This is a genomic window from Micromonospora sp. NBC_00860, from assembly GCF_045207375.1.
GTDB lineage: Bacteria > Actinomycetota > Actinomycetes > Mycobacteriales > Micromonosporaceae > Micromonospora > Micromonospora vinacea.
In genome coordinates, this window is record NZ_CP108825.1 from 3,715,115 (window position 1) to 3,827,971 (window position 112,857).

Here is a 112,857-nt window from a genome sequence, read left to right on the forward strand (position 1 = left end):
CAGCAGGTGGCCGGTCATCACCGCCTGCACCCCGGCGGCCACGGCGGCGCGGAACGGGGCCAGTTCGCAGGCGTCGAGCCGGTCGCGGTCGGCGGTGATCCGGGGCAGGTCGTGGTGTGAGTCGACCCGGGTGTCGCCGTGCCCGGGGAAGTGTTTGGCGCAGGCCGCGACGCCGCCGGCCTGAAGACCGCGGACCCAGGCGGCGGTGTGCCGCGCGACCAGCACCGGGTCGGCGCCGAAGGAACGGACACCGATCACCGGGTTCGCCGGGTTGGAGTTGACGTCGGCGTCCGGGGCGTAGTTGAGGGTGATCCCCGCGGCGGCCAGTTCGGCGCCGAGGTCCCGGGCGACGGCCTCGGTCAGCTCCGGGTCGTCGACGGCGCCGAGGGCGAAGTTGCCGGGCCGGGAGCTGCCGTGTACCGACTCCAGCCGGGTGACGTCGCCAGCCTCCTCGTCGATCGCCACGATGACGTCCGGCCGTTCCGCGCGCAGCGTCGCGGTGAGCGCGGCCACCTGCTCGGTGTCGACGACGTTGCGGGCGAAGAGCACCACCGAGCCGAGACCCTCGCCGAGCCAGCGGCACACCCACGGTGGTGGGGTGGTGCCGACGAAGCCGGGTTGCAGGACTGCGGCGGCGAGCGCCGGGAGGTGCCCGGTGGTGGTCACGCCGCCCCCTGGTAGTGATCGATGTCGATCACCGGCGACGGTGCGCCCCCGTCGATCCGCTGGTTGCGCTCGCTCATGCGGCCCCCGTACCCCATCTCTCGCGCGCCCTCGGCGCACCGCCACCGGCAGGCGGTCCTGCCATGGTCACACTGAGCGATTCAATAGTCAATAAACCTTACAGTTGCCTGGCGGCCCGCTTCCCGGGGAGAGTGCGGGGATGGATCCCGTCCTGCTGGCCGACGCGACGAGCCCGGCCGACATCCCCGGCGTACGCCTGCTAGGCCTGGTGGTCGGCGCCCTGTTGCTCCTCGCCGCGATCCGGGCGATGTTCGGTCGACGCTGAGCAACCCGTACCGATCCGTGCCCGACGGTCCGGGTGTGGCCGACCACGACCGGGGTACGGCATTCCCCATCAGCAGGTCCGCGCGCCGAAGGGGTAAGCCATGAAGATCGGATACTTTCTGTCCAGTGAGGAGTTCACGCCAGCCGAGTTGCTGGAGCAGGCGCGCGGTGCCGAACGGGCCGGCTTCGAGGCGCTGTGGATCTCCGACCACTACCACCCCTGGGTGGACGCACAGGGCCAGAGCCCGTTCGTCTGGTCGATGATCGGCGCGCTCAGCCAGGTCTGTTCGCTGCCGGTGACCACGGCGGTGACCTGCCCCACCGTGCGGATCCACCCCGCCGTTATCGCACAGGCCGCGGCGACCAGCGCGGTGCTGCACGGCGGGCGGTTCGTGCTCGGCGTCGGCACCGGCGAGGCACTCAACGAGCACATCTTCGGCGACGCCTGGCCGCAGGCCGACGTCCGGCTGGAAATGCTGGAGGAAGCCGTCGAGGTGCTGCGAGCACTGTGGGGTGGCGGCTTCGTCAACCACCACGGCAAGCACTACACAGTGGAGCAGGCCCGGATCTACACCCTGCCCGACACTCCCCCGCCGATCTACGTCTCCGGCTTCGGGCCGAAGTCCGTCGACCTGGCCGCCCGGATCGGTGACGGTTACGTGAGCACCATGCCCGACGGCGAGATGGTCCGGCGCTTCCGCGAGAACGGCGGCGGCGACAAGCCTTGCCAGGCCGGCTTCAAGGCGGCGTACGCGGACAGCGAGGACGAGGGCATGCGCATCGCGTACGAGCGCTGGCCCAACGCGGGGGTGCCGGGTGAGCTGTCCCAGGTGCTGCCCTCGCCGCGACACTTCGAGCAGGCCGCCGAGCTGGTCAAGCCGGAGATGCTGAAGGAGGCGTTCGTCTGCGGCAACAGCGCCGACGCGCACCTGGAGATGATCGACCAGTACGCCAAGGCCGGCTTCGACGAGGTCTACGTGGCCAACACCGGCCCGCACTACCAGGGTCTGTTCGACCTCTACCAGCGCGAGGTCCTGCCCCGGCTGAGCTGAGCCGCCGATCGGCGAGCCCATGATCGTCGAAAGCGTTTCGGCGGTCACGGGCTCGGGTACCTCCGGCCCTCGATGAAACTGTCCACGCATTCGATGACGTTGCGCCGCGCGGCCCGCAGCCTTTTCGGCTGGAAGGCGCTGCGACCCAACCAACTGGCCGCCATGCGCGCGGTGATGAAGCGACGCGACGCCCTGGTGGTGTTGCCCACCGGGGCCGGCAAGTCGGCGATCTACCAGATTCCGGCCAGCCTGATCCCCGGCCCCACCGTGGTGATCTCCCCCCTGCTGGCCCTCCAGCAGGACCAGATCGCCTCCCTCAACGAGCGGCAACGCCCGGAGCTGCGGGCGGTGCGGATCAGCTCGAACGAGTCGCCCACCCAGCAGGCCGAGGCGATCTCCGAGATCCGCGAGGGCCGGGCGGAGTTCCTCTTCATCACACCGGAACAGCTCAGCAACCCCGAGCGGATGGCCGAGGTCGCCGGGCTGAAACCGGCGCTGGTGGCGATCGACGAGGCGCACTGCATCTCCGCGTGGGGGCACGACTTCCGCCCCGACTACCTGGCGCTCGGGCACCTCATCGACGGCATCGGCCGACCGCCGGTGGTCGCGCTGACCGCCACCGCCTCCCCTCCGGTACGCGACGACATCATCGCCCGGCTGCGGCTGCGCGAGCCCGAGGTGGTGGTCTCCGGGCTGGACCGGCCGAACCTGTTCGTCGAGGTCGCGCACTGCCCCACCGAGGACTACCGGTGGCGGCGACTGATCGCGCTGCTGAGCGACGACGAGCGGCCCGGAATCATCTACGTGCCCACCCGCCGTGCCGCCGAGGAGTTGTCCACCCGGTTGACCGACGCCGGCTACCCGGCGCAGTTCTACCACGGCGGGATGGCGGCCGGCGCACGCCACGAACTGCACGAGGCCTTCCTCGCCGACCAGGTGCCGATCATGGTGGCGACCTCGGCGTTCGGCATGGGCATCGACAAGCCGAACATCGCCTGGGTGGTGCACATGGCGCTGCCCGACTCGCCGGACAGCTACTTCCAGGAGATCGGCCGGGCCGGCCGCGACGGGCAACCGGCCCGGGTGCTGCTGCTCTGGCAGGCCGAGGACGTGGGCCTGCAACGGTTCTTCAGCGGCGGCCTGCCCGACGTCGACGAGCTGCGCGACCTGGCCGCGCTGCTGCGCCGCAAGCCGGCCACCAAGACCGAGCTGCGCGAGACCACCGGCCTCGGGCCGCGCAAGCTGGGCCAGTACCTCTCCCTGTTGGAGCAGGTCGGTGCGGCCGAGCCGCGCGCCCGGCAGCGCCTCGGCGCGCCCCGTTACTCCCCCACCCCGACCGACGCCGCCGCGGCGGCGCTGGCCGAGGCGGAGCGCCAGCAGACGGTGACCCGGTCCCGCACCGACATGATGCGGGCCTTCGCCGAGACCACCGCCTGCCGGGGGCAGACCCTGCTGGCCTACTTCGGCGAGCAGATGACGCAGGTCTGCGGCCACTGCGACAACTGCCACAACGGCACCAGCGTGGCCGACCAGGGTGCCGTCGGGCCGTTCCCGGTGCACAGCCAGGTGCGTCACCCGGAGTGGGGACCCGGCCTGGTGCTGTCGTACGAGGAGGACAAGATGACTGTTCTCTTCGATGAGGTCGGGTACAAGACGTTGTCAGTGCGCGTGGTGTCCGAACAGGGCCTGCTGACCCTGGACTAGCCTGACCCGGGCGCCGGTGTCGGGCCCGGTGGATCGACCAACCGAAGCACCGATTGACCAAGCAGAGCAGGGCGGAAGGGGCATTGCCGTGATCGAGCAGCCGGCGTACACCGGTTTCGGTTTCTCCGACGGGGAGTGGGGGCTGCTGGTCGGCCTGCCGCAGTCGGTGCTGACCGCGGCGAGCGCCGCCGAGTCCGACGGCACCCGCCGGACCATGGCGGAGAACGCGGCCGGGCTGGAGACCATCGCCGCCGGGCGGGAGTCGGCCAGCCCACTGGTCGCCGCCGTGGCCGGCGAGATCGTCACCCGGGTCGGTGACCCGGACACCGGCGAGGAGTTGCCGGCCATCGCGCCCGCCGACCCCGGGGCGTACATCGACGACGTGCTGCTGCGGGCCGGCCAGGCCGCCGAGCTGCTGGCCGGCCGGGTCGACGAGGGCGAGGCCGGCGCGTACAAGCACTGGCTCGTGAAGATCGCCGAGCAGGTGGTGGGCGCCGCGTCCAGCGGTGGGCTGCTGGGCATCGGCGGCGAGTCGGTCAGCGACTCCGAGCGGCGTTTCCGCGACCGCCTCGCGCACGTGCTCATCGACTGACCGACGACAACGAGGCATCGGCCGGACCGGTCGGCTCGACGGCCAGCGCCGTGGGGTCGGCCGGTCGGACGCCGCGCAGCGTGACCAGCGCGGTGACCGCGCCGAGCAGCATCACCACCATGGCGGCGTACGCGGCCAGGTGCAGCCCGTCGGTGAACGCGACAGCGGCGGCGTGCCGCACCGCGTCCGCCAGATCCGCCGGCAGCCCCTGCGCGACAGCGAGCGCACCACCAAGGGTCTCCTGGGCCGCGGCGCCGGTGTCGGCGGGCAGCCCGGCCGGCAGGCCGTCGACGATCTCGCGGCGGTAGACCGCCGCTCCCACGCTGCCCAGGATCGCCAGTCCCAGCGCACCGCCCAGCTCACTGCTGGACTCGGTCAGCGCCGACGCGACGCCGGCCTGCTCGGGCGGTGCCGCGCCGAGGACCAGTTCGGTGACGAGGGACATGACCATCACCAGGCCACCCGCGTAGACACTGGCGCCGACGAGCAGCAGCCACAGCGGCGTCTCCGGCGTGACCTGGGTCAACACCACGAAGCCGAGCACCGCGATCCCGAACCCCGCACCGATGAGGTACGCCCGTTCGACGCGCTGGGCGAGGGCGGCGGCGGCCGGTGCGACTCCGCCAACGGCGAGGGACGGCACGAGGCTCCACAGCGCCGCCCGTAGCGGGCTCAGACCGAGCACCAGTTGGAGGTGCTGGGTGGTGAAGATGGCGAAGCCGACGATGGCGAACATCGCCAGCAGGTTGACAGCGAGCGACCCGGCGAAGCCGCGGCGGCGGAACAGCGCGAGATCGACCATCGGGTACGCCCGGGTCCGCTGCCGGTGCAGGAAGAGCGCGCCCACCAGCAGGCCGCCGACGATGGCGAGCACCCGCACCGGGCTGAGGCCGTCGCGCGCCATCTCCTTGATGCCGTAGATCACCGGCAGCAGCGCGCCGAGCGACAGGGCCGCGCTGACCAGGTCGAACCGCCCGGTGGCCGGGTTGCGGAACTCGGGCACCAGGAGCGGGGCGAGCAGGAGCAGCATGAGCATCGCCGGGATGTTGATCAGGAAGATGGAACCCCACCAGAAGTGCTCCAGCAGGATGCCGCTGAGCACCGGGCCGATCGCGATGCCGCCGGTGAGGGTGGCGGTCCAGACGGCGATGGCGGTGCCGCGCTGCCTGGCGTCGTGGAACATGTTGCGCACCAGGGCGAGCGTGGAGGGCATCAGGGTGGCCCCACCGACCCCGAGCACGGCGCGCGCGGCGATCAGCGTCGCGGTGCTGTCGGCGTACGCGGCCAGCAGCGACGCCGCCCCGAAGGCGGTGGCGCCGATGAGCAGGAGCCGGCGTCGGCCGATCCGGTCACCCAGGGCGCCCATGGTGATGAGCAGCCCGGCCAGCACGAAGCCGTAGATGTCGAAGATCCAGAGCTGCTCGGTGGCGGTGGGGCGCAACTCGGCGCTGATGAACGGGACGGCGAAGTAGAGCACCGACACGTCCATCGAGACCAGCAGCAGCGGCAGCATCAGCACCGTGAGCCCGATCCACTCCCGTCGGCCCGCCCGCGGTGCCGGTGTGGTGGTCGTCATGATCAGTTTCTCCTCTGCGTATGACGTACGCTGTTATGCGTAGACCATACGCAGAACTAGGATGGCGGGGCAAGGAGGAAATGTGGCGGCGAAGACAGACGACAGCGGGCCCGTACTCCCGCCGGCGATCGAGAGCGCGTGGGGGCTGCGGGAACGACCACCCAAGGGCCCACGGCCGGGGATGAGCGTGCCCACCATCGTGGACGCCGCCATTCGGGTGGCCGACGCCGACGGCCTGGCGGCCGTCTCGATGAGCCGGGTGGCCAAGGAGTTGGGCGCCGCGACCATGGCCCTCTACCGCTACGTCGGCTCGAAGGACGAGCTGCTGATGCTCATGGTGGACACCGGGTACGGCCCGTCCCCCGGCCCACCCCCACCGGAGGACGACTGGCGTGCCGGCCTCACCCGGTGGGCCTGGGCCGAGCACCTGGTGCTGCGGCAACGGTCCTGGCTGCTACACGTGCCGATCAGCGGCCCACCGATCACCCCGCAGCAGCTCGGCTGGCTGGAGGACGGGCTGCGCTGCCTCGACGGCACCACGCTCGGTGAGGGCGAGAAGATGTCGGTGCTCCTGCTGATCACCGGGTACGTCCGCAACGAGGCCACCCTCACCTCGCAGATCGCCGAGGGCAGCCGGGCGGCCGGCGTCGAGCCGAGCGAGATGATGCCGGCGTACGGTCGGCTGGTGGCCAGGCTCATCGACCCCGCCCGCTTCCCCGCGCTGCACCGGGTGCTCAACGCCGGTGTGCTTCACCAGGACGACGACCCCGACGACGAGTTCGTCTTCGGCCTGGACCGGATCCTCGACGGCGTGGAGGCACTGATCCGGCGTCGAGCGGGCTGAGGGAGTCCGATGCTACCGAGAGACACCGTCGACACCACGGTCCTGCCACCGGGTGAACGGTTCGGCATGTGGCTGGACCTGGTGGCGCGCACCTCGGCGCCGCTGCGCATCCAGTCCGCGCACAGCGACGACTTCGCCGCCCGCGCCGACTTCATCGGGCTCGGCCCGATCCAGCTGGTGCAGTACGAATACCCGTCCCTGGACGCCACCCGGACCCGGAAGCTGGTCCGTCAGTCCGACCCGGAGCTGTACATCCTCGCCCTTACCACCGGCGGCATCGGCACGTCCAGCCAGGACGGTCGCCACAGCGAGATCCTGGCCGGCGAGTTCACCTTCTACGACGCGTCCCGGCCCCACGACGTGTGCCACCACGCCAACGAACCGGAGCGCGAAGACGCGACCTCGATCATCACGCTGATCCCGCACGCCGCGCTGCCCCTGCCACCACAGCGGATGGCCGCGCTCTACGGCGGCCGGATGTCCGGCAGCGAGGGGATCGGGGCGCTGTTGGCGCAGTTCCTGCTCCAGGTCACCGGGCACCCCGAGCAGTACCATGCCGCCGACGCCAGCCGGCTCGGCGCGGTGGGGCTCGACCTGGCCACCACAATGCTCGGCCGGCACCTCGTCGCCGAGGACGCCGTTCCCACCGAGGTCCGCCGCCGGGCGCTGCTCACCCAGGTGCAGTCGTACATCCACCGCAACCTCGGCGACGCGACGCTCGGCCCGCAGGTCGTCGCCGACGCCCACCACATCTCGGTGCGGTCCCTGCACCGGTTGTTCGAGGCCGAGGACGCCACTGTGGCGTCCTACATCCGGGAGCTGCGGCTGGCCCGGTGCTGGCGCGACCTGACCGACCCGGCGTTGCGCAACCAGCCCGTGCAGGCCGTCGCGGCGCGGTGGGGATTTCCCGACAAGGCCCACTTCAGCCGGGCATTCCGGGCCGCGTACGGCATCACCGCGCAGGAACACCGCGACAGTGGCTCGGATTTGGCGCGGATCGTCAACCGCCAGGCATCCACTGTCAACTCGCTGCCGGCAGACTGACACCAACGCGGCCGGCCATCGCCTGGTGGGTCGCCAACGGGGGCCGTGGCGAGGCGCCCGCCGCGCGAGCGGCGGGCGGCCGCCCGGTGGCACCCCGCTGACGCCGAGGCTCCGGCCCCGTCGCGCTTCCCCCCAGAATCGCCGACGGGGCCGGTCAGGCCCCCTCCAGCAACTTCAGGACGACCCGCTCCGCCTCCTCCCGAGGCGCCTGCGGATCCACCGGCGCCACCACCCCGTCGTGGTAGAGGTCGACCACCCGAGGGTCCACGTACGACGCCCGAGCCACCGTCGGCGTGTTGCCCAGCAGATCCGCCACCTCACGCATCACGGCCACCACCGCCTTGCGCCGGGCGGTCACCGAGCGCGCCGGACCGACGGTGGCCAGCTCGGTGGCCGCGAGCACTGTGGCGTGCCAGGTGCGGAAGTCCTTCGCTGTCATCTCCCCACCGCTGGCGTCACGCAGGTACCCGTTGACCTCGTCGCTGCGCACGTCACGCCACTCCCGACCGTCCCAGTAGCCGAACAGCCGCTCCGCCTGTCGCCGACGACGGCGCAGATTCACCAGCACCTGGCACAGCTCCGGGTCCTCGATCCGGCGTACCTGTTCGATGCCCCCCTTCGCGGGAAACACGAACACCACACAGCCACGCCGGGACCGGGCATGCTCCGGGCGCAGGGTGGACACCCCGTACGTCGGGTCGTCGCCGTTGGCGTACTGGTCGCTGCCGACCCGGAACATCCCCATGTCCAGCAGTCGGGCCACCGTCGCCAGCACCCGGTCCCGGCCCAGTCCACGGCCGTCCAGGTCACGCCCCACCCGTTCGCGCAGCGTCGGCAGCCGGCGGGCCACCTCCAGCATGTGGTCGAACTTCGCCTCGTCCTGCTTCTCCCGCCACCGCGGGTGGTAGATGTACTGCTTACGACCGGCCGCGTCGATCCCGATCGCCTGGATGTGCCCGTTCGGATGCGGCGCGATCCAGACGTCCTGCCAGGCCGGGGGGATGACCAACTCCCGCAGCCGGGCCAGGACATCCGGATCCCGCACCGGATCCCCGGACGGGTCGACGAAGAGCCAGCCCCGTCCGCGCCGACGCCGTCCGTACCCCGGTCGACCCGGGTCACTACGCCGCAACCGCACCGGAGACCCGCACCAGCCTCTCCACCTCGGCCACCGCGGCCAGCACCTCGTCGAGACGCAGAGCCGCCATCGTCGGGTGGCTTCCTACCCCGTCCCACCTGGGCCAATCACCCTCGCCGGCCCAGAGCACCCGGTGCCGTGGCCGGTCCGGTGGCGGCCCCCAGTGCGCCGGTGGCACCGGCCCGAAGAGGACGACCGACGGGGTGCCGTACCCGGTGGCCAGGTGGGCGACGCCGGTGTCCCCGCTGACCACCAGTCGGGCGTCGGCCACCAGCGCGGCGAGCGCGCCGAGGTCGGTCCGGCCGGCCAGCACGGCGTCCGAGGGCAGGCCCGCCGCCTCGGCCACCCGGGAGGCCAACGCCCGTTCGTCGGCCGAGCCGGTGAGCAGCACCCGGTGCCCCTGGTCGGTCAGTGCCCGGGCCAGCGCGGCGAACCGCTCGGCCGGCCACCGCTTGGCGGGGACCTTGCTCCCCGGGTGCAGCACTGTGACACCGCTGGGCAGCCCCGCCGACGCGGGCCGACGCAGGTTGAGGTCGGCGCGGTCGGCCGGAATGCCGTACCAGGACAGCAGCCGGCACCACCGGTCCACCTCGTGCTCGTCCACGGCCCAGCGTGGGCCGTCGGCGCAGCCGGCGTCCGGGTTGGCGAAGGCGAGCAGCCGACCGGGCCGGGCGGCGGCGAGCAGCCGGTGCGACTGTGGACCGCGCCCATGCAGGTTGACAGCGACCTGCGGGGCCGACCCGACCCGCAGCGGTCGGTCCAGCCCGGTGGTGTCCACCAACCGGTCGACGCCACCGACCAGGTCGACCAGCGGGGCCAGCCAGCCGGGCGCGGCGAGCGCCAACTCCCGCGACGGGTACGCGGCCCGCAGCGCCCGCAGCGCGGGCACCGCAGTCACCAGGTCGCCGACGCCGAGGGCGCGCAGCACGAGGATCACGGGTACGAGGTCTCCTGCTCGGCGCAGACCACCATCTCGCGCACCGCGCAGCCGGACGGCTGGTTCAGCGCGAACATGATCGCGGCGGCGGTGTCGGCGGGCTCGTTGAGGATCGCGTCCGGCCCGGGCTTGTACTGCGGGTCCCGTTCGTCGAAGAACGCGGTGCGCATCCCGCCCGGAATGAGCAGGGTGACGCCGACCTGACCGGCCAGCTCGGCGGCGAGGGCCCGGGTGAACCCCACCACCCCGAACTTCGCCGCGCAGTACGCGGTGGCGTCGCTGACCGCCTTGACGCCCAGTGTGGAGGCGACAGTGACGATGCGGCCCCGGGAGGTCAGCAGGAACGGCAGCGCGGCCCGGATCACCGCCGCGGTCGCCAGCAGGTCGACGGCGACGATCCGGTCCCAGGTCTCCCCCGGCACGTCGGCGAGTCGACCCGGCACGTCGGTGCCGGCGGCGGTGACCACCGCGTCCAGGCCACCGGCCTGCTCGGCGAGGTGCTGGGTGGCCACCTCAGCGGCTCGCGTGTCGGCCAGGTCGCACTCGGTCCAGGACACCCCGTCGACCGGCGGCTGCCGGTCCAGCACGAGCGGTCGGCCACCGGAGGCGGCCACCGCGGCGACCACTGCCGCGCCGAGCCCGCTGGCACCGCCGGTGACCAGGACGGTGGGCCCGGCGCCGGGCCGCGTGGCGGTCATCGGGTCCGCTCCGCGAGCGTGCGGACGATCAGGTCGGTGGTGGAACGACCGTCCAGGTAGGGCACCACCACCGTGTTCCCACCCCAACGGCGCAGGACCTCCGCCTCCGGCAGTGTGGCGCTCGCGTCCCCACCACCGGTGGCGTAGTCGCCGCCCTTGACCCAGACGTCGGGGCGTACCCAGGACAGGGCCGCCTCCGGGGTCGGCTCGTCGAAGATGAGCACCGCGTCGACGCAGCTCAGGGCGGCCAGCAGCCGGCTGCGGTCACCTTCGGACTGCACCGGCCGGTCCGGCCCCTTCAACCCGGCCACGCTGGCATCGGAGTTCAGGCACACGATCAGGCAGTCACCGAGCTGCCGGGCCGCCTGCAGGGTGGCCACGTGCCCGGCGTGCAGCAGGTCGAAGCAGCCGCCGGTCGCCACCACAGTGCCGCCAGCGGCGCGTACCTCGCCCAGGAGCGTGGCGACGGCAGCGACCCCCACCCGGTCGGCCACCCCCGCGGTCACCGCGCCGCCCCGCGGCCGGGACTGCGCGGTTCGCGACCCCAACCCGCTTCCGGCGCGCACCGCGGGCGCCGACGGAGGCAGCGCCGTCGCCACTCCCCCACCCGCCACGTACGCGGACGCCTCGGCGACCGCCACCTGCACCGCCTCGGAGACCAGCGCGCCCTGGGCCAGCGCGAGGCTGGCCGCCGCCGCGAACCGGTCGCCGGCGCCGCAGGTGTCCCCCTCGGCGCTACCCGGCGTCGGTACCACCAGCGGCGTCGACCCGGCGTGGCAGAGCAGCGCGCCGTCACCGCCGAGCGTCACCGCGACAGCGCCGGCCCGCCAGCGCCGCCGGAGCCCCTGGGCGCCGCGGGACGCGGTGGCCAGTCGGGAGGCGCCGGGCAGCGCGGGGACCAGCTCGCGCACCTCGGACTCGTTCGGGGTGGCCAGGTGCACGCCGGGCACCGCCGCCGGGCCGCGCGGATGCGGGTCCCACACCACCGGCGCGCGGGTGGCGGCCAAGGCGTCACGCAGCGCGGGCTGCCGGGCCACCCCCCGCCCGTAGTCGCTGACCAGCACCGCCGACGCCGCGCCGATCACCCGGAGCACCTCGTCGGAGGGCTGGCCCGGCTCCCCGGACGTGCCGCCCCGGTCGTGGCGCAGCAGCACCCGCCCCCGGGCCCGCAGCCGGATCTTCTCCGGTGTCGCGCCGGAGAGGGCCAGGGGGAACACCTGCACGCCGGCGGCGGCGAGCAGAGCGCTCAGCCGGGCCCCGCCGGCGTCGTCGGCGAGCGCTGTCACCAGCACCACCTCGGCGCCCTGCGCGGCGGCGAACACCGCTGCCAGTCCGGCGCCCCCCGGCCGGTCGGTGGCCGCTGTCTCGTCGAGCACCGGCACCGGGGAATCCGGGCAGAGCCGGTTCACCACACCTTCCACATCCCGGTCGAGCAGGGTGTCCCCGAGCACCACCACCGGTCCCCTCACGCTTGCCTCCTCATCCTCACGCGTCGACCTGCTGTCCGGCCCCGCCGTCGAGCACCACCTCGACCCCGGTGCGTACCGGCGCCGGCGTCCCCGACGCGGCGTGGACGGCCACCGGATCGGCGACCGCCGCCAGCGCGGCGGGCAACTCCTGTTCGAGGTACTCGCAGAGCAGATGACTGGTCACCAGGTGCAGCTCCTGGACGACCTGGGTGTCCGGGGACGCGACGGCCAGCACCTCGTCGCAGGCGTCGGCGAGCGGATTGGGGGCGGCGCCGGTGAGCGCCCAGGTGGTCACACCGACGTCACGGGCGGCCTGCGCAGCGGTGACCAGGTTCTGGCTGGTCCCACTGGTGCTCAGCAGCAGCAGGACGTCGCCGGGCCGGCCGTGGGCGCGCACCTGACGGGCGTACACGTCGGCGTAGCCGTAGTCGTTGGCGATGGCGGTGAGCGCGCTCGTCTCGGCGTGCAGCGCGATCGCGGACAGCGGCTGACGGTCGTCGTGCAGCTTGCCCACCAGCTCGGCGGTGAGGTGCTGGGCCTCGGCAGCGCTGCCGCCGTTACCGGCGACCAGCAGGCGACCCCCGGCGGCCAGCCGGTGGGCAAGGTCCGCGCCCCAGCGCGCCAGCTGTCGCTCACACCGCCGGTACGGCACCAGCGCCGCGGCGAGATTCGTCAGGTGGGTGTCGAGCAGGCTGCCCGTCGGCATCAGGCCACCACCCGCGTCGGCCGGCGCACGGCCGCCACCTCGCTGTAGACCTCGACCAGCCGCTCGGCGGTGGCCGCCCACGAGTACCGTGCCCGGGCCCGCTCACGGGCCGCCGTCGCGTACGCGAAACGCCTGATCCGGTCGTCGAGCAAGCCCTGGATCGCGGTGGCCAGCGCGTGCGGGTCCCGGGCCGGCACGAGGTCACCGGTCGTCCCGTCGACCACCGTGTCCCGGATGCCACCCACCGCCGTGCCGACGACCGGCACCCCACACGCCATCGCCTCCAGCGGGGTCAATCCGAACGGCTCGTACCAGGGCGCCGCGACCAGCAGGTCCGCCGAGCGGTACCAGCGGCCCATCTCCTCCCGGGGCACCGCGCCGACCAGGTGCACCCGGTCGGCCACCCCGCACGACTCCGCGAGGGCCCGCAACCGGCGGGCGTACGGGTCGGTCTCCAACAGCCCTTCGGGTGGGCCGCCGACGACCACGCACTCGGCGTCCGGGACCAGCGCCATCGCGCGGATCACGGTCTGGAAGCCCTTGCGCTCGACCAGCCGACCCACTGTGAGGATCCGGGCCCGTCCCGGTTCCCGGTCGGCGGCCGGTCCGAGCGGGGCGAAGGTGCTGAGGTTGACCCCGGAGGGCACCACTGTCATCCGGGACCGGGGCACCCCCATCCGGACCAGCTCGCCCACCTCGTCGCGGCACTGCGCGACGATCCGGTCCACCGAGCGGCCCAACTCCCGCTCGTAGGAGACCCGTCGGGCCGGGCTGGTGTCCTGCACACCCTGGTAGCGGCGCTTCACAGTGCCCAGCGCGTGGTACGTCTGCACCACCGGCACCCCGGTCTGCCGGCCGGCGGTCAGCCCGGCCAGACCGCTCATCCAGAAGTGCGCGTGGATCACCTCGGGCACCCAGTCGCCGCCGCGCCAGCGCTCGATCAGCCAGTTGCTGAAGTCCCGCATGTGCGGCAGCAGCGCGTCCTTGGCCACCGGCTCGGCCGGGCCGGCCGGCACGTGCACCACGTCGTACCCGTCCGGGCTGCGGACGGTCACCGGCAGGTCGGGCGCGTCGCGGCGGGTGTAGACCCGCACCTCGTGCCCGGCGGCGGCGAGCGCGGCGGACAGCTCCGCGACGTGCGTGTTCTGGCCGCCGGCATCCTCCCCTCCGAGGACGGCGAGCGGGCTGGCGTGCTCCGAGATCATCGCGATCCGCATACTTCCTCCTCCAGCAGCCGGTCCCAGTCAGCGAGGAAACGGTCGAGGCCGTACCTGTCGCGCGCGGCGGTTCTCGCCGCCGCTCCGGCCTGACGCGCGGTCGCCGGTTCGGTGATGAACCGGCGGGCGGCGTCGAGCAGGGTGTCGGTCCGGGTGGCGAGCGCCCCCGCCTCCGGGGGCACCGCCATCACCGCCTCGGTGGTGGCGAGCGCGACGACCGGCATGCCGATCGCCATCGCCTCGATCAGGCTGAGCCCGAGGGAGGTCCACCGGCACAGGTGCAGGTACGCCCGCCGCCGGGCCAGTTCGGCGTGCATCCGGTCCTGGGGCACGTCGTCGTGGCTGGTGAGCCGGTCGGCGGGCAGCCCGAGGTGGTCGGCCAGACCGGCGACGCCCATGCCGAACACGTCCAGCGGCGCGATCTCGGCGAACTGGGGCAGCAGGTCGGTGCCGGTGACCCGACCTCGCCGGACCGGCTCGTTGATCACCACGGCGAGTCGGTCCAGTTCGCCGGTGTAGGACGCGGAGGGGGCGACGATGCCGTGGTCGACCACAGTGGTGCGGGTGGCGCCCGTGTCCCAGAAGATCTGGTTGAACCCGGTGACGTGCGCGATCAGCAGGTCGTCGCGGTCGGCCATCGGGTGACGCGTGTTCGGCACGTCGCCCTTGGGGGTGTTGTGTTCGACGTAGATCGCGGGAAGGTCGCGGCCGGGACGGCGGCGAAGCCACTCCTCGGCCCGGTCGATCTCCTCGGGGCGTTGCAGGATGACCAGGTCGACGTCGGCTCCCGGCAGCTCCTCCGGGCTGACCTCGACAGCGCTGTCCGGCCACGGGTAGGTGCGGGCCCGGCCGAGGCCGTAGGGGCCGCGGTCGGGTGTGGTGGGAATCAGGTAGCGGTGGCTGCCGTGCACGAACGACGTGGTCCAGGAGCCGTGCACGTGCCAGAGCAGGATGTTCATCGGCTGCCACCACCGCTGACGGCGAGCGTCCGGAGCGCGTCGACCACCTCGTCCGGGTCGACCCCGGCGAGGCAGGGGTGCCCGGGGACCGGGCAGCTGGCCGCCCGGGTGTCCCGGCAGGGCGCGGCGGCGTCGCCGAGCCGAATGGTGGGCACCCGGTAGGGCCCCCACTGGCCGAACGGGACGGTCGGCGCGAAGAGACTCACCACCGGCACTCCGGCGGCGGCCGCCAGGTGCGCGGGCCCGGTGTTGCCGACGACGACCGCGCGGGCGTCCGCGACGATCGCCGCCAGCCCGGCCAGGTCGGTGCGGCCGCCCAGGTCGGTGCCGCCGGCCGCGGCGACCCGTGCGGTGATCGCGCGCTCGTCCGGGCCGCCGGTGACCAGCACCCGGTGCCCGGCGTCGGTCAGCGCCCCGACGATCCGGGTCGCCACCTCGGGCGGGCAGGCCCGGCTCGACGCGGCCGACCCGGGGTGCAGCACCACGTAACCGGGGTCGCCGAGGTCCGCCGGGCGCTGTGGCACGGCGTCCCGGCGGAGCCGGAGGACGGGTTCGTCGCCGTCGGGCAGCCGGTGGCCGGCGGCGGCGGCCAGGGAGAGGGCACGTTCGGGTTCGGGAACGCCGACCGGCACCCGGTGTCGGATGTCCAGCAGCGAGCCCGGATAGTCGTCGCTGATCGCCGCGATCCGGTCGATCCCGGCCATCCGCAACAGCAGCGCCAGCGGCAGGGCGGACTGGTGGAACGAGGTGAACACCACCGCCTGGTCCGCGCCGACGGCGCCCAGCCGCGCGGTGAGGCTCCGCATCGCCTCCGGGTCGACCGGGCCCGGTGTCGGGTCGATCCACGGCAGCGGATGCTCGATGATCTCGTCGACGCCGGGCAGCAGGTTGGCGGCGGCCCGACCGCGCGGCCCGCACAACAGCACCACCCGCTCCGCTCCGGCCGCGACGGCACGGATCGCCGGGCCGGTGACCAGCACGTCACCCGCCGAATCCGAGCGGACCACCAGGGCCGTCCGTACCGGTGCGGTGGGCGGTGTCGCGGGCTGCACGGCCTGTTGTCGGCGCAGGATCTCCGCCACCGCCGCCGGCAGATCGGTGGCCACCCATCCCGCGGCGGCGACCTCTTCCGGCCGGGTCACCGGGGTGGGCACCAGCACGCCCGCGGCCCCGGCGGCCAGCGCCGCGCCGACATCTCGGCCGATGTCGCCCACCAGCACGCACCGGGACGCGGTCGTGCCGAGCTCGCGGGCGGCGGCGTACACCAGACCGGGCGCCGGCTTGCGGCAGTCACAGCCGTCGGCGTCGTCGTGTGGACAGACCAGCCAGGCGTCGAACCGGCCCAACAGCTCCTCGACGCGGGCGTGCACAGCCCGCATCTGCTCACCGGTGAAGTGACCCCGGGCCAGGCCCGACTGGTTGGTGACGACCGCCAGTCGCAGCCCGGCCGCCCGCAGACGGTCCAGTGCCGCCCGCGCGCCCGGCACCGGCCGCACCTTCTCCGGGTCGCCGTTGTACGGCACGTCCTCGATCAGGGTGCCGTCGCGGTCCAGCAGCACCGCGTCGTAGAGCACTGGTCGGGGGCTTGCGACAGACCCGGAACCGGCGCGGTCAGCAGCGGCGTACACCTGGGCTGACCTGCGCTGATACGGATCCTCCTGGTCCTGTCGCACAGCCGGCGGGTTCCCTGCGCCCCGAGGAGTAAACGTCGTCGTCGAGGCGGTGGGACAGCTCCGTCAGCGTTGCCCCGGGTCGGCCTTACCCGCCGTCGGAGAGAAGCTAACCGGGTCAGTCGTTAGGCCGTGCCGTACTGCGGGTATGGGATCCCGGTGGCGATTGTGGAGAAAGTGATCGACGCTTCCCCGCAGCAGGTTTTCGACGTGCTCGCGGACGGATGGACGTACAGCGACTGGGTGGTCGGTACGGCGCACATGCGGGACGTGGACGACGCCTGGCCCCGGGTGGGCAGCCAACTGCACCACCGTGCCGGGCCGTGGCCGTTCTCCTTGCAGGACGCCTCGACGGTGCTGGCCTGCGAGCCGCCGCACCGGCTCGTGCTCAAGGCCGGGCTCTGGCCGGCGGGCGAGGCGATCGTGGCCTTCACCCTTGAACCGGTGGGTGAGGGCGCCACCCGGGTGCGTATCGGGGAGGACTTCGCCGCCGGCCCGCTGCGGTGGGTGCACAACAAGATCAACGATCTGGTGCTGCACCTGCGCAACCGGGAGACGCTGGACCGGCTCTCCGACATCGCCACCCGACAGAAGGGGGCCTCGTGACCCGGACCGTCGTGGTGACCGGCGCGAGCGCCGGCGTCGGCCGGGCCGTCGCCCACGCGTACGCGGCGCGCGGTGCCCGGCTGGCGCTGCTGGCTCGCGGCGAGGCGGGTCTGGTCGCGGCCGAGCGGGAGTGCCGGATGCGCGGGGCGACCGACGTGCGCGTGTACCGGGTCGACGTGGCCGACGCGGGCGCGGTGCAACAGGCCGCCGACGACGTGGTGCACCACTGGGGTGGCATCGACGTGTGGGTCAACAACGCGATGGCGTCGGTGTTCGCGCCGGCCTGGGAGATTCCGGCGCGTGAGTTCCACCGGGTCACCGAGGTCACCTACCTGGGTACGGTGCACGGCACCCTCGCCGCGCTGCGGCACATGCGGGCGCACGGGCGGGGCACGATCGTGCAGGTGGGTTCGGCGTTGGCCTACCGGGGGATTCCGTTGCAGTCGGCGTACTGCGCGAGCAAGCACGCCATCCAGGGGTTCAACGACTCGCTGCGCGCCGAACTGCTGCACGACTGTCCAGCTGTGACGTTGTCGATGGTGCAGCTGCCCGCGATCAACACACCGCAGTTCTCCTGGGTCCGCACCCGGCTGCCCCGGCATCCGCAGCCGGTGCCGCCGATCTTCACTCCGGAGCTGGCCGCCCGGGCCATCGTCTGGGCCGCCGACCGCGGTACCCGGGAGTTGAACGTGGGCGGCCCGACCTGGCAGGCCCGGCTGGCCGACGCCCTGTTCCCCGGCCTGCTGGACCGGAAGCTGGCCCGCGACGGCTACGACAGCCAGCAGACCGGCGAGGAGATCGATCCGGCGACCTGGCGGGACAATCTCGATCATCCCGGCGATGCGGATACGGACCGGGGCACGGCGGGCGTGTTCGTCGAACAGGCGCGGGACCGTTCCGCGGCGCTCTGGGTGGGCACGCACAAGCCGGCGCTCTCCGGTGTCGCGCTCGCCGTCGCGGCGCTCGCCCTCACCGCTGTCGCTCGCCGTCGCCGCTGAGCAGCCCCGGCTCCGACCAACGCAAGCCCCTGACCAGGCATTCAACGCCCCCACACGCTGGGCAGCGCGGGTCCGCAACGCCCGGGAGGGGTGCCTCCCTCGGACCGAATGCGGGAACTGGATACCCTTTCCATGACCCTTGTCCGCAAACCGAGGATGACCGACATGATCAAGCCGGTGCAGTTGCCGTCACCGTGGCGGGACGCACGCCTGACCGTCGTCGTGCCCACTTACAACGAGGCGGGCAACCTCCCGGCGCTGGTCGAGCGACTGCTCGCGCTACCGCTGCCGGGGCTGCGCATCCTCGTCGCCGACGACAACTCCCCCGACGGCACCGGGGAGGTGGCGGACAAGCTGGCCATCGAGCACCCCGACCGGATCGAGGTCGTGCACCGCGCCGGCAAGGAAGGCCTCGGCCGGGCGTACGTGGACGGGATGAGTCGGGCGATCGAGGGCGGCGCCGAGTACGTGGCGCAGATGGACGCCGACCTCTCGCACCCGCCGGAGGCGCTGCCGGGGATGCTGGGCGCACTGCTCTCCACCCAGGCCAGCGTGGTGATCGGATCCCGGTACGTCCCCGGCGGCGAGCTGGACGAGAACTGGCCGCTCTACCGCCGGGCGCTCAGTGGCTGGGCCAACCTCTACGTGCACACCCTGCTGCGCGTTCGCATCCGGGACCTCACCGCCGGCTTCAAGATCTGGCGGGCCGACGCCCTGCGCGACATCGACCTGGAGCGGGTGCAGTCCAACGGCTACAGCTTCCAGGTGGAGATGCACTACCTCGCCACCAAGCTGGGTCACACCATCCTGGAGGTGCCGATCCGCTTCGAGGAGCGGCGCGACGGCGTCTCCAAGATGACCACCGCGACCAAGGTGGAGAGCGCGCTCATGCCCTTCCGCCTCCGCAGCAAACACCGCAACATCACCCGCTGACCCACCCCACCCCACCCCACCCACTCACCCCGAGCCGGGTGATCAAGAGGTTTGCGTCGCCAGCCCCGACGGATCTGACGCGAACCTCTTGATCACCGCAAGCTCACGGGGTGGGCGGTCAGTCGGGGTAGATGGCGCGGTTCGCCGTGGCGATGGCTGCGGCGTAGGCGCGGCCGGTGAGCGCGCGATCGCGGGCCAGCGCCGCGCGGGCCGCGTTCGCACCCGGTGCGCCGTGCACGCCGCCGCCGGGGTGCGCCGACGCGCTGGTCAGGAAGAGCCGGTCCACCGGGGTGTCCGCCCGGCCCAGGCCGGGGATCGGGCGCAGGAAGAGCTGCTGGTACGCGGCGGCGGTCCCGCCGCCGAGCGCGCCACCGACCAGGCTCGGATTGGCCTTCTCCAGGTCGGCCGGCCCGGCCACGTGTCGGCCGACGATCAGCTTCCGGAAACCTGGGGCCGCCGCCTCCAGCACGTCCTCCATCCGCTGTACGTGCCCGGCGACCTCCTCGGCCCGCCAGTTCCGCCGGAACGGCAGATGGGTGTACGACCACAGCGACTCGGTGCCCGGCGGGGAGTGACTCGGGTCCGCCACCGACATCTGCCCGACCAGCAGGAACGGGTCGCGGGGCAGCTCGCCGCGGGCCAACTCGCTGGCGTAGTGGGTGAGCCCGTTGAGGTCCGCGCCGAGGTGCACGGTGCCGGCACCGGCCAACTGCCGGTTGGCCCACGGCACCGGCGCGGAGAGCGCCCAGTCCACCTTCAGCGTGGAGCCGTCCCACCGGAAGTGGGCCAGGTCCTCCACCAGCCGGGACGGCAGTGCCGCCGCGCCGACCAGGTCGAGGTAGAGCGCCGGTGCCGGGACGTCGGCGAGCACCGCCCGCCGGGCCCGCCACAGCGTGCCACCGACGGTCCGCACGCCCATCGCCCGGCCCCGGGCGGTGAGCACCCGGTCGGCCCGGGCACCGTAGACGATCGCCCCGCCGCGCCCCTGTAGCCGATCCACGAGCGCGTTGGTGATCCGCTGCGCGCCGCCGTCGGGCACCGGCCAGCCGACCTGCTGGCCGAGCATGGCCAGCAGCCAGCCGTACACCCCGGAGCCGGCCTCCTCCGGGGAGAGGTCGGTGTGCAGAGCACAGCCGGCCAGCAGGGCCGGCCCGCCGGGACCGTCGAAGAGTTCGTCGCCCATCTTCCGGACCGGCACGACGAGCCGGCGCGCGAGTCGCAGTGCGCCGGCGACACGCAACCGACGCAGCAGACCCAGCCCGCCGCGGACCGGCGGGAACGGTGAGGTGATCGCCTCCAGCATCGGCTCGGCCACGTCGAGCCAGTCGGTGTACGCGTTGAGCCAGCGTTTGCCGTCCCCGGGGGCGAACTGCTCCAGCGAGGCGGCCGTGACGTCCGGGTCCCGATTGATCACCGCGGCCCGACCGTCGGGCAGCAGGTGCGCCAGCACGTCCGGCGAGTGCCGCCAGGACAGCCCGTGCCGATCCAGGTCGAGGCCGTTCAGCACCGGCGACGCGTACCCGAGGGGGTAGAACGAGCTGTAGAGGTCGCTCAGGTAGCCGGGCGCGGTGACCTCGGCGGAGCGGACGGCGCCGCCGGGCACCGCTGTCGCCTCCAGCACCACCACGTCCCAGCCGGCGTCCGCCAGCAGGTTGGCCGCGACCAGGCCGTTGTGGCCGGCGCCGACGATGACGGCGTCCGCGCTCTGCGCGGCGGTGGTTGTCATCGGATCCGCCTACCCGGCGCGCAACCGGGCGAAACGCGTTTGCCTCGCCGGGGCCGGGGCATCCAGCGCCGCATGTACACGGTTGCGCAGCTGGTGGGCGGGGTGTGGGGTGCGGGCGGCGACGGCGGCGAACTGGTCGTGCGTGATCCGGCGGACGACACGCCGGTGAGCACGGTGCCGGTGGCCACTGCCGACGAGGTGGGCAAGGCGACCCAGGCGGCCCGCAACGCGGCGGCCCAGTGGGCGGCGACCGCGCCGGCCGAACGGGCGGCGGCGCTGCACCGGGCCGCGGACGCGGTGGAGGCGATCACCGAGGAGTTGGCGGCGGCGGTGACCGCGGAGATGGGCAAGCCGTTGGCGGACGCCCGCGGCGGCGTCGAGGCGGGAATCGGCACCCTGCGACAGTATGCGGAACTGGCGCCGCTGCGTGGCGGGCGCACGCTGAACGGCGAAACCGACGCGCTGGACTTCCTGACCCCGCAGCCACGCGGGGTGGTCGCGGCGATCACCCCCTGGAACGACCCGGTGGCGGTCTCGTGCGGATTGCTCGGCGCGGCCCTGGTGACCGGGAACGTGGTGCTCTACAAGCCGAGCGAACGCGCACCGGCGACCGGGTGGCTGCTGGCCCGCGCACTGGACCAGGCGTTGCCGGCCGGGGTGTTGTCGCTGCTCACCGGTGGCGCGGAGGTGGGCGCGGCGCTCGCGGCGCAGGAGGTCGACGTGGTGGCCCACGTGGGCGCCACAGCGACCGGGCGGGCGATTGCCGCCGCCGCGGCCCGCACCGGCGCGAAGGTGCTCCTGGAGAACGGCGGCAGTGACCCGTTGATCGTGGACGCGGGCGTCGATCCGGAGTGGGCGGCGGAACAGGCCGCGCTCGGCGCGTTCGCGAACGCCGGGCAGATCTGCGTTGCGGTGGAGCGGCTCTACGTGCACCGGGAGGTGGCCGACGACTTCGTGGCCGCGCTGGTGCGACGCGCCGGAGCGCTGCGGGTCGGGCCGGGCCGGGACCCGGGCACCGAGTTGGGTCCGCTGGTCGACCGGCGGCACCGGGACCACGTGCACGGGCAGGTGGCCGCCGCGGTGGCGGACGGCGCACGGGTGCGGATCGGCGGTGAGGTGCCGGACGGGCCGGGGGCGTTCTACCCGGCCACCGTCGTCACGGACTGCCGCCACGACATGCCGCTGGTCCGGGAGGAGACCTTCGGGCCGGTCGCCCCCGTGGTGGTCGTCGACTCGTTCGACGAGGCGCTGCGTTGCGCGGCGGACTCCCCGTACGGGCTGGCCGCCACGGTGCTGACCCCGTCGATGAGTCACGCGCAGCGGGCCTGGCGGGAGCTGCCGGTGGGCACCGTCAAGGTCAACGCGGTGTTCGGGGGTGCGCCGGGGGGTGCCGCGCATCCGCGCCGGGCCAGTGGGCAGGGCTTCGGGTACGGCCCGGAGCTGCTGGACGAATTCACCGCCACGAAGGCGGTGCACATCGAGCCACCAGGCGGCGGGCAGTGGTGAACGGTGCGGGCGGACGCAGGGGTGGCGCGTCCGCCCGTACCGCGTCTGTTGTGCTGTGGTGCGGCGGCGTCAGTCGCCGCGGGCCTTGCGGGTGGCGCGGTCGTTGGCCTTCTCGATGGCCGTGACCAGCTCCGGCTTGGTCATGCTGGACCGGCCGGGCACGTCGAGTTTGCGGGCCACCGACATCAGGTGGTCCTTGGTGGCGTTGGCGTCCACGCCGCCCGCTGTGGGGGCGCGTCGTTCCGGCCCGCCACCGGCGGCCTGCTGGTCGCTGGGGCCCTTGTGGCCCTTCGGCTCCCAGTGGTCGCCCACCTTCTCGAACTGGTGCTTCACGGCGGCGAAGGCGGTGCGGTGCGACCGCTCCCCCTCGCCGTAGGTCTCGACCGCCGAGTCGTGCGTCTTCTCCCAGGTGCGCTGCGCCTTCTCCGGGGAGCGCCGCAGCGTGCTGGGCAGGTCCTCGCGCCCGGGCATCTCGTCCTCCTCCGTGTGGACAGGGTCACTGTGGCCGTTCCCCGGTGACGTGGCGGCAAACCACAGCGGCGCCGGCCGGGCCCCGGTGGGGTTTGTCGATTTCACCATCCGGGTACCGCCGGGCCAGGCCAGACCGGACGACCGGTCATCCGGCGGCCGGGGCGCAGGGAGCGGGCATGACGACCACGGAGCCCGGTACGACGCTCGACGGCACACCGGGCACCCGGGTGCCCCGACGGATGCGGCAGCTGAGCTGGCGGACCTGGCGCGGGGTGCTGGTCCGCAGCGTGCAGAACTTCGTCAACGACAACTGCTCCGACTGGGCCGCCGCGCTGACCTACTACGGGGTCCTGGCGCTGTTTCCGTCCGCCATCGTGGTGGTGGCCCTGGTCGGTCTGGTCTCCGACGGGGAGCGCACCCTGGACACGGTGGTCGACCTGGCCAACCAGGTGGGCGCCGGGGCGGTGCTGACCAACGACGAGGGCGGCGTTGTCGGGGTGATCCGGACCGTGGTGCTCGACCAGAGCAACCCCAAGCTGCTGCTGAGCTTCGGCCTGCTGGGCGCTCTCTGGTCCGCGTCAGGTTTCATCGGCGCGTTCACCCGGGCCTCCAACGCCATCTACGGGGTGACCGAGGGCCGCCCGGTCTGGAAGCTGCGGCCGTTGCAGATCGGCCTGGCGGCGATCACGCTGGTGCTGCTCGCGGTGGTCGCCCTCGGCCTGATCGTCAGCGGCCCGGTCACCGACGCGGTCGGCGACCTGATCAACGCCGGCGGCCTGGCCCGCACCACGTGGAGCGTGGCGAAGTGGCCGGTCCTCGCCATGATCATGATGGTGTTGCTGTCCCTGCTGTTCTGGATCGCACCGAACGTGCGGCAACCCCGGTTCCGCTGGCTCACCCCGGGCGGTGCGGTGGCCCTGATCTCCTGGGCGGCGGCCTCCTTCGGCTTCGGCCTCTACGTGGCCAACTTCGGCTCGTACGACACCACCTACGGCAGCCTCGGGGCGGCCATCGCGTTCCTGGTCTGGCTCTACCTGTCCAACTCGGCGCTGATGGTGGGCGTGCAGATCAACGCCGAGGTGCAGCGCGGACGGCAGTTGCAGGCCGGTGACCCGGACCCGGAGGAGCCGGTGCTACCGCCCCGCAAGCCCGCCGACGACTGACTCGCCGGTTCCGGCTCGGATGTCCGGTCCGCGACCAGGCCGAGGGCCGGTTCCTGACCCGGTGCCGGTTTACCGAGCGGGGTGCCGGGTAGCGCAGAAGGCATGGAGCGTGGCAACAGCAAGCACGGACCGAGGATCGACGAACAGATGAGTCAGGAGGTCAGCGGTCTCGTACAGGGGCCGGGGACCGGCGGCTCTCGGGTCGACGAGTCGCGGGTGCCGGAACCGGCTGGTGAGGACCAGCCGGAGACGACCACCGCCCCGGCCGGCGACCTGCGCACCGGCACCCCGCAGGGCATGAGCTCCACGGACGTCGAGCAGCGCAGCCGGCTCGGCCGGTTCATCTCGATGAGCGCGCTGCCGGGCGACCGCCTGGTGCTCATTGCCAGCGCCCGCGAGAACGATGCGCCGGACGACATCGTCGCGGCGCTGGAACGGCTGCCCGAGGGCACCGTCTACCAGACGGTCTCCGAGGTGTGGGCGGCACTGGGCAACAAGAACGAGACAACTCGCTGGTGAGCGGATCGCCCCCGATCCGGCAATCCACCCGCGACTGAAGGAGGTTCCCCGATGAGTGGCGTTACCGAACATGTGGACGTTTCCGTGCCCGTACGCACCGCGTACGACCAGTGGACGCAGTTCGAGGAGTTCCCCCAGTTCATGGAGGGTGTGCAGGAGGTCCGGCAGCTCTCCGACACGATGACCCACTGGACTGTGGACATCGCCGGGGTGAAGCGTGAGTTCGACGCCGAGATCACCGAGCAGCTCCCCGACGAGCGGGTCGCCTGGCGCTCGACCGGCGGCACCCAGCAGGCCGGCGTGGTGACCTTCCACCGGTTGGACCAGGACAAGACCCGGGTCACCCTGCAGCTCGAGTTCGAGCCGCACGGTGTGGTCGAGCAGGCCGGCGACAAGCTCGGCATCGTCGACAGGCGGGCCAAGGGCGACCTGGAACGGTTCAAGACCTACATCGAGCGGCGTGGTCAGGAGACCGGCGCCTGGCGCGGACAGGTGGACCGTCCGCAGCCGTGACCCTGAGCAGTGACACCGATGGCCGCCGGTATCCCGGCGGCCATCGCGGTATCGGGCCTGTTTGCGATCATCGCGCCCGGGTACGGCTGAAGGTATGACCGACGACAAGATCAGGGTGTGGCGGGACGAGGAACGGCTTCCGTTGGAAGAGCTGGAGAAGGCCGTGGCCGGCTCCTCCCTCGACGGGCAGGCCGACGACGTGACCGGCAACGACGCGGGGGAAGAGGCGACGTTCGGCCACGGGCCGGCAGCAAACGACAGTAGGGGGCAGGCCCAGGGCAACAGCCGGGAGGACACCGATCCGGAGCGCCGCTACCGCCCGTCCACCACCGGACGAACCGGTCCGGACGTCTGACCCTCGCTCCTTTCGGGCTGGACGCGTACCGCCCGCCCGGCGCTGGGTCGGCGCGCGCCCCACTCGTACAACGCGATCAGCGCCAGCGCGAGCACCAGCAGGGCCGAGCCCAGCACCTCCACCGACGTGTTGCCGATCAGCACGCCCAGCCCGGCCGGGACGAGCGCCGCACCGGTGCCCGCGGCGCCGATCTGCAGCCCGATGGCCCGGTCCGCGTGCGCCGCGCCGACCCGTTCCGCGGTGGTGAGGGTGAGCAGCGGGAACACCGGCGCGGCGGCAAAGCCGACCACGACCAGGCCGAGCACCGCCAGGGCGGCCGGCCCGGGCACGGCGACCAGCGCCGCGCCGACGGCCATGCCGACCAGGCTGACGCGCAACACCAGGCCCGCCCCCAGGCGCTCGGCCACCAGACCCTGCACGACCCGGCCGACGAAGAGGCTGCCCCAGTACGCGGAGACGCAGCCGCCGGCCAACGCCGCGCCGAGCCCGCGCCCCTCGGTCAGCAGCAGGAACGCCCACAGCCCAGCGGACACCTCGATCGCCACGTACAGCACGAAGGCGAGCGTCCCCGACCAGACCGCCGGCAGCCGCAGGGTGTCCCGAACCGGAACCCGGACGATCGGTGCCGGTCCGGCGTCCGTCGCGGCGGGCTCGCCCTGGACGGTCGCGCCCGCTGTGGCATCCGTCCCGGTGCTGGCCGGGACGTCACGGTGCCAGGCCCGCACGGTGAGCACGAACGCGGCGGCGAGGACGAGTTGGGCGGCGGCCACGATGCCGTACCCCCAGCGCCAGGCGAGCCCGCTGCTCAGCACCCCGGTCATGATCAGCGGACCGATGGCCACGCCGAGGCCGAAGAAGGCGTGCAGCCAGTTCATGTGGCGGGGTCCGAAGGCCCCGGCGGCGTACGCGTTGAGGCCGGAGTCGACAGCGCCGGAGCCGAGCCCGAGCACCAGCGCACAGCCCACCAGCACCGCCAGCACGGGGCTCACCGAGTAGCCGGTCAGCGCCAGGCTGGCCAGCACTGTGCTGCCGGCGAGCAGGGCGCCGACGCCGATCCGGGCCAGCGTGAAGCCGGCCAGCACGCTGGAGGTGAGATAGCCGACGGTGCCGGCGGTGAGCACCCACCCGACCGCCTCGGTCGGTACGTCGAAGTCGCCCCGGATCGACGGCCAGCTGACGCCGAGCAGTCCGTCGGGCAGGCCGAGACTGACGAACGCGAGGTAGGACAGCAGGAGCAGTGCGGCGCGGGGGCGCGCGGGCGGGGTGGACACGAGACACCATCCTGCCGCAGGGGCACCCTAGCTCCGTCGCGCCCGATCGCTCCCGGCGCAAGGAAGTCGTGTCCGTACGGTCGAGAAAACGGACAGCTCATCCAGAATCGGCCGATCGGAGGACGGCAAGCCGCCCGGTTCGCGTAAGAATTTCGGGATGCATCAAGGCTCCGGAATCCTCTCCACGCGTCAGCGCCGGCTCGCCTGGCTCGGCTTCCTGCTCGCCGCGCTCCAGGCGCCGGTGTCCGCCTGGCTCGTCGCCGACGAGTCCTGGTTGTTCAGCCTCTGCGTCGCGCTGATGGTGGCCACCGTGATCATCGCCGACGACGCGGCCCGGCGTCGCCCGGCCGACGCGACAAGCGACTAGCCTTCGCCGCCCGGTCGGGCCTCATGGCCCGGCCGGCCCCGGCTACGGCGGCGTTCCTTCATCTCCGCCTCGTAGAGGTGGCGCCGCCCACCCACCAGCTCGTCGCGGGCCTGCTGGTCCACCTCCCGGAACAGCGCGTGGTAGCCGTCGTCGAAGTCCTCGACGATCTGGAACGTCCACCGTCCGGCGATGACGTTGCGGCCCCGCAGCTCCGTGGCGATCCGGTCGGCGAGGTGCGGATGCCCGGCGGCGCGAAACTGCTCCACCGCGTCGTCGAGCATCAGGTCGGCATGGCCGATCAACTGGTGCATCGAGTAGAGGTGCCCCCGGGCCCGCTCCACACACTCCAGCGCCTCGCTGAGCTTGCCGAGCGCGGCGACCGTCGCGTCGCTGACGCCGTCCGGCCGCCGGTGCCGCTCGTCGGGCCCGTCCGCCTGCTGTCCCATCCGTGCCTCCGTGCCGTGTGCCGCCATCCGTGGGTGTTCTCCTGCTGCCCCGTCTGTGCCGGATCAATCCCCCGGGTCAGCGGCGACCGCCCCGGTGGCGCAGCCGACATCCACCGAGCGGACGAGGTCGACACGGTCACCGGTCGGTTAGCCTCGGTCACCATGCGTGTGCCGTTCAACCGGGTCGCCTCCCGTACCGCCGTCGACTCGGCGCGGTCCACCCTGGCCGCCCTCACCGTCTCCGTGGGCACTGTCGGGCTCGCCGCCGCCGCCGCGCGACCGGGGCTGCTGGCCCTCGTCGACCAGCACGCGGCGGCCGTCCGGGACAGCCTCGACGGGGATCGGACGCCGCTGACCGCCGCGGCGCTCGCCGGCTACGCCGAGGGGGTGCGCGCCGCCGCCCTGGAGCACGGGTGGACCCCGCCCAACGGGCTGGTGGACTGGAGCCAGCCGGAGTGGCTGCTCACCCGCCTGGTCGCGGTCTGCGCGCTGGCTCGCGCGCTCGACCGACACTGACACGCGCGGGGAGGGTACCCCGCGCCGTACGCGGAACACCCTCCCCCAACCCGTCGTGCCGTAACGCCCCGTTACGAGCGGTACTGCTGGGCTTCGTCCACCCGAGGCATGGCCTGGGTGCGGTCACCCCCGCGGTCGGCCATCTGCCGCTCCACGTCGCTCCGCCCGACCGCCGTGGCCTGACGCTGCTGCTGCACTGCCCGGGCCTCCTGGGCCGCCCGATCCAGCCAGCCGTCCCAGCGCTTCTGCATCGGCTTCACGAGACCACCGCCGACACCGACGATCAGGATGCCGGCCACCGTGGCGAGCACCGCGATCAGCACCGGAGTGGTCACCGTGGTGGCGATACCCACCTGGTTCAGGGCGGCGATCACACCGAGCGCGATGATGAAGATCGCCGTCAGGTCGGCCAGGACCTTGCCGTACGAGAGCCCTCCCAGCGCCCCGGTGACCAGATCCCGCACAGCGTTGGCGATCGCAGCCGCCACCACCACGATGACGATCGCGATGAACGCACGTGGCAGCCAGGACACCACGCCGCTGATCAGGTCACTGATCGCGTTGGGCCCCCAGACTCCGAAGGCGAACTGCAGCGTGAACAGCAGTACGGCGTAGTACGCCAGTCTGGCCAGGATGTCGCTGGCGTCGTACTTCGTTCTCTCCAGGGCCCGTTTGATGCCACCGCGTTCGACCGCCTGGTCGAAACGCACCCGTTCCAGCACCGTATCCACGATCTTGAGGACGGCTCTGGCGATGAGCCAGCCGACCACGAGGATGACGATGAAGGCCACTGCCTTCGGGATGAAGAGCAGCACCGACCTCCAGGTGTCGGCGATGGCATCGCCGATGTCGGCCTGCCGGACCGCGAGGGTTTTCAGCATGATGTCCCTCCTGTCGCATGGACTGCGCCGGGCGCATACCCGGCAACCGGTCCAGCAGTCCGCGCAGCGTGCGGCGTTTTTTGCGACAGACCTCCGGACAGGGGCCCTGAACTGCCCGAACGGCCACCGCGAGGGACGCGGCGACGGCCCGCCGCCGTGGTCGGATGCCTTTTCCGGCCGGCCGACTAGGCTGCGACCATGCCAGGAACGGTCGGGCGGGTCCCCACGCCAGCAACTCCGGGCCCGGGCGCACCCACCGGGTCTGGCCCGGCCGTGCTCGCCCACGACTGGGCCGACACGCCGCTGGGCCCGGCCGACGACTGGGACGTCTCCCTCCGGGCCGTGGTGGAGCTGATCCTCGACTCGCCGATGCCGATGGCCCTGGCCTACGGCGACGATCTCGTCCTGCTCTACAACGCCGGCTACGCCGAACTGCTGGGCACCAAGCACCCGACCGCCCTGGGCCGCCCGGCCGCCGAGGTGTTCGCGGAGATCTGGGCGCTGCCCGGTGTCGGCGCGGTGATCGAGCGCTGCTACCGGCAGGGCGAGTCCTTCCTGGAGAAGGAGTCCACCCTGCCACTGGTGCGTGGGCACTCCGCGACGGTGGAGCAGGCGGTCTTCACCCGGGGCTACTCGCCGGTGCGTGACAGCGCCGGGCAGATCGTCGGCGTGTTGACTGTCGCGGCCGAGACCACCCACGTCACCGAGCAGTTGCAGAGCCTCAGCGAGGTGGCCGCGGCGCTCGCCGGCACCCTCACCCTCGACGACGTGGCCCGGGTGGCGCTGCGGTACGCGATCACCACGTTCGATCCCGACCAGGCCTCGTTCGCTGTCGACGAGGGCGGCGGCGGTTGGCGCATGGTGCGTCGGGTCCGTGGCGAGTTGCTGGACGAGGCCGACGAGCGGCTGCCTCCGCTCTGGCGGCGTGCGGCGGCGGACTGGTCGGCCCCGGTGGTGCAGGCGGCCCGCTCCGGCGCCCCGTCGTTCACCCGGGACGGGCAACCGCTGCGGGACACGGCCGTGGACCGCCACGACCAGAAGATCCGGGCGATGGCGGCCCTGCCGCTGGGCACCTCGGTGGTCCGCGGCGGGCTGTCGGTCGGCTACCAGGTGCCGCACACCTGGTCACCCGCCGAGCGGGCGCTGCTGGCCGCCTCGGGCGAGCTGATCGGCCAGGCCGCCGAGCGGGCCCGCCGGTTCGAGACCCAGCACGGCACAGCCCAACTGTTGCAACGCAGCATGTTGCCGGAGCACCTACCGGATCTGCCCCGACTGCGGATCGCGGCCCGCTACGACCCGGGCGTGGACGGCAACGCGGCCGGCGGTGACTTCTACGACGCGTTCCTGCTGCCCAACGGCTCGCTCGGCGTGGTGCTGGGCGACGTGGCCGGCCACGACGTGCAGGCCGCCGCGCGGATGGGGCAGGTCCGGGCCGCGCTGCGCGCCCTGGCCCTGGCCGACCCGACGCCCGACGCGGTCCTGGCCGGCCTGGACCGGCTGGTGACCAGCCTCGGCACGGAGGCCGGCACCCACGAACTGTTCGTCACAGTGGCGTTCGGGGTGATCGACGCGGAGCGGCGGGAGCTGACGGTGTCCAGCGCCGGTCACCCCGCGCCGCTGATCCGCCGCGGCGACCCGGATGGTCGCTTCCACGCCGAGTACGTCGACGTCCCGGCCGGGCCGCCGCTGGGGCTGGGCGGTCGACCGGGCATCACTACTGTCCCGTTCCGTCCCGGTGACACACTGCTGCTGTTCAGCGACGGGGTGGTGGAGCGTCGCCGGCAGAGCCTGAGCGCTGGGCTCGCCACCCTGAGCGACGCCATCGCCAAGGCTGGCAGTGGCGACCCCCGCGCGCTCTGCGCGGTGGCCACCGCTGCGGTCCCGGGTGGCACTGAGGACGACGTGGCAGTACTGGCGGTCGAGCACGCGCTCAAGCCGAGTCGTTCGGCGAGCATGGAGGTGCCCGCCGAGCCGACAGCACCCAGCCGGGTGCGGCACTGGCTGACCGGCCAGCTCACCGAGTGGCAGGTGCCCGAGTCGGTGATCGGGGCGGCGGTGCTCTGCACCAGCGAGCTGACCACCAACGCGTTGCTGCACGCCGGCACGGCCGCTCGGGTCGAGATCGACCTCAGCGCCGAGCGGCTGCTCGTCTCGGTAGCGGATTCGGGCACCCGGGGCACCGTGACCCGGGCCCGTACCGACACGTTGAGCAGTCGCGGGCGTGGCCTCGGCCTGATCGAGGAGCTCAGCGACGCCTGGGGCACCGACCCGTCGGTCCGGGGCTCCACTGTCTGGTTCGAGATCCTCACACCGCCGGCCGCGCATCCCTGAGCCACCTGAGGGTAGGAGGACGCCCATGGCTACCGACTGGCCCGCCGGGGTCCTCTTCGATGTCGACGGCACCCTGGTCGACACCACCTACCTGCACACCGTCAGCTGGTGGGAGGCGTTACGCCAGACTGAGCAGCCGGTGCCGATGGCGGTGGTGCACCGTTCGATCGGGATGGGGTCGGACAAACTCCTGGACCACCTCCTCGGGCCGGAGCGGGACCGCGACGCCGACCAGAAGCTGCGCGACGCACACGACACCCTCTACGCCGAGTACTGGGAACGACTCACGCCGCTGCCCCGGGCGGCCGACCTGTTGCGCGCCTGCGCCGAGCGGGGGTTGCGGGTCGTGCTGGCCACCTCCGCCTCGGAACCCGAGGTGGGCGCGCTTCGTCGGGCGCTGGCCGCCGATGACGTGATCGACACCATCACCTCCTCGGCGGACGCCCAGCAGAGCAAGCCGGCACCGGACATCCTTGTCGCCGCGTTGGAGCAGTCGGGGTTGGCCGCCGAGCGGGTGGTCTTCGTCGGCGACTCGGTGTGGGACGTTGCCGCGGCCGGCAAGTTGAACATCCCGTGTGTGGGTCTGACCTGCGGTGGCACCAGTCGCGGCGAGCTCGCCGGCGCGGGTGCCGTGGCGGTGTACGACGACCCGGCCGCGCTGTTGAACGAACTGGCGGACTCACCGCTCACCCGGCCCCGGTGAGGATCACTCAGGTCCACCGGCACGGACGCGCATAGCGGGAGCCCTTGCGGGGCAAGGACTGTCACCACCTGCCCGCGCCGCGCGGGTGCGGGCGAAGGGTGGTGCCGTGGAGCCGGTAGATGTGGCGTTCGCGCTGGTGGGCTTGGGCGCGCTGCTCGCGGGCATCCTGCCACGGGTGCTGGAGCGGCGTCCGCTGTCCATGCCGATCGCCTTCCTCGCCCTCGGCATGCTGGTGTTCCTGCTGCCCGTCGGGCTGCCGTCGCCGGACCCACTGGCCCACCCGGAGCTGACCACCCACCTCACCGAGATCGGGGTGATCGTCGCGCTGATGGGCGCCGGGCTGAAGATCGACCGGCCGTTGAGTTGGCGGCGGTGGTCGTCCACCTGGCGGCTGCTGGCGATCGCGATGCCCCTGTGCATCGCGGCGGTGGCAGTGCTCGGCTGGTGGTGGGCGGGGCTGGTGCCGGCCGCCGCGCTGCTGCTGGGCGCCGCGCTGGCGCCCACCGATCCGGTGCTCGCCGCCGACGTGCAGGTCGGCGAGCCGACCGACGTGGAGGACTCCGAGGACGAGGTCCGTTTCGCGTTGACCTCCGAGGCGGGCCTCAACGACGGGCTGGCGTTCCCGTTCGTCTACGCCGCCATCGCCATCGCCTCGACCAGCCTCGCCCCCGGCGACTGGTTGGCGGAGTGGTTCACAGTGGACGTGCTCTGGAAGGTGGGCGTCGGCGTCGGCGGTGGCCTGCTCATCGGCTGGCTGCTCGGCAAGCTGTTCTTCCGCGCGCCCAGTGAGCTGCGGCTGGCCCGGCACGCCGAGGGCTTCCTGGCGCTCGCCGCCACCTTCCTGGCGTACGGGCTGGTGGAGGTGGTCGGCGGGTACGGCTTCCTGGCGGTGTTCGTGGCCGCCCGGGCCATCCGGGCCGCCGAGCGGACCCACGAGTTCCACTCGGTGCTGCACGACTTCGCCGAGCAGGTCGAACGGCTGCTCACCCTGGTGCTGTTGCTGCTGCTCGGCGGCGCCATCGTGGGTGGTCTGCTGGGTCCGCTGACCTGGCCGGCGGCCGCTGTCGGGCTGGCGCTTGTGTTCCTGGTACGGCCGTTGATCGGCTGGTTGTCGCTGCGCGGCGCGCCGGGACGCCCGGCCGAGCACTGGGTCATCTCGTTGTTCGGCATTCGCGGCGTCGGCTCGTTCTACTACCTCGCGTACGCCACCACCAAGGCCGACTTTCCGCAGGCCGAGCTGCTCTGGGCGACCGTCGGGCTGGTGGTGCTCGTCTCCGTCGTGGTGCACGGCATCACGGCGACCCCGGTGATGCAGCTGCTGGACCGGGAGGGTGAGCGGACCTCCGACCCGGCCGAGCGGAACGCCGACGCTCGGCCCGTCGCGGCAGCCGGGCACGCCTGAGCGCGCGTCTCGGCGCAGCCGGGCACGCGCGTCTCAGGCCAGGCGGTCGGCCAGCGCGCGGCCCAGGTCCCGGCCGGAGCGCCAGGCGCTCTGCACCCGGGGCTTGCCGAACGCGTCGCCGGCCAGGCCGATCCCGTCGGCGTCGAGGTGGTGGGTGGCGCCGCCGGCGTGGCTGGTCGGCTTCGCGTACGTCCAGCGGTGCACGTGCACGTCGACGGCCTGCTCGGGCAGCCCGAGCAGATCCCGGACGGCCTGCTCGATGGCCGGGCCGGCACCGGTGGGTTGGGCCAGGTGCCCGGCCGCGAACTCCGGCACGGTGTGCGCGACCAGCACCGGAGCGCCGTCACCGCGCCGGTCACCGTCGTCGCAGACGAGGTTGAGGACCGGGTGCTCGTTGACGAACGCGCCCCGGAAGTCCGGCCAGCGCCGGGTCGGGAAGCGCAGCACCGCGGCCAGCGACGGCGACCAGCGTTGCGCCTGCACGACCCGGGTGGCGTCGGTCAGGGCCGGGTCGAGCAGCAGGGCGGCCTGCGGGCCCGGCATGGCCAGAGCGACCGCCGCGCACGACTCCCCGTCCACGACCGGGCCGGGCTCCACCATGAGCACCAGCCGGTCGACGGTCACCGGCACCGCGTCGGCCAGGTGCTCGACCAACGAGCGCAGCCCACGGGGGGCGGCGAAACGCATCGGCCCGGGCACCTCGTGGCTCCCGCCCCCGTCGTACGCCTGGAAGGTGTCGGTCCACTCGCGGACCAGCCCGGCGGCGCGCCACTGCTCGACCAGGGCGGCGAAGTCGGGGTCGGTGGCGGTGAAGTAGGCGGCGCCGATGTCCGCGGGTCGGCCCTGGAAGCGTTTGCTGGCCATCCGGCCACCGCGGACGTGCCCCCGCTCCCGGACCTGCACCGGCACCCCGGCCCGGGTCAACTCGACGGCACAGGCCACCCCGGCAATGCCCGCCCCGACCACCACCACACCCGACCGGTCCACCGTCATCCGATGATCGTAGGTGGCGGCGTTCGGGCATGAACCACGAACAATCGGGGTACTGGCACACCTGTTCGAAAGAAAGGGTGATGATGATGACGGACCGCCGCACCGAGCAGGCCGACCAGAACGCCGCGATCAAGGACCCGGACGAGTGGGTCACCGGCGACGAGCCGCCGACCGCCGCCCAGGAGTCCTACCTGGGCACGCTGGCCCGGGAAGCCCACGCCGACCTCCCGGATGACCTGACCAAGGCCGAGGCGTCCAAGCGCATCGACGAGCTCCAGGCCGAGACCGGCCGAGGCCAGTAACCCGGGCTCCCCGCGCCGCCCGCTCCCCACACCCCCGCTCCCCGCGATCTTGCACTTTCTGTTGCGACAAAAGGCGCACAAGGCGCAAAACAACGACAGCAAGTGCAAGATCGCGGGGGGTGAGGGGCGGGGGCGCGGGGGGGCAGAGGGCGGGGGTCAGGGGCGGGGTAGGCGGTGTAGGTGGACCTTGGCGAGGGTGCCGGCGTTCAGCTCTGCGGTGAGGTAGGTGGCGTGGGGTTGGGAGCGGCGGTCGGTGGGTGAGCCGGGGTTGAGCAGGCGCAGCCCACCGGGCGCCTCGGTGTCCCAGGGGATGTGCGAGTGCCCGAAGACCAGCAGGTCGACGTCGGGAAAACGGGCCGCGCACCGCTTCTCGCGGCCGGTCCGTTGACCGGTCTCGTGCACCACCGCCATCCGCAGTCCGTCGAGCTCGACCCGGGCCACCTCCGGCAGCCGGGCGCGCAGCGGCGGGCCGTCGTTGTTGCCGTACACCCCGATCAGTCGGCGCGACCGCGCGGTCATGGCGTCGAGCAACGCCTCGTCCACCCAGTCGCCGGCGTGCACCACCACGTCGGCCGCCTCGATGGCCGCCCAGAGGGGCCCGGGTAGGTCCCGGGCCCGCTTCGGTACATGGGTGTCCGCCGTCAGCACCAGCCGCATCCCGACATCCTCCCCAAGCTCACGATCACTTGATGCTGAGTAGCTGTTGGAGCCTTCCCACAACTACTCAGCATCAAGTGATCAGGGAGCAATGCGCTGCGGCATCTCCGAGCCGGTCAGGGGGCGGTCACGGCAGGGTCCAGCGTTGGGCCCCGGTGCCGTTGCAGGTCCAGATCCGCAGTTGACGGCCGTCGGTGAGGTCCGAGTTGGGGATGTCCAGGCACCGCCCGGACTGGGGGTTGCGCAGGCTGCCGTCCGGCTGGGCGGCCCACTGCTGGGCCCCGCTGCCGTTGCAGTCGTAGAGCTGCACGAGGGTGCCGTCGGTGGTGCCGCTCGCCTTCACGTCCAGGCACTTGGCGAGCCCACGCACCGTACCGTCGCCGGGCAGGGTCCAGCGCTGCGCGGCGGTGCCGTTGCAGGTCCAGGTCTGCACCTTGGTGCCGTTCGCGGTCTGGCTGGAGGCGATGTCCGCGCACTTGCCAAGGGCCTTCACCTCACCGGTGCGTGGCCCGCCGGTGCCGACGCCCGGACCGGTGAAGGTGTAGCTGTCCACGTCCAGCAAAGCCCCGCTGCCGCCGGTGGCGACCAGGTACAGGTCGTGGGTGCCGTCGTCGGGCCTGGCCACGGTGGCGCTCAGCTCGGTGTAGTTGTCCCAGCCGCCGGTGTTCGGCACCGCGATCCGGGCGACCTCGGTGCCGGTGGGTGAGTCGTACCGGAAGGAGAGGGTGCCGCCGGGGCCGCCGGAGGAGACGCGGGCCCGGACGCCGGTGATCCCCTTGAGGCTCACCGCGTGGTGGCGGACGCTCTCGCCGTTCTGGACGTCACCCAGCCGCTTGCCGCCCTCGGCCGCCGCCTGGTCGATCACCTTGGGGCCGTTGAGCTGGACGAAGTGCTCGGCCTGCCACTGTTTCGGGTAGAGGCTGATCTCCTGCTCACCGGTGAGCGCGGCCGCGCCGGTCGCGCCGCGATCGGTGTAGCTGCCCCGCAGGACGAAGAACAGCACCGAGTCGGGGCCGGCGTGCACCGGGCCGGTGTTGAAGGTGGCGCCGCAGCCGGTCCCCTCCCCCTCCTCGTGGGCGTGTTCCTGGTGGCCGAGCGCGGCCCGGACGACCACCGCCGAGCAGGCCGGCGTGCCGTCCTGCGGGTCGCTGGCGGAGGCGGCCACCGTCAGGTCCTGCCCCCAGTCGAAGAGCCCGCCGGCGGGCAGGCCGGTCAACGTGACAGTCGGCCGGTTGTTGCCGACCACCACTGACACCACTGTGGTGGCGCTGCGGCCGGTGCCGTCGTTGACGGTGAGCCGGGCGCTGTAGCTCCCGTTCGCGGAGTACGTGAAGGACGGGTTCGCGGCGGTCGAGTCGGTGCTGCCGTTGTTGGTGAAGTCCCAGGCGTACGTCAGCGGGTCGCCGTCCGGGTCCGAGCTGCCGGCGCTGGAGAAGGTCACCGACAGGGGGGCCAGGCCGTTGTCCCGGTTGACGGCGGCCTTGGCCACCGGTGACCGGCCACCCTGGACGTAGTTGATTTTGTAGAGACCGGCGTCGACCGCGCCGGAGAAGTAGCCGCTGCCGTACTCCAGCAGGTAGAGCGAGCCGTCCGGACCGAACTGCCAGTCGATCGGGTGGACGAGCTTCATGCCGGCGAGGACCGGTTCGATGACTGTCGGCGCTCCGGTGGACGGGTTGCCGTTGTCGAACTGGACCTCCTTGATCCAGTTGCGGCAGTACTCGGAGATCAGCCACTTGTTGTCGTAGTAGGCCGGCCACTTCACGTCCGAGACGAGGTTCGGGTCGTAGTGGTAGACCTCGACGTGGTTGGGCGACCCGCACCCGCCCGGGTTGTCCAGCGCCGGCCAGTCCTCACTGCCGCCGTGCTGCTCCCAGACCAGTGCTGGTTTGGTCGGCGGAAGCTGCTGGACGCCCGTGTTGCGGGGCGAGTTGTTGACCGGGCCGGTCGAGCCGCCGCAGGGGAACCAGCCGCGCGGGGTGGCGGTGGCGAAGTCCCAGTCGTTGTAGGCGACGTTGGGGCCGCCGCAGTACGGCCAGCCGTAGTTGCCCGGCCCGTTGGCCCGGTTGAACTCGTCGTAGGCCGCCGGGCCACGGTTGGCCAGGTCGGCGCCGGCATCCGGGCCGACCTCACCCCAGTAGAGGGTGTTGTCGGCCTTGCGGTCCACCCAGATCCGGTACGGGTTGCGTACGCCCATCACGTAGATCTCGGGCCGGGTGCGCGCGGTGCCGGCGGCGAAGAGGTTGCCGGCGGGGACTGTGTAGGTGCCGTCGTTCTCCGGGTGGACACGGTTGATCTTGCCGCGCAGGTCGTTGGTGTTGCCGGAGGTGCGCTGGGCGTCGTACTGCGCGTTGCGGCTCGTCCGCTCGTCGATCGGGGCCATCCCGGCGGAGTCGCCGCCGGAGTTGGTGTTGTCGCCGACGGCGAAGTACAGGTTGCCGGCGGTGTCCCAACTCATCGAGCCGGCCGAGTGGCAGCAGAGGTCGCGTTCGGTGGGCCACTCGATGAGCATGTCCTCGCTGCCCGGGTCGAGCAGCAAAGTGGACGTGTTGAAGGTGAACCGGCTGATCCGGTTGACCAGGGGGGTGACCTTAGGCGAGTAGAAGAGGTAGACCCAGCGGTTGCTCGCGAAGCCCGGGTGCAGTGTGATGCCGATCAGGCCGTCCTCGAAGCGGGCGTCCAGCGCCAGGGTCAGGGCCACGGTGGTGGACCTGGTCGCCGGGTCGTAGAGGCGGACCTGGCCACCGGCGCTGCTGGTACCCCGGTTGATGTAGAAGACCTTGCCGTCGGGGGCGACGGCCAGTTCGATCGGCTCGCCCATGGAGAGACCGCCGTCGAGGGCGACCTTCTCGAAACCGACGGTGGCGGGCGGTGCCAGGGCGGCGGCTCGGGCCGGGGCCGCGGCGGCCGGGCGAACGCTTGCCTGCGGCACGAAAAGGAGGGCTACCAGGACGGTGAGCACTGTGGTGGCGCTGACGAGACGTCGGCGCGGTGTGCGGGACACGAGACCTCCAGCTGTCCGGGGGATCTCGGTGCCGCTCCCGCCGACTGGAGGAGCACCGCAGGGTGTCCCGGACATTAACGTCTTTCACCGGAAAGCGATAGAACTTCGCGTCAACGGATAGAAAGTTGTCACGATCTCTGCGAAAGTCCGGCTCACTGGCGCACCGGGGAGAAGTGCGCCGGGGGCATTCCGCACTGACGCAGCGTCGGGTCCCGCTCGACGTCGGTCAGCACACCGGCCGCGTTGATCAGGCCGATGTGGGAGAACGCCTGGGGGAAGTTGCCCAGCTGCTCCCCGGTCAGCGGGTCGATCTGCTCGGCGAACAGGCCGAGGTCGTTGACCCGCTCCGCCAACCCCCGGAACAACTCGTGCGCCCGGTCCCGCTCCCCGGCCAGCGCCAGGCAACACACCAGCCAGAACGAGCAGATGAGAAACCCGGCCGGGTCGCCGTCCCAGCGCCGCAGCAGTCCGTCGTGGGAGAGCCGCTGCTCCACCGCGCGGATCGTCGAGCGCATCCGCGGGTCGTCGGCCCGCAGGAAGCCGACCAGCGGCATCACCAGCACCGACGCGTCCAGGTCGTCGGATTCGAAATTCCCGGTGTACGACTGGAGCCGCTCGTTCCAGCCCCGCTCGAGCACCTGCGCGCGCACCGCGTCGCGGGCGGCCGCCCAGCGTGCCACGTCCTGCGGCTCGCCGAGCTTGTCACCGAAGCGGACCGCCCGATCCAGGGCGACCCAGCACTGCACCTTCGAGGACACGTGGTGGTGCTGGGTGCCGCGTTCCTCCCACATGCCCGCGTCGGGCAACGCCCAGTCCCGCTCGGCCTGGTCGGCGAGCACCCGGAGCACGTGCTGCACCTCAAGGCCCAACGGCTCCAGCTTGTCGCGCATCAACCAGGCGGCGTCCATCGCCTCACCGAAGATGTCGGTCTGCCGCTGCTGCCACGCGTCGTTGCCGATCACCACCGGTGGGCTGTCGCGGTAGCCGCCGAGCTGTTCCAGGCGGTGCTCGGTGAGGTCCCGCTCCCCCAGCACCCCGTACATGATGGGCACCGGCTTGTCGTCGACGCGACCCATCGCCCGACCCAACCAGGCGAACTGTCGCTGCACCTCGTCCAGGCACGCCGTCCGCCACAGCGCCCGCAGGGTCAGGCTGAAGTCGCGCACCCAGACGTAGCGGTAGTCGTAGTTGCGGTCCCCGCCGAGCTTCTCGGGCAGCGAGGTGGTCACCGAGGCCACCACCGCTCCGCTGGGCCGATACGTCATGCCCTGCACCACCAGCCGGCTGCGCCGCACCTGGTCGGCGTAGAGCCCGTCGTACGGGTGGTCGGCCGTCCAGGAACGCCAGCCGGCGACGGTGTCGGCGATGGTCTGGTCGGCGTCCGGCACCTCCGGCAGCGGGGCGTCGTAGGTCGGGGCGTACCCGAGGGTGAAGTTGTGTTTCGTGCCGGCGCGGGCGGTGAACGTCCCGGTGGCCTCGCCGTCGCCGGCGGTCAACCGCTCGCTGCCGCGCAGGGTGAGTCGGGCGGCCCCGGCGATGGCCTCCAGCATGTCCTCCCGCTCGATCAGGTACGCGATGGTGCGGCCGTACTCGAAGCGCGGCCGGTAGTGCACCCGCATCGGCACCGAACCGGACAGCCCCTCCACCGAACGGACCAGCACCTGCGGCGAGTGCAGACCGATGTCGTGACCGCGCGAGCCGGGCTCGAACGCGAGCGCGTCGGTCAGCGCGACCTCCCCCTGGGCGGTGCGGAAGACCGTCCGCAACACCAGGGTGTCCTCGACGTAGCAGCGTTCGACGCGGTAGTCGCCCTCGGGCTGGATCGACCAGTGCCCGGCGCTGTCGTCGAGCAGCCGCCCGAACACCGACGGGGCGTCGTACCGGCCCGGGCACCACCAGTTCACCGAGCCCGAGGCGTCCACCAACGCCGCGCTGCGGCCGTCGGCGAGGAAACCGTAGTCGCTGATCCGTCCGCTCTCCACCTGACTGGCTACCCGGGCAGTCAGCGCTCATTCCCCTCCCGCCCGACGGCGGACACCGCGTTACCGGTCGGCCTGGAGGGGAACGCGGCGAGCTGACGAGGGAGGATGCTCATGACGTCAGCTTCGGGGCCGACCGCCGCCTGGCGGTCCGGCACACAGAGTGGCGACCTGCTTCCATCCGGGCCGGCCGGCCGCCTGTCGACACCGGCCGGTGACGGCCACGGGCCGGAAGCCGGCCCGCCGACCGTGACGATCGGCTCGTACCCGGACTATCCGACCGCGCAGCGGGTCGTCGACTACCTGGCCGACAACCGCTTCCCGGTGGAGCACAGCGCCATCGTCGGCACCAACCTCACACTGGTGGAGACGGTGCTCGGGCGGATGACGACCGGTCGAGCCGGCCTGCTCGGGGCCGGCACCGGCGCCTGGTTCGGGCTCTTCATCGGTCTTTTGTTCGGCATCTTCACCGTCGGCAACTGGCTGACGGTGATCCTGGTCGGGCTGGTCATCGGTGCGATCTGGGGTGCCGTGTTCGGCGCGGTCGCGCACGCGATGACGGGCGGGCAGCGCGACTTCACCTCGGCCAGCTCGCTGCGCGCCGGCCAGTACGCGGTGACAGTCGACGCGCAGCTCGCCGACCAGGCGCGACAGCTGCTCGGTCGGATGCAGATGCCCAACCCGGCGGCGAACACCCGCTGAGCGACGATCGACCGGCCGTCCCGGCAGCACGCTGGGGCGGCCGTTTCGTCGTTCAGTCGTGGTACGTCAGCTCGCCGGCGCGGATCTCGACCTCGACCCGGTTCTCCGGGGGTGCCAGTGGGCAGGCCCAGCGGTCGTCGTAGGCACAGCTCGGGTTGTAGAGGTAGTTGGCGTCCAGCCGGACCCTGTCGCCGGGTAGCAACTGGACGCCCCGGCCGAAGGTGCCCTTCACCGTGTCGGTGAGGTACCGGCCCCCGCCGTAGCTCTCCCGCCCGCAGGTGCCGTCGCGCAGCGGCACGAACAGCCCACCCCCGTACGCCTCGATCCACCACAGGGTCAGCGGCCCCCAGGACGTCTCGGCAATCGCCACCCGCCGGTACGCGATCACCCCGTCCGGGCCGCCGGTGTCGATGCGTAGCTCACCGCTGGCTGGACGCAGGGGCGCCTCCACCACTGCCGCCGGGTTGGGCGGGAAGTAGCGCACCCCGGTGAAGCCGGCGCGCTCCGCGGGCGGGATCGGGCTCTGCGGGTGGGTGGCGAAGAGTTCGTCGCGGCCGGCGCGGAAGCCGGCCAGGTCGACGTCGGACAGGTACAGCCGGGCCACCCGCTCCCGCCAGTCGGCCAACTCCAGTTCGCTCAGCATGCCGGGGACTCCTGATCGAATGACAGCTCTCCGGACCGGATGGGCTTGCCACACGCCCGGCAGCGCACCTCGGCGACGAAGACCTGGCCGCAGACCTCGTGGATGAAGTCGACAGTGGGCACGTCGTCCTCACTGTAGGTGTCACCCCAGCGCTTGAGCACGAGGATGACCTGCCCGAGGTCCTTGCCCTTCTGGGTGAGTTCGTACCCCGCGGTCTTGCTGTTCTCGGTGGTGCGGGCCTGAATGATGCCGGATTCGGCCAGTTTGCGCAGTCGAGCGGCGAGGACGTCCCTGGGCGCGCCGACGGCACGAAGGATCTCGGTGTACCGCGAGGCGCCGAATGCGAGCGCTCGCACGATGTGCAGCGACCACCTGTCGTTGACTGCGTCGAGCGCCACAGCGAGAGTGTCCCGCTCTGGTTTGATTTTCAAACCGTCGGTGCTACGGTTCGTCTGGTTGGACATTCAAACCACACTACCCGAGGAGGCACCCATGACGTCGCCATCCGATCCACCTACCGGCGGAGCGTCGCCCGTGGTCACCCAACGCCGAGCCTGGACAACGCTCGTGATCACCGGGCTGATCATCGGCACGGCGTTCATCGCGCTCTATGTCGGACTGCAACGCAGCCCCCAGCCGAGCCAGCTGCCCATCGCCGTGGCCAGCACGCAGCTGGCGAACACCGCACAGGCCGGGTTCGGTAACGCCGTGGCCGTCACCGAGGTCGCGAGCGTCGCGGACGGCGAGGCCATGGTGCGACACGGCGACGCCGTCGCCGTGCTCGGCGCGACCTCTCCCACCACGCTGACACTCGACTACGCCGGCGCGAGCGGGTTCAGCGAGAGCGGCGCCGCGCGTCAGCTCGCGGCCGGTCTCGCCCAGAAGGCTGGGGCAACCGTCCAGGAGAACGACATCGTGCCGCTGGCGACCTATGACAGCCGAGGGCTGTCCGCCTTCTACGTGGTGTTCGGCGTCACCCTCTCGTCGTTCGTCCTCGCGCAGGGGCTCACCGCGGCCACCGCGAAGGTGCGGCTGCGCCACCGCCTCTACGCGATGGGCGGATTCGCCGTCCTGATCGGCGTGATCGCGGCGACCGTCGCGGGTCCGGTCTACGGATCACTCACGGCCCCGTTCCCGCTGCTCGCACTCTCGCTCACCCTGCTCTCCGCCGCCAGCGCCTTCACGACCAAGGCTCTGGGGGCCTGGCTCGGCCCGGCGGGCATCGCCCTCGCCGTCCTCACCCTCACGACCATCGGCAACGCGACGAGCGGGGCGACGATCGGGGTCGACCTGCTGCCGGAATGGGCACAGGCGGTCTCGGGGAAGCTCCCACCGGGCGCGGCCGTACGGGCGGTCAACAACTTCGGCTACTTCGACGGCGCACACACCGTGGCGCCCCTCGTGATCCTCGCCGCCTGGTTTCTGGCGGGCCTCGGATTCGTCCTGCTCCGGCAGCGGACCGCACAGCGCCGCCCGCTCACCGCGCCGGCGACGCCCTGATCCGGGCACACCCCTGAGCGCCGGCCGGGAGGACAGACACAGGCCCGCTCGGCCGTCAGCGCGACGGCCAGTTGGTGAGGACGGCGTCGAGGGCGTCCAGGGTGCGCGACCACGAGTCGTCGGTGGGGCGCGGGGTGTGCCGGAAGCCGCCGGTCTTCTCCAGGCTCACAAACCCGTGGAACGTGCTGTGCATCATCCGCACCGCGTCGGTCTGGTCGGGCTCGGAGAGCCGGTAGCCGCGCAGGATCGCCCGGGTCATCTCGGCGTGCCGGACGCCCGCGCTCGCGGCGGCGGTCTCCGGGTCGAGGTCGATCTGCATGGCGGCGTAGCGGCCCGGGTGCTCCCGCGCGTAGTCGCGGTACGCGTTGGCGAACGCGACAAGCGCGTCCTTACCGGCCCGGCCGGCGAGCGCGGCGGCGACCCGGTCGGCCAGCTCCGCCAGCGCCAGCAGGGCGATCCTGACCCGCAGGTCGTGCGCGTTCTTCAGGTGGAAGTAGAGGCTGGCGTCCTTCACCCCGAACTGGCGCGCGAGCGCGGCGACCGTGACGTTCTCCACGCCCACCTGGTCGGCCAGTTCGGCCGCGGCCAGCGTCAGGCGCTCGATGGTCACCCCGGCACGTGCCATGCAGCACACTCCCAACCTAGCCGTAATAATCGCTTGCCTAGGAGAGCTAGGCTACTACCTATGTTGGTCCTGACCGAATCCGCCATCCGCGCGTCCTTCGTCAATTGCAGCCGGGGCGAGGCGAAGCGGCTGGCCATACCGAACGATCTTGAGCTGCGCCAGTGGGACGACCTCGACTTTCTCGGCTGGCGGGACCCCTCCGCGCCGCAGCGGGCCTATCTCGTCGCCGAGACCGACGGCAAGCTGACCGGGGTGGTGCTGCGGGCCGCAGCGCACCAGATGGGGCGCGTGCGGCACAGCATGTGCTCGTTCTGCCTGACCACGCACCTCGGCGGTGGCGTCTCGTTGATGACCGCCCCCAAGGCCGGTCCGAGCGGGCGGCAGGGCGATTCCGTGGGCACGTACCTGTGCTCCGACCTGGCCTGCTCGCTGTATCTGCGGGGGAAGAAGCACGCCGGGCCCCCCGCGCCCGAACCTCTGCCCCTGCCGGAGCGGATCGAGCGCGTCCGGAACGCCCTCGCGACGTTCCTCCGCAGGGTCACCGAGTGACGGTTCGGGGCGGCCGGGGCGGCCGGGGCCGACGTGTGTTCGGACCCCGGCCCGCCGCCGGCTAGCGGTCCGCGCCCTAGCTGTACTGCCCAGGGACGTTGGTCGAGATTGTGTGACGACACGATCTGATGTCGTAGGTAGGTGAAGGCCTCCGGTTGTGGAGTGGAGCTGTCTAGGAACCGCTCCGGCAACAGGAGGCCTTCGTGTCCCACGCTAACGCCGCTTTGACTCCTCGTGCACGTCTGCGCCTGGCGCGTCTGATCGTTGATGAGGGCTGGCCGGTCGCCCGGGCGGCTGAACGTTATGACGTGTCCTGGCCGACTGCGAAACGTTGGGCGGTGCGGTATGCCGAGCACGGGCCCGCCGCAATGGATGACCGGTCGTCGCGCCCGCACCACAGCCCCACGAGGACAGCCCAGCCCGTGGTGCGCAAGATCGTGCACCTGCGGTGGAAACAACGCCTCGGGCCCGTGCAGATCGCCGGCCAGCTGGCCATGCCAGCTTCGACCGTGCACGCCGTTCTGACCCGCTGCCGGATCAACCGGCTGACACACATCGACCGCGCCACCGGCGAGCCGATCCGCCGCTATGAACACGACCGGCCCGGCGCGATGCTGCACGTCGACGTGAAGAAGTACGGCAACATCCCCGATGGCGGCGGCTGGCGCTACGTCGGCCGAGCCCAGGGCGAACGCCATCGGCGAAGCACCGCGCACCGCACCGGCGCCCGCAACACCCACTACGACCCGCGCATCGGCACGGCGTTCGTGCACACCGTCATCGACGATCACTCCCGCGTCGCCTACGCCGAGATCCGCGACGACGAGACCGCCCTGACCGCGGTCGACGTACTCCAAAACGCCGTCGCCTGGTTCGCCGAGCGAGGCATCACCACCGAACGCGTCCTGTCCGACAACGGCTCGGCCTACAAATCACACGCCTGGCGCGACGCCTGCCACCAACTCGGCATCCGCCCGAAGAAGACCCGCCCCTACCGGCCCCAAACCAACGGCAAGGTCGAACGCTTCCACCGCACCATGACCGACGGCTGGGCGAAACGACGTTTCTACAGCTCAGAACACGCCCGCCGAGCAGCCCTCCCCGCCTGGCTCCACCACTACAACCACCACCGACCCCACACCGCCACCAAAGGCCAACCACCCATCACCAGGTTGACCAACGTCCCTGGGCAGTACACCTAGCGGTCGGTGGCCAGGCGGGCGTGCAGGTGCTCGTCGTAGCGGCGGCCGTCGCCGTACCGGTACGACTCGCGCAGGGTCCCCTCGGCCGGGTAGCCGGCGCGGTCGGCGACCCGGCAGGACGCCGGGTTGGCCACCGCGTGACACAGCTCCACCCGGTGCAGCCCGAGATCCGCGAACGCCCACTCGGTGAGCCGGACGACGGCGCGCACCGCCACCTGACGTCCCCGTGCCGCGGGCACGGTCCAGTAGCCGATGGACGCGTCGCCGTCGTGGATGCGGTGCAGCGAGACCGAGCCGAGCAGTTCACCGCCGGCCGCCGCGGTGACCGCCATCGAGGCATGGCCGCCGGTGGACCAGTCGGCCCGGCGGCGCACCCAGAGCAGCGCGACCTCGTCGTCGATCGGGTCGCCGCCCTGCGGGTTCCACTGGGCGATCGCCGGGTCGCGGAGGGCGTCGCGCACCGCCGGGGCGTCCTCGTCTCGCCAGGGGCGCAGCAACAGGTCGGCGGCGGCGAGTTCCACGTGTTCCACGAGGCCGGAGTCTGGCATACCCCAGGGCCTTCGCGCCGCCGCATTACCGTGGATTTCCTTTAAAGCTGCACGACTTGGTCGCCATCACGCGACGAAGTGACCCAGGCAACGCTCAACGGCAGTAGTTAAATTTTGAAAGAGTGCTATCGTCGTGGCATGACCGAGAGCCTGGACAGCACCCGAGAGGCCGCCTGGCGCGCCTACATCGAGGCCAGCCAGCGTCTCTACACCCAGCTGGAAGAAGACCTGCGGGTCGCCAGCGACCTCAGCTTCGCCGACTACCACGTGCTGGTCCTGCTCTCCGAGGCACCCGGGCAGCGGCTCCGGATGGGCGAGCTGGCCAGCCGGCTGATCTTCTCGCCCAGCCGCCTCACGTACCAGGTCTCCTCCATGCAGCGCCGTGGCCTGGTCAGCAAGGAGCCCTGCCCGGACGACCGACGGGGCAGCGAAGCGGTGCTCACCGCCGCCGGGCTGCTCGCCCTGCGGGATGCCGCACCCCACCACCTGGCGTCGGTGCGTACCCACCTGATGGACGACCTCGACGATGCCGAGGTCGCCTGCCTCACCCGGGTCTTCGACCGGCTCGGCGAGCGCCTGCGGGCATCGCGGGTCAGCTCGACCACCCCTGCCTCACGTTAGGAGCCCTCGACATGCCCGCGATCACCGTCGACAACGTTCTCGTCCTCCCCCGCCTGCCTCGACTCGACGAGGCCACCACGATCCGCCCGGTCCGCACGGTGACCACGGCGCCCAGCGGCTTCGAGGGTGAGGGCTTCCCGGTCCGTCGCGCCTTCGCCGGGGTGTCGACCACCGACCTGGACCCGTTCATCCACCTCGACCAGATGGGCGAGGTCGACTACGCGCCGGGCGAGCCCAAGGGCACCCCGTGGCACCCGCACCGCGGCTTCGAGACCGTCACGTACATCATCGACGGCGTCTTCGACCACCAGGACTCCAACGGCGGTGGCGGCACCATCACCGACGGCGACACCCAGTGGATGACGGCAGGCAGCGGCCTGCTGCACATCGAGGCGCCGCCGGAGCACCTGGTGGTGAGCGGCGGGCTCTTCCACGGCACCCAACTGTGGGTCAACCTGCCCCGCTCGGCCAAGATGAACCCACCCCGCTACCAGGACATCAGGGGTCGGGAATCGGCGCTGCTCACCACGCCCGACGGCGGCGCGCTGATCCGGGTCATCGCCGGCGAGGTCGCCGGGCACCGCGGCCCGGGTTCGACCTTCACCCCGATCACCATCACGCACGTCACAGTGCAGCCGGGCGCGCAGGTCGACCTGCCCTGGCGGCCCGACTTCAACGCGCTGGTGTACGTGCTGGGCGGTCGCGGCACCGTCGGTGCCGACCGGCGGCCGGTGCGTACCGGCCAGCTCGCGGTGCACGGCCCGGGTGACGCGCTGCGGTTCAGCGCCGACACCTCGCAGGACAGCAACACCCCGGCGCTGGACCTCTACATCATGGGTGGTCAGCCCATCCGGGAGCCGGTGGCACAGTACGGCCCGTTCGTGATGAACACCCGCGACGAGCTGCTCAAGGCATTCGAGGACTTTCAGGCCGGTCGCCTCGGCGTGATCCCCACCGAGCGGCTCCCGCACACCGGCGGCCAGGGCACCCGGCCCTGACCACCGTCGACCGCTGAGATCGGCGCCGACGCCTCCGGTTGAACCCCGGGGGCGTCGACGCCGCCTCAGGAGACCGCAAAAATCCCGGCGACGCCCAGAATCACCATCACCAACACCGCTACCAGCGCACCCCGCTCGCTCTCCACCGCCGGCTCGCGGTTCTCGGTCACGGGATTCGTCGTGTCGCGGGGCATGGTGTGGCCTCCTCGGCTGTTGTCGCGTCGCTTCCGATGGCGTTGGCCAGGTCACCGGTCTGTCGGCCTGGCGTGCGGACCCGCGTCGGGGGCCCTACCGTGAGGACGTTGCCGACCTCCAGGGGGGCTGGACGGTGCCGTTGCAGGACTGGTTTCTCACCGCTGAGGAACGCGCCAACCCGGTCTCTGGCATACCCGTATGGACCACGGGAAACCTCGCCGAGCCGTTGATTCACGGCGCCGCGTACTTCGACCGGCTGGTCGACGAGGTCGAGGCCCTGGGCCCCGGCGACCACCTGTTCTTCACCGACTGGCGGGGTGACCCGGACCAGCGGCTGCGCCCGGACGGCCCGACAGTGGCCCAGCTCTTCGCGCAGGCCGCGCAGCGCGGTGTGGTGGTCAAGGGGTTGATCTGGCGCTCGCACCTCGACGTCCTGGCGTACAGCGAGGCGGAGAACCGCGACCTCAGCGAGACGATCTCGGCCGCCGGTGGCGAGGTGCTGCTGGACCAGCGGGTCCGGCGCGGCGGCTCGCACCATCAGAAGCTCGTGGTGCTGCGGCACCTGGGCGCGCCCGAGCGGGACGTCGCCTTCGCCGGCGGAATCGACCTGTGCCACAGCCGCCGCGACGACGCCGCGCACCACGGCGACCCGCAACCGGTGCAGATGTCCCCCCGGTACGGACCCAATCCGCCCTGGCACGACGTGCAGCTCGCGGTGCGCGGTCCGGTGGTCGGCGCGTTGGACACGCTGTTCCGGGAACGCTGGACCGACCCGATGCCGTTGGACTCGGAGAACCCGGTCGCCTACCTGCGGGACCGGCTGCGCGGCTCGGACCTGCGCCCCGACCCGCTGCCCGAGCAACCGGCCGATCCGCCGCCCTGTGGTCCGCACCAGATCCAGGTGCTGCGCACCTACCCCGCCGTCCGTCCCCGCTACTCGTTCGCACCGGACGGGGAGCGGACCGTGGCCCGGGGCTACACCAAGGCGGTACGCCGGGCCCGTCGGCTCATCTACCTGGAGGATCAGTACCTCTGGTCGGCCGAGGTCGCGGACCTGTTCGCGCACGCGCTGCGGGACAACCCGGACCTGCACCTGATCGCCGTCGTCCCCCGCCACCCGGACGTGGACGGCAGGCTGGCCCTGCCGCCGAACATGGTCGGGCGTGAGCAGGCGCTGTCGTTGTGCGAGCGGGCCGCACCGGACCGGGTGCACGTGTTCGACGTGGAGAACCACGCCGGCAACCCGGTCTACGTGCACGCGAAGGTCTGTGTGGTCGACGACGTCTGGGCCAGCGTGGGCAGCGACAACTTCAATCGGCGGTCCTGGACGCACGACAGCGAGTTGTCCTGCGCGGTGCTCGACGAGACCCCGGACCAGCGGGAGCCCACCGACCCCGCCGGGCGGGGCGACGGCGCGCGCAGTTTCGCCCGGGACCTGCGACTGCGGCTGTGGCGCGAGCACCTGGACCGTGACCCGGACGGCGCGGACGACGCCGACCTGCTGGACCCGGCGGACGCCGTCGCGGCCGTCACGGCCGCCGCCGACGCGCTACAGCAGTGGTACGACGACGGCCAGGTGGGAGAACGCCCGCCCGGGCGGCTGCGGCCGCACCGCCCCGAGCGGCTGCCGTGGTACACGCGGGCCTGGGCTCTGCCGGTGTACCGGCTGGTCTACGACCCGGACGGCAGGCCACTGCGGGCGAGGCTGGCCGGCACCTGGTGAAGTGGACGGGCCGGCTCCGCGACAGCGTGCACGCTCAGGCCGCCGGGGTAGGCGAACGACGAGCGCGGTGAGTAGTAGCCGAAGCCGATGGTCAGCGGGTTGGCCGGACGCAGCGCGTACACCGGGTGGCCGGGCTGGAGGAACTCCACCGACTCGATCTCGAACGGGGCGACCGGCTCGGCGACGAACGGGTAGGCCGAGCTGAGTAGTTGACCGTCGCGCCGGGTGAAGTAACGGTGGTGCCCACTGCTGATCACGTGCCCGGTCTCCCCCACGCGGCACCGGGCCCGGATCAGCGGCGTGCCGTCGATCTCCGTCTCGGAGAGCAGGTCCTCGCCGTTCACGTCGATCCGGGTGCGCCCGGCGAGCACCGGGGCGCCGCGGGCGACGGCGTACTCACGGACCCGCCGGCTGGAGGCCACGTAGTGGGTCCACCAGCCGCCCGCGTTGAGGCCGCCGGGCGCGTCGACGCCCACCAGCGAGACGCCGAGGTAGGTCAGCGAGTACGCGCCGAAGCCGGAGGTCTGCGTCTCGTCGTCGACGATGTACTGGTTGAGGAAGACCTGCCGGTCGGGGCGGGGGCAGAGTCCCGGAGGGACCAGCGCGGCGACCGCGTCGGGATCTGCCGGCAGCCAGCTGAAGTAGAGGGTGCGACTGTTCACGACGAGCTGGGGAGCGGCTGGATCGAGCACGGTGCCTCCGAACCGGGTGTGTACACGCGACGCTACGGCCGGTCCCACCAGCGGGACAAGGACGGATAGTCGACACTCCTGGCGACTTGTCGGATTTCGTGTTGACCACTCGACGTGACCTGTGGGCCGATCGGCCCGGCCGGCCGGCCGACCGGGCAGCGGCGCTACGGCCGGAACAACGGGTAAGGATCCTCACAGCTACCCCAACTTCCGCCCCACTTGCCCGTTTTGTTATTGAACATACCTTAAGTACATCAACCTTTCGGCTAGATTTCTGGGAGACGATCAGGTTAAGGTGACTCCCGAACGGCCCATTGAAAGCTAAACCAAAGCGTCACGTCTTTTTTGTCAGCGGACGAGGTGCAGGGAGGACCACCCATGACCGCGCCAACGATCACCGAGCAGCCGAGCGCCGCCGTCAAGGCCACCACCAAGCTCGACCCGCGCGCTCTCACCGACAGCGCCGCCGACCTGCTCAACGCGATGGCGGCGCTGCCCGCCAACCACCCGTCGCGCGCCGCGCTGCGGGACCGGGCGATCGAGGCCTGGCTGCCGCTCGCCAACCACCTCGCCCACCGCTACAGCGGGCGCGGCGAGCCGAACGACGACCTGGCGCAGACCGCCGCGATCGGCCTGATCAAGGCCATCGACAAGTTCGACCCCTCGCGCGGTGTCGACTTCGCCGGCTACGCGATCCCCACCATCATCGGCGAGCTCAAGCGGCACTTCCGCGACCGCACCTGGGACATCCGGGTGCCCCGCCGGCTCCAGGAGCTGCGGCTGGCCATCTCCGACGCCAACAGCTCGCTCCTGCAGACCCTCGGCCGCTCCCCGACGGTCGCCGACATCGCCGCGCACCTCAAGCTCACCGAGGAAGAGGTGCTGGAGGGCCTGGAAGGCGCCCGCGCGTACAACGCGGTGTCGCTGTCCACCCCGACCGGCGACGGCGAGCGCGCCACCGAACTGGGCGACATGCTCGGCGGCGAGGACAGCGAGTTCGAGCTGGCCGAGCTGCGCGTGGCCCTCGGCCCGGCGCTGGCCACCCTCGACGAGCGCGAGCAGAAGATCCTCACGCTGCGCTTCTACGGCAACCTGACCCAGTCGCAGATCGCCGACCAGATCGGCGTCTCGCAGATGCACGTCTCGCGGCTGCTGACCCGAGCGCTGACCAAGCTGCGTGGCCAGCTCGACGGCACGTACTGACCAGCTGACGACAGGAGGGCCGGGTCCGAGGACCCGGCCCTCCTCCGCGTCCGTGTTGTCACGTGAGCGTGACAACACGGACGCTGGGGCGTAGCGATGCGATCGCGTCAGGAGCTGACCGGCTCCCGCCACATCGGCCAGAACGGCGTGCCGTCGGGCACCCGGAACGGCTCGCCGGCCAGGTAGCCGTGCTTCGCGTACAGGTCCCGGCTGCGCGGGCTGCTCGCCTCCAGGTACGCCGGCATCCCGTTGGCGTCCAGCCACGCGTGGTGGTGGCGCATCAGCGCGCTACCCAACCCCTGCCCCTGCCGGTCGGGCCGGGTCGCCAGGAACGCGAGGTGGTGGTGGTCCGGATGCGGGTGGTTCGCCGCAAACAGCTCGTCGAGGTGCTGGAACCGGTCGGTCCACTCGCCGCAGGCGGCGGCCAGTCGGGCGTCGTAGTCCGCCGGCGGCGGCGCCGGCTCGCCGACGGACGGAAACCAGACGGCAACCGAGGCCCGGTCCGCTGTGGCGTGGACGATGCCGTGCCGCATCGCGTGCCCGACCAGGATCTCGAAGTCTCCGGCCAGTACGGCCTCCCGCTTGCTCGGGTCGGGGACCAGCCAGTACGTCACCTCCAGGACGGTGAACGCCTCGGCGATCCGACCCGCCACGAGGCTGGTCTCCTCCGGCCCGAGTTGCTCGATGACCACGCTCATCGGGTCACCTCCGCGGCGGCCGGCGCCTCCGGCTTGACGGCCGCCGCGGCGCTCGCCGCGCCCAGACCGATCCGGGCGTACGTGTCCGGGCGGTTGCTGCGCAGCAGCAGGGCCCAGCCGATGCCCAGCAGGGCAGCCACCGGGTACGCGGCGGGCAGCGCCCAGCGCAGCGTCGAGTCCGGCGCGACGCCGAGCAGGTTGGCGAAGTTCGACACGGCCAACCAGATGATCACGAAGAGCGCGATGGTGGCCAGGCCGGGCGCGATGGCCCGTCGCCAGAGGTTCTCGCCCCCGCCGGAGCGGGCGAAGTAGGCGATCACCGCCACCGACGTGGTGGCGATCAGCAGCAGGACACCAAAGCCGCCGGTGGTACCGACCCAGAAGAAGAGCTGGACCACCGGGTCCCATCCGTTGACCGCGTACAGCAGGATGACCAGCAGTCCGAGGACGCTCTGCGCCACCGAGGCGGCCCGCGGCGCCCCGGTACGGGCCGAGGTCTGCCCGAACACCGCTGGCAGCACCCGCTCCCGACCGAGGGCGAAGGTGTAGCGGGCCGTGGTGTTGTGGAACGAGATCATCGCGGCGAGCACCGAGGTCAGGAAGAGCACCTGCCCGATGGTGACCGCTGTGTCGCCGAGGTGCGCGGCGGCCAGGTTGAAGATGAGCCCGACACTCTGCTCCCCGGCCTCGGCGACGATCTGGTCCTGCCCGACCGCGACGGTCATGGTCCAGGACGACAGCGCGTACAGCCCGGCGATGATCGCCACCGAGAGGTAGGTGGCCAGCGGCACGGTCCGCTTCGGGTCCTTGCTCTCCTCGCTGAAGACCACCGCCGACTCGAAGCCGACGAAGCCGAGGACGGCGAGCACCAGCACCGCGCCGACCCCCGTCACGAAGAGGTTGTCCGGTGAGAACGAGGCGAAGCTGACCTCACCGTTGGCCGGGTTGCCGAGCTGTCCCAGGTCGAAGACGAGGACCACCACGATCTCGGCGACCAGCAGCGCGGCCAGGACCATGCCGTTGAGGTCGACCCGGAGCAGGCCGAGCAGGCCTACCAACGCCCACGCCACCAGGGCCACGACGGCCCAGTGCGGGTGTCCGCCGAAGAGCCGGTCGAGCACCGGCTCGGCCGCCACGCCGATGGTGCCGTACAGCCCGACCTGCAACGCGTTGTACGCGATCAGCGCGACCCAGGCGGCGCCCACGCCGGCCGGTCGGCCGAGGCCACGGGAGACGTAGGCGTAGAAGGCGCCGGCGTTCTCCACCCGGCGGGACATCGCCACGTAGCCCACCGAGAACAGCGCGAGTACCGCGGCGATCAGCAGGAAGGCCAGCGGGATGCCGGTCACCCCGATGACGCCGTAGCCGGTGGTGACGACGCCGGCCACCACTGTCAGCGGCGCGGCGGCGGAGAGGACGAAAAAAATCACCGAGGGGATGCCGAGACGGCCCCGGGCCAGGGCTTCGGAGACGTTGCTGGGTCGGTCGACTGTCGATGTCGGGGGCATACGACTACTCCGATTGTCGAGGGGAGGGTTGGGGGTTACCGGGGGGATCAGGGGATGCCGCGCAGCACGGCGGCGCCGACGGCGGCCTCGGTGTGCCCGACGAGTTCCTTGAGTGGTGCCGGCAGCGCGGGGATAAGGACGTTCAGCCGGTGGTGCGCGCGAGGGCCGGCGCTCCACAGCACCTCGCGGGTCAGCCCCGCGGCCACGACCAGGCCGAGCAGCAGGGCGTCCGGCACGCCCGGCGGGTCCGGCCGGTCCAGCAGGGCCCGTAGCCGGGTGGCCGGCCAGGCCACCGCGTTGAGGTCGATCGGCAGGTAGCTGACAGTGGTACGCAGCAGCCGGCGACTCTCCTGGCGGCGCAGCACCCCGGCGCGGGCCAACCGCTCCCCCACCGAGGTCGTGGCGCTCTGGGCCAGGAAGCTCAGCCAGGTGCGCAATTCCCGGTGCTGGGACTCACCGACCAACTGGTCCAGCACCGTGTGCGCCAGGGCGTCGGCCGGCGGACGCCGGTCGATGACGGTGATCTGCCCGGCCGTGACGGTGATATGTCCATAAAGGATCAGCTCGCCGAGGAGCCCGCCGGCCAGGCCGAGCCCGGTCGCCGCAGGGTGCAGTTTCGCCTTGCCGCGACTGTCGTTGTGTGCGATCAGGAAGAACTCGTCGGCGATGAGCAACGGTCCTCCCGCACAGGTGTGTCCACAGTGATCGCGACCGGGAAAGGATGCACCGACAGCTACTGCAACGCAACTCCCAGATTCGAAAGTTGCACTCCGTGCATCTGCGACCTGCGGATCTTGTCGTGGCAGACTCGGACGGTGACCGCCACTCCCACCATCCGACCCGCCGCCAGCCCGACCGTGCGGCGTCGCCGCATCGCCCGGGAACTCCGCCAACTTCGGGAACGCGCGGGCATGACCCTCGATGTGGCAGCCCGTCAGCTCGACATGTCGAAGAGCAACCTCTCCCGGATCGAGACCGCGCAGATCGGCATCAAACCGCGCGACGTCCGGGCCGCCCTCGCGCTGTACCAGGTGACCGGTTCGGATGCCGAAGCGCTGATCGAGATCGCCCGGGGGGCACAACAGCGGGGCTGGTGGCAGAACTACAGCGACGTACTGCCCGAGTGGTTCGAGTTCTACGTCGGGCTGGAGGCCGAGGCGGCGGCACTGCGCACGTACGAGGCCGAGTCGGTGCCCGGGCTGTTGCAGACCGAGGCGTACGCCCGGGAGATCTTCCGGCGCACCGCCGGCGAGGACGGTCTGGAGCGCAAGATCGCCGCCCGACTGCGCCGGCAGGAGGTGCTGCGTCGGGAGGACCCGGTCGACCTGTCGGTGATCCTCAACGAGGCGGTGCTCCTGCGCCCGGTCGGCGGCACCGCGGTGATGGCCGAACAGTTGGTCCACATGAGCCGGATCGCACAACTACCCAACGTGACAATCCAGGTACTTCCCTTCGCGGCCGGCGGGCATCCGGCCATGAGCACCCCGTACGTGATCCTCAACTTCGCCGACGCCGCCGACGCGTCAGTGGTTTACCTGGATAACCTCACGATGGGGCTGGCTCTGGAGGAAGCCGATCATGTGCTCGGGTATAGCCTTCTGCACGAGGAGCTGTGCCGGATGGCGCTCGATCCGACGGCGTCGATGACCCGTCTTGAGCATGCTTCTCGTAACTTTGCGTGACCGCTTCTGCGGCACGCCGACGCAGACGAGAGGTACCGCGGATGACGGCGTACGACCTGACCCGAGCGGACTGGCGCACCAGCACGCGCAGCAGCGGCAACGGCAACTGCGTGGAGGTCGCGACAGTCGACGGTCAGGTCGCCGTCCGGGACAGCAAGGACCGTTCCGGCCCGGTGCTCGCCTTCGGCGCGGCGGCCTGGCGGGCCTTCGTGCTCGGCGCCGGCGAGGTCCGTCGCCCCTGACGCGCCCACGCCGGTGCGAGACTGGGCCGTGCTCTCCGACGTAACACTTGACCTGCCGGTCCGTCCGGTGCTGCCGGCGCTGGTCACGGCACTCGACGCGGCCGGCGCCGGTGTGCTGGTGGCCCCACCGGGCACCGGCAAGACCACCCTGGCGCCGCTGGCCGTGGCCGACCGGGTGACCGGCCGGGTGGTGATCGCCCAACCCCGCCGGGTGGCGGCTCGTGCCGCTGCCCGACGCATGGCCGAGCTGCTCGGCGAGCGGGTCGGTGAGCGGGTCGGCTACGCGGTGCGCGGCGAGCGCCGGGTCGGCCCGGCCACCCGGATCGAGGTGGTCACCACCGGCCTGCTGGTCCGCCGGCTGCACCACGACCCGGAGCTGCCCGGCACGGGTGCCGTGCTGCTCGACGAGTGCCACGAACGCCAACTCGACGCCGACCTCGCGCTGGCCTTCACCGTGGAGGCGCGCGCCACCCTCCGGCCGGACCTGTGGCTGCTGGCGATGTCGGCGACTCCGGACACCGACCGGTTCGCCGCGCTGCTGGGCGGGCCCACCCCGGCCCCGGTGGTTCGGGCCGACTCGGCGTTGCATCCGGTGCAGCGGATCTGGGTCCCCCCGGCACGTCCCATCGCCCCGCCCGGGGCCGGGCCGGTGGACCGTGCCCTGCTCGACCACGTGGCCGCCACCGTCCGGCGGGCGCTGCGCGAGCACGACGGTGACGTGCTCGTCTTCCTGCCCGGGGCCGGCGAGATCGCGGCGGTCACCGGCCGGTTGAGCGACCTGCGGGACACAGTGGCGCTGCTGCCGCTGCACGGCCGTCAACGCGGCACCGAGCAGGACGCCGCGCTGCGTCGCGCGGACCGACGGCGGGTGGTGCTGGCCACCGCGCTGGCCGAGACCAGTCTGACCGTTCCGGGCGTGCGGATCGTGGTGGACGCCGGGCTATCCCGGGTGCCCCGGATCGACCTGGCCCGAGGGCTCGGCGCGCTGGTCACCGTGCCGGTCTCCCGCGCCGCCGCCACCCAGCGGGCTGGCCGGGCCGGCCGGGAGGCCCCCGGGTACGTCTACCGCTGCTGGTCGGCGGCGACCCACGAGCGGCTGCCCGCCCGCGCCGAGCCGGAGATCGCCACCGCCGATCTGACCGGCTTCGCGCTGGAGCTGGCCGCCTGGGGCGCACCGGACGGTGTCGGGCTCGCGTTGCCCGACGCGCCACCGGCCGCCGCGATGACGGTGGCCCGGGACACCCTGCAGACCCTGGGCGCCGTCGACGCCGACGGTCGGATCACGGCGCGGGGACTGTCGATCGCCGCCGCCGGGGCGCACCCACGGCTGGCCCGGGCGCTGCTCGACGGCGCCGGCCGGGTCGGCGCCGACCGAGCCGCCGAGGTGGTGGCCCTGCTCGCCGAGGAGAGCGCGGCCGGCCCCGGAGACGACCTGGTCGCCGGATGGCGTCGGCTGCGCACCGGCGTGGACGCGGGCGCCACCGCCCGCTGGCGCACCGAGGTACGCCGGCTGCGCGCGGCGCTGCCGACCGGCACCCCACCGAAGGGCCGCGCCGATGCCACCGACCGGACCGGCTCAGCTGGGCTGAGCGACGATCTCGCCGCCGGGCTGCTGGTCGGGCTGGCGTACCCGGAACGGTTGGCCCGGGTGCGGCGGCCGGGCGGTTCGGCGTACCTGATGACCGGCGGGACCGCGGCGGAGCTGGCGGCCGGCTCGGGGCTGGCCGGGTCGGACTGGCTGGCGGTGGCGGTCGCGGACCGCACCCCCGGCGCGCCGTCGGCCCGGATCCGCCGGGCCGCACCGGTGGACGAGGCGACGGCCCGGGAGGCGGCCGGTCCGCTGCTGCGCACCGGCCGCGAGGTCGGCTGGTCCGACGGGGACGTGGTGGCCCGGGAGGTGACCCGGCTGGGCGCGATCGAGCTGGTCCAGCGGCGGCTGGACCGGCCGGACCGGGCCGAGGTGGCTGCCGCGTTGCTGACCGGCCTGCGTCAGGACGGGCTGGGGCTGCTGCCGTGGACACCGGCGGCGCGGGGGCTGCGCGAGCGGCTCGCGTTCCTCCGGCACCACCTCGGTGATCCGTGGCCGGAGGTGGGCGACGACTCGTTGCTCGACGCCGCGCCCAGCTGGCTGGGCCCGGAACTGGCCGCCGCGCGCCGCCGGGCCGACCTGGCGCGAGTGGACGTGTCGTCGGCGCTGCGTCGGCTGCTGCCCTGGGCCCAGGCCGCCCGCCTCGACGAGTTGGCCCCGGAGCGGATCGAGGTGCCGAGTGGTTCCCGGATCCGGCTGGACTACAGCGACCCGGGCGCGCCCGTGCTCGCCGTGAAGCTCCAGGAGACGTTCGGCTGGCCGGCGGCCCCCCGCATCGCCGACGGTCGGGTGCCGGTGCTGCTGCACCTGCTCTCCCCCGCCGGCCGGCCGGTGGCGGTCACCGCCGACCTGGCCTCGTTCTGGCGTACCGGCTACCCGCAGGTCCGCTCCGAGCTACGCGGGCGCTATCCCCGGCACCCGTGGCCGGAGGACCCGGGAACGGCGACGCCCACCCGGCACGCCACGCCACGTCGGCGCTGAGCGCCAGGCGACTCCTCGACGCCGTCGGCGCTGAGCGCCGGGCTATTCCTCGACGACGTCGGCCACCACGACTGTGACGTTGTCCGGTGCGCCGGCGTGCAGGGCCAGGTCGATCAGCTTGGCGGCGCAGGCGTCCCGGTCCGGATAGCCGCTGAGCACCTCGGTGAGGGTGTCCGGCCGGACCACGTTGGAGAGGCCGTCGCTGCACAGCAGCCACCGGTCGCCGGCCCGGGGCACCATCGTCGCGTACGACGGGGAGACCTCTTCACCCTGCAACGCCTGGGTGACCACGGCGCGGCGCGGGTGGCTGCTGGCCTGGTCGGGGGTGATCACGCCCTGATCCACCAACATCTGCACGAACGTGTCGTCCCGGGTGACCTGCTTGAGCACACCCTCGCGGAACAGGTAGGCCCGGGAGTCGCCGACGTGCGCGAGCGCCAGGCAGCTGCCGGTACGGGCGAAGAGCAGGGCGGTCAGCGTGGTGCCCATGCCCTGGCGCTCGGGATCCTCGGCGACCGCCTGTCGGATCCGGGAGGTCGCCAGGGCGATGCCACCCTCGAGCGCGGCCACCAGGGCGTCCTCGGGTGTCTCCACGTCCAGCGGGGCGACCGCGTCGATGGTGAGGGCGCTGGCCAGGTCGCCGGCGGCCATCCCGCCCATGCCGTCGGCGACGGCGACGAGCCAGCTGCCGGCGTGCAGGGCGTCCTGGTTTCCGCTGCGGATCAGCCCACGGTCGCTCGTTCCCACGGAACGCAGCTTCAGGGTCATGGGAGGCAGCCTGCCAGGCGAAGGGCGCAGTTGTCTCTAGGAGATCGAGACGACGGCGCGTGGCGCGGTCAATCTCACGTCCGGACGGCGGCGCGGCGGGAGGCGCCCGCCGGGCTGACCGCCCACGTGGGATGCCGGAACCCATCCAACCAGATCAATTGACATGACGTACCGGCACTGGAAACATCGAGCCGATACCTGGGAGCGCTCCCAGGTTCCTCGCACCACAGTGCCACCACCACCGTCCCACTTTCCGTCCCGGAAGGACTCCCCGTGACGCCATCCCGACGCCGCCTCCTGCTGGCTGCGGCGACCACTCTGGCCCTCACCGGCGCGGGCGCCGGCGCGGCCCACGCCGACCCACCACCGGACGCCCCCGAACAGATCGACAACGGCGACTTCAGCGCCGGGGTGAGCCCCTGGTTCTCCTTCGGCACCGGAGCGCTGGCGGTCACCGACGGCCAGCTCTGCACCACGGTCGCGGGCGGGCTGGCCAACCCGTGGGACGCCGGCATCGGCCAGGACGGCGTGCCGCTGATCGCCGGCGCCGAATACACCCTCGGCTTCGCGGTCTCCGCCACTCCCGGCGCCGCGGTCAAGGCCGTGTTGCAGCTCGGCAGCGCTCCGTACACCACGTACGCGGCAGTCGACGCCACCGCGACCGGCACCATCCAGCGGGTCGAGCAGACCTTCACCGTCCCGGACGACAACCCCAACGCCCAGCTGATCTTCCAGGTCGGCGGTTCCGCCCAGGCGCAGACCATCTGCCTGGACGACGTGTCGCTGCGCGGCGGTGAGCCGCCCGAGCCGTACGAGCCGGACACCGGGCCACGGGTGCGCGTCAACCAGGTCGGCTACCTTCCCGGCGGCCCGAAGAACGCCACTGTCGTCACCGAGGCCACCGAGCCGCTGCCCTGGCAGCTGCGCAGCGCCGCCGGCGCGGTCGTGGCCAGTGGCAGCACCACCGCTCGCGGTGTCGACGCCGCCTCCGGGCAGAACGTGCAGAGTGTCGACTTCTCCAGCTACCGCACTCCCGGCACCGGGCTCACGCTCACCGTGGACGGCGAGACCAGCCACCCGTTCGACATCTCCGGCGCCCTCTACGACCAGCTGCGCTCCGACTCGTTGCAGTTCTTCTACGCCCAGCGCAGCGGCATCGCCATCGACGGCGACCTGATCGGCGACGAGTACGCCCGACCCGCCGGCCACCTCGGCGTCGCACCCAACCAGGGCGACACCAACGTGCCCTGCCAGCCGGGTGTCTGCGACTACTCCCTCGACGTGCGCGGCGGTTGGTACGACGCCGGCGACCACGGCAAGTACGTGGTCAACGGCGGCATCGCCACCTACCAGCTGTTGAACACCTTCGAACGGACCCGGACGGCGGCCACCGCCAACGGCGGCGCGGAACTCGCCGACGGCACCCTGCGGGTGCCCGAGCGCGACAACGGGGTGCCGGACATCCTCGACGAGGCCCGCTGGGAGCTGGAGTTCCTGCTGCGCATGCAGGTGCCCGCCGGCAAGCCGCTCGCCGGCATGGTCCACCACAAGATCCACGACCAGAACTGGACCGGGCTGCCGCTCGCCCCGCAGGACGACCCGCAGCCGCGCGAGCTGCACCCACCGTCGACAGCGGCCACCCTCAACCTCGCCGCCACCGCCGCCCAGTGCGCCCGGCTCTTCGCGCCGTACGACGTGGCGTTCGCGACCCGCTGCGGCACCGCCGCGAAGACGGCCTACGCCGCGGCCAAGGCCCACCCGGCGGTGTACGCCAGCCCGACCGACGGCACCGGCGGCGGCGCGTACGACGACAGCAACGTCACCGACGAGTTCTACTGGGCGGCGGCCGAGCTGTACCTGACCACCGGGGCGCAGAACTACCTGGCCGACCTGACCGCCTCACCGCACCACACCGGGAACGTGTTCGACGCCCGGGGCTTCGGCTGGCAGAGCGTTGCCGCGCTGGGCCGCCTCGACCTGGCCACCGTGCCGAACGGGCTGCCCGCCGCCGATCTGGCCCGGGTCCGCGCCTCGGTCACCGCCGCGGCCGACACCTACCTCGCCGAGCTGCGCCGGCAGGCGTACGGGCTGCCGATGCCCGGTGACGCCAACAGCTACTTCTGGGGCGGCAACAGCAACGTCATCAACAACGCCGTGGTGCTGGCCACCGCGTTCGACCTGACCCGCAACCCCGTCTACCGCGACGGCGCCGTGCAGGCCATGGACTACGTCCTCGGTCGCAACGCCCTGAACATCTCCTACGTCACCGGGTGGGGTGAGCACGCCGCGCAGAACCAGCACAGCCGGATCTTCGGCCACCAGCTCGACCCGAACCTGCCCCGACCGCCCGCCGGCTCCCTCGCCGGCGGCCCGAACGCGGCCCTCCAGGACCCGTTCGTGGCGCAGCTGCTCGCCGGTTGCGAGCCGATGTTCTGCTACGTCGACGACATCAACTCGTACTCGACAAACGAGGTGGCGATCAACTGGAACTCGGCGCTGGCCTGGATCTCCTCGTTCCTGGCCGACCAGGGTGACGCCGGCGCGGTGCCGGCCACCACCTGCACGGCGCGCTACTCCAACTACGGCGCCTGGCAGGGCGGCACCGGGTTCACCGGGCAGCTGACCATCCGGAACACGGGCGCCACCGCCGTCAACGGCTGGAGCGTGCGCTTCGCGTTCACCGGTGACCAGCGGGTACGCGAGGCGTGGCTGGCGAAGGTCACCCAGTCCGGCGCGACGGTGACAGCGCGCAACGAGTCGTACAACGCCAAGATCGCGCCCGGCGGCACTGTGACGTTCGGCTTCAACGCGACCACGGGCGGCGGCGCCAACCCGAGCCCCGGCCTGGTCACTGTCAACGGGGCGGCCTGCTCGCTGACCTGATGGACGTCCCGGTGGCCGCCCTCAGCGGGCGGCCACCGGGACCGCACGTTTCGCGCGGCCGGCGGGTCAACCGCCGGCCGCGTTGTGCTTCGCGACCAGGCTGGGGAGTTCGTCCAGCGAGTCGATCCGGAACAGGCACCGCTCGGCCACCGTGGAGGGGTCGAGGATGTGGCCCCACGGACCACGTCGGATCAGGCAGGTCCTCATCCCGGCATCCAGGGCCGGGCGCACGTCGTTGTCGGGTCGGTCGCCGACGTACAGGATCGACGACGCGACGCCACCGCTCGCGGCGACGACCCGCTCGAAGAACGCCGGTGACGGCTTCGCCACGCCCCACCCGTGCGACGTGCCGATCACGTCCACCGGAAGGTCGAGATCGCGCAGGGTCGCCTCCGCATGAGCTGGCTGGTTGCCGGCCAGGCCCACGAACAGGCCCTGGTCCTTCAAGGACTCCAGGCATCCCCGCGCGTCCGGGTAGAGATCCTCCTCGGCGAACGACTCCGGCTGGCCGGCAGCGGCCCGGCGCTCCAGCTCGGTCGTGAGATCGAAATCGGGCCGGAAGACCCGGAACGTCTCCTGATAGTCCAGACCCCTGGCGATCACCGCGCCGAAGACCGCCGAGAAGGTGTGCCGGGGCACGCCGAGCCAGTCGGCCCAGGCAGCGAACTCGTGAGACTCGTCGAGAATGGTCCCACCAACATCGAAGATGACAGTGTCAATCATGTCCGTCCCCCGTTGACGCTCGCACGTCGGTGAAGCATAGACGGGCGTACGAGCGGCCGGGCACACCGCAAAACCGATGGATCGGTCGCGCCGAGTGAGCCATGGTGACGCCATGGATGGCGACGAACTGCCGGGCGCGGAGCGTCGGGTGTGGGCGGCGATGCCGGCCGGGACGCGGACCGCGTTGGCCGGCCTGTCCGGCGCGGACCTACGTACTCTGCTGTTGGGCCTGGCCCGCGACCGGGCGGCGACCGTGCGTCCACCCGAGGTGGTGCGCCGCTGGCGCGAGGACCGCTTCGTCCGCCCGGCCCGTGCCGACCCGCGCGCGCTGGCACGGGTGGAGGCACGGATGTGGCAACTGCTGCCCGCCGACGTCTCCGGGGTGGAGCTGTCGCCGGTCGTACCGGTCGGCACCTGCTCGGCGGTCGCGCCGGTCAGCCAGAACAGGATCGTCACCACGATGCGCGCCAGCGAGGTGCTGAGCGATCCCACAAACGCCCTCGCCATCGAGGCTGCCGTGCGTCGTCGCCGACAGAGCGAGGTGCACCTGGCCGCTGCCCATCGGGTGCTGCGGGCGCAGGATTTCGGCAGCGAGGCGTCGGCGCACTTCCGGCTCTTCGCCCTGGTGTCCAGCGCCCGGGACACCGGCTCGGGCCGCACGGAGGCTCGGCTGCTGGTCCGGCACCTCACCTACTGGCGGACCGTCCTCGCCGAGCTGGCACCGGCCGCCGCGCCTCAGCTGCACATCACCACCTTCGACGACAGGGTCATCCGGGAGCGGCTGGCCGACACCGTCCGACCGGCGCTCGCCGGGGATGTGGTGCCGCTGGTGGACGAACCGGAGCGATCTCGCGGTCGCGGCTACTACACGGGGTGCGCCCTGCGGATCACCGCCCTGGACGGCAGCCTGGAGATCGGCGACGGCGGCCTCACCGACTGGACCGCCCGGCTGAGCGGCGACGCGAAGGAACGATGTCTCGTCTCCTGCCTCGCCACCGAACGTCTCATCGACGGCATCAGCCGCTGAACCGGGCTCAGCGAATCTGGCGAGTCAGCCCAGCCGCACGTCAGCGTGCGCAGCGACCCCGTGAAGGCACCTCGTCCGCTTCGGGTGGTCACGGATTGTCGCCGCTCCGAAGCAGCCGAACCTGGCCTACTGAGCGACCCGAAAGTGTCGTACACGTGTTCTATCGTCGGTCCATGTTGGAGGAGTTGGCGCAGGCCGAGGCGGCAGTTGCCGATTGCCTCGACGCACCGACGTGGGCTCTTCCAGAGCACGACCTCGTCGCGGCACTCGACGCCGCGCACCGGCTCGAGCAACGCCTGGCCGCGGTCAAGCTGGCCCTCGTGCGCGAGTTGGACGGTCGAGGCACCGCGACCGCGCAGGGTGCGTCGTCAACGGCGGTGTGGCTGCGGGACCGGTTGCGCCTCGGGGTCGGTGCAGCCCGTCGTCTGGTCGAGCTGGCCGCGACGCTCGATGCCGCCCCGACCGGTGTGCGGGACGCGCTGGCCGGCGGAGCCGTCGACGTAGAGCAGGTCCGGGTCATCGCCGGCACGGTCGAGACCGTCCACACCGCCGCCGGGGCGGAGGCCGCCGACAAGGCGATCGGCGTCCTCGTCGACTGGGCGGCGCAGTTCGACGCCACCCTGTTGCGCCGGCTCGGCACCCGGATCCTCGATCACGTCGCCCCGGAGGTCGCCGATGCCGCCGCCAAGGCGGCGATGGAGGCCGAGGCCCGCCGAGCCTGCCGAGACCGCCATGTGACGCTGTCCGAGCTGCGAGACGGCCGACTGCGGCTGTCCGGCATCCTCGACGGCGAGGCGGCGGGTCTACTGCGCGCCGCGATCGACCCACTGACCGCACCGTCCGGTCCGGACGATCCACGTTCTCCCGGGCAACGCCGGCACGACGCGCTCGCCGACCTCTGCCGGCTTGCCCTGCGCACCGGCGAGTTGCCCGAGCACGGCGGCGAAGCCGCCCAGGTCGTCGTCACCACCAGCTTCGACCCGCTGGCTCTGCGGCTCGGCGCCGGCACTCTCGACACCGGCCTGCACCTCACCCCGGAGACGGTGCGTCGGCTCGCCTGCGACGCCACGATCCTGCCCGCCGTCCTCGGCAGCGCCGGTCAGACGCTCGACGTCGGCCGGCAGCGCCGACTCTTCACCGGCCCACTACGCCGCGCCCTGGTGCTCCGCGACCGTGGCTGCGCGTTCCCCGGCTGCGACCGCCCACCGCGCTGGTGCGACGCCCACCACATCCGCCACTGGGGAGACGGCGGCACCACCAGCCTCGACAACGCCGTCCTGCTCTGCGGCCACCACCACCGACACGTCCATAGCAGCGAGTGGACCGTCCAGCTCGGCGGTGACGGTCGCCCGGAGTTCATTCCGCCGGCCTGGCTCGACCCCGAACAAATCCCCCGCCGCAACCACTACCACCTACGGACGTGACTTCTCAGCCGATCTCCTCGTCGACGAAGCACCAGCGCCAGGCCTCGCCCGGCTGGGCCGAGCGGATCACCGGGTGGCCGGTGGACGCGAAGTGCTTGCTCGCGTGCTGGTTCGGCGAGGAGTCACAGCAGCCCACCTGCCCGCAGCTCAGGCAGGTGCGCAGGTGCACCCAGTAGGTGTCGCCGATGGCGACGCAGTCCGCGCACTCGTCGGGGGTACGGGGCTCGGCGGCACCGGCCTCGGTCAGGTGCTGACAGCTCACTTCTCAACCTCTCGCAGCAACGACTCTTCCAGGTCCAGGTCACGGTAGGCCTGCACCAGCACTTCCTCAGGGATCCGACCGGAGTCCCGGGCCGCCCGGAACACATCCCGCTCGGCGTCGATCATCTCCTGCCGCAGCCGACCGTACGCCTGCGACGGGGTCTCCCGCTCGTCGCCGCCGAGCCGTTCCCACGCCATGTTGGTGCGGTCCTCCACCGCTCGGCGCAGCCGGTCCACCACCGCGTCCGGTGCGCCGTCGGCCAACTCGTCGAGGCGGTCCTGGGCGGCCTTGCTGGCCTGCTGCTGCACGGCGGCCGCGGAGAGCGCGTCCTGCACCGGGTCGTCCTGCGGCAGGTTCAACCGCCGGGCGACCAGCGGCAGGGTGGCGCCCTGGCCGACCAGGGTGAAAACGATCACGGCGAAGGCCAGCCAGATCAACAACGCCCTGGGGTACGGCTCGTCGCCGGCCAGGGTCAGCGGCAGGGCCAGCGCGGCGGCGAGGGTCACCACGCCCCGCATGCCGGCCCAGCCGATGATGATCGGGAACTTCGGCGACGGCCGGGCGTCACGACGGCGGACCCGGGGGACCAACCGGGCCAGGTAGGTGGCCGGGAAGAGCCAGACGAACCGGGTCAGGAAGACGGTGGCGAGCACCGCGAAGGTGATCAGGATGAGCGATCCGATCGGCTCGTCGAGATCGCGCAGCACCTCCCGCAGTTGCAGCCCGACCAGCAGGAAGACCAGGCCCTCCAGCAGGAAACGGACCAGCCGCCAGAACGCGCCGATCTGCAACCGGGACGCCGCCGACAGCAGTTGGGGCAGCTTGTGTCCGAGCACCAGACCAGTGACGACCACAGCGACCACCCCGGAGGCGTGCAGGTGTTCGGCGGTGAACACCACAGCGAACGGGATGATCAACGACAGCGCGTTGTCCAGCAGCGGGTCGCTGATCCGCCGGTGCAGGAAGCCGAACACCACCGCCCCGAGCGCCCCGATCAGGATGCCGCCGCCGGTGGACCGCAGCACCTCGATGGCGATCTTGTCGGCGCCGACGGCCGAGCCGACGGTGGCCATTGTCGCGACCCGCAGCAGCACCAGGGCGGTCGCGTCGTTGACCAGGCTCTCACCCTCCAGAATGGTGACGACCCGGCGGGGCAGCCCGACCCGGCGGGCGACGGCCGTGGCGGCCACCGCGTCCGGTGGGGCGACCACCGCGCCGAGGGCCAGGCAGATCGCGAACGGCAGCTGCGGCAACAGCAGGTGCAGCACCAACCCGACCACGAACGCGGTGAACAACACCAGGCCGACCGCCAGCAGCAGGATCGGCCGGATGTTGTTCTTGAACGCCGGCACCGAGGTCTCCAGCGCGGCCACGTAGAGCAGCGGCGGCAGGATGCCGACCAGCACCAACTCCGGGTCGAGTTCCACCTGTGGGAAGCCCGGCACGAACGAGAGCCCCAGGCCGAGAACGACCAGCACGATCGGCGCGAGCAGGCCGAGCCGGCGGGCCAACGCGGCACCCAGGGTGGCGATCGCCAGGAAGACGACGACCGGAAACAGGCTTTCCATGGGGTACGAGCCTAGGGGTACGGCTGTTCGGCCTCGATCAGCCGCCCGGGCGCAGCTTCGGCAGCACCTCCGCACCGAACGCGTCGATGAAGCCGCGCTGCTCCTGCCCGACGTGGTGCAGGGCGATCTGGTCGAAGCCGAGCTGTGCGTACTCCTCCAACCAGCCGACGTGCCGGCCCAGGTCCGCGGACACGTTCACCACCTCGGCGACCCGCTGCGCCGGCACGTCGGCGGAGACCACGTCGAAGTGTTCGACGGTTTCCAGGTCCCAGCAGACCGGCGGGGCGAAGACGTTGCTGCGCCACTGGTCGTGGGCGATGGCCTCGGCCTGGGCCTGCTCGGGTGCCCAGGAGACGTGCACCTGGAGGTGCAGCGGCCCTCGCCCGCCCGCGTTCCGGTACGCGTCGATCATCTCGCGCAGGTGCGCCACCGGCGCGTTCACGGTGATCAGTCCGTCCGCCCATTCGGCGCACCAGCGGGCGGTGGCCACGCTGACGGCGGCGCCGACCAGCGCGGGCGGCTGCTCGGGGCGGGTCCAGAGCCGGGCCCGATCGACCCGGACCAGGCCGTCGTGGCTGACCTCCTCGCCGGCCAGCAGGGCCCGGATCACGTCCACGCACTCGCGCAGCCGGGCGGCGCGTACGTCCTTGCGCGGCCACGGGTCACCGGTGATGTGCTCGTTGCTGGCCTCGCCGGTGCCCAGGGCCGCCCAGAACCGGCCCGGGTACATCGCGCCTAGGGTGCCGATCGCCTGCGCGATGATCGCCGGGTGGTATCGCTGGCCGGGCGCGTTGACCACGCCGAACGGCATGCCGGTGGCCTGCAACGCCGAGCCCAGCCAGGACCAGGCGAAGCCGGACTCGCCCTGCCGGGCGCTCCACGGGGAGAAGTGGTCGGAGCACATGGCGGCGTCGAAGCCGGCCCGCTCGGCGTGCATCACCGCCTCCAACAGGGCGCGTGGACCGATCTGCTCATGTGAGGCGTGGAACCCGTACGACGTCATGGGCACACTTCCTACCCACGACGGCCCCGGCTGACGCGTGCCGCGCCCCGAACTACTCGGCGTGCGCCCCAGCGCCGGCCGAGGCGGCGCCCTCGCCCACCCAGACCGTCTTGGTGTTGCAGAACTCCCGCATGCCCAGCGCCGACAACTCCCGCCCGTAACCGGAGTTCTTCACACCGCCGAACGGCAACTCCGGGTAGGAGGTGGTCATCCCGTTGATGAAGACGTTGCCGGCGTCCAGGTCGGTCGCGAAGCGCTCCTGCTCGGCGCGGTCCCGGGTCCAGGCGTTCGACCCGAGCCCGAAGCTGGTGCCGTTGGCGACCTCGATGGCCTCCTCGTACGACGAGACCCGGAACAGGCCGGCGACCGGGCCGAAGACCTCCTCGGACCACATCCGCATCTGCGGGGTGAGGTCGGTGACCACTGTCGGCGGGTAGAACCAGCCGTCTCCGCTCGGCGGCTCGCCGCCGCAGAGCACCGTCGCGCCGTTGTCCACCGCGTCGCGGACCTGGGCGTGCACCTCGTCGCGGCCCCGCTCGCTGGCCAGCGGACCGACGTCGGTGTTCGGGTCCATCGGGTCGCCGACGCGCAGCGCGGCCATGTTGGCGGCGAACTTCTCGGCGAAGGCGTCGAACACGTCGGTGTGCACGATGAACCGCTTCGCGGCGATGCAGGACTGGCCGTTGTTCTGGCAGCGGGCGGTGGTGGCCACCTCGGCGGCCCGGTCCACGTCCGCCGAGGGCATCACCACGAACGGGTCGCTGCCGCCGAGTTCGAGGACCGTCTTCTTCAGCTCGCGGCCGGCGATCTGGGCGATGGACCGGCCGGCGGGCTCACTGCCGGTGAGCGTCGCGGCGCGAACCCGGGGGTCGCTGAGGATGTGGTCGACGGCCTCCGAGTCGACCAGCACTGTGGTGAAGGCCCCCTCGGGGAAGCCGGCTCGCCGGAACACGTCCTCCAGCAGCAGCGCGGTCTGCGGCACGTTCGAGGCGTGCTTGAGCAGGCCGGTGTTGCCGGCCATCAGCGCCGGGGCGGCGAAGCGCATCACCTGCCAGAGCGGGAAGTTCCACGGCATCACAGCAAGCACCACGCCGATCGGCTGGTACCGGATGAACGCCCGGATCGCCTTCACGGCGTCGGCGTCGGCCGGCTCGTCGGCGAGGAACGCGGGGGCCTTGTCGGCGTAGAAGCGGGCGGCGCTGGCGCACTTGGTCACCTCGGCCTGCGCCGCGACGTACGTCTTGCCCATTTCCGTGGTCATGATCCGGGCGATCTCGTCGCGCTCGGCGTCCAGCAGGTCGGCCGCGGCGTTCATCCACTGGGCGCGCTGGTCGACGGTGGTCTCCCGCAGTTGGTGGAACGCGAGGTCGGTGCGCTCGATGGCGTCGTCGAGTTGCTCCGTGGACATCGCCTCATAGGTCTTGAGCACCTGTCCGGTGGCGGGGTTGGTGGTGGCGATGTGGGGCATCTCGTCCTCCTGTCACTCGAACAACGAGTGTCGTACGCCCGGCTCCTCGCGGCGGCGGGCGGCGCGGCGGCGCTGGATCACGACCAGGTCGACCACGGCGACCACGGCGAAGATCGCGCAGAGTACGCCGAGCCAGGCGATGCCGGCCCAGAACGCCAGCACCGCGAAGAGCACCATGATCACCAGCCCGAAGCTGGCGAGGGTGAGCCGAAGGTTCAACGCGCTGTTCGCGTGGCCGACCGTGCCACGGGCGCGCCGGGGCTGCGATCTCGTCATAACCCCCGATCTACCCCTGATCGGCCGGGTTAACCGGTACGGCGCGCTTCCACCCTCGGACGCGGCGGTGTGCTCCGGCACATCCGTTCGCGCCGGGGCCCCACGCGACCGCAGGATGGGCGCATGTCAATGACCCTCGCCGTGCCGGTGACCGTCTCCATCGCCCGGCGCGTCGACCCCGGACGGGCCAGCGAGATGGTGGCCTGGATGCGGGCTGGCACCGCGCTGGCCGAGGCGTTCCCCGGCTTCCTCGGCGCCGGCTGGGTGCAGAGCGGCCCCGGTTCGCCGGAGTGGCACATGCTCTACCGCTTCGCCGACGCCGAGACGCTGCACCGGTGGGAGGAGTCGCCGCAGCGGCACTGGTGGCTCAGCTCGGCGCAGGGCATCGTCGAGCACACCCGGGTCGAGCGGCGTACCGGGATCGAGGGCTGGTTCGACAGGCCGCTGGAGCACTCGGTGGACCGGGTGGAGCCGGCACCGCCCGCGTCGCCGCCCCGCTGGAAGCAGGCGGTGACCATCTGGCTGGCGTTCTTCCCGCTGAGCCTGACCGCCACAGTGCTGACGAGCCGCTTCCTCGACGCGGTGCCGCTGGCGGCCCGGGTGCTGCTGATGACGCTCTGCCTGACCCCGCTGATGACCTATCTGGTGCTGCCCCGGATCACGAGGGCGTTGCACTGGTGGCTGCACGGCCAGCGGGCACCATGGCGGGACGCATAGCATCTCGACGGCTCCCGCGTCGGCGCTCTGCCGCATACCCGACAGCAACTTCCCGGCAAACCACATCCTGCGCATAGAGTTACCGCGCTGTCGCTCTGTGCTTCGGGAACGGGAGACGTCATGCCTCGACGCTGGGTCGCCGCCCTGGCCTGTCTCGCGGCGCTGGTCGCGCTGGCCTGCGAGGGCGGCAACTCCGCGGAACCCCGCCCCACCACGAGCGCCCCGCCGTCGAGCGGGCCGGGCGGCATCGCCGCCCTCGGCGACTCGATCAGCACCGGCTTCGCCTCCTGCCTGGTGCTCACCTCCTGCGAGCGCAATTCCTGGTCGACCGGGGACGGGCTGCGGGTGCAGAGCCACTACCGGCGGCTGCTCGAACAGAATGCGGCGATCCGCGACCGGACGTACAACCATGCCCGTCCCGGCGCCCGCGCGGACGCTCTGGCGGGTCAGGCCCAGGCGGCGGTACGTGACCGCCCCGACTACGTCACGGTGCTGATCGGTGCCAACGACGTCTGCCGGGGCGGGGTGGACGCGATGACGCCGGTGGCCCAGTTCCGGGCCGACGTCGACAGGGGGCTGCGCGTCCTGCGGACCGGCCGGCCGAAGGCCCGGGTGCTGGTGGTGAGCATCCCCGACCTGTACCGGCTCTGGGAGGTCGGGCACGACGACGCCCGGGCGACCCGCGCGTGGCGGCGGGGAATCTGCCCGGCCCTGCTGGCCGACGCGACCTCGACCGCACCGGCCGACCGGGCGCGCCGGGCCGCCGTCCGGGACCGGATCGACGCGTACAACGCCGAGTTGAAGGCGGCCTGCCGGGCGTACGGGGCACGGTGCCGGCACGACGGCGGCGCGTTGCACAAGGTCCGGTTCACCCTGGACCTGCTCAACCCGCTGGACTGGTTCCACCCCAACGCCACCGGCCAGGGCCGCATCGCCGAGGTGACCTGGCGCTCCTCCGGCCTGGCCAACTGACCGCCCGGGCGGGGCCGTCAGGGCTGGCGCGGCTCCGGGACGGGGTTGCCGCGGGAGCGGTAGAGGGCCCGGGATCGCTGGGCGAGGTCCTTTGTAGCCGACGAGTTGGCCCAGGTGCCGAGCACGATGGCCGCACCGGGGACGATCTTGGCGACCATCCGCTTGGCGGCCCGGACGCCGGCCATCTGGGCCAGCCGGATGCCGAGTTGCAGCATGACCCGGCCGAGCGGACGCTGGCCACCCAGACCAAAGAGCGCGTCGGCGCGTTCCCGGCCGGCGGCCACACCGAGTGCCAGCCGGGCGCTCTCGGCGACCTTGTGCACCCGCTGGAGCACCAGCAGGTCGGTGGCCCGGTCACTGTGCAGGGGGTCGACGTCGTACGCGGCGGCGATGTGCAGCACCATCCGCGCCTGGGTCCAGGCCAGCACGCCCACGTCGATCACGGCGCCGGGCAGCCCGGCCGCGCCGGAGACCGCGCCGGAGAGCCGGGCCAGGTTGACGAACTTGCGGGCCGCCTGGTCGGCCAGGACATCGGCGGAGATCCCCGGCTGCTCGGCCCGGGCACGGCTGGCCCACTGCACGGCTTCCGGCCCGAGGCGGCGCACCGCCTCCAGGGCGAGGTGCTCCGGCGCGTACTGCGGGTCGTCCCGCATCCGGTCCCAGAGCCGGGCCGGTGGACCCTCGGGGGCGTCCACCGGCCCGGCCGGCAGGTCGACGGGAGGCTGCGGAGTAGGGGCGGCGGGCTGACCGCCGCCGGGTGGGGTGTCGGTCACCAGGTCTCCCCAGGGGTGGGAACGGTGGACAGGGCGGCCGATGGGGCGGTCAGCGGCGGCGGTTGGACAGCCGGGCCGCCAACCCCTTCAGCTTCTGCTGGTTGCCCGGCTTGGCCATCTCGCGGCGACCTCGCTCGACCAACTGCTGACCCTTCGGCGATCTCAGGAACGTGGTGATCCGCTGCATCAGTGACATGGCGTCCTCCTGTCGATGGTCCCGTAGTCATGTGTACCCCGAACCCGCAACACATGTACCCGGGATGCGACAGCCTCAACCCTGACCGTCCATAGTGGGCGGTAGGTTACCGCCCCGCCGGCACGATGGCGTCAACGACCCGGGTGGCCCGCCACTCGTGCTGCTGGTAGTGCTCGGGGTACGCGGAGACCTGCACCGCCTGGGCGGCGTCGGTGAGCCGCATCCGCTGCCAGCCGGGCACCTGCTCCAGCGCGCTGAGGAACTGCCGGGTGGCGAACTCTGGGTCCATCAGCCGCCCCACCGGGCCCCAGCCGCTGCTGGACCGCTGCTGGAACAACCCGACCGAGTCATGGTCCCAGCCGACGCCCTGGTGCGGATAGTCCTGCGACTCGGGCAGTACGCCGCTGGCCACGTTGTAGAGATTGCTCTCCTGCATGGCGGTGGCCACCGCGATCACCAGACCCCGGCGCGGCACCCCCATCTTGCGGCCGGTCCGGACGATCGCCTCGGCGTTCTCCATCTGGTCCTCGTCCAGTCCGGCGACGGGTGCCGGGTCGGTCGGGCGCGCCGGGGCGACAGTGCGGGCCGCCGCTGTGGTGTCCGGGTCGGTGGCGCTCGCCGCGACGGACGGGGCGGCGGCGGAGGCGCTCGGAGCGGCCGTGCGGTCGAGGGAACGGGAGGCGCGCTGCTGCTCGGCGCGCTGCGCCAGTTCGGCGCTGGAGAGCGATCCACTCCGGGTCGCCGCGTCGGCGTCCTCGTTCCGAATCTGGACGACGGCGGTCAGACCGAGGCAGCACACCACACCGGTGGCCAGCGCCAGCTGTGCCCGGCGTCGACCGGTCAGGTCCCGGGCGTACGCCCGGAGCCGGCTCGCGGCGGTTGTCCGTTCGGTTGAGGTGCCATCCTCCGTATCGGTAGTGGGGCTGCTCGGGGCGTACGGGTCGTCGAGGGTGCCGTCGTCACGCATCAACCGAGGCTAGGCAGGTGCAAACCCCGATCACGCACGGTGATCACGTGGTGCTCGACACAGATTTGCCGTGTGCTGGTGGACGAGCCGGGCGGGTCGACCCGCCCGGGGAACGAACCTCGCGTACCGGATGAAGCTGGCGGCGCACGCGGGCCGGCACGGCCCGGGACAGGCCCGGACATCCGACCTTCGAGCCTGACATGATCGACAAACTCGGCCTTTGGGCCGAACGATCCCTCGGCCGATCGGCCAAAGGGGCTCGGCCTGGTGGCGTAAACAGACGATTAGTCCGGTCACGCCCACCACCCGGCCAACGGATCGCCCGGCGCAGGAATGCACCAGGATGGCGGGTACGTTGCCCGAACGGGTGCCCTCCGCGCGACGGCACCCCGCAGGCACATTTCAGGGAGGTCCGCACCGGTGCTCGACCCACACGAGCTCTACCAGCTCACCGACGATCTGTCCGACCTCGGGCAGCCGGTCCTGATCCAGGCCCTCACCGGGTTCGTGGACGCCGGGAACGCCAGCCGACTGGCGCGTGAGCAGCTACTCACCTCGCTGGAGGGTCGGCCGATCGCCACCTTCGACGTCGACCAGCTCTTCGACTACCGATCGCGACGACCAGTGATGACCTTCGTCGAGGACCACTGGGAGAGCGTCGACGCGCCCAAGCTGGAGCTGCACCTGCTGCAGGACGACGACGAGACCCCGTTCCTGCTGCTCACCGGCCCCGAACCGGACCTTCAGTGGGAGCGTTTCGTGGCCGCCGTCGCCGGGCTCGCCGCCCGGTTGGACGTCCGGCTCACAGTGGGGCTCAACTCGATCCCGATGGCGGTCCCGCACACCCGGCCGACCGGGGTGACCGCGCACGCCACCCGCCCCGAGCTGATCGCCGGCTACGAGCCCTGGCTGCAACGCGTCCAGGTGCCCGGCAGCGTCGGTCACCTGCTGGAGTTCCGCCTCGGCGAGCAGGGCCGCGACGCGCTGGGCTTCGCCGCCCACGTGCCGCACTACGTGGCGCAGACCGAGTACCCGGCCGCCGCCGAGGTGCTGCTCACGTCGGTCTCCCGTAGCACCGGGCTGCTGCTGCCCGGCGACGGGCTGCGCTCGGCCGCCGAGGTGGTCCGGGTGGAGATCGACCGGCAGGTCGCGCAGACCGAGGACGCCGCGGCCCTGGTCCAGGCCCTGGAGGAGCAGTACGACGCGTTCGCCCGGGGTCGGGGCGAAAAGAGTCTGCTCGCCCCGGACGCCGGCCCGCTGCCCACCGCCGACGAACTGGGCGCGGAACTGGAACGGTTCCTGGCCGAACAGACCCGCCCCGGCGACACCCCGGGCAGCTGACCGGGCGTCGCGGCGGCGGATGCGGCAGGCTGGGGGCATGCGCCTGGCGACCTGGAACGTCAACTCGGTGAAGGCCCGCCTACCCCGGCTGCTGGAGTGGCTGGCCGACACCGGGCCGGACGTCGTCTGCCTGCAGGAGACCAAGTGCCCCGACGGCGCCTTCCCGGCGACCGAGGTGGGCGCGCTGGGCTACACAGTGGCCAGCCACAGCGACGGCCGGTGGAACGGGGTCGCCATCCTGTCCCGGGTCGGGCTGGGCGACGTCCGGGTCGGGTTCGCCGGTGAACCCGGTTTTCCCGAGCCCGAGGCCCGGGCCATCTCCGCCACCTGCGACGGGGTGCGGGTCTGGTCGGTGTACGTGCCCAACGGCCGGACGCCGGACGACCCGCACTACGCGTACAAGTTGGCCTGGTTCGCGGCGCTGCGCGACGCGCTGGACGCGGAGCTGGCCGGCGGGTTGCCGCTGGCGGTCTGCGGCGACTTCAACGTCGCCCCGACCGACGCCGACGTCTGGGACCCGGCGGTCTTCACCCACTCCACGCACGTGACCCCGGCCGAGCGGGCAGCCCTCGCGGCACTGCGCGACCTGGGCCTCAGCGACGTCGTGCCCACTCCGATGAAAGGCCCCCACCCCTTCACCTACTGGGACTACCGGGCCGGCATGTTCCACCAGAACAAGGGCATGAGAATCGACCTGGTGTACGCGTCCGCGCCGTTCGCCCGAGCCGTCCGCGCCGCGTACGTGGACCGCGAGGCCCGCAAGGGCAAGGGCCCCTCCGACCACGCCCCGATCGTGGTCGACGCGGACCTGGTCCCGGCGGTCGAGACGTTCTGAGTGGCTAGGGTGGGCAGATGGCAGTCGTGAAGATCAACGCAATCGAGGTCTCGCCCGGTGGCGGCGCTGAGCTGGAGAAGCGGTTCGCCGCCCGGGCCGGCACTGTGGAGAACTCCCCCGGCTTCCTCGGCTTCGAACTCCTCCGCCCGGTGGCCGGCGAGACCCGCTACTTCGTCTACACGAAGTGGGAGAGCGAGGAGGCGTACCAGGCGTGGGCCGCCGGCCCGTCGCGCGCAGCCCACGCCGCCGCCCCCGGCGAGAAGCCCCGTCCCCCGGTCTCCACCGGCGCCAGCCTGCTGGAGTTCGAGGTGGCGCTGCACGTCCCACAGCCCTGACCACCCCGCTCCGCGATCTTGCACTTTCTGTCGACCTGCGGGTGCCGCCGGCTTGATCCACTCGGGTTCACGGAAACCGCGGTGTCCGGGTCGGTCCGGCACCCCGACTTCAATGAAACCGAGTCGATCAAGCGGCAGCTGCCGGCCTGGCGCGCAGCCGACCAGGCGAGCGGGCGGTCTCAGGACTTGCGGGAGGACTGGAGGGTGGCGAAGGCGATGACGTTGTCGGCGTAGCCAGTGCGGCCCCCGATGAACTGGCCGCCGCAGGTGATCAACCGCAGCCCGGGTGGCCCGTCGTGGCCGTAGATCCGCTCGGCGGGCAGCTGGTCCTTCGGGAAGTGCTCGACGGTGTCGACCCGGAACACCACCACCGACTCGTCCGCCCGGGCCACCTCGATCAGGTCGCCGGGGTGCAGCTTGCCGAGATCGTAGAAGACCGACGGGCCGCTCTTCGTGTCCACGTGCCCGACGATCACGGCGGGGCCAGGCTCGCCGGGTGTGGGCCCGCGGTCGTACCAACCGGTCTCGTTGTGCCGTTCCAGCGGCGGTACGGCGATCGAGCCGTCCCGCGCCTGCCCGACGGGCGCCACCGGCGCGGCCACCTTGATCGCCGGCACCGACAGGCGCACGGGCCGACTGGCCGACAACCCGACCGACTCACTGCGGGCCGGCCGGTCACCGCCGGTCGGAGCCAGGTCGAACGGGCCGACCGAACGGCCCAGCCCCGCCCCGGTGGCGAAGACCCCGGCCAACACCAACACCACTGCCAACGGTACGGACCAGGGGCTGCGGCCGGACGGACGACTGCGCCGGGGGGCGACGGCGGTCGGCGGGCGCGCCGCAACGGACGGGCGGTCGGGATCCGGCGGGCGGTCGGGATCTGGCGGGCGCTGGCGATTTGGCGGGCGCTGGGGACCTGGCGGGCGGTCGGAGTCCGCCCAACCGTCGTCCACCGGCAGCCGAACGTCATCGGGCGGCAAGGCAGGGCGGCCGGCGAACGGCTGGCGGACAGCATCCGGCGGCGACGTGGGGCGACCGGGCGACGGCGGGCGTGAACCGGCCGGCGGCGGCGTGGGGCGGAAGATAGTCATGGCGGGCTCAGCGACGCGTGGCGGCTCGGGGGCGGCGGAACGCCATCACGGCGAGGATCAGCCCGGTGATGGTCAGTGCCGCGCCGCCGGGCAGCAGCAGCTTGCCGGTCATCCCGCCGCTGCTCCCACCGAACCCGGTCGCCGGCCCCCGACTCGGCTGGTTGGGGATCTTCTTGACCACCTGGAGCATTGTCGAGGCGGTCTCGCCGTCGCGGCACTCCAGCTTGACCCGGTAGTTGCCGGGGCGGGTGCGCTCGCGGACCATCGGCGCGGCGGTGAGCACCCCGCGCTGGGGTTGCACGCCGACCGCCCCGAAGGCGTCGGAGACCACTGTGGCGCCGACCGAGTTGTCCCGACAACTGGCCCGGATGCCGACCAGGTAGCCGGGCTGCACGGTGCTGGGGCTCACCTCGACGAAGATGTCCACCGACGGCGCCGGTTGGGGAGCACTCCCGGGCGGCCCTCCCGGCTGCGGCGCGGGCGCGACGGCGACAGCCCACTTGGGCGCGGCAAGATCAGCCCACTCGGGCGTGGCACGAGTGGCGAGGGCATGCTCGGGTGCGGCGAGGGCGGGCGTGGCGGCCAGCAGGGGGCCGGCGAGCACTGTCACCAGCGACAGGGTGACGACGCCGCGGGTCACTCTCACCATGCCCCCTCTCGACGCCGTGCGGCCGGGTCGGGCAGTGGAGCACCCGACCTGCCGTACCAGTTGGATCCTCTCATTTCCGGTCGCACATCACATCCGATCCGGCGGCGGCGTCGCGTACGCTCGGGTCGCTGTGACCGCCACCGACCATGACCCCGCCGTCCCGCCCGCGAGCCGGACGATCCGCACGTTCCACCCCCGCCGGGGTCGGATGAGCGACCGGCAGACCGACGCGCTGAGCCGGCTCTGGCCCGCGTACGGCCTGGATGTGCCGGACGGACCTGTGGTGCCCGTCGACCTGGCCGACCTGTTCGGTCGTCGGGCGCCCGTCGTGCTGGAGATCGGCTCGGGCATGGGCGACAGCACCGCTGCGATGGCTGCCGCCGACCCGGATCGAGATTATCTGGCGGTCGAGGTGCACACGCCGGGAATCGCCAACCTGCTCCACCTGGTGGAGCGCGGTGCCCTGCGCAACGTGCGGGTGGCGCAGGGCGACGCGTTGTCGCTGGTCAGCGGCTTGCCCGAGGGCGTGTTGGACGCTGTGCACGTCTTCTTCCCGGACCCGTGGCCGAAGTCCCGCCACCACAAGCGGCGGATCATCCAGCCGGCGCACGTGGCGCTGCTACGGTCCCGGCTGCGCTCCGGCGGCATGCTGCACTGCGCGACCGACTGGGCCGAGTACGCCGAGGCGATGCGGGAGACCCTCGACGCGGACCCGGAGCTGGTGGACGCGTACGGCGGTTTCGCGCCGCGTCCGGCGCACCGCCCGGTGACGAAGTTCGAGCGGCGGGCGATCACGGCCGGTCGGCCAGTCGTCGACCTGCTGTACCGCCGACCGTGACCGGCGAAACGCCCGGACCGGAACGCGGCGGGGCGTTCGGGACGCCCGGACGGGGGTCCGGTGCGGGCCGGGTTGGCGTACCGGGGCATGATCCAGGCACCATGGACAGGCTATGACGCTCACCGCCGCGCTGCCGACAAGCGCCGACCCCGACACCCTCTTCGACGCGTTCGCCGGCTGGGCGAAGGAGCGCGGCCTCGACCTCTACCCCCATCAGGAAGAGGCGGTCATCGAGATCGTCTCCGGCGCCAACCTGATCATGAATACGCCCACCGGCTCGGGTAAGAGCCTGGTGGCGATCGCCGCGCACTTCGCGGCCCTCGCCGACAGCCGGACGACCTTCTACACCGCGCCGATCAAGGCCCTGGTGTCGGAGAAGTTCTTCGCGCTCTGCGAGGTCTTCGGCGCCGAGAACGTCGGCATGCTGACCGGCGACGCCAGCGTCAACGCCGACGCCCCGATCATCTGCTGCACCGCGGAGATCCTGGCGAACCTGGCGCTGCGCGAGGGCACGAAGGCCGACGTCGGCCAGGTGATCATGGACGAGTTCCACTTCTACGCCGAGCCCGACCGGGGCTGGGCGTGGCAGGTGCCGATCATCGAGCTGCCGCAGGCCCAGTTCATCCTGATGTCCGCCACCCTGGGGGACACCACCCGCTTCGTCGACGACCTGACCCGGCGCACCGGGCGGCCGACCGCCGTCGTGCGCACGGCCGAGCGGCCGGTCCCACTCATCTTCTCGTACGCGATGACGCCGCTGCACGAGACACTCGAGGAGCTGCTGGAGACCAAGCAGGCCCCGGTGTACGTGGTGCACTTCACCCAGGCCGCCGCACTGGAACGCGCCCAGGCGCTGACCAGCGTCAACGTCTGCACCCGCGCCGAGAAGGACATGATCGCCGAGGCGATCGGTGGTTTCCGGTTCACCGCCGGCTTCGGCAAGACGCTCTCCCGGCTGGTCCGGCACGGCATCGGCGTGCACCACGCCGGCATGCTGCCCAAGTACCGCCGCCTGGTGGAGACCCTCGCCCAGGCCGGCCTACTCAAGGTCATCTGCGGCACCGACACCCTCGGCGTCGGCATCAACGTGCCGATCCGCACCGTGCTGTTCACCGGCCTGTCCAAGTACGACGGGGTCCGTACCCGGCTGCTGAAGAACCGGGAGTTCCACCAGATCGCCGGGCGGGCCGGCCGGGCCGGTTACGACACCATCGGCCGGGTCGTGGTGCAGGCCCCCGAGCACGTCATCGACAACGAGAAGGCCCTCGCCAAGGCCGGCGACGACCCGAAGAAGCGGCGCAAGGTGGTCCGCAAGAAGCCGCCGGAGGGTTCGATCGGCTGGGGCCAGCCCACCTTTGACCGACTGGTCGACGCCGAACCGGAGCCGCTGACCTCCAGCTTCCAGGTCAGCCACTCGATGCTGCTCAACGTCATCGGCCGGCCCGGGGACGCGTTCACAGCGATGCGGCACCTGCTCACCGACAACCACGAGGAGCCCGCCGCGCAGCGCCGGCACATCCGCCGGGCGATCGCCATCTACCGGGCGCTGCGGGCCGGCGGGGTCGTCGAGGAACTGCCCGAGCCGGACGAGACCGGCCGGCGGATCCGGCTCACCGTCGACCTCCAGCTCGACTTCGCCCTCAACCAGCCGCTCTCCCCCCTCGCGCTGGCCACCATCGAACTGCTCGACGCCGAGTCCCCGTCGTACGCGCTCGACGTGCTGAGCGTGATCGAGTCGATCCTCGACGACCCCCGGCAGATCCTCTCCGCGCAGCAGTTCAAGGCGCGCGGCGAGGCGGTCGCCGCTATGAAGGCCGAGGGCATCGAGTACGAGGCGCGCATCGAACTGCTCGACGAGGTGACCCACCCGAAGCCCCTGGCCGAGCTGCTGGAGGCCGCGTACGAGATGTACCGGCAGGGTCATCCCTGGGTCGCCGACCACCAGCTCTCCCCCAAGGCCGTCGTCCGCGACATGTACGAGCGGGCCATGACCTTCACCGAGTACGTGCAGTTCTACGGGCTGACCCGCTCCGAGGGTCTCGTCCTGCGCTACCTGGCCGACGCGTACAAGACGCTGCGCCAGACCGTGCCCGAGGACGCCAAGACCGAGGAACTGATCGACCTCATCGAGTGGTTGGGCGAGCTGGTCCGCCAGGTCGACTCCAGCCTCATCGACGAGTGGGAGCGGCTGCGCAACCCGTCCGACGTGGCCGAGGTGGCCCAGGCGCACGCCGCCCTGACGGATCGGCCACCGGCGGTGACCCGCAACGCGCGGGCGTTCCGGGTGCTGGTGCGCAACGCGCTGTTCCGCCGCGTCGAGCTGGCCGCGCTACGCCGCTGGGACCTGCTCGCCGAGTTGGACGCCGAGGACGGCTGGGACTACGACGCGTGGGCCGACGCCCTCGGGCCGTACTTCGAGGCGTACGACTCGATCGGGGTCGGGCCGGACGCCCGGGGTCCGGCACTGCTCATGATCGAGCAGGGTCGGGAGCGGTGGACCGTACGGCAGATCTTCGACGACCCGGACGGCGACCACGACTGGGGCATCAGCGCCGAGATCGACCTGGCGGCCTCGGACGAGGTCGGCGCGGCGGTCGTTCGGATCACCGACGTCGGCCAGCTCTAGCGAGCGTCCCGACAGGGGGTCGTCCGTACGCCGGACGGCCCCCTTTGTCGCGTCTTCCACACCCCTTCTTTCGCTGGGCGATGTCAGACCCGTCGATTAGAATGTATGTACTAATCGAGTTCCTGACCTGCAGGATTACGACCCGGGAGGACGCCCGTGACCGCTCCCGCCTCCACACCCCTCACCCCCTACGCCACACTGCTCGGCTTCACCCGCTACGTCGATCGCACCGGCCCCACCAAGGCGACCTTCGTCGGCGGGCTGCGCAAGCAACGCGCCAGCCGGTCCGGCTTCAACCCGCACGGCCAGTTCGTCAAGGCACTCAAGGCCGACATCGCCTTCCACACCGGCGGCACCCACCTGGCCGGGGTGGCCGACATCGTCAAGCCACGCTGGCGCCCGCTCTACCAGGCGCTCGTCCCCGGCGCCACAACCTGGTTGCACTCCCTCGGCGAGCCAGCCGCCATCGATCTCGCCCAGACCCGCGACGCCCTGGCCATGCTGGGTGACCTGCCCGTCAAGATCAACCCCCACTTCGGGGTACGCCACGCCGACGGCCGCGCCGAAGCGGTCCGCCTGCACTTCGACGAGGCCCCACCGAGCGAGGAGTCGGTGCTCGCCACCCTGCACCTGATGGCCCGTCACATGGACGCGGTGCTCCCGCACGCCGAGCCGGTCCTGGTCGACGTCCGCCGCGGCCTGGCCCACCGCATGCCCACCGACGCCAAGCCCGACCAGATCGAACGATGGCTCTCCGGCGAGGCCGCCGCCTTCCGCGCCATCTGGTCCACCGCCGCCTAACCCCACCCCCGCCCCACACTCCCCCACCCACCCACCCACCCACCCACCCGGCCGGCCGGCCGGCCGGCCGGCCGGCCGGCCGGCCGGCCAAGATCCGCGCAACTTCGGGGATGCTGCTGTCTGCGTCGCGAGAAGGCAGCAAGAACAGCGAAATTGTGCGGATCTTGGCGTTCCGGCCTCTGCCCAGGGTTATCCACAGGGGCTGCAGGCGAACGCGAACGCCGGTCATGGTGTCTGTCATGCCTCTTTCCCCACGACGGCCGGCGAGTCTGCAGGGACGCGTCTTCCGCGGTTCCCGCGTCGTTGCCCAAGGCCTGCTGACCCGGACGGAGCTGCGCAGCGCGGCATGGCGTCCGCTGTTCAGGGACGTCTACGCCGATGCCCGGCTGGCGGTCACCCACCGCACTCGTTGTACCGCCGCGGCACTGTGGGTTCTGCCACCGGGCGCAGCGATAGCCGGTCGCAGTGCCGCAGCGCTCTACGGCGCGGCGTCGGTCGCCAACCACGAGCCCATCGATGTGCTCGTGCCCGCCGGCAAGCGGTTCGGTCCGGTCTCAGGGCTCGTTGTGCACACGGGTGCGATCGCCGCGACCGACATTGCGGTACGTCAGGGCATCCCGCTGACCACGCCGACGCGCATCTGTTGGGACCTCGCCCAGTGGCTACCAACGGAGGACGCCGTCGCCGTCGTGGATCGCCTGGCCAGCCAACGGCTGGTGACGCTCCCTCGACTGCGCGCGGCCTCCCGAGCACGGATCGGCGACCGGGGCTGGAAGCGGATGGTGCGTGTCGCTGAGCTCGCCGACGCGGGCGCGGAGTCGATCCCGGAGTCCCAGCTTCGCGTGCGAATAGTGCTCGCCGGGGTGCCGGCGCCCGTGACGCAGTTCGTGGTCGAGCGCGATGGAAGGTTCGTGGCCCGTCTCGATCTGGCGTGGCCGCACCTCAAGGTCGCCGTCGAGTACGACGGGGTGTGGCACGACGATCCCGAGCAGTTCCACCGAGACCGCCGCCGCCTCAACCGACTGCTCGGTGAGGACTGGATCGTCCTGCACGTCACCGCGAAGCGGTTCCGCGAAGACTTCGACGGCTTCCTCGCCGAACTTCGTCAAGCCCTCCGGTCCCGCTCCCGCTGACTCTGCGTAAGACCCAGACCCAGCAAGATCCGCGCAACTTCAGGGATCCTGCTGCCTGAACAGCTCACGAGGCAGCAGTTTCCCCGAACTTGCGCGGATCTTGGATGGTGTGCGCGGGGTGCGTCACGCCGGGTGGTCCTGGTGGGGTGTGTCAGGCGGCGGGGAGGTACTTGGCCAGGTCGTCGAGGATCTTGTTGGCGGCGCCGACGCCGATGCCGGTCATCCAGACCTCGTCGGAGACGGGGTACGCCTTGCCGGCCTTGACCGCGCCGAGGCCCTTCCAGAGCGTCCCGCCGGCGACCTTGGTCTGCTCGGCGGCGGCCTTGTCGCCGTACGCGGTCACGAAGATGACGTCACCGTCGACCTCGTTGATCCGCTCGGGGCTGACCAGGTCGAAGCGCTTGTCCTCCTTGTTGGCGAGCAACTGCCGCTCGGGGCGGCCCAGGCCGGTGTCGCCGATGACGATGCCGGAGAACGAGTCCGGGCCGTACACCCGGATGTTGCCCGGGATGAACCGCACGATCGACACCTTGCGGGCGGCGGGGTCGCCGAGCGTGGCGCCGAAGTCCTTGGCCCGCTTCTCGTACGTGGCGAGCAGATCCTTGGCCTGCTGCTCGCGGCCGAGCGCCTTGCCGTCGAGGAGGAGGTTGTCCTTCCATGTGATGCCCACCTTCTCGGTGAACACCGTGGGCGCGATGGCGGCCAGCTCGTCGTAGAACTTCTCCTGGCGGAACTTGCTGCCGAGGATGAGGTCCGGCTTCAGCGCGTTGATCGCCTCCAGGTCGGGCTCGGTGAGCACCCCGACCTCCTTGATGCCGGTGAGCTTGTCCGCGCCGAAGTACGTCGGCCAGCTCTTCGCCTCACCGGCGGTGGCGGCACCGACGGGCGTGATGCCCAGCGAGAGCGCGGTGTCGATCTTGTCGGTGTCGAGCACGACGACGCGCTTGGGCTCGGCCGGGACCTTGGTGGTACCCATGGCGTGGGTGATCTCCCGGGTCTCCCCGGTGGTGGAGCCGGCGACCGGGTCGCTCTCACCGCAGGCGGTGAGGCCGGCACCGAGGGCGACGGCTGCGGCGAGAGCTGCGACGAGACGACGCATCAGAGTCCTTTCGAGGGGTGCGAGCCGGCGAGCGGGTTGGCCGCGTCGCCGGTGGCGGGTCGGGCGTCCGGTACGGAGGCCGTGGGCGATTTGGGGTCTTCCGCGTCAGCGGACGCGGCGACGGAAGCCGGAGCCGGACGGGCAGCGGCAGCCGGAGCGCTGCCGCCGGTGTACGCGGGCACCACCAGCGGTGCGCCGGTCACCGGGCAGGGCACGACCACGCAGGCCAGCCCGAAGACGTCGCGGACCAGGTCGGCGGTGAGGATGTCCCGGGGCGGTCCGGCGGCGACCACGGCGCCGGCGCGCATGGCGACGAGGTGGTCGGCGTAGCGGGCGGCCTGGTTCAGGTCGTGCAGCACGGCGACCACTGTGCGGCCCCGCTCGGAGCGCAGCCGGTGCAGGAGGTCCAGCACCTCCACCTGGTGGGCCAGGTCGAGGAAGGTGGTCGGCTCGTCCAGCAGCAGGGCGTCGGTGTCCTGGGCGAGTGTCATCGCGATCCACACCCGTTGCCGCTGACCGCCGGAGAGGCTGTCCACCGGCCGGTCGGCCAGGTCCGTGACGTCGGCGAGGGCCATCGCCTGGTCCACAGCGGCACCGTCCTCCGCCGACCACTGCCGCCACCACCGCTGGTAGGGCTGTCGGCCGCGCCCGACCAGGTCTGCCACCGTGACGCCTTCGGGCACCAGCGGGCTCTGCGGCAGGACTCCGAGGCGGCGGGCGACCTCCCGGGTCGGCAGGTCGCGGATCGCGGTGCCGTCCAGCAGCACTGTGCCTCGGCGAGGGGTGAGCAGCCGGGCCATGGTGCGCAGCAGGGTGGATTTGCCGCACGCGTTGGGCCCGACGATCACGGTGAACGCGTCGGTGGGCAGGTCGAGGTCGAGCCCGTCGAGCACGGTTCGCTCGTCGTAGCCGGCGACCAGGTCGCGGGTGGAGAGCATCACACCACTCCTTGAGGCGTCACGACGACCGCCGCCGGCCGCGCAGCAGCAGGAAGATCAGGTACGGGCCGCCGATCGCTGCGGTCAGCACACCGGCGGGTAGTTGGGTGGGTGCGAACAACCGCCGGCCGGCCAGATCGGCCAGCACCAGCAGGAGGGCGCCCAGCAGCGCCGCGCAGACCAGCGGTGGTCGTTCGGCGCGTACCAGTCGACGGGCCACCTGCGGGGCGACCAGCGCCACGAAGTCGACGGCGCCGACCTGGGCGGTGACCATGGCGGCGACGAGTACGCCGGTGCCGGCGAGGCCGATCCGGCGGGCCACCGGGCGCAGCCCGACGCCCCGGGCGGTGTCGTCGTCCAGGGCTGTGCTGTTCAGCGCCCAGCCGGCCCAGGCCAGCACCGGCAGCAGCACCAGCAGCGTGCCGGCGATCCAGGCGGCTTCGGTCCAGCCCTTGCCGGCGAGGGTGCCGATCAGCCAGATCTGCGCGCGCAGCCCGTCGATCGGGTCGGCGGTGAGCATGACCACCTCGGTGAGCGCCCGGAAGCCGAACGCGACCGCCACCCCGGCGAGCACGAACCGCTGCGCGGCCAGCCCGTGCCGGGCACCGAGGGCGAACAGCAGCACCGCCGCGAGCAGCCCGCCCACCAGCGCGGTGGGCGCCACCAGCACCGCGGCCATTCCGCTGGTCAGGGCCACTGTCGCGGCGAGGCCGGCGCCCTGGGTGATGCCGATGACGTCCGGGCTGGCGAGCGGGTTGCGGGCCACGCTCTGGATCAGCGTGCCGGCCACGCCGAAGGCGGCGCCGGCCACGGCCGCCAGCACGACCCGCGGCAGCCGAAGATCAAAGACCACGAGGTCGTACGGCGTGCCGGCACCGGAGAGGGCGCGCAGCACGTCGGCCGGGGCGACGTACGGGGTGCCCAGCGAGAGGCTGAGCACGACGGCGAGCAGGAGCAGCACTGTCAACGCGGCGGCCACCAGCACCGCGCGACGGCGGATCAGCAGGCTGACCGGGCCGATCCGCAGCAGCGACCGCCCGGGCAGCCGAGCCGCGTCGGCACCAGCCGAGCCTGGGCGCAGGGTGGTGGTCACGCGGTCACCACCCGGGCGCGGCGGACCAGCACGGCCAGCAGTGGCGCGCCGATCAGGGCGGTGACGATCCCGGCCGGGATCTCGCCGGGCGGGGCGACGAGCCGACCGACGATGTCGGCGGCGAGCAGCAGCGCCGGCCCGAGCAGGGCGGAGACGGCGAGGGTCCAGCGGTGGTCCGCGCCGACCAGGGCGCGGGCCAGGTGCGGCACGGCCAGCCCGACGAACGCGACAGGTCCGGCGGCGGCTACCGCGGCACCGGTCAGCAGCACGGCGGCGAGGCCACCACCGAGGCGGACCAGGCCGATCCGGTGGCCGAGACCACGGGCCACGTCGTCGCCGAGGGCCAGGGCGTCGAGCCCTCGGGCAACCAGGGCGGCCAGCACCAGCCCGGCGAGGACGAACGGCAGCACCTGCGCGGCGACCGACAGGTCCCGGCCGGCCAGCCCGCCGACCACCCAGAAGCGGTACTCCTCGAAGGTGCGGGCGTCGATGCTGAGCAGCGCGTACACCCCGGAGGCCAGGCTGGCGTCGAGCGCCGCGCCGACCAGCGCGAGGGTGACCGGGCTGGCGCCCTCGCGGGCGCGGGTGGCGATGGCGAAGACCAGCAGCCCGGCGATCAGGGCTCCGGCGATGCCGAACCAGACGTACCCGGCGAGCGTGCCGACGCCGAAGACGGAGATCGCGAGCACCACCCCGAACGACGCGCCCGCGCTGATGCCGAGGATGCGCGGCTCGGCGAGGGGGTTGCGGGTGAGCGCCTGGAACAGCACGCCCGCCACGGCGAGCGCGAGCCCGACAGCGAGGCCGAGCGCGGTCCGCGGCATCCGCAGCTCACGGACGATGGTGCTGGCGTCGCTGCCGTCAGGTGCGACGAGCGCGTGCCAGACCTGGTCGATGCCGAGTTGTCGGCTGCCGAGCGCGAAACTGGCCAGCACGGTGAGCAGCAGCACCAGCGCGGCCGCGACGGTGACGGCCACCCGGCGGCCGGTACGGGTGCCGGACCGGTTGCGGGCCGGGGTCGGCCGGGCGGCGAGGGTGGTCACGAGTCTCCTGCACGTTCATGCTTAGGTTCGCCTTACCTTAGCTGCTCAGTTGAGGGTCACCTAACTGGCGCTCATCGATCCGCGACAGGCTGAGCAGGGCAGACGCCCGCGCGAAGGGCGCGGCGCACCTAGGGTTGGCTCATGCGATTCGACCAGCACACGGTCGTCCTGCTGACCCGACCGTCGGATCCGCCGGAGCTGCCGCAGGACGCGATCGACCGGTTGCAGGACGCGCACCTGGCCCACCAGGCGGGCCTCGTGCAGCAGGGGCTGGTGCTCGCGGCCGGGCCGTTCCTGCACCCCGACGACGAGCAGCTGCGGGGCTTCGTGGTGCTGTCCATCGCCCCGGACGAGGCACGCGCGCTCTTCGCCAACGACCCCGCCGTGCGGGCCGGTCGCCTGGTCGCGCGGGTCACATCGTGGCTGCTTCCGGAGGGCAACCTGCGGTTCGAGAGCGTGCCGGTGCCGCAGTCGATGCTGGAGGCGGCCTCCGGGGACTGACGCCGTGCCCGGTCAGCCGGCCGAGCCGCTCCCGGTATCCGCCGGCAACTCCCCGAGCGGGACCACCCGCAGGGCGTCCATCGGGCCGACGATCACCAGCAGTTCCGGGAAGTGGTCCCGCAGCACCTGCCGGCACCGGTCACAGGGCGCGACGACCTCGCGGCCGCGGTCGGCGACCGTGACGATCGTCTCCAACGCCGTGACGCCCTGGGTGGCGGCCGTGCCGATCAGGACCAGCTCGGCGCAGGCCCCGCCGGTGGCGTGCTGGACGTTCACACCGGTGAAGACCCGCCCGTCCGCGGTCCGGGCCGCCGACGCGACAGTGTGGTGCTGGCTGCGGCAGCGCAGCTTGGAGACCGCGGTGGCGGCCTGCACCAACGCGCGGTCGGTGTCGCGCATCTCCATCCGGCTCCCCCAGCGCTCGACGTCGGCCGCCAACTCTAGGGCCCGCTCCTGGCCGTCCAGGGACGGGAGGTGGCCTCCGGAGAGCCGGCCGCTCGGTAACCCAGGGGCGGTGCGCCGCCGGGCTGCCTATCCTTGGGCACGACATGCAGAATCCAACCGCCTCCGTCGCGTCCGATCCCGTTCGCGAGCTGCACCGCCGCCTCACACCTCTGATGTTCCGCGACCAGCGCCGGCTCCAGCGGCGACTGGACGGTGCCCGCAAGCTGCGCGATCCGCAGCGTCGGGAGGCGGCGCTGACCGAGATCACCGCTGACCTGGTCCGGGCCGAGCAGCGGCTCGCCGCTCGCCAGGCGGCGGTGCCGGTGATCACGTACCCGGTGGGTCTGCCGGTCAGTGAGCGCAAGGACGACATCGCCGCCGCCATCCGCGATCACCAGGTGGTGATCGTGGCGGGCGAGACCGGCTCCGGCAAGACCACCCAGATTCCCAAGATCTGTCTGGAGTTGGGGCGCGGGGTGCACGGCCTGATCGGGCACACCCAGCCCCGGCGGTTGGCCGCCCGGACGGTGGCCGACCGGATCGCCGACGAGCTGGGCACCGAACTGGGCGACGTGGTCGGCTACAAGGTGCGCTTCACCGACCAGGTCAGCGAGCGCAGCCTGGTGAAGCTGATGACCGACGGCATCCTGCTGGCCGAGTTGCAGACCGACCGGATGCTGCGCCAGTACGACACGCTGATCATCGACGAGGCGCACGAACGCAGCCTCAACATCGACTTCATCCTCGGGTACCTGCGGGAGCTGCTGCCCCGCCGACCCGACCTCAAGGTGATCATCACCTCGGCGACCATCGAGACCGACCGGTTCGCCCGGCACTTCGCCGGCCCACCCACCGCCGACGAGCCCGACGGCGTGCCCGCGCCGGTGGTCGAGGTGTCGGGGCGTACCTACCCGGTGGAGGTGCGCTACCGGCCGCTCGTCGAGCTGGCCGAGGGCGAGGAGGACGGCGACGGCGACGACGAGAACGTCCGCGACCAGATCCAGGCGATCGGCGACGCCGTCGAGGAGCTGGCCGCCGAGGGCCCCGGCGACATCCTGGTCTTCCTCAGCGGTGAGCGGGAGATCCGGGACACCGCCGACGCGCTGGGCAAGCTGGTGCAGACGAAGCGTTCGCTGCTCGGCACCGAGATCCTGCCGCTGTACGCGCGGCTGTCCTCCGCCGAGCAGCACCGGGTGTTCGCCGCGCACTCCTCGCGCCGGGTGGTGCTCGCCACCAACGTCGCGGAGACCTCGCTGACAGTGCCCGGGATCAAGTACGTGGTGGACCCGGGCACCGCCCGCATCTCCCGCTACTCCAGTCGGCTCAAGGTGCAGCGGCTGCCGATCGAGCCGGTCTCCCAGGCCTCGGCCAACCAGCGCAAGGGCCGCTGCGGTCGTACGTCGGACGGCATCTGCATCCGCCTCTACGACGAGCAGGACTTCCTGTCCCGACCCGAGTTCACCGACCCGGAGATCCTGCGGACCAACCTGGCGTCGGTCATCCTCCAGATGACCGCGATCGGGCTCGGCGACCTCGCCGCGTTCCCGTTCATCGACCCACCGGACAAGCGCAACATCACCGACGGCGTGAACCTGCTGCACGAGCTGGGCGCGTTGGACCCGACCGAGGCCGACCCGGCGAAGCGGCTCACCGCGCTCGGCCGGCGGCTGGCCCAGTTGCCGGTCGACCCGCGGCTGGCCCGGATGGTGGTCGAGGGCGAACGCAACGGTTGCGCCACCGAGGTGCTGGTGATCGCCGCCGCGCTCTCCATCCAGGACCCACGGGAGCGGCCGGCGGAGAAGCAGGCCCAGGCGGACCAGGCGCACGCCCGGTTCGCCGACAAGGAGTCGGACTTCGTCGCCTACCTCAACCTGTGGCGTTACCTGCGCGAGCAGCAGCGGGAGCTGTCCTCCAGCGCGTTCCGCCGGATGTGCAAGGCGGAGTACCTGAACTACCTGCGGATCCGCGAGTGGCAGGACATCGTCAGCCAACTGCGGCAGGTGCTGCGTACCCCGCAGGAGGGTGACCGACGGGGTGGGCGGCCGGCGCGCGACACAGCGGACGACGCGGACGCCGGCCGGGGTCGTCGGGGTGGCGCGGACCTGCCGGAGGAGATCGACACCCCGAAGGTGCACCAGTCGCTGCTGCCCGGCCTGCTGTCACACATCGGCCTCAAGGACGCCCAGAAACACGAGTACCTGGGGGCGCGGGGCGCGAAGTTCGGGATCTTCCCCGGGTCGGCGTTGTTCAAGAAGCCGCCGCGTTGGGTGATGGCCGCCGAGCTGGTGGAGACCTCCCGGCTGTGGGGGCGCATCGCGGGCCGGGTCGAGCCGGAGTGGGTCGAACCGCTGGCGCAGCACCTGGTCAAGCGCAGCTACAGCGAACCGCACTGGGAGAAGAAGCAGGCCGCGGTGATGGCCTACGAGAAGGTCACCCTGTACGGCGTCCCGCTGGTCAGCTCCCGCACTGTCAACTTCGGCCGGATCGACCCGACGCTGAGCCGGGAGCTGTTCATCCGACACGCCCTCGTCGAGGGCGACTGGCAGACCCACCACCAGTTCTGGGCGGACAACAAGCGGCTGCTCGCCGAGATCGAGGAGCTGGAGAGCAGGGCCCGACGCCGGGACATCCTGGTCGACGACGAGACCATCTTCGGCTTCTACGACCAGCGGATCCCGGCCGACGTGTCCTCCGGCCGGCACTTCGACAGCTGGTGGAAGAAGACCCGTCGCGAGCAACCCGACCTGCTCACCTTCACCCGGGACCTGCTGATCAATGACGGCCGACCGGGGGTGGACGAGGACGACTACCCGGACGAGTGGCAGGCCGACGGGGTGAGCCTTCCGCTGACCTACCGGTTCGAGCCGGGCACGCCGGACGACGGCGTCACCGTCGACATCCCGCTGCCGCTGCTCAACCAGGTGCCGGCGGAGACCTTCGACTGGCAGGTGCCGGGGTTGCGCGAGGAGACGGTGATCGCGCTGATCCGCTCGCTGCCCAAGGCGATCCGCCGCAACTTCGTCCCGGTGCCGGACTACGCCCGGGCCGCCCTGGCGGCGATCACCCCCGGCGCGGAGTCGCTGCTGGACGCGCTCACCCGGCAGCTGCGCCGGATGACCGGGGTGACAGTGCCCCGCGACGCCTGGGAGCCGGGCAAGCTCCCGGCGCACCTGCGGGTGACCTTCCGGGTCCTCGGCGACGACGAGAAACCGGTCGCCGAGGGCAAGGACCTGCCGGCCCTGCAACGCCAGCTCCGCCAGGAGGTACGCCAGGTGGTGGCGGCCGCCGCACCGGAGGTGGCCCGCACCGGGTTGCGCGAGTGGAGCGTCGGCACCCTGCCCCGGACCATCGAACAGGTCCGCGCCGGTTACGCGGTCACCGCGTACCCGGCGCTCGTCGACGAGGGCGCCACTGTCGGGGTGAAGGTGTTCGACTCCCCCGCAGAGGCAGAGGCGGCGCACTGGGCCGGCACCCGCCGGCTGCTGCGGCTCACCGTGCCGTCACCGGCGCGGTTCCTCCAGGGGCGGCTGGACAACGAGGCGAAGCTGGCGCTGAGCCGCAACCCGCACGGCGGCGTGCAGGAGCTGATCGAGGACGCGGCGGGCGCCGCCATCGACCGGCTGATCGGTGTGGCCGGCGGGCCGGCGTGGGACGCCGACGGTTTCGCGGCCCTGCGCGAGAAGGTCCGCGCCGACCTGGTCGACACGGTGGTCGAGGTGATGGACCGCGTCCGCAAGGTCCTCGCCGCCGCGTACGCCGTCGAGCAGCGACTCGGTGCGACCCGCAACCTCGCCGTGGTGGCGGCGCTGGCCGACATCCGCAGCCAGCTCGCCGGGCTGGTGCACGCCGGTTTCATCACCGAGACCGGGTACGCCCGGCTGCCCGACCTGCTGCGCTACCTCACCGCCATCGAGCGTCGGCTGGAGCGGCTGGGCGGCAACCCGCAGCGGGACCGCCAGCAGCAGGACCGGATCGCTGTGGTGCAGAAGGAGTACGCCGACCTGCTCGCCAACCTGCCGCCGGCCCGTCGCCAGGAGACGGCCGTCCGGCAGATCCGCTGGATGATCGAGGAGCTGCGGGTGAACGTCTTCGCCCAGGCGTTGGGCACCCCGTACCCCGTCTCCGAGCAGCGGATCTACCGGGCGATGGACGACGCCGAGGGCCGCTGACCCGGCCCGGCCACGTCGGCCGGGCCGGGTCGCGGGCCAGTCAGCGTGCCTGGACGGACAGCGCCCGGCTGGCTGGAACGCCGCGCACCGAGCTGGTCAGCGCCGCACTGCGGGGCTCCGTGGCGGTGGGCGTCCACCAGGCGCGGTTCTCCCGGTACCAGTGGAAGACCTCGGTCAGCCCGTCCTCGAACCGGATCTGCGGCTCGAAGCCGAGTTCCTCGGAGATCTTGCGGAAGTCCAGCGAGTAACGCTGGTCCTGCACCTTGCGGTCGGGCACGTGCCGGACACGGTCCCAGCCCGCGCCGGCCAGCCGCAGGATCCGCTCGGTGAGCGCACGGTTGGTCAGCTCAAGGTCGCCGCCGATGTTGTAGACCTCGCCGGCGCGGCCCTTGGCCAGCACCAGCGCGATGGCCCGACAGTGGTCGTCGACGTGCAGCCACTCGCGCACCGCGCTGCCGTCGCCGTGCAGGGTGATGTCCTGACCGGTGAGCAGGCTGGTGACGAAGCGCGGGATGACCTTCTCCACATGCTGGTACGGCCCGTAGTTGTTGGCGCAGCGGGTGATCGAGACGTCCACGTCGTACGTGCGCCAGTAGGAGCGGACCACGTGGTCGCTGGCCGCCTTGGAGGCCGCGTACGGGGAGTTGGGTTCCAGCACGCAGGACTCGTTCCAGGAGCCCTCGTTGATCGAGCCGTACACCTCGTCGGTGGAGACGTGCACGACCCGGCTGACACCGCCACGCGCGCAGGCGGACATCAGGTGGTGCGACCCCATCACGTTGGTCTCGAAGAACGGCGCCGGATCGTCGATGGACCGGTCGACGTGCGACTCGGCGGCGAAGTGCACGACCGCGTCATGCCCTGGCACGAGGTCGGCGAGCAGCTGCCGGTCGCAGATGTCCCCACGGACGAACGTCAGGCGGGGGTGCGCGGCCGGCAGGTTGGCCCGATCACTGGCGTAGGTCAGCTTGTCGATCACCGTGACGTCGCAGTCTTCGAACCCGACGTAGCGTCCGCCGAGCAGACTGCGCGCGAAATGCGACCCGATGAAGCCAGCGCCGCCGGTAACCAGGATCCTCATGTCTAGCCTCCCTGCCGGCGAAATGCCCGCCGGTGAGCTGTTACGAGATGAATGAGTAATTTGACCCGTGCAAGGCTCCACTTTAAGTGACCTGGTCGGACATTGAGTCCTATATCCCGAGCTTAAGGTCGATTTAACCCAGCAAGGACGAACGGGATGATCAACGCGGAACGGTCGGCTGGGCGATACGAACCATTCAGCCGACGGCCGCCGGGGCACATCGGTGGTGAGGCCAACCCGACACCCACCCCCCTCAACGAGGCTCGACCCCGGGAGGCAGCTTCGCTTCGTCAATCGCGGACTGCACGTAGTCGAGCAGGATGCGCCGGAGCTCCCGACCGGCGTGGGTGGGTACGACGTCGCGCCGGCGGGCCACCGCGATGGTCCGCCGCACCCCGGGCGGGGCGAGCGGGGTGATCCGCACGCCCGGCCGGCGGGCCAGCACGATGCCGGGCACGAGCGCGATGCCGAGCCCCGCCTCGACGAAGCTGAGCACCGCGTCCATCTCGCCGCCGTCCACCGCGAAGGTCGGTTCGAAGCCCGCCTCCCGGCACGCCTGGATGGTCGCGTCGCGCAGGTCGTACCCCTCCCGGAACATCACCATGGGCTGGTCCCGCAGGTCGGTGATGCGCAGCTCCCCGGTCGCCGACGCGGTCGCCACCTCGCCCACCGAGGCCACCACCAGGCTCTCGCGCAGGATGGGGTCGACCCGCAGCCCCGGGTCGGCCCCCTGCGCCGGCATGATGATCAGAGCCAGGTCGAGGTCGCCGCGTAGGAGGTCGCGGACCAGGTCCTGGGAGCCGCCCTCCTCGACGCGCAGGTCGATGGTGGGGTGCGCGTCGCGGAACCGGCGCAGCACCGGCGGGGCGAGCGAGGTGGCCAGACTGGGGGTGGCCCCGAGCCGGACCCGGCCCCGGCGCAGCCCGACCAACTCCTGGACCTCCCGGGTCGCGGTCTCCACGTCGGCGAGGATCCGGGTGGCCAACGGCAGCAGCACCTCACCCGCCGCGGTGAGCGCGATGTTGCCCCTTACCCGCTCGAACAGCGGCGCTCCGAGGTCGGCCTCCAGAGCGTGAATTTGCTTACTGAGAGAAGGCTGAGTGATGCCCACGATGTCGGCGGCTTGGGTGAAATGTCGTACTTCGGCCACCGCGACGAAGTACCGGAGCTGATGGAGCTGCATCTAAATAGCCTACGGCTATCAACACTGCGAGTTTGATGCATTGGACGACTGATCGAAGTGCTCCTAGCGTCGGTCCTGTGGTAATCACGAAAACTCGGTCGCCCATCCGCTCGAACGTCGGCCTCAAGGCCGTCATGGCGGTGACGGGCATCCTGCTGGCGCTGTTCCTCATCGCCCACATGCTCGGGAACCTGAAGGTGTTCACGGGGGAGACCTCGTTCGACCACTACGCGCACTGGCTGCGCGACATCGGCAAGCCACTGCTGCCTGGCGTCTGGTTCCTGTGGATCCTGCGCACCGTGCTGGTCGTGGCGGTCGTCGCCCACATCGTGGCCGCCACCGTGCTGGCCCGGCGGGCCCGCGCCGCCCGCCCGGTCAAGTACGCCCACCGCAAGAAGGTCAACGGCAGCTACGCGGCCCGCACGATGCGCTGGGGTGGCGTGATCATCCTGCTCTTCGTGATCTACCACCTGCTGGACCTGACCACCGGCACGCTGAACCCGGTCGGCGACGCCAGCAAGCCGTACGGCAACGTCGTCGCCGACTTCGCCCCGGAACGCTGGTACGTCACGCTCTTCTACACGCTGGCCATCCTCGCGGTGGGCTTCCACCTGCGCCACGGCGCGTTCAGCGCGTTCCGCAGCCTCGGCCAGCAGACGCCCCGCGGCGAGCGCAGGGCGCGTACCGCGGCTCTGGTCTTCGCCGTGCTGCTCTGCGCCGGGTACCTGGTGGTCCCGTTCGCCGTACTCACCGGATTGGTGTCCTGACATGGAACTCTTCACCGAGGGCGACCCGATCGCCGACACCAAGGCTCCCGACGGCCCGGTCGAGAAGCGTTGGGAGACCCGGCGCTTCGAGGCCAAGCTGGTCAACCCCGCGAACCGCCGCAAGATGACGGTCATCGTGGTCGGCACCGGCCTGGCCGGCGGCTCCGCCGCCGCGACCCTGGCCGAGCAGGGCTACCACGTCAAGTCCTACTGCTACCAGGACAGCCCGCGCCGGGCGCACTCCATCGCGGCACAGGGCGGCATCAACGCGGCGAAGAACTACCGCAACGACGGCGACTCCGTGCACCGGCTCTTCTACGACACCGTCAAGGGCGGCGACTTCCGCTCCCGCGAGTCGAACGTGCACCGGCTCGCCGAGGTGTCGGTCAACATCATCGACCAGTGCGTCGCCCAGGGAGTGCCGTTCGCCCGCGAGTACGGCGGCCTGCTGGACACCCGCTCCTTCGGCGGCGCCCAGGTGCAGCGCACCTTCTACGCCCGGGGCCAGACGGGCCAGCAGCTGCTGCTCGGCGCGTACCAGGCCCTCGAACGGCAGATCGGCCTGGGCAACGTGGAGATGAACGCCCGGCACGAGATGCTGGAGCTGGTTCTCGTCGACGGCAAGGCCCGGGGCATCGTGGTCCGGGACCTGGTCACCGGCGAGATCAGCACCGAGATGGCCGACGCCGTGGTGCTCGCCTCCGGCGGCTACGGCAACGTCTTCTACCTCTCCACCAACGCCAAGGGCTGCAACGTCACCGCCACCTGGCGCGCGCACCGCAAGGGCGCGTACTTCGCCAACCCGTGCTACACGCAGATCCACCCGACCTGCATCCCGGTCTCCGGCGACCACCAGTCGAAGCTGACCCTGATGAGCGAGTCGCTGCGCAACGACGGCCGGGTCTGGGTGCCGAAGACCAAGGGCGACGACCGCAGCCCGAAGGACATCCCGGAAGACGAGCGGGACTACTACCTGGAGCGGATCTACCCCTCCTTCGGCAACCTGGTCCCCCGCGACATCGCCTCCCGCGCCGCGAAGAACGTGTGCGACGAGGGCCGGGGCGTCGGGCCGACCAAGCTCGGCGTCTACCTCGACTTCGCCGACGCGATCGGGCGGCTGGGCCGCAAGGCCATCGAGGCCAAGTACGGCAACCTCTTCGAGATGTACGAGCGGATCACCGGCGAGGACCCGTACGAGGTGCCGATGCGCATCTACCCCGCCGTGCACTACACGATGGGAGGCCTGTGGGTCGACTACGACCTCCAGTCGAACATCCCCGGCCTGTTCGTGATCGGTGAGGCGAACTTCTCCGACCACGGCGCGAACCGGCTCGGCGCCTCGGCGCTGATGCAGGGCCTCGCCGACGGCTACTTCGTGCTGCCCACCACCATCGCCAACTACCTGGCCTCCGGTCCGCTGGAGAAGGTCGACGCCAGCCACCCGGCGGCCGTCGAGGCACGCACCGACGTCGAGGACCGCGTCCAGCGGCTGCTCGCGGTGAACGGCGACCGGACCGTGGACTCGTTCCACCGGGAACTGGGCCAGATCATGTGGGAGCACTGCGGCATGGAGCGCAGCGAGGCCGGGCTGCGCAAGGCGATCGACGAGATCCGCGCCCTGCGCGAGCAGTTCTGGCAGCGGGTCAAGGTGTCCGGCACCGGCGAGGAACTCAACCAGTCGCTGGAGAAGGCCGGCCGGGTGGCCGACTTCTTCGAACTGGCCGAGCTGATGTGCATCGACGCCCTGCACCGCGAGGAGTCCTGCGGCGGCCACTTCCGGGCCGAGCACCAGACCCCCGACGGTGAGGCGCAGCGCGACGACGACCGGTTCGCGTACGTGGCGGCCTGGGAGTTCACCGCCGACGGCGAGCCCTCGGTGCTGCACAAGGAAGACCTGAAGTTCGAATACGTCCACCCCACGCAGCGGAGCTACAAGTGAACCTGACCCTGCGCATCTGGCGCCAGAAGGGCCCTGAGGACAAGGGTCGGATGGTGACCTACCCGGTCGACGACGTGTCCCCGGACATGTCGTTCCTGGAGATGCTCGACGTGCTCAACGAACGGCTGATCCTCGCGGGCGAGGACCCGGTGGCGTTCGACCACGACTGCCGCGAGGGCATCTGCGGCATGTGCGGCCTGATGATCAACGGCGACGCGCACGGGCCGCAGCGCGGCACCACCGCGTGCCAGCTGCACATGCGGCAGTTCAAGGACGGCGAGACCATCGACATCGAGCCGTGGCGGGCCAGCGCCTTCCCGGTCGTCAAGGACCTGGTCGTCAACCGGAGCGCCTTCGACAAGATCATCGCTGCTGGCGGCTACGTCACAGCGCCCACCGGCAGCGCGCCCGAAGCCCACTCCACCCCGGTCGCCAAGGCCAACGCCGACGCCGCCTTCGAGTCGGCCGCCTGCATCGGCTGCGGCGCCTGCGTGGCAGCCTGCCCGAACGGCTCCGGCATGCTCTTCACCGCCGCCAAGCTCACCCAGCTCTCGCTCCTGCCACAGGGCCAGCCGGAGCGCTACACCCGGGTGATCGGCATGGTCGACGCGCACGACGAGGCCGGCTTCGGCGGCTGCACCAACGCCGGCGAATGCACCCCGGCCTGCCCGAAGGGCATCCCGCTGAACACCATCGGCCGGCTCAACCGCGACTACCTCGCGGCCACCGCCAAGGGAGCCAACAACACCCCCGGTTCCTGACGTCCACCGGCACCACGCCAGACCGCCGTATCCCTTCCTGGGTACGGCGGTCTGGCGTTCGGCGGTCGGCGTATGGCTGGGCGGTTGCGGTCCGAGCCGGCACCCAGATGAGTGCGTCCGATCGTGACAGTCGGGAGTGCTGGACAGCGGCGGCGCAACCTCGATGCGAGTGACGCCGCCGCTGCACCTCACACGGTCGCCTGTGCGGCCGGCTGAGCGGTGGTCACTGGTTCGGCTGCCGGGCGTTGCCGGCGCAGGCTGCCTGCGAGGCACAGCAGTATGCCGAGCGTTAGCCACGTGGCGAGGACGATGATCGAATGGGTGGCGCCGCGGCCGTCGAAGAAGGCGGTGGATCGCAGCAGCCAACCTCCCGCGCCGGGCGGTAGCAGTTGGCCGAGCATGCCGGACCAGCCGGGCAGCATTTCGGGCGCGGTCGCGGTGCCCGACAAGGGATTGCCAATGAGCATCATCGTGGCCGCGCCCAGGCCGAGCCCGGCGTATCCGAGCACGGACTCCAGCCCGAGGATGCTCAGGGAGGTGGCCGCGACGGTCAGGGCGACCGCGCCGGTGTTCGCCCAGTAGGAGCCGGTCAGGGAGCCGAGCCAGAACTGCAGTATGGCCGACACGGCCAGGCCGCCGGTGACGGCGAAGGCGAGCGCTCCGATGACCCGACGGGTGGTGCCAAGGACAAGTCTGGTCAGCAGAAGTGCGGCGAGCAGACCGCCCATGACGAGGGGCAGCCCGCCGGCGGCCAGCCCGGCACCACGCGGGTCGTCGGGCGGCAGCGGGACGAGGTCACGGACGGTGGCCTCCGTGCCGGCGCCCTGGAACTGCGGCTGGCTGAGCGCGGTGGCGATGCTGTTGAGGGTCTGGGCGACGGCCGCGCTGGCGGCGGTGGCGTGGATGACCTGTGGGGTGCCGGAGCTGACGTCGATCGCCCCGTACACGTCGCGGTCGCGGATGAGCTGGTCGGCGGCGGCGGTGTCGGCGACCTCGGTGATCTCGAACGCGTCGGGAAGGCGCTCGTCGAGGGCGGCGCTGATCTGTCCGACCGCAGGTGCCGGCCCGGCGACGGCGATCGGCACGTCGTGCACCGATGAACGTATCGAGGGCCAGGCGAAGGCGGTCAGCAGCACGCTTACGGCCACCGTGAGCAGGGCGACGGCCCGGGCCACCGCGGTCCAGGGCGACGGCGATGCGTCGGTTGCCGGCTTGGCCTGAACGGCCATGTTTCCTCCTCCGAATCGGGCGGTGTTCATCGCAGGGTGAGCGGGGTTGCAGACTCGACGCGGGTGAGCTTTTCCGGATTGCGGACGTAGTAGAGACCGGTGATGCCGGCGTCCTCGACGCGGACGGCGAGGATGCCGTCGAGCTGGCCGTCCAGGCGCAGCACGAGTGATGGGTTGCCGTTGACCACGGTGGGCTCGGCGGTGAGGATGCTGTCCACCTTGGCGATGCCGGTGACGAACATGCGGGCCACCTTGTCGGCGCCGATGACCGGCCGCAACGCAGCCTGTTTGATGCCACCGCCGTCGGCCACCAGGACCACGTCTGGGGCGAGCACGTCGAGCAGGCCTCGCAGGTCCCCGGTTTCGATCGCGTGCCGCAGCGAGTCCAGTGCCGCCCGGGTCAAACTCGCAGGAACCACCTGGCGTGGGCGGCGGGCGTCGACGTGCTGGCGGGCGCGGTATGCGATCTGGCGGACCGCCGAAGGGCTCTTGTCGAGGGCTGCCGCGATCTCGTCGTAACTGACGTCGAAGACTTCACGTAGGACGAACACGGCACGTTCGGTCGGTGCCAACGTTTCGAGGACGAGCATGAGCGCCATCGACATGTTCTCCGCGAGCTCGACGTCGTCAGCCACGTCCGGTGCGGTGAGCAGCGGCTCCGGCAGCCAGGAGCCGACGTACGCCTCCTTGCGACGCTGCATCGTACGCAGCCGGTTGAGCGACTGCCGGGTGGTGACCCGGACCAGGTAGGCCCGCTGGTCGTTCACCCGCGCCAGGTCCACTTTGACCCAGCGCAGCCAGGTCTCCTGAAGGACGTCTTCGGCGTCGGCCGCCGATCCGAGCATCTCGTAGGCGACGGTGAACAGCAGGTTCCGGTGGGCCACGAAGGTTTCAGTGGCAGGGTCGGCTGGCGGCGTATTCACTGCAATACCTTCCATTTCCTGGTCGGTTCAGCGGGCGGCGAGCGCCTGGAGCCGCTGATGACGGGTGTCATCGCGGAACTTCCAGGTGTAGGAGCCGGGCTTGTGCGCCTCATGCGCCAGGTGCTCGATCAGGCCGGGGAAACTGCTGCTCTTGATCTTCGCGCCGAGGAGGCCGCCGACAGCGAAACCCTTGGCAACGTCGTTCTTCGAGGCGATCTGTACGGTGGCGGCGCCGCGGCCCAGGCTGACGCACTGCCCGAAGAAGCCGATGGCGATGGTCGCGGGCTGTCCGCCCGCGATCCGAGCGAGCACGGTGTCGGCCGCATGGGCGCCGAGTGGATTGGCCGACTGGCAGCTCATCCGTAGCGGCATGTCCGACGGTGCGGCCGAGTCCCCAGCGGCGACGATGCGGTCGTCGTCGATGCTGGTAAGCGTCTCGTCGGTCAGGAGACGTCCGGCCGCGTCGGTCGTGAGCCCGCTGCGGGCAGCCAGGTCGGGGACGCTGAACCCGGCCGTCCAGACGGTCACCGTGCTGCGCAGCTCGCGGCCGTCCCCGAGCAGGACGGCGTCGCGGCTCACCGCGGTGACCTTCGCACCAGGACCGTCGATGATGGTCACCCCGAGCTTGGCCAGCCGCTTGGCGAACGTGCGGCGAATCCTCGGGTGCAGATACGGGTGGAGCACCTTGCCACACGCAAGGGTCACGGTGCGGCCCTCGGCCGCCAACTCGGCGGCGACCTCGATGCCTGTCGCGCCCCCTCCGACCACCGTCACCACGTCCGTCGTCGGTGTGGCGTCGAGCACCGCCCGCAGTTGCTGTGCCTCCTCCAGGCTGGCCATGTTGTGGGCGTACTCGGATGCTCCGGGCACACTCGGGACGGCGCTGCCGCTGCCCACCGCGTAGATGAGGTAGTCGTAGCCCACCGTGCTTTCGTTCGCCAACGAAACGGTGCGCTCGGCCGCGTCGATCCGGGTCGCGGTGTCGACCACCAGCCGGACGCGGTCGGCCAGGACCTCCCGGTAGCCGACGACCGCGTCGCCGGTTCCGCCGACGAGCTGGTGCAGGCGAATGCGGTGAACGAAGCTCGGCCGCGGGTTGACCAGCGTAACGGTCACGTTGTCGCGCTGGCTGAGGCGGTTGGCCGCCATGACGCCGGCATATCCGCCGCCGACCACGACCACGTTGATGTTCTCCCTCATGGTGTCTCCCTCGTTCGCGGTGTTCGGCCACAAGACACCGCCTGGGGGGTTGGCGTAACAGCGCGTGAGACCGGTCACTCACCCGGTTCGCGCCGGACGTTCGGCAAGCAGCGGCCGGTACGTCATGCGCTGTGGTACGCGAGATCGACGACCAGAGCGGCTGTCACGGTGACGAGGAAGACGGCCGGCCGGTGAGCTTGCGGGAGGCCGGCTCATCCCCTTCCGCACCTCGGCGTCCGTCAGCCCGTGGCAGCGCAGGTTCCGTCCCAGGACCTCGTCACCACTGGGCGATGAGCGGCGTGTCCGGTTCGTGCTGCCGCCAGGCTTCGGTGAGGCGGGCAAGGCGGATAGGGGCGGCGATGCCACGCACAGTTGCGATCTTGCCGTTGGTGATGTCGAGCGTCACGGCGCCGACGACCTGGTCGCCGAGCACGAAGAGGATGGCGGGGGCGCGGTTGACGAGCGCGTAGTGGATGGCGGGCGTACCGCCGGCAAGTCGCCGCTTCGCGGGTGTGGGTTTGAAGCCGGCCCGTACGACGGCGGCGATGCGCTGCGGAGTGTCGTACCGCAGCAGCGTCTCGGTCAGGCCGGCGCCGTCGGAGATCGCGGTCGCGTCGTCGGCGAGTAGCGCCACCAGCCGTTCGGTGCGGCCCGAGGAGGCAGCGGCGAGGAATTCCTCGACGATCCTGCGGGCAGATGCCGGGTCGACCTCACCGCTGCGGCGGCGGGCGGTGGTGATGTGGCGCCGGGCCCGGTGCAGGTGCTGTTGGCTTGCGGACTCGGTGATGTCGAGGATCTCGGCGACCTCGGAGTGGCTGTAGGAGAACGCCTCGCGCAGGACGTAGACGGCCCGCTCAACGGGTGACAGGCGCTCCATGAGCGTCAACACAGCCAGGGAGACCGATTCGCGCTGCTCGAACGTGTCGGCTGGGCCGAGCATCGGGTCACCGTCGAGGAGCGGTTCGGGCAGCCAGGCGCCGACGGTGCGTTCGCGGCGGACCTGGGCCGAGCGGAGCCGGTCGAGGCACAGGTTGGTGACGACCTTGGTCAGCCATGCCTCCGGCACCATGATCCGCTGCCGGTCGGCGGCCTGCCAGTGCAGGAACGCATCCTGCACGGCGTCTTCGGCGTCGGCGGCGGAGCCCAGAAGCCGGTACGCCAGCGAGACCAGCCGGTTTCGGCTGGCCTCGAACCGGCTGGCGTCGAAGCGATCATTGGCGATGCTGTCCACGCGGACCAACCTAGGCGACTACGCGACCGTCTGTCCGGCGGGACGCATCCGGCACCGCGGCCAGGCGGTGCCTGCGCTTGGGCAGGCCGAAGGTCGGGTGCGAGACGGCCCACAGCGAGGTCTTGAGGATGCCCGCCTTGACCCGTGCGGCCTTCCGGCCGCCCACATACCTCGGCTTTGCTTGCGCTTCGTCGTCGACCATCTGCAGGATCCCGTCCCGCCGCCCAAGGCTGATGTGGTTACCCGGGTAGCCCAGCTTGGTGTTCGCAATCTTGTGGCCGGTCAGGCGTCCCACGATCGCCTCGATCGCCTGCATGCCGGTGTAGCCGGCCGAAGCGCAGGACATCGGCAGCGGCTGCCCGTTGTCACCGATGGCGTAGGCGCTGTCGCCGGCGGCGTAGACGTTCGGGTGCGAGACCGACCGCATGGTGCGGTCGACGACGATCTGACCGTTCCCGGTGACCTCCAGCCCGCTGGCGGCGGCGATGGGGCTGACCGCGAACCCGGCCGTCCACACGGTCGCGTCTGACGCCAGGACGGTGCCGTCGGCGCACAGCACCCGCGTCGCTTCGACGGCTTCGACGCTGGTGTGCTCCAGGACGGTGATGCCCAGCCGGTCGCAGGCCTGGCGCAGGTGGCTGCGGGCTCCGGCGGAGAGCCGGGCACCCAGTTCGCCGCGGGCGACCAGCGCCACCGACAGGCCGGGCCGGGATTCGGCGATCTCGGTGGCGGTCTCGATGCCGGTCAACCCGTCGCCGACGACCAGCACCCTCCCGCATTCGCTGCGCCTGCCCAGGCTGTCCAGGCGCTCGCGCAGGCGCAGCGCCGAGGGCCGGGCGGCGATGTCGAAGGCGTACTCGGCCACGCCGGGGACGCCACAGTCGTTGCCGTGGCTGCCGAGCGCGTAGACAAGCGTGTCGTAGCCGATCTCGCCGCCAGCATCGGCGTCGGCCACGGCGACGACCTGGCGCTCGGGGTCCACGGCGCTGACACGGGCCAGGCGCAGCCGTATCCCCGTGCCCCCGAAGACGTCGGCGAGCTTCGGAGCCGCGATCTTCTGGCCGGTGGCGAGCTGGTGCAGCCGCAGACGCTCGACGAAGTCCGGCTCAACGTTGACCACGGTGATCTCGATGTCCACAGGGGACAGCCGGCGGGCCAAGTTCCCGGCCACGTGGGTCCCGGCATAGCCGGCGCCGAGAACGACGATGCGGTGCTTCATGTGTTGCTCCTGTCCTTTGGCGTGCTCTCGTGAGTTGAGCGGGACAGCGCCCCGATTGCTGACGGGGATCGCATGTGGCATGGGTCATAGAGCGTCGGGAGCGGCGCCCAACGATGCGCGCGACGCCGAGGCGGCGCAGATGCAGCCCACCCAGCCCAATGCATGATCCACTCGGGTTCCGCGAAGTCGGCCTGTCACCGCGCCTCGGATACCGCGACTTCAGGAAACGCGAGTTGATCAACTCAACCTCGCCGCAGCGAACCCGAACCAACACGACATAAGTGGGCAAGGCGGTCACATCGGCGCGCGGCGCACGGGGCACCGGGCTCACCGGCCGGCGCAGGAAGCGCACGGGCAGCGACCACCCGCCGGCCGCAGTTCACGGGCCGGCGCAGGAGGCGTACGGGCGGCGGCCGCCCATGGGCTGGGGGCGACGGTTCCCGGCGTAGGGATCAAGCCTGACCGCTCGAAGCCGGAGACGGTCGCCCCCAGCCCCGACCGCGACCACCCGACCGGCCCGAGACGGTCCTGCCGCCCAGCCGGTTCAAGTGCCCGCGCCCGGGTAGCAGTCTCCGGAGACGGCGAGAGGAGACGATGGACATGAAGGCCTTGACCTGGCAGGGCAAACGGGACGTACGGGTCGAAGAGGTCCCGGACCCCCGGATCGAGGAGCCGACCGACGCGATCGTGAAGATCACCTCGACCGCGATCTGCGGTTCCGACCTGCACCTGTACGAGGTGCTCGGGCCGTACCTGAAGCCGGGTGACGTCCTGGGGCACGAGCCGATGGGCATCGTCGAGGAGGTCGGGTCGGAGGTGACCGGGCTCAAGCCGGGCGACCGGGTGGTGGTGCCGTTCAACATCGCCTGCGGCAGTTGCTGGATGTGCTCGCGCCAGCTCTACGCCCAGTGCGAGACCACCCAGGTCACCAGCGAGGGCAAGGGCGCGTCCCTGTTCGGCTACACCTCGCTCTACGGTTCGGTGCCGGGCGGGCAGGCCGAGTACCTGCGCGTACCGCAGGCCCACTTCGGGCCGATCAAGATCCCGCAGACCGGCGCCGACGAGCGCTACCTCTACCTGTCCGACATTCTGCCCACCGCGTGGCAGGCGGTGAAGTACGCGGACACCCCGCCGGGCGGCACCCTGGCCGTCTTCGGGTTGGGTCCGGTCGGGCAGTTCTGCGCGCGGATCGGCCGCCACCTCGGCGCGGGCCGGGTGATCGGGCTGGACCTGGTTCCCGAGCGGCTGGAGTTGGCCCGCCGGCACGGCATTGAGGTGCTCGACGTCAGCGAACTGTCCGACGTGCCGGGCGCGCTGATCGACCTGGTCGACGGCCGCGGCCCGGACGCGGTGATCGACGCGGTCGGGATGGAGGCGCACGGTTCGCCGGCGGGGAAGTTGGCGCAGACCGCAGCCGGGCTGTTGCCGGACAAGCTGGCCCAGACGATGACCGACCGGGCGGGTGTGGACCGGCTGTCCGTCCTGCACGCCGCGCTCAAGGCGGTTCGCCGCGGCGGCACCGTGTCGCTCTCCGGGGTGTACGGCGGCGAGGCGGACCCGATGCCGCTGATGGAGATGTTCGACCGGGGCATCCAGCTGCGGATGGGGCAGTGTCACGTGCGCCGCTGGACCGACGAAATCCTGCCGCTGCTCTCCGGCGACGACGACCCGCTGGGCGTGGAGGACCTGCGTACCCACCGGTTGCCGCTGGCGCGGGCGCCGCAGGCGTACGAGATGTTCCAGAAGAAGGAGGACGGCTGCATCAAGGTCGTGCTCCAACCATGAGTGCGAGGAGTGAGCCGGGGTTGCGAGCCCCGCAGTCACGAATGCAGCCGGTGCCGTGAGCCGGGTGGTCGTGATCGTTGGCGCGAGCAGCGGGATCGGCCGGGCGACGGCCCGGGCGTTCGCCGAGCGCGGTGACCGTTTGGTCCTCGCGGCTCGCGCCACCACGACCCTGGCCGAGGTACGCGCTGAGTGCGCCGACGTCGACGTGCTGACCGTGCCGACCGACGTGACCGAGCCGGACGCGCTGGACGCGCTCGCGGGTGCGGCGTTGGACCGCTTCGGTCGTATCGACGTGTGGGTGCACACGGCGGCGGTGATGGCCTACGGACGCTTCGACGAGTTGCCGGAGCGGGTCTTCGACCAGGTGGTGCGCACCGACCTGCTCGGCGCGGCCGGTTCGGTGCGGGTGGCGCTGCGGCACTTCCGGGCCGCCGGGGCCGGCACGGTGATCCTCACCGGTTCGGTGCTCGGGCACATCACCGCGCCGTACATGAGCGCGTACGTGGCGAGCAAGTGGGGGTTGCAGGGCCTGGTCCGGACGGTGCAGCAGGAGTTGCGGGACAGCCCGAGGATCCGGCTGTGTCTGGTCAATCCGGGCAGTGTGGACACTCCGGTGTACCAGCAGGCGGCCAACTATCTGGGCTGGATCGGGCGACCTCCGCCGCCGGTCGCCGGCCCGCAGCGGGTGGCGCGGGCCATCGTGGACTGTGTGGACCGGCCTCGCCGGGAGGTGTCCGTGGGCCGGCTCAACGTGGTGCTGCGGGCTGGCTTCATCGTCCTGCCGGGGGTCTACGACGTCCTCGTCGGCCCGTTGATGCGGGCGGCGGGCCTGAGTGGACGGTCCGTCGCCGCGCACGACGGCTCGGTCTTCGCTCCCAACCCCTCCGGCGAGGCGGTCCGCGGCGGTCATCTGCCCGACCTGCGGCAACTCGTGTTCGGGCCGGTCACTGCGGTGGGCGCCGCACTGCGCCGGCGGTTCGGTTGACCTGTTCGGACTCGTTCGGGACATGTTCGGGGGCCTCGTGCGTCGATCAACTCGCCTAGGGTGGTGGGCCAGCAAGCGCTCTGGCACACCACGATCGGGGAGACGATTGACCATGCGACTGAACCGCAGAACGGCGCTCGGCTTGGGCACTGTGGCCACCGCCGGCACGGTGCTGGGTGCCGCCGCCCCGGCGAGCGCCGCCGACGTCACCGAGGCGTCGCCGACCACCCCCGCTCGGGCCGCCCGTCGGGTCGCCTCCGTCTTCACCAAGCACAGCGCCGAGGCCGGCGGCAACTGGCAGGCGTACGTCAGTGTCGCCGACCCGGCCGGCGCGCCGGTGGTCGCTGTGGAGGCTGACGCGGACCGGCGGATCGAGGCGTACAGCGTCAACAAGATCGCCGTCGCCACGGCGGTGCTCGACAAGGTCGACCGTGGGCTGCTCACCCTGGACCAGCAGGTCGAGGTGAGCGCGGCGATCGTCGTACCGGGTGGTGACGGCATCTTCAGCCTGGACGGCGCGTACCCGAGCCTGGTGACCATCGGGCACGTGCTGGCCAACCTGCTGACCGTCTCGGACGACACGGCGGTGCGGTTGTGCGGGCTGGTCGCTCCGGCCGCCGAGATCAACTCCATCCTGGTCGCCAAGGGTTTCCCGAACACCCAGGTCCAGCCGGTGGCCAACCCGAACCGGTTCTTCCTCGGCACCAGCACCCCCCGGGAGACGCACGACCTGCTGCGCGCCCTGGTCGCCGGCACGCTGCTCTCCCCCGCCTCGACGACGTACCTGTTGGGCATCCTGCGCTCCCCGGTGGCCTTCACCGACGGCATCCGGCGCACCATGTCCTCGGACGAGCGGGCCCGGATCGCCACCAAGGCCGGTTGGTTCGCCGACGCCCGGCACGAGGCGGGTGTGATCTTCGACCGCTCCGGCGCGGCGGTGCTCACCTACGCACTCTTCGCCGACGGGCAGGCCAACCCGGAGGACTTCGGCGCGACCCACCCGGCGGTGCAGGCCCGGGCCGCCATGGGCCCCAAGTTCCTGGCCGCGGTTGACCGGATCGCGGGCGTCGGCAAGACGTTCCGGATCACCGCCCGACGCCCCAGCAACGGCGGCTAGGGCACCCCGTAGGTCCGTCCCGGGTCGGTCGCCGCTGTCGGCGACCGACCCGGCGTGCCGACCACCGAGGCACGGGTCGGTCCGGGTGACTACCGTGTAGGGCGGACACGTCGGAGGGACGGCAATGGCACGAGCGCAGAACACGGACGTCGAACGGTCGCTCGGGCGACGGATGCGGGGCGCCGCTGGCCTGGCCGCGCTCGCCGGCCTGGCCTGGGTCGCCCGGGATGTCCCGGCGGCGCTGGGTGGCCGCCTCAGCGGGGCGCGGGCGGAACGGGCGGCCCGCTCGCCGCAGTTCCGCGAGGGCACCTTCCACAACCGGGCCGGCACCCGCACGATGATCGCCGAACCGGGGCGCAACCTGGTCCGCGAGCTGATCTTCGGCAAGCAGAAGCGGCGTCCGACCGCGCCGGTGCCGCTGCTGCGCCCGAGCGCCGGCGGGCCGGACGCCGCCGACACCGCCGACGAGCTCAACATCGTCTGGTACGGCCACGCCTCGACGTTGATCGAGATCGAGGGCCGGCGGGTGCTGCTCGACCCGGTGTGGAGCGACAGGTGCTCCCCGTCGGGTCTGGTCGGCCCGCGCCGGCTGCACGAGCCACCGGTGGGCATCGACGAGCTGCCCCCGCTGGACGCCATCCTGATCTCGCACGACCACTACGACCACCTCGACATGGCCACCGTGCGAGCGCTGCTCGCCGGGCAGTCCGCGCCGTTCCTGGTGCCGCTCGGCGTGGGCGCGCACCTGGACCGCTGGGGCGTACCCGCCGAGCGGATCATCGAGCTGGACTGGTCCGAGTCGCACCAGGTCGCCGGGCTGGAGATCACCGCCACCGCCGCCCAGCACTTCTCCGGACGCGGGCTACGCCGCGACGGCACGCTCTGGAGTTCGTGGGTGGTGGCCGGGGCGCGCCGCAAGGTCTTCTACACCGGCGACTCCGGGTACTTCGACGGGTACGCCGGGATCGGCGCCGAGCACGGGCCGTTCGACGTGACGCTGATGCAGATCGGCGCGTACGACAGGGCCTGGCCGACGATCCACATGTTCCCGGAGGAGGCGGTCGACGCCCACCTCGACCTGCGCGGCGGGCTGTTCGTGCCGGTGCACTGGGCGACGTTCAACCTGGCCCTGCACGACTGGTCCGAGCCGGTCGACCGGCTGTGGGCCGAGGCGAAGGCCCGCGACGTGCGGCTCGCCGTGCCCCGGCCGGGCGAGCGGGTCGTCGTCGACGAGCCGCCCGCCGTCGACGGCTGGTGGCAGTCGGTCGCCTGAGCCAGGCCAACGCAGGCACCGCCCGACGTCGGGTCAGAGCACGAACGCGTCGGTCCAGAGCGCGCCGGACCGGCCGGAGAGCGCGTCCAGCATGGCCACCGCCTGACCGTCGGTGAGCTGCGCGACGAAGTCCACGATGGCTCGGCCCCGGGCGCGACCGATCCGGTCCGGGGTACGCGGGTGCAGCTCCGCCTCGGCCAACTCGACCAGGTCGTGCAGCCGCCGGGGCAGCCGGGACTCCTCCTCCGGGTCAAGCAGCCACTCCCAGAGCGCCTCGACCAGGGTGCCCAGCAGCCGGGCCTGGCCGCGCTGGTGCAGGGCGAGGTCCGGGCGGGCCAGCACGAACCGGTGGTGGACGAACTTGAGCACCTGCACCTCGTGCCACTGCGCGCAGCCCAGCAGCACGTGCCCGGAGCGCACCGACGGCTGTTCGGTGACAGTGATCGCCTCGACGAAGCGGGTGGACCAGCGGGCGGAGAACCGCGCCACGTACTGCTCGGCCTCGATGGAGCCGTCGAACGGCATCGCGAGCAGCCCGTCCACCAACTCCTCGCGGACGTGCTCGACGGCGGCGGCGAACGCGTCGTCGTCGGCGATCCAGGCGTCCTTGCGGTGCAGTTGCCGGCGCAGCCGCTCGATCGCCGCCCCGGGTCGCCGGGCCGCCGTGGCGAGCGCCGCGTCGGTGATCGCCCGCAGCTGCCCGCTTTCGCGCTGCCAGGCCATCAACTCCGCGGAGACCGAACCCTGCTGGAGCACCCCGACCCGGTAGAAGTCCTCCACGTCGTGGATGGCGTACGCGATGTCGTCGGCGGTGTCCATCACCGACGCCTCCACTGTCTGCTGCCAGTCCGGGATGCGACCGGCGAACGGCGCCCGGGCCTGCCGCAGGTCGTCCAGCTCGGTCCGGTAGGCGCCGAACTTCGACGAGCCGCTCTCCGGGTCGTCCGGCGGCGGGGTGGCGCCGCGCGGCGGCGGGTCCATCGTGCGGGGGTGCGGGTCGGGGTGGTCCAGGCGGGTCCACGGGTACTTCAGCATCGCCGCGCGGACCGCCGCGGTCAGGTCCAACCCGGTGGTGGCCGCGCCGCGGATCTCGGTGCTGGTGACGATCCGGTACGACTGCGCGTTGCCCTCGAAACCGTCGGAGAGGCCGAGGCGCTGGCGGGCCAGCCGGTCCAGCACCCGCTCCCCCAGGTGCCCGAACGGTGGGTGCCCGAGGTCGTGGGCGAGGGCCGCCGCCTCCACCACGTCGGGGTCGCAGCCACCGAGCTTGTCGAGCAGGTCACGCCAGCGCTCGTCGCCGCTCAGCCGTTCGGCAACCGCCCGGGCCACCTGGGCGACCTTGAGGCTGTGGGTGAGCCGGTTGTGCACCAGCAGCCCGGAGCCGACCGGGCTGATCACCTGGGTGACACCGCCGAGGCGGGCGAAGAACGGCGAGCCGACGATCCGGTCCCGGTCGGCGCGGAACGGGTTGGCCGTGAGGTCGCCGAGGGCTCGAGCGCTGCCGCCGAAGAGCCGCCGGGCGCGCGGATCCGCAGCAGATTCCATGATCGCCACGCTAGCGCAGGCCCGACCGGACCGCCGCCGGTCACCCCGGCCGGGCGCGGGGGTTCGGTCCCCCGCCCCGGCCGGGCGCGGCGACAGCGCCCCGACCCGCCCGGCAGAATGCAGGCGTACCCGCTCTGTGAAGGCGGATCGAGTCGAAGGCGGATCGAGATCGTGACCCAGTCTGTTCATCAGCGGATCGCCGACGAGCTCGGCGTGGCCGAGCGTCAGGTGCGGGCGGCCGTGGAGCTGCTCGACGGCGGCGCCACAGTGCCGTTCATCGCCCGCTACCGCAAGGAGGCCACCGGCCTGCTCGACGACACCCAGCTGCGCACCCTGGAGGAGCGGCTGCGTTACCTGCGCGAGCTGGACGAGCGGCGGGCCGCGGTGCTGGAGTCCATCCGCAGCCAGGGCAAGCTCGACGAGGCCCTCGAGGCGCAGATCATGGCCGCCGACTCGAAGTCCCGGCTGGAGGACATCTACCTCCCGTACAAGCCGAAGCGGCGGACCCGGGCGCAGATCGCCCGCGAGGCCGGGTTGGCGCCGTTGGCCGAGACGCTGCTGGCCGACCCGGGTCAGGACCCGCGTGCCACCGCCGCCGGGTTCGTCGATGAGGAGAAGGGCGTCGCCGACGCCGCCGCCGCGCTGGAGGGCGCCCGGGCCATCCTCATCGAGATCTTCGCCGAGGACGCCGACCTGATCGGCACGCTGCGCGAGCAGATGTGGTCGCGGGGCCGGCTGGTTTCCCGGGTACGCGAGGGTCAGGAGGCCGCCGGCGCCAAGTTCGCCGACTACTTCGACTTCTCCGAGCCGTACCCGAAGTTGCCCTCGCACCGGATCCTGGCGATGTTCCGGGGCGAGAAGGAGGGCGTGCTCGACCTGACGATGGAGTCGGAGGAGGCGGGCGAGGCGGACACCGTACCGACCGGCCCGACCCGGTACGAGGCGGCCATCGCCGGCCGGTTCGGGGTGTCCGACGCGGGCCGCCCGGCCGACCGCTGGCTGACCGACACGGTCCGCTGGGCGTGGCGTACCCGGATCCTGATCCACCTCGGCGCGGACCTGCGGATGCGGCTGTGGCAGGCCGCCGAGGAGGAGGCGGTGCGGGTCTTCGCCACCAACCTGCGGGACCTGCTGCTCGCCGCGCCGGCCGGCACCCGGCCCACGATGGGCCTGGACCCGGGTCTGCGGACCGGTGTGAAGGTCGCCGTGGTGGACGCCACCGGCAAGGTGGTCGCCACCGACACCATCTACCCGCACGAGCCGCGCCGGCAGTGGGACGCGTCGGTGGAGACCCTCGCCCGGCTGGCCGGGGCGCACGGGGTGGAGCTGATCGCGATCGGCAACGGCACCGCCTCCCGCGAGACCGACAAGCTCGCCGGTGAGCTGATCGCCCGGCACCCGCAGCTCAACCTGACCAAGGTGATGGTCTCCGAGGCCGGCGCGTCGGTCTACTCCGCCTCCGCGTACGCCTCGCAGGAGCTGCCCGGGATGGACGTGTCGCTGCGCGGCGCGGTCTCCATCGCCCGCCGCCTCCAGGACCCCCTCGCGGAGCTGGTCAAGATCGACCCGCGCTCGATCGGCGTCGGTCAGTACCAGCACGACCTGTCCGAGGTGAAGCTGTCCCGGTCGCTGGACGCGGTTGTGGAGGACTGCGTCAACGCGGTCGGCGTGGACGTCAACACCGCCTCCGCGCCGCTGCTGACCCGGGTCTCCGGGATCGGCGCCGGCCTGGCCGAGAACATCGTGCTGCACCGGGACGCCAACGGGCCGTTCCGCTCACGTACCGAGCTGAAGAAGGTGGCCCGGCTCGGGCCGAAGGCGTTCGAGCAGTGCGCCGGCTTCCTGCGCATCCCGGACGGCGACGACCCGCTGGACTCCTCCAGCGTGCACCCCGAGGCGTACCCGGTGGTGCGCCGGATCCTCTCCACCACGGGGCAGGACCTGCGCTCGGTGATCGGCAAGAGCGGCATCCTGCGCGGACTGCGGGCAACCGACTTCGTCGACGACCGGTTCGGCCTCCCCACCGTCACCGACATCCTCGCCGAGCTGGAGAAGCCGGGCCGGGACCCCCGCCCCGAGTTCCGCACCGCCACCTTCGTCGAGGGGGTGGAGAAGATCAGCGATCTGACGCCGGGAATGGTGCTGGAGGGCGTGGTCACCAACGTGGCCGCGTTCGGCGCGTTTGTCGACGTCGGGGTGCACCAGGACGGTCTGGTGCACGTCTCGGCGATGTCCCGGACCTTCGTGAAGGACCCCCGCGAGGTGGTGAAGTCCGGCGACGTGGTCAAGGTCCGGGTGCTCGACGTGGACGTACCCCGCAAGCGGATCTCGTTGACCCTGCGCCTGGACGACGAGCCCGCCACCGGCGACGGTGGTGGTAGCAGCCGGACCGGCCAGGAAGGTCGGGGCCCGGCGCAGCGCGCGCCGCAGGGCGGTCGCGGCGGCGGGCAGGGCGGTCGCGAAGGCCAGGCCGGTCGCGGCGGCGGGCAGCAGGGTCGCG

At 71.9% G+C, this 112,857-nt stretch carries 105 protein-coding genes and 2 pseudogenes (2 of these 107 only partly in view); 53 read left to right on the forward strand and 54 right to left on the reverse strand.

Annotated elements, in window-relative coordinates; translation table 11 throughout:
- Positions 1-666 carry the 5' end (the start) of a glycoside hydrolase family 3 protein gene (locus OH804_RS17010; RefSeq protein ID WP_196922210.1) on the reverse strand. 822 nt of this gene lie to the left of the window's left edge, so 666 of the gene's 1,488 nt are visible here — the first part of the coding sequence; its start codon is at positions 664-666; its stop codon lies off the left edge, out of view.
- 217 nt (positions 667-883) lie between these two features.
- Here OH804_RS17010 and OH804_RS17015 point away from each other — a divergent pair, with 217 nt between their 5' ends.
- The 4 genes from OH804_RS17015 to OH804_RS17030 all read left to right on the forward strand — a co-directional run bounded on the left by OH804_RS17015 (position 884) and on the right by OH804_RS17030 (position 4,356).
- On the forward strand, positions 884-1,009 hold the full coding sequence (locus tag OH804_RS17015) for a hypothetical protein (RefSeq protein WP_255750123.1): 126 nt from the start codon (positions 884-886) through the stop codon (positions 1,007-1,009).
- 100 nt (positions 1,010-1,109) lie between these two features.
- Positions 1,110-2,060, forward strand: a complete 951-nt coding sequence (locus tag OH804_RS17020; protein ID WP_406066351.1) for a TIGR03557 family F420-dependent LLM class oxidoreductase — start codon at positions 1,110-1,112, stop codon at positions 2,058-2,060.
- Positions 2,061-2,132: 72 nt separating this feature from the next.
- Positions 2,133-3,764: a RecQ family ATP-dependent DNA helicase gene (locus OH804_RS17025; protein WP_406066353.1), complete on the forward strand. Its 1,632-nt coding sequence runs from the start codon at positions 2,133-2,135 to the stop codon at positions 3,762-3,764.
- A gap of 88 nt (positions 3,765-3,852) precedes the next feature.
- Entirely contained in the window at positions 3,853-4,356 is a 504-nt protein-coding gene (locus OH804_RS17030) for a hypothetical protein (protein ID WP_196922206.1), read from the forward strand.
- On the opposite strand, the gene OH804_RS17035 is transcribed toward OH804_RS17030, so the two are convergent.
- On the reverse strand, positions 4,346-5,932 hold the full coding sequence (locus OH804_RS17035) for an MFS transporter (RefSeq protein WP_406066355.1): 1,587 nt from the start codon (positions 5,930-5,932) through the stop codon (positions 4,346-4,348). The genes OH804_RS17030 and OH804_RS17035 overlap by 11 nt on opposite strands.
- An 82-nt stretch (positions 5,933-6,014) precedes the next feature.
- On the opposite strand from OH804_RS17035, the gene OH804_RS17040 reads away from it, so the two are divergent.
- Positions 6,015-6,776: a TetR/AcrR family transcriptional regulator gene (locus OH804_RS17040; RefSeq protein ID WP_406066357.1), complete on the forward strand. Its 762-nt coding sequence runs from the start codon at positions 6,015-6,017 to the stop codon at positions 6,774-6,776.
- 9 nt (positions 6,777-6,785) lie between these two features.
- Entirely contained in the window at positions 6,786-7,820 is a 1,035-nt protein-coding gene (locus OH804_RS17045; RefSeq protein WP_406066359.1) for a helix-turn-helix domain-containing protein, read from the forward strand.
- A gap of 154 nt (positions 7,821-7,974) precedes the next feature.
- On the opposite strand, the gene OH804_RS17050 is transcribed toward OH804_RS17045, so the two are convergent.
- The 9 genes and pseudogenes from OH804_RS17050 to OH804_RS17090 all read right to left on the reverse strand — a co-directional run bounded on the left by OH804_RS17050 (position 7,975) and on the right by OH804_RS17090 (position 16,617).
- Positions 7,975-8,958, reverse strand: a complete 984-nt coding sequence (locus OH804_RS17050) for a DNA topoisomerase IB (protein WP_196922199.1) — start codon at positions 8,956-8,958, stop codon at positions 7,975-7,977.
- Entirely contained in the window at positions 8,942-9,895 is a 954-nt protein-coding gene (locus OH804_RS17055) for a glycosyltransferase family 9 protein (protein ID WP_196922198.1), read from the reverse strand. Before OH804_RS17055 ends, OH804_RS17050 begins: the two co-directional genes overlap by 17 nt.
- Positions 9,892-10,593 carry an SDR family oxidoreductase gene (locus tag OH804_RS17060; protein WP_196922196.1) on the reverse strand — a complete coding sequence of 234 codons (702 nt, stop codon included), beginning with the start codon at positions 10,591-10,593 and terminating at the stop codon, positions 9,892-9,894. The genes OH804_RS17055 and OH804_RS17060 overlap by 4 nt, the downstream gene beginning before the upstream one ends.
- Before the next feature lie 26 nt (positions 10,594-10,619).
- Positions 10,620-11,084, reverse strand: a pseudogene (locus tag OH804_RS17065) (adenylyltransferase/cytidyltransferase family protein); the annotation flags it as partial.
- Between the two features lie 150 nt (positions 11,085-11,234).
- Positions 11,235-12,062 (reverse strand): annotated as a pseudogene (locus tag OH804_RS17070) (PfkB family carbohydrate kinase); the annotation flags it as partial.
- Between the two features lie 16 nt (positions 12,063-12,078).
- Positions 12,079-12,768 carry an SIS domain-containing protein gene (locus OH804_RS17075; RefSeq protein WP_372432983.1) on the reverse strand — a complete coding sequence of 230 codons (690 nt, stop codon included), beginning with the start codon at positions 12,766-12,768 and terminating at the stop codon, positions 12,079-12,081.
- The gene (locus OH804_RS17080; RefSeq protein WP_196922192.1) at positions 12,768-13,985 is read right to left on the reverse strand and encodes a glycosyltransferase; all 1,218 of its coding nucleotides are present in this window, start codon (positions 13,983-13,985) and stop codon (positions 12,768-12,770) included. Before OH804_RS17080 ends, OH804_RS17075 begins: the two co-directional genes overlap by 1 nt.
- On the reverse strand, positions 13,970-14,944 hold the full coding sequence (locus OH804_RS17085; protein WP_196922190.1) for a glycosyltransferase: 975 nt from the start codon (positions 14,942-14,944) through the stop codon (positions 13,970-13,972). The genes OH804_RS17080 and OH804_RS17085 overlap by 16 nt, the downstream gene beginning before the upstream one ends.
- Positions 14,941-16,617: an HAD-IIIA family hydrolase gene (locus tag OH804_RS17090; protein WP_406066363.1), complete on the reverse strand. Its 1,677-nt coding sequence runs from the start codon at positions 16,615-16,617 to the stop codon at positions 14,941-14,943. The genes OH804_RS17085 and OH804_RS17090 overlap by 4 nt, the downstream gene beginning before the upstream one ends.
- Positions 16,618-16,773: 156 nt before the next feature.
- On the opposite strand from OH804_RS17090, the gene OH804_RS17095 reads away from it, so the two are divergent.
- From OH804_RS17095 to OH804_RS17105, 3 genes are all read left to right on the forward strand, one after another.
- Positions 16,774-17,220, forward strand: coding sequence for an SRPBCC family protein (locus OH804_RS17095; RefSeq protein WP_196922187.1), 447 nt, complete (start codon positions 16,774-16,776; stop codon positions 17,218-17,220).
- Positions 17,217-18,218, forward strand: coding sequence for an SDR family oxidoreductase (locus tag OH804_RS17100; RefSeq protein WP_406066366.1), 1,002 nt, complete (start codon positions 17,217-17,219; stop codon positions 18,216-18,218). Before OH804_RS17095 ends, OH804_RS17100 begins: the two co-directional genes overlap by 4 nt.
- Before the next feature lie 165 nt (positions 18,219-18,383).
- Positions 18,384-19,151 carry a polyprenol monophosphomannose synthase gene (locus OH804_RS17105; RefSeq protein ID WP_196922184.1) on the forward strand — a complete coding sequence of 256 codons (768 nt, stop codon included), beginning with the start codon at positions 18,384-18,386 and terminating at the stop codon, positions 19,149-19,151.
- Positions 19,152-19,269: 118 nt separating this feature from the next.
- Here OH804_RS17105 and OH804_RS17110 read toward each other — a convergent pair whose 3' ends face one another.
- Positions 19,270-20,877, reverse strand: a complete 1,608-nt coding sequence (locus OH804_RS17110; RefSeq protein WP_406066368.1) for a phytoene desaturase family protein — start codon at positions 20,875-20,877, stop codon at positions 19,270-19,272.
- Between the two features lie 72 nt (positions 20,878-20,949).
- Here OH804_RS17110 and OH804_RS17115 point away from each other — a divergent pair, with 72 nt between their 5' ends.
- On the forward strand, positions 20,950-22,383 hold the full coding sequence (locus OH804_RS17115; protein WP_406066370.1) for an aldehyde dehydrogenase family protein: 1,434 nt from the start codon (positions 20,950-20,952) through the stop codon (positions 22,381-22,383).
- Between the two features lie 69 nt (positions 22,384-22,452).
- On the opposite strand, the gene OH804_RS17120 is transcribed toward OH804_RS17115, so the two are convergent.
- On the reverse strand, positions 22,453-22,854 hold the full coding sequence (locus OH804_RS17120; protein WP_196922180.1) for a ChaB family protein: 402 nt from the start codon (positions 22,852-22,854) through the stop codon (positions 22,453-22,455).
- Between the two features lie 176 nt (positions 22,855-23,030).
- On the opposite strand from OH804_RS17120, the gene OH804_RS17125 reads away from it, so the two are divergent.
- The 4 genes from OH804_RS17125 (at position 23,031) to OH804_RS17140 (ending at position 25,404) form a co-directional block, all read left to right on the forward strand.
- Entirely contained in the window at positions 23,031-24,017 is a 987-nt protein-coding gene (locus tag OH804_RS17125) for a YihY/virulence factor BrkB family protein (RefSeq protein WP_196922179.1), read from the forward strand.
- Positions 24,018-24,119: 102 nt separating this feature from the next.
- Positions 24,120-24,536, forward strand: a complete 417-nt coding sequence (locus OH804_RS17130; protein WP_196922178.1) for a DUF2795 domain-containing protein — start codon at positions 24,120-24,122, stop codon at positions 24,534-24,536.
- 51 nt (positions 24,537-24,587) lie between these two features.
- A complete protein-coding gene (locus OH804_RS17135) occupies positions 24,588-25,049 on the forward strand; it encodes an SRPBCC family protein (protein ID WP_196922177.1) in 462 nt (153 codons plus the stop codon).
- Positions 25,050-25,143: 94 nt separating this feature from the next.
- Positions 25,144-25,404 carry a hypothetical protein gene (locus OH804_RS17140; RefSeq protein ID WP_196922176.1) on the forward strand — a complete coding sequence of 87 codons (261 nt, stop codon included), beginning with the start codon at positions 25,144-25,146 and terminating at the stop codon, positions 25,402-25,404.
- Here OH804_RS17140 and OH804_RS17145 read toward each other — a convergent pair.
- Positions 25,362-26,675 carry an MFS transporter gene (locus tag OH804_RS17145; RefSeq protein WP_406058082.1) on the reverse strand — a complete coding sequence of 438 codons (1,314 nt, stop codon included), beginning with the start codon at positions 26,673-26,675 and terminating at the stop codon, positions 25,362-25,364. The two genes, OH804_RS17140 and OH804_RS17145, sit on opposite strands and share 43 nt — an antisense overlap.
- A gap of 157 nt (positions 26,676-26,832) precedes the next feature.
- Here OH804_RS17145 and OH804_RS17150 point away from each other — a divergent pair, with 157 nt between their 5' ends.
- The gene (locus OH804_RS17150; protein WP_196922173.1) at positions 26,833-27,042 is read left to right on the forward strand and encodes a hypothetical protein; all 210 of its coding nucleotides are present in this window, start codon (positions 26,833-26,835) and stop codon (positions 27,040-27,042) included.
- On the opposite strand, the gene OH804_RS17155 is transcribed toward OH804_RS17150, so the two are convergent.
- On the reverse strand, positions 27,039-27,488 hold the full coding sequence (locus OH804_RS17155; protein ID WP_196922172.1) for a hypothetical protein: 450 nt from the start codon (positions 27,486-27,488) through the stop codon (positions 27,039-27,041). The genes OH804_RS17150 and OH804_RS17155 overlap by 4 nt on opposite strands.
- Positions 27,489-27,650: 162 nt before the next feature.
- On the opposite strand from OH804_RS17155, the gene OH804_RS17160 reads away from it, so the two are divergent.
- A complete protein-coding gene (locus tag OH804_RS17160) occupies positions 27,651-28,004 on the forward strand; it encodes a DUF6401 family natural product biosynthesis protein (RefSeq protein ID WP_406058084.1) in 354 nt (117 codons plus the stop codon).
- 71 nt (positions 28,005-28,075) lie between these two features.
- On the opposite strand, the gene OH804_RS17165 is transcribed toward OH804_RS17160, so the two are convergent.
- On the reverse strand, positions 28,076-28,885 hold the full coding sequence (locus OH804_RS17165; protein ID WP_406058086.1) for a mechanosensitive ion channel family protein: 810 nt from the start codon (positions 28,883-28,885) through the stop codon (positions 28,076-28,078).
- 198 nt (positions 28,886-29,083) lie between these two features.
- Between OH804_RS17165 and OH804_RS17170 the strand changes: the two genes are divergently transcribed.
- The 3 genes from OH804_RS17170 to OH804_RS17180 all read left to right on the forward strand — a co-directional run bounded on the left by OH804_RS17170 (position 29,084) and on the right by OH804_RS17180 (position 33,321).
- Positions 29,084-31,216, forward strand: a complete 2,133-nt coding sequence (locus OH804_RS17170) for a SpoIIE family protein phosphatase (protein ID WP_196922168.1) — start codon at positions 29,084-29,086, stop codon at positions 31,214-31,216.
- Between the two features lie 25 nt (positions 31,217-31,241).
- Positions 31,242-31,919 carry an HAD family hydrolase gene (locus OH804_RS17175; protein ID WP_406058089.1) on the forward strand — a complete coding sequence of 226 codons (678 nt, stop codon included), beginning with the start codon at positions 31,242-31,244 and terminating at the stop codon, positions 31,917-31,919.
- Positions 31,920-32,025: 106 nt separating this feature from the next.
- Positions 32,026-33,321: a cation:proton antiporter gene (locus OH804_RS17180; RefSeq protein ID WP_196922165.1), complete on the forward strand. Its 1,296-nt coding sequence runs from the start codon at positions 32,026-32,028 to the stop codon at positions 33,319-33,321.
- Between the two features lie 33 nt (positions 33,322-33,354).
- On the opposite strand, the gene OH804_RS17185 is transcribed toward OH804_RS17180, so the two are convergent.
- Positions 33,355-34,314, reverse strand: coding sequence for an NAD(P)/FAD-dependent oxidoreductase (locus tag OH804_RS17185; protein ID WP_406058091.1), 960 nt, complete (start codon positions 34,312-34,314; stop codon positions 33,355-33,357).
- An 83-nt stretch (positions 34,315-34,397) separates the two neighbouring features.
- On the opposite strand from OH804_RS17185, the gene OH804_RS17190 reads away from it, so the two are divergent.
- Positions 34,398-34,616 carry a DUF3072 domain-containing protein gene (locus OH804_RS17190; RefSeq protein WP_406066569.1) on the forward strand — a complete coding sequence of 73 codons (219 nt, stop codon included), beginning with the start codon at positions 34,398-34,400 and terminating at the stop codon, positions 34,614-34,616.
- A 156-nt stretch (positions 34,617-34,772) separates the two neighbouring features.
- Here the strand turns inward: OH804_RS17190 and OH804_RS17195 are convergent, their stop codons facing one another.
- The 3 genes from OH804_RS17195 to OH804_RS17205 form a co-directional block, all read right to left on the reverse strand.
- A complete protein-coding gene (locus tag OH804_RS17195) occupies positions 34,773-35,273 on the reverse strand; it encodes a metallophosphoesterase (RefSeq protein ID WP_196922164.1) in 501 nt (166 codons plus the stop codon).
- Between the two features lie 127 nt (positions 35,274-35,400).
- Complete coding sequence (locus OH804_RS17200; protein ID WP_406058093.1) at positions 35,401-38,277, reverse strand: ricin-type beta-trefoil lectin domain protein; 2,877 nt, start codon at positions 38,275-38,277, stop codon at positions 35,401-35,403.
- A 152-nt stretch (positions 38,278-38,429) separates the two neighbouring features.
- Positions 38,430-40,259, reverse strand: a complete 1,830-nt coding sequence (locus OH804_RS17205) for a glycoside hydrolase family 15 protein (RefSeq protein ID WP_406058095.1) — start codon at positions 40,257-40,259, stop codon at positions 38,430-38,432.
- A gap of 111 nt (positions 40,260-40,370) precedes the next feature.
- Between OH804_RS17205 and OH804_RS17210 the strand changes: the two genes are divergently transcribed.
- Complete coding sequence (locus OH804_RS17210) at positions 40,371-40,958, forward strand: general stress protein (protein ID WP_406058097.1); 588 nt, start codon at positions 40,371-40,373, stop codon at positions 40,956-40,958.
- Positions 40,959-41,010: 52 nt separating this feature from the next.
- Here the strand turns inward: OH804_RS17210 and OH804_RS17215 are convergent, their stop codons facing one another.
- Positions 41,011-41,601 carry a DUF1684 domain-containing protein gene (locus OH804_RS17215; protein ID WP_372432982.1) on the reverse strand — a complete coding sequence of 197 codons (591 nt, stop codon included), beginning with the start codon at positions 41,599-41,601 and terminating at the stop codon, positions 41,011-41,013.
- A complete protein-coding gene (locus tag OH804_RS17220; RefSeq protein ID WP_307788647.1) occupies positions 41,595-41,999 on the reverse strand; it encodes a helix-turn-helix domain-containing protein in 405 nt (134 codons plus the stop codon). The genes OH804_RS17215 and OH804_RS17220 overlap by 7 nt, the downstream gene beginning before the upstream one ends.
- A gap of 94 nt (positions 42,000-42,093) precedes the next feature.
- Here OH804_RS17220 and OH804_RS17225 point away from each other — a divergent pair, with 94 nt between their 5' ends.
- Complete coding sequence (locus OH804_RS17225) at positions 42,094-43,101, forward strand: hypothetical protein (RefSeq protein WP_406058099.1); 1,008 nt, start codon at positions 42,094-42,096, stop codon at positions 43,099-43,101.
- A gap of 55 nt (positions 43,102-43,156) precedes the next feature.
- Here the strand turns inward: OH804_RS17225 and OH804_RS17230 are convergent, their stop codons facing one another.
- Positions 43,157-43,726, reverse strand: a complete 570-nt coding sequence (locus OH804_RS17230; RefSeq protein ID WP_196922158.1) for a TetR/AcrR family transcriptional regulator — start codon at positions 43,724-43,726, stop codon at positions 43,157-43,159.
- A gap of 60 nt (positions 43,727-43,786) precedes the next feature.
- On the opposite strand from OH804_RS17230, the gene OH804_RS17235 reads away from it, so the two are divergent.
- Together OH804_RS17235 and OH804_RS17240 are read left to right on the forward strand one after the other, a co-directional pair.
- Entirely contained in the window at positions 43,787-44,275 is a 489-nt protein-coding gene (locus OH804_RS17235) for an FBP domain-containing protein (protein WP_406058102.1), read from the forward strand.
- A 203-nt stretch (positions 44,276-44,478) separates the two neighbouring features.
- On the forward strand, positions 44,479-45,477 hold the full coding sequence (locus tag OH804_RS17240) for an IS481 family transposase (protein ID WP_406058104.1): 999 nt from the start codon (positions 44,479-44,481) through the stop codon (positions 45,475-45,477).
- Here the strand turns inward: OH804_RS17240 and OH804_RS17245 are convergent.
- Entirely contained in the window at positions 45,474-46,007 is a 534-nt protein-coding gene (locus OH804_RS17245) for a GNAT family N-acetyltransferase (protein ID WP_196922156.1), read from the reverse strand. The genes OH804_RS17240 and OH804_RS17245 overlap by 4 nt on opposite strands.
- A gap of 156 nt (positions 46,008-46,163) precedes the next feature.
- Between OH804_RS17245 and OH804_RS17250 the strand changes: the two genes are divergently transcribed.
- On the forward strand, positions 46,164-46,646 hold the full coding sequence (locus OH804_RS17250) for a MarR family winged helix-turn-helix transcriptional regulator (protein WP_196922155.1): 483 nt from the start codon (positions 46,164-46,166) through the stop codon (positions 46,644-46,646).
- A gap of 11 nt (positions 46,647-46,657) precedes the next feature.
- On the forward strand, positions 46,658-47,644 hold the full coding sequence (locus OH804_RS17255; protein ID WP_196922154.1) for a pirin family protein: 987 nt from the start codon (positions 46,658-46,660) through the stop codon (positions 47,642-47,644).
- 65 nt (positions 47,645-47,709) lie between these two features.
- On the opposite strand, the gene OH804_RS17260 is transcribed toward OH804_RS17255, so the two are convergent.
- The gene (locus OH804_RS17260) at positions 47,710-47,838 is read right to left on the reverse strand and encodes a hypothetical protein (RefSeq protein ID WP_256441970.1); all 129 of its coding nucleotides are present in this window, start codon (positions 47,836-47,838) and stop codon (positions 47,710-47,712) included.
- A 134-nt stretch (positions 47,839-47,972) separates the two neighbouring features.
- Between OH804_RS17260 and OH804_RS17265 the strand changes: the two genes are divergently transcribed.
- Positions 47,973-49,562 (forward strand): phospholipase D family protein, encoded by a 1,590-nt coding sequence (locus OH804_RS17265; RefSeq protein WP_406058107.1) that lies wholly within the window; start codon positions 47,973-47,975, stop codon positions 49,560-49,562.
- Here OH804_RS17265 and OH804_RS17270 read toward each other — a convergent pair.
- The gene (locus tag OH804_RS17270) at positions 49,511-50,254 is read right to left on the reverse strand and encodes a hypothetical protein (RefSeq protein WP_196922152.1); all 744 of its coding nucleotides are present in this window, start codon (positions 50,252-50,254) and stop codon (positions 49,511-49,513) included. The two genes, OH804_RS17265 and OH804_RS17270, sit on opposite strands and share 52 nt — an antisense overlap.
- A 378-nt stretch (positions 50,255-50,632) precedes the next feature.
- Between OH804_RS17270 and OH804_RS17275 the strand changes: the two genes are divergently transcribed.
- Complete coding sequence (locus tag OH804_RS17275) at positions 50,633-51,457, forward strand: SigB/SigF/SigG family RNA polymerase sigma factor (protein WP_196922151.1); 825 nt, start codon at positions 50,633-50,635, stop codon at positions 51,455-51,457.
- Between the two features lie 107 nt (positions 51,458-51,564).
- Here the strand turns inward: OH804_RS17275 and OH804_RS17280 are convergent, their stop codons facing one another.
- The 3 genes from OH804_RS17280 to OH804_RS17290 are packed head-to-tail and all read right to left on the reverse strand — an operon-like array spanning position 51,565 to position 54,337.
- Entirely contained in the window at positions 51,565-52,155 is a 591-nt protein-coding gene (locus tag OH804_RS17280; RefSeq protein ID WP_406058110.1) for a GNAT family N-acetyltransferase, read from the reverse strand.
- Complete coding sequence (locus tag OH804_RS17285) at positions 52,152-53,663, reverse strand: APC family permease (protein ID WP_406058112.1); 1,512 nt, start codon at positions 53,661-53,663, stop codon at positions 52,152-52,154. Before OH804_RS17285 ends, OH804_RS17280 begins: the two co-directional genes overlap by 4 nt.
- 47 nt (positions 53,664-53,710) lie before the next feature.
- Complete coding sequence (locus OH804_RS17290; protein WP_112602179.1) at positions 53,711-54,337, reverse strand: GPP34 family phosphoprotein; 627 nt, start codon at positions 54,335-54,337, stop codon at positions 53,711-53,713.
- Positions 54,338-54,520: 183 nt separating this feature from the next.
- Here OH804_RS17290 and OH804_RS17295 point away from each other — a divergent pair, with 183 nt between their 5' ends.
- The 3 genes from OH804_RS17295 to hrpB are packed head-to-tail and all read left to right on the forward strand — an operon-like array spanning position 54,521 to position 58,156.
- On the forward strand, positions 54,521-55,345 hold the full coding sequence (locus tag OH804_RS17295) for a helix-turn-helix transcriptional regulator (protein ID WP_307788829.1): 825 nt from the start codon (positions 54,521-54,523) through the stop codon (positions 55,343-55,345).
- 41 nt (positions 55,346-55,386) lie between these two features.
- Positions 55,387-55,587, forward strand: a complete 201-nt coding sequence (locus OH804_RS17300) for a DUF397 domain-containing protein (RefSeq protein WP_196922148.1) — start codon at positions 55,387-55,389, stop codon at positions 55,585-55,587.
- A gap of 28 nt (positions 55,588-55,615) precedes the next feature.
- Positions 55,616-58,156, forward strand: coding sequence for an ATP-dependent helicase HrpB (gene hrpB, locus OH804_RS17305; RefSeq protein ID WP_406058115.1), 2,541 nt, complete (start codon positions 55,616-55,618; stop codon positions 58,154-58,156).
- A gap of 42 nt (positions 58,157-58,198) precedes the next feature.
- Here the strand turns inward: hrpB and OH804_RS17310 are convergent, their stop codons facing one another.
- Entirely contained in the window at positions 58,199-58,924 is a 726-nt protein-coding gene (locus OH804_RS17310; protein ID WP_196922146.1) for a PP2C family serine/threonine-protein phosphatase, read from the reverse strand.
- 273 nt (positions 58,925-59,197) lie between these two features.
- On the opposite strand from OH804_RS17310, the gene OH804_RS17315 reads away from it, so the two are divergent.
- Entirely contained in the window at positions 59,198-61,807 is a 2,610-nt protein-coding gene (locus tag OH804_RS17315) for a glycoside hydrolase family 9 protein (protein WP_406058117.1), read from the forward strand.
- A 66-nt stretch (positions 61,808-61,873) separates the two neighbouring features.
- On the opposite strand, the gene OH804_RS17320 is transcribed toward OH804_RS17315, so the two are convergent.
- On the reverse strand, positions 61,874-62,530 hold the full coding sequence (locus OH804_RS17320) for an HAD family hydrolase (RefSeq protein WP_406058119.1): 657 nt from the start codon (positions 62,528-62,530) through the stop codon (positions 61,874-61,876).
- A gap of 112 nt (positions 62,531-62,642) precedes the next feature.
- On the opposite strand from OH804_RS17320, the gene OH804_RS17325 reads away from it, so the two are divergent.
- Together OH804_RS17325 and OH804_RS17330 are read left to right on the forward strand one after the other, a co-directional pair.
- On the forward strand, positions 62,643-63,557 hold the full coding sequence (locus OH804_RS17325; protein WP_406058121.1) for a hypothetical protein: 915 nt from the start codon (positions 62,643-62,645) through the stop codon (positions 63,555-63,557).
- 173 nt (positions 63,558-63,730) lie between these two features.
- Positions 63,731-64,981: a DUF222 domain-containing protein gene (locus tag OH804_RS17330; protein ID WP_406058123.1), complete on the forward strand. Its 1,251-nt coding sequence runs from the start codon at positions 63,731-63,733 to the stop codon at positions 64,979-64,981.
- A gap of 4 nt (positions 64,982-64,985) precedes the next feature.
- Here the strand turns inward: OH804_RS17330 and OH804_RS17335 are convergent, their stop codons facing one another.
- The 5 genes from OH804_RS17335 to OH804_RS17355 are packed head-to-tail and all read right to left on the reverse strand — an operon-like array spanning position 64,986 to position 69,558.
- Positions 64,986-65,243, reverse strand: coding sequence for a UBP-type zinc finger domain-containing protein (locus tag OH804_RS17335; RefSeq protein WP_091401591.1), 258 nt, complete (start codon positions 65,241-65,243; stop codon positions 64,986-64,988).
- Positions 65,240-66,811: a Na+/H+ antiporter gene (locus OH804_RS17340; protein ID WP_196922140.1), complete on the reverse strand. Its 1,572-nt coding sequence runs from the start codon at positions 66,809-66,811 to the stop codon at positions 65,240-65,242. The genes OH804_RS17335 and OH804_RS17340 overlap by 4 nt, the downstream gene beginning before the upstream one ends.
- Positions 66,812-66,848: 37 nt before the next feature.
- Positions 66,849-67,814, reverse strand: coding sequence for a TIGR03885 family FMN-dependent LLM class oxidoreductase (locus tag OH804_RS17345; RefSeq protein WP_406058126.1), 966 nt, complete (start codon positions 67,812-67,814; stop codon positions 66,849-66,851).
- Positions 67,815-67,866: 52 nt separating this feature from the next.
- Positions 67,867-69,282 carry an NADP-dependent succinic semialdehyde dehydrogenase gene (locus OH804_RS17350; protein WP_196922138.1) on the reverse strand — a complete coding sequence of 472 codons (1,416 nt, stop codon included), beginning with the start codon at positions 69,280-69,282 and terminating at the stop codon, positions 67,867-67,869.
- 12 nt (positions 69,283-69,294) lie between these two features.
- A complete protein-coding gene (locus OH804_RS17355) occupies positions 69,295-69,558 on the reverse strand; it encodes a DUF6343 family protein (protein WP_091401582.1) in 264 nt (87 codons plus the stop codon).
- A gap of 123 nt (positions 69,559-69,681) precedes the next feature.
- Between OH804_RS17355 and OH804_RS17360 the strand changes: the two genes are divergently transcribed.
- Positions 69,682-70,275: an antibiotic biosynthesis monooxygenase gene (locus OH804_RS17360; RefSeq protein WP_196922137.1), complete on the forward strand. Its 594-nt coding sequence runs from the start codon at positions 69,682-69,684 to the stop codon at positions 70,273-70,275.
- A gap of 120 nt (positions 70,276-70,395) precedes the next feature.
- Complete coding sequence (locus tag OH804_RS17365; protein ID WP_406058129.1) at positions 70,396-71,247, forward strand: GDSL-type esterase/lipase family protein; 852 nt, start codon at positions 70,396-70,398, stop codon at positions 71,245-71,247.
- Between the two features lie 17 nt (positions 71,248-71,264).
- Here OH804_RS17365 and OH804_RS17370 read toward each other — a convergent pair whose 3' ends face one another.
- From OH804_RS17370 to OH804_RS17380, 3 genes are all read right to left on the reverse strand, one after another.
- The gene (locus OH804_RS17370) at positions 71,265-72,020 is read right to left on the reverse strand and encodes an EcsC family protein (RefSeq protein ID WP_196922135.1); all 756 of its coding nucleotides are present in this window, start codon (positions 72,018-72,020) and stop codon (positions 71,265-71,267) included.
- Positions 72,021-72,069: 49 nt separating this feature from the next.
- On the reverse strand, positions 72,070-72,216 hold the full coding sequence (locus OH804_RS17375; protein ID WP_167457721.1) for a hypothetical protein: 147 nt from the start codon (positions 72,214-72,216) through the stop codon (positions 72,070-72,072).
- Positions 72,217-72,322: 106 nt separating this feature from the next.
- Positions 72,323-73,183, reverse strand: a complete 861-nt coding sequence (locus OH804_RS17380) for a peptidase M23 (protein ID WP_196922134.1) — start codon at positions 73,181-73,183, stop codon at positions 72,323-72,325.
- A gap of 420 nt (positions 73,184-73,603) precedes the next feature.
- Here OH804_RS17380 and OH804_RS17385 point away from each other — a divergent pair, with 420 nt between their 5' ends.
- The 3 genes from OH804_RS17385 to OH804_RS17395 are packed head-to-tail and all read left to right on the forward strand — an operon-like array spanning position 73,604 to position 75,694.
- Entirely contained in the window at positions 73,604-74,524 is a 921-nt protein-coding gene (locus OH804_RS17385; protein ID WP_406058132.1) for a proteasome assembly chaperone family protein, read from the forward strand.
- A 37-nt stretch (positions 74,525-74,561) separates the two neighbouring features.
- A complete protein-coding gene (locus tag OH804_RS17390; protein WP_196922133.1) occupies positions 74,562-75,359 on the forward strand; it encodes an exodeoxyribonuclease III in 798 nt (265 codons plus the stop codon).
- A gap of 17 nt (positions 75,360-75,376) precedes the next feature.
- Positions 75,377-75,694 (forward strand): antibiotic biosynthesis monooxygenase family protein, encoded by a 318-nt coding sequence (locus tag OH804_RS17395; protein WP_406058134.1) that lies wholly within the window; start codon positions 75,377-75,379, stop codon positions 75,692-75,694.
- Positions 75,695-75,873: 179 nt separating this feature from the next.
- Here OH804_RS17395 and OH804_RS17400 read toward each other — a convergent pair whose 3' ends face one another.
- Positions 75,874-76,674, reverse strand: a complete 801-nt coding sequence (locus OH804_RS17400) for a class F sortase (protein WP_406066571.1) — start codon at positions 76,672-76,674, stop codon at positions 75,874-75,876.
- 118 nt (positions 76,675-76,792) lie between these two features.
- Entirely contained in the window at positions 76,793-77,434 is a 642-nt protein-coding gene (locus OH804_RS17405) for a hypothetical protein (RefSeq protein WP_406058136.1), read from the reverse strand.
- A 130-nt stretch (positions 77,435-77,564) separates the two neighbouring features.
- On the opposite strand from OH804_RS17405, the gene trmB reads away from it, so the two are divergent.
- The 4 genes from trmB (at position 77,565) to OH804_RS17425 (ending at position 82,832) form a co-directional block, all read left to right on the forward strand.
- Positions 77,565-78,272 carry a tRNA (guanosine(46)-N7)-methyltransferase TrmB gene (trmB, locus tag OH804_RS17410; protein WP_406058138.1) on the forward strand — a complete coding sequence of 236 codons (708 nt, stop codon included), beginning with the start codon at positions 77,565-77,567 and terminating at the stop codon, positions 78,270-78,272.
- A gap of 112 nt (positions 78,273-78,384) precedes the next feature.
- Positions 78,385-80,898: an RNA helicase gene (locus OH804_RS17415; RefSeq protein WP_196922129.1), complete on the forward strand. Its 2,514-nt coding sequence runs from the start codon at positions 78,385-78,387 to the stop codon at positions 80,896-80,898.
- 156 nt (positions 80,899-81,054) lie between these two features.
- On the forward strand, positions 81,055-81,699 hold the full coding sequence (locus OH804_RS17420; RefSeq protein WP_196922128.1) for a hypothetical protein: 645 nt from the start codon (positions 81,055-81,057) through the stop codon (positions 81,697-81,699).
- 239 nt (positions 81,700-81,938) lie between these two features.
- On the forward strand, positions 81,939-82,832 hold the full coding sequence (locus tag OH804_RS17425) for a hypothetical protein (protein WP_406058140.1): 894 nt from the start codon (positions 81,939-81,941) through the stop codon (positions 82,830-82,832).
- Between the two features lie 151 nt (positions 82,833-82,983).
- Here the strand turns inward: OH804_RS17425 and OH804_RS17430 are convergent, their stop codons facing one another.
- The 4 genes from OH804_RS17430 to OH804_RS17445 are packed head-to-tail and all read right to left on the reverse strand — an operon-like array spanning position 82,984 to position 87,005.
- Positions 82,984-83,931: an ABC transporter substrate-binding protein gene (locus OH804_RS17430; RefSeq protein WP_406058142.1), complete on the reverse strand. Its 948-nt coding sequence runs from the start codon at positions 83,929-83,931 to the stop codon at positions 82,984-82,986.
- Positions 83,931-84,869 carry an ABC transporter ATP-binding protein gene (locus tag OH804_RS17435; RefSeq protein ID WP_406058144.1) on the reverse strand — a complete coding sequence of 313 codons (939 nt, stop codon included), beginning with the start codon at positions 84,867-84,869 and terminating at the stop codon, positions 83,931-83,933. The genes OH804_RS17430 and OH804_RS17435 overlap by 1 nt, the downstream gene beginning before the upstream one ends.
- Positions 84,870-84,888: 19 nt before the next feature.
- The gene (locus OH804_RS17440) at positions 84,889-85,962 is read right to left on the reverse strand and encodes an iron ABC transporter permease (protein WP_307788646.1); all 1,074 of its coding nucleotides are present in this window, start codon (positions 85,960-85,962) and stop codon (positions 84,889-84,891) included.
- Positions 85,959-87,005 (reverse strand): FecCD family ABC transporter permease, encoded by a 1,047-nt coding sequence (locus OH804_RS17445; RefSeq protein WP_406058146.1) that lies wholly within the window; start codon positions 87,003-87,005, stop codon positions 85,959-85,961. The genes OH804_RS17440 and OH804_RS17445 overlap by 4 nt, the downstream gene beginning before the upstream one ends.
- 141 nt (positions 87,006-87,146) lie before the next feature.
- Here OH804_RS17445 and OH804_RS17450 point away from each other — a divergent pair, with 141 nt between their 5' ends.
- Positions 87,147-87,506, forward strand: a complete 360-nt coding sequence (locus OH804_RS17450; RefSeq protein ID WP_196922123.1) for a YciI family protein — start codon at positions 87,147-87,149, stop codon at positions 87,504-87,506.
- Between the two features lie 12 nt (positions 87,507-87,518).
- On the opposite strand, the gene OH804_RS17455 is transcribed toward OH804_RS17450, so the two are convergent.
- A complete protein-coding gene (locus OH804_RS17455; RefSeq protein WP_406058148.1) occupies positions 87,519-87,911 on the reverse strand; it encodes a cytidine deaminase family protein in 393 nt (130 codons plus the stop codon).
- Positions 87,912-88,054: 143 nt separating this feature from the next.
- Here OH804_RS17455 and hrpA point away from each other — a divergent pair, with 143 nt between their 5' ends.
- Positions 88,055-92,119 (forward strand): ATP-dependent RNA helicase HrpA, encoded by a 4,065-nt coding sequence (hrpA, locus tag OH804_RS17460; RefSeq protein WP_406058150.1) that lies wholly within the window; start codon positions 88,055-88,057, stop codon positions 92,117-92,119.
- Positions 92,120-92,159: 40 nt separating this feature from the next.
- Here the strand turns inward: hrpA and rfbB are convergent, their stop codons facing one another.
- Positions 92,160-93,200: a dTDP-glucose 4,6-dehydratase gene (gene rfbB / locus OH804_RS17465; RefSeq protein ID WP_196922120.1), complete on the reverse strand. Its 1,041-nt coding sequence runs from the start codon at positions 93,198-93,200 to the stop codon at positions 92,160-92,162.
- Between the two features lie 253 nt (positions 93,201-93,453).
- Positions 93,454-94,383, reverse strand: a complete 930-nt coding sequence (locus OH804_RS17470) for a LysR family transcriptional regulator (RefSeq protein WP_196922119.1) — start codon at positions 94,381-94,383, stop codon at positions 93,454-93,456.
- A gap of 35 nt (positions 94,384-94,418) precedes the next feature.
- Here OH804_RS17470 and OH804_RS17475 point away from each other — a divergent pair, with 35 nt between their 5' ends.
- From OH804_RS17475 to OH804_RS17485, 3 genes are read left to right on the forward strand one after another with little or no spacing between them, the layout of a single operon-like run.
- The gene (locus tag OH804_RS17475) at positions 94,419-95,150 is read left to right on the forward strand and encodes a succinate dehydrogenase cytochrome b subunit (protein WP_196922118.1); all 732 of its coding nucleotides are present in this window, start codon (positions 94,419-94,421) and stop codon (positions 95,148-95,150) included.
- A 1-nt stretch (position 95,151) separates the two neighbouring features.
- Positions 95,152-97,089: a fumarate reductase/succinate dehydrogenase flavoprotein subunit gene (locus OH804_RS17480; protein WP_406058153.1), complete on the forward strand. Its 1,938-nt coding sequence runs from the start codon at positions 95,152-95,154 to the stop codon at positions 97,087-97,089.
- A complete protein-coding gene (locus OH804_RS17485) occupies positions 97,086-97,850 on the forward strand; it encodes a succinate dehydrogenase/fumarate reductase iron-sulfur subunit (RefSeq protein ID WP_091401529.1) in 765 nt (254 codons plus the stop codon). Before OH804_RS17480 ends, OH804_RS17485 begins: the two co-directional genes overlap by 4 nt.
- 188 nt (positions 97,851-98,038) lie before the next feature.
- Here OH804_RS17485 and OH804_RS17490 read toward each other — a convergent pair whose 3' ends face one another.
- The 5 genes from OH804_RS17490 to OH804_RS17510 form a co-directional block, all read right to left on the reverse strand.
- Entirely contained in the window at positions 98,039-99,079 is a 1,041-nt protein-coding gene (locus OH804_RS17490) for a hypothetical protein (protein ID WP_406058155.1), read from the reverse strand.
- Positions 99,080-99,105: 26 nt separating this feature from the next.
- Positions 99,106-100,002, reverse strand: a complete 897-nt coding sequence (locus OH804_RS17495; protein ID WP_307788645.1) for an RNA polymerase sigma-70 factor — start codon at positions 100,000-100,002, stop codon at positions 99,106-99,108.
- Between the two features lie 27 nt (positions 100,003-100,029).
- A complete protein-coding gene (locus OH804_RS17500; RefSeq protein ID WP_196922114.1) occupies positions 100,030-101,202 on the reverse strand; it encodes an NAD(P)/FAD-dependent oxidoreductase in 1,173 nt (390 codons plus the stop codon).
- A 277-nt stretch (positions 101,203-101,479) separates the two neighbouring features.
- The gene (locus tag OH804_RS17505; protein WP_196922113.1) at positions 101,480-102,433 is read right to left on the reverse strand and encodes a sigma-70 family RNA polymerase sigma factor; all 954 of its coding nucleotides are present in this window, start codon (positions 102,431-102,433) and stop codon (positions 101,480-101,482) included.
- A gap of 10 nt (positions 102,434-102,443) precedes the next feature.
- Positions 102,444-103,652: an NAD(P)/FAD-dependent oxidoreductase gene (locus tag OH804_RS17510; protein ID WP_406058158.1), complete on the reverse strand. Its 1,209-nt coding sequence runs from the start codon at positions 103,650-103,652 to the stop codon at positions 102,444-102,446.
- A gap of 600 nt (positions 103,653-104,252) precedes the next feature.
- Here OH804_RS17510 and OH804_RS17515 point away from each other — a divergent pair.
- From OH804_RS17515 to OH804_RS17530, 4 genes are all read left to right on the forward strand, one after another.
- Complete coding sequence (locus OH804_RS17515) at positions 104,253-105,437, forward strand: zinc-dependent alcohol dehydrogenase (RefSeq protein WP_196922111.1); 1,185 nt, start codon at positions 104,253-104,255, stop codon at positions 105,435-105,437.
- Positions 105,438-105,492: 55 nt separating this feature from the next.
- Positions 105,493-106,422, forward strand: coding sequence for an SDR family NAD(P)-dependent oxidoreductase (locus OH804_RS17520; RefSeq protein WP_406058160.1), 930 nt, complete (start codon positions 105,493-105,495; stop codon positions 106,420-106,422).
- A gap of 112 nt (positions 106,423-106,534) precedes the next feature.
- On the forward strand, positions 106,535-107,539 hold the full coding sequence (locus tag OH804_RS17525; protein WP_406058162.1) for a serine hydrolase: 1,005 nt from the start codon (positions 106,535-106,537) through the stop codon (positions 107,537-107,539).
- Between the two features lie 124 nt (positions 107,540-107,663).
- The gene (locus OH804_RS17530) at positions 107,664-108,812 is read left to right on the forward strand and encodes an MBL fold metallo-hydrolase (RefSeq protein WP_406058164.1); all 1,149 of its coding nucleotides are present in this window, start codon (positions 107,664-107,666) and stop codon (positions 108,810-108,812) included.
- Between the two features lie 33 nt (positions 108,813-108,845).
- Here the strand turns inward: OH804_RS17530 and OH804_RS17535 are convergent, their stop codons facing one another.
- Complete coding sequence (locus OH804_RS17535) at positions 108,846-110,357, reverse strand: deoxyguanosinetriphosphate triphosphohydrolase family protein (RefSeq protein ID WP_196922107.1); 1,512 nt, start codon at positions 110,355-110,357, stop codon at positions 108,846-108,848.
- Positions 110,358-110,528: 171 nt separating this feature from the next.
- On the opposite strand from OH804_RS17535, the gene OH804_RS17540 reads away from it, so the two are divergent.
- A protein-coding gene (locus OH804_RS17540; protein ID WP_406058166.1) for a Tex family protein crosses the window boundary here: on the forward strand, positions 110,529-112,857 show its 5' portion. 158 nt of this gene lie beyond the right edge of the window; the window shows 2,329 of its 2,487 coding nt (coding positions 1-2,329); the start codon lies at positions 110,529-110,531; the stop codon falls past the right edge of the window.

Excerpts from the sequence above, each read along its gene's own strand:
- OH804_RS17015 (WP_255750123.1), top strand. The coding sequence starts at position 884 with ATGGATCCCGTCCTGCTGGCCGACGCGACGAGCCCGGCCGACATCCCC.
- OH804_RS17020 (WP_406066351.1), top strand. The coding sequence starts at position 1,110 with ATGAAGATCGGATACTTTCTGTCCAGTGAGGAGTTCACGCCAGCCGAG.
- OH804_RS17025 (WP_406066353.1), top strand. The coding sequence starts at position 2,133 with ATGAAACTGTCCACGCATTCGATGACGTTGCGCCGCGCGGCCCGCAGC.
- OH804_RS17035 (WP_406066355.1), bottom strand. The coding sequence starts at position 5,932 with ATGACGACCACCACACCGGCACCGCGGGCGGGCCGACGGGAGTGGATC.
- OH804_RS17045 (WP_406066359.1), top strand. The coding sequence starts at position 6,786 with ATGCTACCGAGAGACACCGTCGACACCACGGTCCTGCCACCGGGTGAA.
- OH804_RS17060 (WP_196922196.1), bottom strand. The coding sequence starts at position 10,593 with ATGACCGCCACGCGGCCCGGCGCCGGGCCCACCGTCCTGGTCACCGGC.
- OH804_RS17075 (WP_372432983.1), bottom strand. The coding sequence starts at position 12,768 with ATGCCGACGGGCAGCCTGCTCGACACCCACCTGACGAATCTCGCCGCG.
- OH804_RS17080 (WP_196922192.1), bottom strand. The coding sequence starts at position 13,985 with ATGCGGATCGCGATGATCTCGGAGCACGCCAGCCCGCTCGCCGTCCTC.
- OH804_RS17085 (WP_196922190.1), bottom strand. The coding sequence starts at position 14,944 with ATGAACATCCTGCTCTGGCACGTGCACGGCTCCTGGACCACGTCGTTC.
- OH804_RS17105 (WP_196922184.1), top strand. The coding sequence starts at position 18,384 with ATGATCAAGCCGGTGCAGTTGCCGTCACCGTGGCGGGACGCACGCCTG.
- OH804_RS17110 (WP_406066368.1), bottom strand. The coding sequence starts at position 20,877 with ATGACAACCACCGCCGCGCAGAGCGCGGACGCCGTCATCGTCGGCGCC.
- OH804_RS17115 (WP_406066370.1), top strand. The coding sequence starts at position 20,950 with ATGTACACGGTTGCGCAGCTGGTGGGCGGGGTGTGGGGTGCGGGCGGC.
- OH804_RS17120 (WP_196922180.1), bottom strand. The coding sequence starts at position 22,854 with ATGCCCGGGCGCGAGGACCTGCCCAGCACGCTGCGGCGCTCCCCGGAG.
- OH804_RS17125 (WP_196922179.1), top strand. The coding sequence starts at position 23,031 with ATGACGACCACGGAGCCCGGTACGACGCTCGACGGCACACCGGGCACC.
- OH804_RS17130 (WP_196922178.1), top strand. The coding sequence starts at position 24,120 with ATGGAGCGTGGCAACAGCAAGCACGGACCGAGGATCGACGAACAGATG.
- OH804_RS17135 (WP_196922177.1), top strand. The coding sequence starts at position 24,588 with ATGAGTGGCGTTACCGAACATGTGGACGTTTCCGTGCCCGTACGCACC.
- OH804_RS17140 (WP_196922176.1), top strand. The coding sequence starts at position 25,144 with ATGACCGACGACAAGATCAGGGTGTGGCGGGACGAGGAACGGCTTCCG.
- OH804_RS17150 (WP_196922173.1), top strand. The coding sequence starts at position 26,833 with ATGCATCAAGGCTCCGGAATCCTCTCCACGCGTCAGCGCCGGCTCGCC.
- OH804_RS17155 (WP_196922172.1), bottom strand. The coding sequence starts at position 27,488 with ATGGGACAGCAGGCGGACGGGCCCGACGAGCGGCACCGGCGGCCGGAC.
- OH804_RS17160 (WP_406058084.1), top strand. The coding sequence starts at position 27,651 with ATGCGTGTGCCGTTCAACCGGGTCGCCTCCCGTACCGCCGTCGACTCG.
- OH804_RS17165 (WP_406058086.1), bottom strand. The coding sequence starts at position 28,885 with ATGCTGAAAACCCTCGCGGTCCGGCAGGCCGACATCGGCGATGCCATC.
- OH804_RS17170 (WP_196922168.1), top strand. The coding sequence starts at position 29,084 with ATGCCAGGAACGGTCGGGCGGGTCCCCACGCCAGCAACTCCGGGCCCG.
- OH804_RS17175 (WP_406058089.1), top strand. The coding sequence starts at position 31,242 with ATGGCTACCGACTGGCCCGCCGGGGTCCTCTTCGATGTCGACGGCACC.
- OH804_RS17185 (WP_406058091.1), bottom strand. The coding sequence starts at position 34,314 with ATGACGGTGGACCGGTCGGGTGTGGTGGTGGTCGGGGCGGGCATTGCC.
- OH804_RS17190 (WP_406066569.1), top strand. The coding sequence starts at position 34,398 with ATGATGACGGACCGCCGCACCGAGCAGGCCGACCAGAACGCCGCGATC.
- OH804_RS17195 (WP_196922164.1), bottom strand. The coding sequence starts at position 35,273 with ATGCGGCTGGTGCTGACGGCGGACACCCATGTACCGAAGCGGGCCCGG.
- OH804_RS17210 (WP_406058097.1), top strand. The coding sequence starts at position 40,371 with ATGACGTCAGCTTCGGGGCCGACCGCCGCCTGGCGGTCCGGCACACAG.
- OH804_RS17215 (WP_372432982.1), bottom strand. The coding sequence starts at position 41,601 with ATGCTGAGCGAACTGGAGTTGGCCGACTGGCGGGAGCGGGTGGCCCGG.
- OH804_RS17225 (WP_406058099.1), top strand. The coding sequence starts at position 42,094 with ATGACGTCGCCATCCGATCCACCTACCGGCGGAGCGTCGCCCGTGGTC.
- OH804_RS17230 (WP_196922158.1), bottom strand. The coding sequence starts at position 43,726 with ATGGCACGTGCCGGGGTGACCATCGAGCGCCTGACGCTGGCCGCGGCC.
- OH804_RS17235 (WP_406058102.1), top strand. The coding sequence starts at position 43,787 with ATGTTGGTCCTGACCGAATCCGCCATCCGCGCGTCCTTCGTCAATTGC.
- OH804_RS17250 (WP_196922155.1), top strand. The coding sequence starts at position 46,164 with ATGACCGAGAGCCTGGACAGCACCCGAGAGGCCGCCTGGCGCGCCTAC.
- OH804_RS17255 (WP_196922154.1), top strand. The coding sequence starts at position 46,658 with ATGCCCGCGATCACCGTCGACAACGTTCTCGTCCTCCCCCGCCTGCCT.
- OH804_RS17260 (WP_256441970.1), bottom strand. The coding sequence starts at position 47,838 with ATGCCCCGCGACACGACGAATCCCGTGACCGAGAACCGCGAGCCGGCG.
- OH804_RS17275 (WP_196922151.1), top strand. The coding sequence starts at position 50,633 with ATGACCGCGCCAACGATCACCGAGCAGCCGAGCGCCGCCGTCAAGGCC.
- OH804_RS17280 (WP_406058110.1), bottom strand. The coding sequence starts at position 52,155 with ATGAGCGTGGTCATCGAGCAACTCGGGCCGGAGGAGACCAGCCTCGTG.
- OH804_RS17285 (WP_406058112.1), bottom strand. The coding sequence starts at position 53,663 with ATGCCCCCGACATCGACAGTCGACCGACCCAGCAACGTCTCCGAAGCC.
- OH804_RS17300 (WP_196922148.1), top strand. The coding sequence starts at position 55,387 with ATGACGGCGTACGACCTGACCCGAGCGGACTGGCGCACCAGCACGCGC.
- OH804_RS17310 (WP_196922146.1), bottom strand. The coding sequence starts at position 58,924 with ATGACCCTGAAGCTGCGTTCCGTGGGAACGAGCGACCGTGGGCTGATC.
- OH804_RS17320 (WP_406058119.1), bottom strand. The coding sequence starts at position 62,530 with ATGATTGACACTGTCATCTTCGATGTTGGTGGGACCATTCTCGACGAG.
- OH804_RS17325 (WP_406058121.1), top strand. The coding sequence starts at position 62,643 with ATGGATGGCGACGAACTGCCGGGCGCGGAGCGTCGGGTGTGGGCGGCG.
- OH804_RS17330 (WP_406058123.1), top strand. The coding sequence starts at position 63,731 with ATGTTGGAGGAGTTGGCGCAGGCCGAGGCGGCAGTTGCCGATTGCCTC.
- OH804_RS17340 (WP_196922140.1), bottom strand. The coding sequence starts at position 66,811 with ATGGAAAGCCTGTTTCCGGTCGTCGTCTTCCTGGCGATCGCCACCCTG.
- OH804_RS17345 (WP_406058126.1), bottom strand. The coding sequence starts at position 67,814 with ATGACGTCGTACGGGTTCCACGCCTCACATGAGCAGATCGGTCCACGC.
- OH804_RS17350 (WP_196922138.1), bottom strand. The coding sequence starts at position 69,282 with ATGCCCCACATCGCCACCACCAACCCCGCCACCGGACAGGTGCTCAAG.
- OH804_RS17355 (WP_091401582.1), bottom strand. The coding sequence starts at position 69,558 with ATGACGAGATCGCAGCCCCGGCGCGCCCGTGGCACGGTCGGCCACGCG.
- OH804_RS17360 (WP_196922137.1), top strand. The coding sequence starts at position 69,682 with ATGTCAATGACCCTCGCCGTGCCGGTGACCGTCTCCATCGCCCGGCGC.
- OH804_RS17365 (WP_406058129.1), top strand. The coding sequence starts at position 70,396 with ATGCCTCGACGCTGGGTCGCCGCCCTGGCCTGTCTCGCGGCGCTGGTC.
- OH804_RS17375 (WP_167457721.1), bottom strand. The coding sequence starts at position 72,216 with ATGTCACTGATGCAGCGGATCACCACGTTCCTGAGATCGCCGAAGGGT.
- OH804_RS17380 (WP_196922134.1), bottom strand. The coding sequence starts at position 73,183 with ATGCGTGACGACGGCACCCTCGACGACCCGTACGCCCCGAGCAGCCCC.
- OH804_RS17390 (WP_196922133.1), top strand. The coding sequence starts at position 74,562 with ATGCGCCTGGCGACCTGGAACGTCAACTCGGTGAAGGCCCGCCTACCC.
- OH804_RS17395 (WP_406058134.1), top strand. The coding sequence starts at position 75,377 with ATGGCAGTCGTGAAGATCAACGCAATCGAGGTCTCGCCCGGTGGCGGC.
- OH804_RS17405 (WP_406058136.1), bottom strand. The coding sequence starts at position 77,434 with ATGGTGAGAGTGACCCGCGGCGTCGTCACCCTGTCGCTGGTGACAGTG.
- OH804_RS17415 (WP_196922129.1), top strand. The coding sequence starts at position 78,385 with ATGACGCTCACCGCCGCGCTGCCGACAAGCGCCGACCCCGACACCCTC.
- OH804_RS17425 (WP_406058140.1), top strand. The coding sequence starts at position 81,939 with ATGCCTCTTTCCCCACGACGGCCGGCGAGTCTGCAGGGACGCGTCTTC.
- OH804_RS17430 (WP_406058142.1), bottom strand. The coding sequence starts at position 83,931 with ATGCGTCGTCTCGTCGCAGCTCTCGCCGCAGCCGTCGCCCTCGGTGCC.
- OH804_RS17435 (WP_406058144.1), bottom strand. The coding sequence starts at position 84,869 with ATGCTCTCCACCCGCGACCTGGTCGCCGGCTACGACGAGCGAACCGTG.
- OH804_RS17450 (WP_196922123.1), top strand. The coding sequence starts at position 87,147 with ATGCGATTCGACCAGCACACGGTCGTCCTGCTGACCCGACCGTCGGAT.
- OH804_RS17455 (WP_406058148.1), bottom strand. The coding sequence starts at position 87,911 with ATGGAGATGCGCGACACCGACCGCGCGTTGGTGCAGGCCGCCACCGCG.
- hrpA (WP_406058150.1), top strand. The coding sequence starts at position 88,055 with ATGCAGAATCCAACCGCCTCCGTCGCGTCCGATCCCGTTCGCGAGCTG.
- rfbB (WP_196922120.1), bottom strand. The coding sequence starts at position 93,200 with ATGAGGATCCTGGTTACCGGCGGCGCTGGCTTCATCGGGTCGCATTTC.
- OH804_RS17470 (WP_196922119.1), bottom strand. The coding sequence starts at position 94,383 with ATGCAGCTCCATCAGCTCCGGTACTTCGTCGCGGTGGCCGAAGTACGA.
- OH804_RS17475 (WP_196922118.1), top strand. The coding sequence starts at position 94,419 with ATGCATTGGACGACTGATCGAAGTGCTCCTAGCGTCGGTCCTGTGGTA.
- OH804_RS17480 (WP_406058153.1), top strand. The coding sequence starts at position 95,152 with ATGGAACTCTTCACCGAGGGCGACCCGATCGCCGACACCAAGGCTCCC.
- OH804_RS17490 (WP_406058155.1), bottom strand. The coding sequence starts at position 99,079 with ATGGCCGTTCAGGCCAAGCCGGCAACCGACGCATCGCCGTCGCCCTGG.
- OH804_RS17500 (WP_196922114.1), bottom strand. The coding sequence starts at position 101,202 with ATGAGGGAGAACATCAACGTGGTCGTGGTCGGCGGCGGATATGCCGGC.
- OH804_RS17510 (WP_406058158.1), bottom strand. The coding sequence starts at position 103,652 with ATGAAGCACCGCATCGTCGTTCTCGGCGCCGGCTATGCCGGGACCCAC.
- OH804_RS17515 (WP_196922111.1), top strand. The coding sequence starts at position 104,253 with ATGAAGGCCTTGACCTGGCAGGGCAAACGGGACGTACGGGTCGAAGAG.
- OH804_RS17525 (WP_406058162.1), top strand. The coding sequence starts at position 106,535 with ATGCGACTGAACCGCAGAACGGCGCTCGGCTTGGGCACTGTGGCCACC.
- OH804_RS17530 (WP_406058164.1), top strand. The coding sequence starts at position 107,664 with ATGGCACGAGCGCAGAACACGGACGTCGAACGGTCGCTCGGGCGACGG.
- OH804_RS17535 (WP_196922107.1), bottom strand. The coding sequence starts at position 110,357 with ATGGAATCTGCTGCGGATCCGCGCGCCCGGCGGCTCTTCGGCGGCAGC.